At 49.5% G+C, this 115,343-nt stretch carries 113 protein-coding genes, 5 tRNA genes and 1 riboswitch (1 of these 119 only partly in view); of the genes, 50 read left to right on the top strand and 68 right to left on the bottom strand.

The genetic code is table 11. The features are described from left to right. The 3 genes in view from ACYVJG_RS01205 to ACYVJG_RS01195 are tightly spaced (at most 51 nt apart) and all read right to left on the bottom strand, a layout consistent with a single transcriptional unit that may run on beyond the window. Positions 1-2,103: the 5' portion of a chemotaxis protein CheW gene (locus ACYVJG_RS01205; protein ID WP_460429393.1), read on the bottom strand. The gene continues 240 nt to the left of window position 1, outside the view; the window shows 2,103 of its 2,343 coding nt (coding positions 1-2,103); its start codon is at positions 2,101-2,103; its stop codon lies off the left edge, out of view. 14 nt (positions 2,104-2,117) lie between these two features. Further along, positions 2,118-2,483, bottom strand: coding sequence for a response regulator (locus ACYVJG_RS01200; protein ID WP_022654192.1), 366 nt, complete (start codon positions 2,481-2,483; stop codon positions 2,118-2,120). Between the two features lie 51 nt (positions 2,484-2,534). Continuing rightward, on the bottom strand, positions 2,535-3,098 hold the full coding sequence (locus tag ACYVJG_RS01195; protein WP_460429392.1) for a hypothetical protein: 564 nt from the start codon (positions 3,096-3,098) through the stop codon (positions 2,535-2,537). A 199-nt stretch (positions 3,099-3,297) separates the two neighbouring features. Here ACYVJG_RS01195 and ACYVJG_RS01190 point away from each other — a divergent pair, with 199 nt between their 5' ends. Then, complete coding sequence (locus tag ACYVJG_RS01190) at positions 3,298-4,431, top strand: response regulator (protein ID WP_460429391.1); 1,134 nt, start codon at positions 3,298-3,300, stop codon at positions 4,429-4,431. 26 nt (positions 4,432-4,457) lie between these two features. Here the strand turns inward: ACYVJG_RS01190 and ACYVJG_RS01185 are convergent, their stop codons facing one another. Beyond that, positions 4,458-6,116: a methyl-accepting chemotaxis protein gene (locus tag ACYVJG_RS01185; protein ID WP_460429390.1), complete on the bottom strand. Its 1,659-nt coding sequence runs from the start codon at positions 6,114-6,116 to the stop codon at positions 4,458-4,460. A gap of 349 nt (positions 6,117-6,465) precedes the next feature. Here ACYVJG_RS01185 and ACYVJG_RS01180 point away from each other — a divergent pair, with 349 nt between their 5' ends. The 5 genes from ACYVJG_RS01180 (at position 6,466) to ACYVJG_RS01160 (ending at position 11,367) form a co-directional block, all read left to right on the top strand. Then, positions 6,466-8,205: a flagellinolysin gene (locus ACYVJG_RS01180; protein WP_460429389.1), complete on the top strand. Its 1,740-nt coding sequence runs from the start codon at positions 6,466-6,468 to the stop codon at positions 8,203-8,205. Positions 8,206-8,340: 135 nt separating this feature from the next. Further along, positions 8,341-8,670 carry a thioredoxin TrxA gene (gene trxA / locus ACYVJG_RS01175; RefSeq protein ID WP_022654200.1) on the top strand — a complete coding sequence of 110 codons (330 nt, stop codon included), beginning with the start codon at positions 8,341-8,343 and terminating at the stop codon, positions 8,668-8,670. Between the two features lie 149 nt (positions 8,671-8,819). Further along, the gene (gene rho / locus ACYVJG_RS01170; RefSeq protein ID WP_022654201.1) at positions 8,820-10,076 is read left to right on the top strand and encodes a transcription termination factor Rho; all 1,257 of its coding nucleotides are present in this window, start codon (positions 8,820-8,822) and stop codon (positions 10,074-10,076) included. A gap of 73 nt (positions 10,077-10,149) precedes the next feature. Beyond that, positions 10,150-10,761: a trimeric intracellular cation channel family protein gene (locus ACYVJG_RS01165; protein ID WP_460429388.1), complete on the top strand. Its 612-nt coding sequence runs from the start codon at positions 10,150-10,152 to the stop codon at positions 10,759-10,761. Further along, positions 10,762-11,367 (top strand): CoA pyrophosphatase, encoded by a 606-nt coding sequence (locus ACYVJG_RS01160; protein WP_460429387.1) that lies wholly within the window; start codon positions 10,762-10,764, stop codon positions 11,365-11,367. It abuts the gene before it with no gap. 50 nt (positions 11,368-11,417) lie between these two features. On the opposite strand, the gene ACYVJG_RS01155 is transcribed toward ACYVJG_RS01160, so the two are convergent. The 3 genes from ACYVJG_RS01155 to fabI all read right to left on the bottom strand — a co-directional run bounded on the left by ACYVJG_RS01155 (position 11,418) and on the right by fabI (position 14,401). Next, positions 11,418-12,593, bottom strand: coding sequence for an acetate/propionate family kinase (locus ACYVJG_RS01155; RefSeq protein WP_022654203.1), 1,176 nt, complete (start codon positions 12,591-12,593; stop codon positions 11,418-11,420). Then, complete coding sequence (locus ACYVJG_RS01150; protein ID WP_022654204.1) at positions 12,593-13,528, bottom strand: bifunctional enoyl-CoA hydratase/phosphate acetyltransferase; 936 nt, start codon at positions 13,526-13,528, stop codon at positions 12,593-12,595. Before ACYVJG_RS01150 ends, ACYVJG_RS01155 begins: the two co-directional genes overlap by 1 nt. Before the next feature lie 96 nt (positions 13,529-13,624). After that, positions 13,625-14,401: an enoyl-ACP reductase FabI gene (fabI, locus tag ACYVJG_RS01145; RefSeq protein ID WP_460429386.1), complete on the bottom strand. Its 777-nt coding sequence runs from the start codon at positions 14,399-14,401 to the stop codon at positions 13,625-13,627. A 419-nt stretch (positions 14,402-14,820) separates the two neighbouring features. On the opposite strand from fabI, the gene ACYVJG_RS01140 reads away from it, so the two are divergent. The 3 genes from ACYVJG_RS01140 to ACYVJG_RS01130 all read left to right on the top strand — a co-directional run bounded on the left by ACYVJG_RS01140 (position 14,821) and on the right by ACYVJG_RS01130 (position 18,837). Then, positions 14,821-15,447 (top strand): DUF502 domain-containing protein, encoded by a 627-nt coding sequence (locus ACYVJG_RS01140; protein ID WP_460429385.1) that lies wholly within the window; start codon positions 14,821-14,823, stop codon positions 15,445-15,447. A gap of 61 nt (positions 15,448-15,508) precedes the next feature. Next, the gene (gene aspS / locus ACYVJG_RS01135; protein ID WP_460429384.1) at positions 15,509-17,314 is read left to right on the top strand and encodes an aspartate--tRNA ligase; all 1,806 of its coding nucleotides are present in this window, start codon (positions 15,509-15,511) and stop codon (positions 17,312-17,314) included. A gap of 368 nt (positions 17,315-17,682) precedes the next feature. Continuing rightward, positions 17,683-18,837, top strand: coding sequence for a GGDEF domain-containing protein (locus ACYVJG_RS01130; RefSeq protein ID WP_460429383.1), 1,155 nt, complete (start codon positions 17,683-17,685; stop codon positions 18,835-18,837). A 5-nt stretch (positions 18,838-18,842) separates the two neighbouring features. Here ACYVJG_RS01130 and lolA read toward each other — a convergent pair whose 3' ends face one another. Both lolA and ACYVJG_RS01120 read right to left on the bottom strand, forming a co-directional pair. After that, a complete protein-coding gene (gene lolA, locus ACYVJG_RS01125; RefSeq protein WP_460429382.1) occupies positions 18,843-19,478 on the bottom strand; it encodes an outer membrane lipoprotein chaperone LolA in 636 nt (211 codons plus the stop codon). A gap of 30 nt (positions 19,479-19,508) precedes the next feature. Next, complete coding sequence (locus tag ACYVJG_RS01120) at positions 19,509-21,101, bottom strand: NAD+ synthase (protein ID WP_460429381.1); 1,593 nt, start codon at positions 21,099-21,101, stop codon at positions 19,509-19,511. Between the two features lie 117 nt (positions 21,102-21,218). Here ACYVJG_RS01120 and ACYVJG_RS01115 point away from each other — a divergent pair. From ACYVJG_RS01115 to ubiA, 3 genes are all read left to right on the top strand, one after another. After that, a tRNA-Ser gene (locus ACYVJG_RS01115) sits at positions 21,219-21,309 on the top strand. Positions 21,310-21,415: 106 nt separating this feature from the next. After that, positions 21,416-22,024, top strand: a complete 609-nt coding sequence (locus ACYVJG_RS01110; RefSeq protein ID WP_460429380.1) for a chorismate--pyruvate lyase family protein — start codon at positions 21,416-21,418, stop codon at positions 22,022-22,024. A 7-nt stretch (positions 22,025-22,031) separates the two neighbouring features. Continuing rightward, positions 22,032-22,895 carry a 4-hydroxybenzoate octaprenyltransferase gene (gene ubiA / locus ACYVJG_RS01105; protein ID WP_460429379.1) on the top strand — a complete coding sequence of 288 codons (864 nt, stop codon included), beginning with the start codon at positions 22,032-22,034 and terminating at the stop codon, positions 22,893-22,895. On the opposite strand, the gene ACYVJG_RS01100 is transcribed toward ubiA, so the two are convergent. Genes ACYVJG_RS01100 through coaD form a run of 3 tightly spaced genes read right to left on the bottom strand, consistent with a single transcriptional unit; the run spans position 22,892 to position 24,812 of the window. Beyond that, a complete protein-coding gene (locus ACYVJG_RS01100) occupies positions 22,892-23,356 on the bottom strand; it encodes a hypothetical protein (protein WP_460429378.1) in 465 nt (154 codons plus the stop codon). The genes ubiA and ACYVJG_RS01100 overlap by 4 nt on opposite strands. After that, positions 23,356-24,306, bottom strand: coding sequence for a Nudix family hydrolase (locus ACYVJG_RS01095; protein WP_460429377.1), 951 nt, complete (start codon positions 24,304-24,306; stop codon positions 23,356-23,358). The genes ACYVJG_RS01100 and ACYVJG_RS01095 overlap by 1 nt, the downstream gene beginning before the upstream one ends. Continuing rightward, a complete protein-coding gene (gene coaD, locus ACYVJG_RS01090) occupies positions 24,303-24,812 on the bottom strand; it encodes a pantetheine-phosphate adenylyltransferase (protein WP_022652947.1) in 510 nt (169 codons plus the stop codon). The genes ACYVJG_RS01095 and coaD overlap by 4 nt, the downstream gene beginning before the upstream one ends. A 227-nt stretch (positions 24,813-25,039) precedes the next feature. Here coaD and iscR point away from each other — a divergent pair, with 227 nt between their 5' ends. From iscR to iscX, 8 genes are read left to right on the top strand one after another with little or no spacing between them, the layout of a single operon-like run. Continuing rightward, complete coding sequence (iscR, locus tag ACYVJG_RS01085; protein WP_022652948.1) at positions 25,040-25,525, top strand: Fe-S cluster assembly transcriptional regulator IscR; 486 nt, start codon at positions 25,040-25,042, stop codon at positions 25,523-25,525. A 31-nt stretch (positions 25,526-25,556) separates the two neighbouring features. Then, positions 25,557-26,780, top strand: coding sequence for an IscS subfamily cysteine desulfurase (locus ACYVJG_RS01080; RefSeq protein WP_460429376.1), 1,224 nt, complete (start codon positions 25,557-25,559; stop codon positions 26,778-26,780). Positions 26,781-26,807: 27 nt separating this feature from the next. Beyond that, positions 26,808-27,200, top strand: a complete 393-nt coding sequence (gene iscU / locus ACYVJG_RS01075; RefSeq protein WP_022652950.1) for a Fe-S cluster assembly scaffold IscU — start codon at positions 26,808-26,810, stop codon at positions 27,198-27,200. 24 nt (positions 27,201-27,224) lie between these two features. Further along, the gene (gene iscA, locus ACYVJG_RS01070; RefSeq protein ID WP_460429375.1) at positions 27,225-27,548 is read left to right on the top strand and encodes an iron-sulfur cluster assembly protein IscA; all 324 of its coding nucleotides are present in this window, start codon (positions 27,225-27,227) and stop codon (positions 27,546-27,548) included. Next, the gene (gene hscB, locus ACYVJG_RS01065; protein WP_460429374.1) at positions 27,545-28,072 is read left to right on the top strand and encodes a Fe-S protein assembly co-chaperone HscB; all 528 of its coding nucleotides are present in this window, start codon (positions 27,545-27,547) and stop codon (positions 28,070-28,072) included. The genes iscA and hscB overlap by 4 nt, the downstream gene beginning before the upstream one ends. A 57-nt stretch (positions 28,073-28,129) precedes the next feature. Further along, the gene (hscA, locus tag ACYVJG_RS01060; RefSeq protein WP_460429373.1) at positions 28,130-29,989 is read left to right on the top strand and encodes a Fe-S protein assembly chaperone HscA; all 1,860 of its coding nucleotides are present in this window, start codon (positions 28,130-28,132) and stop codon (positions 29,987-29,989) included. A gap of 11 nt (positions 29,990-30,000) precedes the next feature. Then, on the top strand, positions 30,001-30,339 hold the full coding sequence (gene fdx / locus ACYVJG_RS01055) for an ISC system 2Fe-2S type ferredoxin (RefSeq protein WP_022652954.1): 339 nt from the start codon (positions 30,001-30,003) through the stop codon (positions 30,337-30,339). 11 nt (positions 30,340-30,350) lie between these two features. After that, positions 30,351-30,545 carry a Fe-S cluster assembly protein IscX gene (iscX, locus tag ACYVJG_RS01050; RefSeq protein ID WP_460429372.1) on the top strand — a complete coding sequence of 65 codons (195 nt, stop codon included), beginning with the start codon at positions 30,351-30,353 and terminating at the stop codon, positions 30,543-30,545. Between the two features lie 47 nt (positions 30,546-30,592). Here the strand turns inward: iscX and ACYVJG_RS01045 are convergent, their stop codons facing one another. The 5 genes from ACYVJG_RS01045 to ACYVJG_RS01025 form a co-directional block, all read right to left on the bottom strand. Further along, positions 30,593-31,249 (bottom strand): DUF3226 domain-containing protein, encoded by a 657-nt coding sequence (locus tag ACYVJG_RS01045; protein WP_460429371.1) that lies wholly within the window; start codon positions 31,247-31,249, stop codon positions 30,593-30,595. An 11-nt stretch (positions 31,250-31,260) separates the two neighbouring features. Continuing rightward, positions 31,261-32,427, bottom strand: a complete 1,167-nt coding sequence (locus ACYVJG_RS01040; RefSeq protein ID WP_460429370.1) for an AAA family ATPase — start codon at positions 32,425-32,427, stop codon at positions 31,261-31,263. Positions 32,428-32,494: 67 nt separating this feature from the next. Then, on the bottom strand, positions 32,495-34,165 hold the full coding sequence (locus tag ACYVJG_RS01035; RefSeq protein WP_460429369.1) for a VWA domain-containing protein: 1,671 nt from the start codon (positions 34,163-34,165) through the stop codon (positions 32,495-32,497). 4 nt (positions 34,166-34,169) lie between these two features. Then, on the bottom strand, positions 34,170-36,629 hold the full coding sequence (locus tag ACYVJG_RS01030; protein WP_460429368.1) for an AAA family ATPase: 2,460 nt from the start codon (positions 36,627-36,629) through the stop codon (positions 34,170-34,172). Between the two features lie 233 nt (positions 36,630-36,862). Next, a tRNA-Arg gene (locus tag ACYVJG_RS01025) sits at positions 36,863-36,937 on the bottom strand. Positions 36,938-37,008: 71 nt separating this feature from the next. Here ACYVJG_RS01025 and ACYVJG_RS01020 point away from each other — a divergent pair. Further along, a complete protein-coding gene (locus tag ACYVJG_RS01020) occupies positions 37,009-37,929 on the top strand; it encodes an isochorismatase family protein (RefSeq protein WP_460429367.1) in 921 nt (306 codons plus the stop codon). Between the two features lie 58 nt (positions 37,930-37,987). Here ACYVJG_RS01020 and ACYVJG_RS01015 read toward each other — a convergent pair whose 3' ends face one another. Next, positions 37,988-38,965: a polyprenyl synthetase family protein gene (locus ACYVJG_RS01015; RefSeq protein WP_460429366.1), complete on the bottom strand. Its 978-nt coding sequence runs from the start codon at positions 38,963-38,965 to the stop codon at positions 37,988-37,990. Between the two features lie 194 nt (positions 38,966-39,159). Between ACYVJG_RS01015 and rplU the strand changes: the two genes are divergently transcribed. The 5 genes from rplU (at position 39,160) to ACYVJG_RS00990 (ending at position 45,352) form a co-directional block, all read left to right on the top strand. Next, a complete protein-coding gene (gene rplU / locus ACYVJG_RS01010; RefSeq protein WP_022652972.1) occupies positions 39,160-39,471 on the top strand; it encodes a 50S ribosomal protein L21 in 312 nt (103 codons plus the stop codon). 18 nt (positions 39,472-39,489) lie between these two features. Then, positions 39,490-39,768, top strand: a complete 279-nt coding sequence (gene rpmA, locus ACYVJG_RS01005; protein ID WP_460429365.1) for a 50S ribosomal protein L27 — start codon at positions 39,490-39,492, stop codon at positions 39,766-39,768. A 139-nt stretch (positions 39,769-39,907) separates the two neighbouring features. Next, positions 39,908-41,062, top strand: coding sequence for a GTPase ObgE (gene obgE / locus ACYVJG_RS01000; RefSeq protein ID WP_022652970.1), 1,155 nt, complete (start codon positions 39,908-39,910; stop codon positions 41,060-41,062). A gap of 45 nt (positions 41,063-41,107) precedes the next feature. Next, positions 41,108-42,004 carry a DMT family transporter gene (locus ACYVJG_RS00995; RefSeq protein WP_022652969.1) on the top strand — a complete coding sequence of 299 codons (897 nt, stop codon included), beginning with the start codon at positions 41,108-41,110 and terminating at the stop codon, positions 42,002-42,004. Between the two features lie 66 nt (positions 42,005-42,070). After that, positions 42,071-45,352: a response regulator gene (locus ACYVJG_RS00990; RefSeq protein ID WP_460429364.1), complete on the top strand. Its 3,282-nt coding sequence runs from the start codon at positions 42,071-42,073 to the stop codon at positions 45,350-45,352. On the opposite strand, the gene ACYVJG_RS00985 is transcribed toward ACYVJG_RS00990, so the two are convergent. The 4 genes from ACYVJG_RS00985 to ACYVJG_RS00970 form a co-directional block, all read right to left on the bottom strand. Beyond that, complete coding sequence (locus ACYVJG_RS00985; protein ID WP_460429363.1) at positions 45,353-45,931, bottom strand: peroxidase-related enzyme; 579 nt, start codon at positions 45,929-45,931, stop codon at positions 45,353-45,355. It abuts the gene before it with no gap. 12 nt (positions 45,932-45,943) lie between these two features. Beyond that, on the bottom strand, positions 45,944-46,927 hold the full coding sequence (acuI, locus tag ACYVJG_RS00980) for an acrylyl-CoA reductase (NADPH) (RefSeq protein WP_460429362.1): 984 nt from the start codon (positions 46,925-46,927) through the stop codon (positions 45,944-45,946). A 66-nt stretch (positions 46,928-46,993) separates the two neighbouring features. Further along, positions 46,994-47,632 carry an acrylate utilization transcriptional regulator AcuR gene (gene acuR / locus ACYVJG_RS00975; protein ID WP_460429361.1) on the bottom strand — a complete coding sequence of 213 codons (639 nt, stop codon included), beginning with the start codon at positions 47,630-47,632 and terminating at the stop codon, positions 46,994-46,996. A 127-nt stretch (positions 47,633-47,759) separates the two neighbouring features. Then, positions 47,760-47,835, bottom strand: a tRNA-Phe gene (locus ACYVJG_RS00970). Between the two features lie 268 nt (positions 47,836-48,103). On the opposite strand from ACYVJG_RS00970, the gene ACYVJG_RS00965 reads away from it, so the two are divergent. The 4 genes from ACYVJG_RS00965 (at position 48,104) to ACYVJG_RS00950 (ending at position 51,164) form a co-directional block, all read left to right on the top strand. Next, complete coding sequence (locus ACYVJG_RS00965) at positions 48,104-49,366, top strand: EAL and HDOD domain-containing protein (protein ID WP_460429360.1); 1,263 nt, start codon at positions 48,104-48,106, stop codon at positions 49,364-49,366. A gap of 96 nt (positions 49,367-49,462) precedes the next feature. Continuing rightward, a complete protein-coding gene (locus ACYVJG_RS00960) occupies positions 49,463-49,954 on the top strand; it encodes an Lrp/AsnC family transcriptional regulator (protein WP_022652962.1) in 492 nt (163 codons plus the stop codon). A 131-nt stretch (positions 49,955-50,085) separates the two neighbouring features. Continuing rightward, a complete protein-coding gene (locus ACYVJG_RS00955; RefSeq protein ID WP_460429359.1) occupies positions 50,086-50,460 on the top strand; it encodes a CidA/LrgA family protein in 375 nt (124 codons plus the stop codon). Continuing rightward, positions 50,457-51,164: an LrgB family protein gene (locus ACYVJG_RS00950; RefSeq protein ID WP_460429358.1), complete on the top strand. Its 708-nt coding sequence runs from the start codon at positions 50,457-50,459 to the stop codon at positions 51,162-51,164. Before ACYVJG_RS00955 ends, ACYVJG_RS00950 begins: the two co-directional genes overlap by 4 nt. A gap of 38 nt (positions 51,165-51,202) precedes the next feature. On the opposite strand, the gene ACYVJG_RS00945 is transcribed toward ACYVJG_RS00950, so the two are convergent. Further along, the gene (locus ACYVJG_RS00945; protein ID WP_460429357.1) at positions 51,203-51,880 is read right to left on the bottom strand and encodes an energy-coupling factor ABC transporter permease; all 678 of its coding nucleotides are present in this window, start codon (positions 51,878-51,880) and stop codon (positions 51,203-51,205) included. 75 nt (positions 51,881-51,955) lie between these two features. On the opposite strand from ACYVJG_RS00945, the gene nadC reads away from it, so the two are divergent. Next, the gene (nadC, locus tag ACYVJG_RS00940; protein WP_460429356.1) at positions 51,956-52,801 is read left to right on the top strand and encodes a carboxylating nicotinate-nucleotide diphosphorylase; all 846 of its coding nucleotides are present in this window, start codon (positions 51,956-51,958) and stop codon (positions 52,799-52,801) included. 45 nt (positions 52,802-52,846) lie between these two features. Here the strand turns inward: nadC and ACYVJG_RS00935 are convergent, their stop codons facing one another. From ACYVJG_RS00935 to ACYVJG_RS00925, 3 genes are all read right to left on the bottom strand, one after another. Beyond that, on the bottom strand, positions 52,847-53,047 hold the full coding sequence (locus tag ACYVJG_RS00935) for a hypothetical protein (protein WP_022652977.1): 201 nt from the start codon (positions 53,045-53,047) through the stop codon (positions 52,847-52,849). Positions 53,048-53,318: 271 nt separating this feature from the next. Then, a complete protein-coding gene (locus tag ACYVJG_RS00930; protein ID WP_460429355.1) occupies positions 53,319-54,449 on the bottom strand; it encodes a M14 family metallopeptidase in 1,131 nt (376 codons plus the stop codon). A 168-nt stretch (positions 54,450-54,617) separates the two neighbouring features. Then, positions 54,618-55,163 carry a phasin family protein gene (locus ACYVJG_RS00925; protein ID WP_460429354.1) on the bottom strand — a complete coding sequence of 182 codons (546 nt, stop codon included), beginning with the start codon at positions 55,161-55,163 and terminating at the stop codon, positions 54,618-54,620. Between the two features lie 399 nt (positions 55,164-55,562). Here ACYVJG_RS00925 and phaR point away from each other — a divergent pair, with 399 nt between their 5' ends. Beyond that, positions 55,563-56,249, top strand: coding sequence for a polyhydroxyalkanoate synthesis repressor PhaR (gene phaR / locus ACYVJG_RS00920; RefSeq protein ID WP_460429353.1), 687 nt, complete (start codon positions 55,563-55,565; stop codon positions 56,247-56,249). Positions 56,250-56,387: 138 nt separating this feature from the next. Further along, positions 56,388-58,907, top strand: coding sequence for an EAL domain-containing protein (locus ACYVJG_RS00915; protein WP_460429352.1), 2,520 nt, complete (start codon positions 56,388-56,390; stop codon positions 58,905-58,907). A gap of 32 nt (positions 58,908-58,939) precedes the next feature. Here the strand turns inward: ACYVJG_RS00915 and ACYVJG_RS00910 are convergent, their stop codons facing one another. The 10 genes from ACYVJG_RS00910 to ACYVJG_RS00865 form a co-directional block, all read right to left on the bottom strand. Further along, positions 58,940-60,025 (bottom strand): alpha/beta fold hydrolase, encoded by a 1,086-nt coding sequence (locus ACYVJG_RS00910; RefSeq protein ID WP_460429351.1) that lies wholly within the window; start codon positions 60,023-60,025, stop codon positions 58,940-58,942. Positions 60,026-60,074: 49 nt separating this feature from the next. Beyond that, entirely contained in the window at positions 60,075-61,400 is a 1,326-nt protein-coding gene (locus ACYVJG_RS00905; RefSeq protein WP_460429350.1) for an aminodeoxychorismate synthase component I, read from the bottom strand. Positions 61,401-61,484: 84 nt separating this feature from the next. Then, positions 61,485-62,726 (bottom strand): beta-ketoacyl-ACP synthase II, encoded by a 1,242-nt coding sequence (fabF, locus tag ACYVJG_RS00900; protein ID WP_460429349.1) that lies wholly within the window; start codon positions 62,724-62,726, stop codon positions 61,485-61,487. Positions 62,727-63,011: 285 nt separating this feature from the next. After that, complete coding sequence (gene acpP, locus ACYVJG_RS00895; protein ID WP_022652985.1) at positions 63,012-63,254, bottom strand: acyl carrier protein; 243 nt, start codon at positions 63,252-63,254, stop codon at positions 63,012-63,014. A gap of 128 nt (positions 63,255-63,382) precedes the next feature. Next, the gene (gene fabG, locus ACYVJG_RS00890) at positions 63,383-64,123 is read right to left on the bottom strand and encodes a 3-oxoacyl-ACP reductase FabG (RefSeq protein ID WP_460429348.1); all 741 of its coding nucleotides are present in this window, start codon (positions 64,121-64,123) and stop codon (positions 63,383-63,385) included. A 5-nt stretch (positions 64,124-64,128) separates the two neighbouring features. Next, positions 64,129-65,061, bottom strand: coding sequence for an ACP S-malonyltransferase (fabD, locus tag ACYVJG_RS00885; RefSeq protein ID WP_460429347.1), 933 nt, complete (start codon positions 65,059-65,061; stop codon positions 64,129-64,131). A 27-nt stretch (positions 65,062-65,088) separates the two neighbouring features. Beyond that, positions 65,089-66,051, bottom strand: coding sequence for a beta-ketoacyl-ACP synthase III (locus ACYVJG_RS00880; protein WP_022652988.1), 963 nt, complete (start codon positions 66,049-66,051; stop codon positions 65,089-65,091). Then, positions 66,048-67,100: a phosphate acyltransferase PlsX gene (gene plsX / locus ACYVJG_RS00875; protein WP_460429346.1), complete on the bottom strand. Its 1,053-nt coding sequence runs from the start codon at positions 67,098-67,100 to the stop codon at positions 66,048-66,050. Before plsX ends, ACYVJG_RS00880 begins: the two co-directional genes overlap by 4 nt. A 96-nt stretch (positions 67,101-67,196) precedes the next feature. Further along, complete coding sequence (rpmF, locus tag ACYVJG_RS00870) at positions 67,197-67,376, bottom strand: 50S ribosomal protein L32 (RefSeq protein WP_022652990.1); 180 nt, start codon at positions 67,374-67,376, stop codon at positions 67,197-67,199. Between the two features lie 26 nt (positions 67,377-67,402). Then, the gene (locus ACYVJG_RS00865) at positions 67,403-67,900 is read right to left on the bottom strand and encodes a YceD family protein (protein WP_022652991.1); all 498 of its coding nucleotides are present in this window, start codon (positions 67,898-67,900) and stop codon (positions 67,403-67,405) included. 54 nt (positions 67,901-67,954) lie between these two features. On the opposite strand from ACYVJG_RS00865, the gene ACYVJG_RS00860 reads away from it, so the two are divergent. Genes ACYVJG_RS00860 through ssb form a run of 3 tightly spaced genes read left to right on the top strand, consistent with a single transcriptional unit; the run spans position 67,955 to position 69,821 of the window. Further along, on the top strand, positions 67,955-68,545 hold the full coding sequence (locus tag ACYVJG_RS00860) for a Maf family protein (protein ID WP_460429345.1): 591 nt from the start codon (positions 67,955-67,957) through the stop codon (positions 68,543-68,545). After that, complete coding sequence (locus ACYVJG_RS00855) at positions 68,545-69,252, top strand: SAM-dependent methyltransferase (protein ID WP_022652993.1); 708 nt, start codon at positions 68,545-68,547, stop codon at positions 69,250-69,252. Before ACYVJG_RS00860 ends, ACYVJG_RS00855 begins: the two co-directional genes overlap by 1 nt. Before the next feature lie 44 nt (positions 69,253-69,296). Then, positions 69,297-69,821 (top strand): single-stranded DNA-binding protein, encoded by a 525-nt coding sequence (ssb, locus tag ACYVJG_RS00850; protein ID WP_460429344.1) that lies wholly within the window; start codon positions 69,297-69,299, stop codon positions 69,819-69,821. A gap of 8 nt (positions 69,822-69,829) precedes the next feature. On the opposite strand, the gene ACYVJG_RS00845 is transcribed toward ssb, so the two are convergent. Beyond that, positions 69,830-69,991: a hypothetical protein gene (locus ACYVJG_RS00845; RefSeq protein WP_460429343.1), complete on the bottom strand. Its 162-nt coding sequence runs from the start codon at positions 69,989-69,991 to the stop codon at positions 69,830-69,832. Here ACYVJG_RS00845 and ACYVJG_RS00840 point away from each other — a divergent pair. Further along, the gene (locus tag ACYVJG_RS00840) at positions 69,990-70,508 is read left to right on the top strand and encodes an REP-associated tyrosine transposase (RefSeq protein WP_460429342.1); all 519 of its coding nucleotides are present in this window, start codon (positions 69,990-69,992) and stop codon (positions 70,506-70,508) included. The two genes, ACYVJG_RS00845 and ACYVJG_RS00840, sit on opposite strands and share 2 nt — an antisense overlap. A gap of 647 nt (positions 70,509-71,155) precedes the next feature. Here the strand turns inward: ACYVJG_RS00840 and ACYVJG_RS00835 are convergent. The 4 genes from ACYVJG_RS00835 to ACYVJG_RS00820 form a co-directional block, all read right to left on the bottom strand. Further along, positions 71,156-71,599: a hypothetical protein gene (locus tag ACYVJG_RS00835; RefSeq protein ID WP_022652594.1), complete on the bottom strand. Its 444-nt coding sequence runs from the start codon at positions 71,597-71,599 to the stop codon at positions 71,156-71,158. Between the two features lie 143 nt (positions 71,600-71,742). Continuing rightward, a complete protein-coding gene (locus ACYVJG_RS00830) occupies positions 71,743-71,949 on the bottom strand; it encodes a heavy-metal-associated domain-containing protein (protein ID WP_022652595.1) in 207 nt (68 codons plus the stop codon). Positions 71,950-71,970: 21 nt separating this feature from the next. After that, positions 71,971-74,136: a heavy metal translocating P-type ATPase gene (locus ACYVJG_RS00825; RefSeq protein ID WP_460429341.1), complete on the bottom strand. Its 2,166-nt coding sequence runs from the start codon at positions 74,134-74,136 to the stop codon at positions 71,971-71,973. A 314-nt stretch (positions 74,137-74,450) separates the two neighbouring features. Then, positions 74,451-75,635, bottom strand: a complete 1,185-nt coding sequence (locus ACYVJG_RS00820; RefSeq protein ID WP_022652597.1) for an acetyl-CoA C-acyltransferase family protein — start codon at positions 75,633-75,635, stop codon at positions 74,451-74,453. A gap of 51 nt (positions 75,636-75,686) precedes the next feature. Between ACYVJG_RS00820 and ACYVJG_RS00815 the strand changes: the two genes are divergently transcribed. From ACYVJG_RS00815 to rnk, 5 genes are all read left to right on the top strand, one after another. After that, the gene (locus ACYVJG_RS00815; protein ID WP_022652599.1) at positions 75,687-76,604 is read left to right on the top strand and encodes a LysR substrate-binding domain-containing protein; all 918 of its coding nucleotides are present in this window, start codon (positions 75,687-75,689) and stop codon (positions 76,602-76,604) included. A gap of 331 nt (positions 76,605-76,935) precedes the next feature. Next, entirely contained in the window at positions 76,936-78,183 is a 1,248-nt protein-coding gene (locus ACYVJG_RS00810) for a pyridoxal phosphate-dependent aminotransferase (RefSeq protein ID WP_460429340.1), read from the top strand. Between the two features lie 118 nt (positions 78,184-78,301). Continuing rightward, positions 78,302-79,612 (top strand): homoserine dehydrogenase, encoded by a 1,311-nt coding sequence (locus ACYVJG_RS00805; RefSeq protein ID WP_460429538.1) that lies wholly within the window; start codon positions 78,302-78,304, stop codon positions 79,610-79,612. Beyond that, positions 79,612-81,039 carry a threonine synthase gene (thrC, locus tag ACYVJG_RS00800; RefSeq protein WP_460429339.1) on the top strand — a complete coding sequence of 476 codons (1,428 nt, stop codon included), beginning with the start codon at positions 79,612-79,614 and terminating at the stop codon, positions 81,037-81,039. The genes ACYVJG_RS00805 and thrC overlap by 1 nt, the downstream gene beginning before the upstream one ends. A gap of 138 nt (positions 81,040-81,177) precedes the next feature. Beyond that, a complete protein-coding gene (gene rnk / locus ACYVJG_RS00795) occupies positions 81,178-81,585 on the top strand; it encodes a nucleoside diphosphate kinase regulator (protein ID WP_460429338.1) in 408 nt (135 codons plus the stop codon). Between the two features lie 147 nt (positions 81,586-81,732). Here the strand turns inward: rnk and ACYVJG_RS00790 are convergent, their stop codons facing one another. From ACYVJG_RS00790 to metK, 6 genes are all read right to left on the bottom strand, one after another. Beyond that, positions 81,733-83,112 carry an MFS transporter gene (locus ACYVJG_RS00790; protein ID WP_027405051.1) on the bottom strand — a complete coding sequence of 460 codons (1,380 nt, stop codon included), beginning with the start codon at positions 83,110-83,112 and terminating at the stop codon, positions 81,733-81,735. Positions 83,113-83,196: 84 nt separating this feature from the next. Beyond that, positions 83,197-83,946 (bottom strand): 23S rRNA (guanosine(2251)-2'-O)-methyltransferase RlmB, encoded by a 750-nt coding sequence (gene rlmB / locus ACYVJG_RS00785; protein WP_022652607.1) that lies wholly within the window; start codon positions 83,944-83,946, stop codon positions 83,197-83,199. A gap of 61 nt (positions 83,947-84,007) precedes the next feature. Continuing rightward, on the bottom strand, positions 84,008-84,580 hold the full coding sequence (locus ACYVJG_RS00780; RefSeq protein WP_460429337.1) for a TIGR00645 family protein: 573 nt from the start codon (positions 84,578-84,580) through the stop codon (positions 84,008-84,010). 30 nt (positions 84,581-84,610) lie between these two features. Beyond that, on the bottom strand, positions 84,611-85,447 hold the full coding sequence (gene metF / locus ACYVJG_RS00775; protein ID WP_460429336.1) for a methylenetetrahydrofolate reductase [NAD(P)H]: 837 nt from the start codon (positions 85,445-85,447) through the stop codon (positions 84,611-84,613). Between the two features lie 77 nt (positions 85,448-85,524). Further along, on the bottom strand, positions 85,525-86,931 hold the full coding sequence (gene ahcY / locus ACYVJG_RS00770; protein ID WP_460429335.1) for an adenosylhomocysteinase: 1,407 nt from the start codon (positions 86,929-86,931) through the stop codon (positions 85,525-85,527). A 65-nt stretch (positions 86,932-86,996) separates the two neighbouring features. Next, positions 86,997-87,065: riboswitch (S-adenosyl-L-homocysteine riboswitch) on the bottom strand. A 57-nt stretch (positions 87,066-87,122) separates the two neighbouring features. After that, positions 87,123-88,292, bottom strand: a complete 1,170-nt coding sequence (metK, locus tag ACYVJG_RS00765) for a methionine adenosyltransferase (protein ID WP_022652611.1) — start codon at positions 88,290-88,292, stop codon at positions 87,123-87,125. Positions 88,293-88,491: 199 nt separating this feature from the next. Between metK and ACYVJG_RS00760 the strand changes: the two genes are divergently transcribed. Both ACYVJG_RS00760 and ACYVJG_RS00755 read left to right on the top strand, forming a co-directional pair. Further along, entirely contained in the window at positions 88,492-89,379 is an 888-nt protein-coding gene (locus ACYVJG_RS00760) for a lysophospholipid acyltransferase family protein (protein WP_460429334.1), read from the top strand. A gap of 18 nt (positions 89,380-89,397) precedes the next feature. Continuing rightward, entirely contained in the window at positions 89,398-90,258 is an 861-nt protein-coding gene (locus ACYVJG_RS00755) for a lipid A biosynthesis lauroyl acyltransferase (RefSeq protein WP_460429333.1), read from the top strand. 42 nt (positions 90,259-90,300) lie between these two features. Here ACYVJG_RS00755 and ACYVJG_RS00750 read toward each other — a convergent pair whose 3' ends face one another. The 18 genes from ACYVJG_RS00750 to tpiA form a co-directional block, all read right to left on the bottom strand. After that, positions 90,301-90,618, bottom strand: a complete 318-nt coding sequence (locus tag ACYVJG_RS00750) for a DUF2818 family protein (protein ID WP_460429332.1) — start codon at positions 90,616-90,618, stop codon at positions 90,301-90,303. Positions 90,619-90,629: 11 nt separating this feature from the next. Continuing rightward, positions 90,630-92,093 carry an NADH-quinone oxidoreductase subunit NuoN gene (gene nuoN / locus ACYVJG_RS00745; protein WP_460429331.1) on the bottom strand — a complete coding sequence of 488 codons (1,464 nt, stop codon included), beginning with the start codon at positions 92,091-92,093 and terminating at the stop codon, positions 90,630-90,632. 29 nt (positions 92,094-92,122) lie between these two features. Continuing rightward, positions 92,123-93,616: an NADH-quinone oxidoreductase subunit M gene (locus ACYVJG_RS00740; RefSeq protein ID WP_460429330.1), complete on the bottom strand. Its 1,494-nt coding sequence runs from the start codon at positions 93,614-93,616 to the stop codon at positions 92,123-92,125. Positions 93,617-93,656: 40 nt separating this feature from the next. Continuing rightward, on the bottom strand, positions 93,657-95,690 hold the full coding sequence (gene nuoL, locus ACYVJG_RS00735) for an NADH-quinone oxidoreductase subunit L (protein ID WP_460429329.1): 2,034 nt from the start codon (positions 95,688-95,690) through the stop codon (positions 93,657-93,659). Between the two features lie 32 nt (positions 95,691-95,722). After that, positions 95,723-96,028 carry an NADH-quinone oxidoreductase subunit NuoK gene (nuoK, locus tag ACYVJG_RS00730; protein WP_022652618.1) on the bottom strand — a complete coding sequence of 102 codons (306 nt, stop codon included), beginning with the start codon at positions 96,026-96,028 and terminating at the stop codon, positions 95,723-95,725. A gap of 27 nt (positions 96,029-96,055) precedes the next feature. Next, positions 96,056-96,694: an NADH-quinone oxidoreductase subunit J gene (locus tag ACYVJG_RS00725; RefSeq protein ID WP_460429328.1), complete on the bottom strand. Its 639-nt coding sequence runs from the start codon at positions 96,692-96,694 to the stop codon at positions 96,056-96,058. Between the two features lie 9 nt (positions 96,695-96,703). Continuing rightward, complete coding sequence (nuoI, locus tag ACYVJG_RS00720; RefSeq protein WP_211213653.1) at positions 96,704-97,183, bottom strand: NADH-quinone oxidoreductase subunit NuoI; 480 nt, start codon at positions 97,181-97,183, stop codon at positions 96,704-96,706. Positions 97,184-97,207: 24 nt separating this feature from the next. Next, the gene (gene nuoH, locus ACYVJG_RS00715) at positions 97,208-98,257 is read right to left on the bottom strand and encodes an NADH-quinone oxidoreductase subunit NuoH (protein WP_460429537.1); all 1,050 of its coding nucleotides are present in this window, start codon (positions 98,255-98,257) and stop codon (positions 97,208-97,210) included. Then, complete coding sequence (gene nuoG, locus ACYVJG_RS00710; protein ID WP_460429327.1) at positions 98,254-100,602, bottom strand: NADH-quinone oxidoreductase subunit NuoG; 2,349 nt, start codon at positions 100,600-100,602, stop codon at positions 98,254-98,256. The genes nuoH and nuoG overlap by 4 nt, the downstream gene beginning before the upstream one ends. A gap of 35 nt (positions 100,603-100,637) precedes the next feature. After that, complete coding sequence (gene nuoF, locus ACYVJG_RS00705; protein ID WP_022652623.1) at positions 100,638-101,933, bottom strand: NADH-quinone oxidoreductase subunit NuoF; 1,296 nt, start codon at positions 101,931-101,933, stop codon at positions 100,638-100,640. Further along, positions 101,934-102,407 carry an NADH-quinone oxidoreductase subunit NuoE gene (gene nuoE, locus ACYVJG_RS00700; RefSeq protein ID WP_460429326.1) on the bottom strand — a complete coding sequence of 158 codons (474 nt, stop codon included), beginning with the start codon at positions 102,405-102,407 and terminating at the stop codon, positions 101,934-101,936. Beyond that, complete coding sequence (locus ACYVJG_RS00695; protein ID WP_022652625.1) at positions 102,407-103,660, bottom strand: NADH-quinone oxidoreductase subunit D; 1,254 nt, start codon at positions 103,658-103,660, stop codon at positions 102,407-102,409. Before ACYVJG_RS00695 ends, nuoE begins: the two co-directional genes overlap by 1 nt. Then, entirely contained in the window at positions 103,653-104,240 is a 588-nt protein-coding gene (locus ACYVJG_RS00690) for an NADH-quinone oxidoreductase subunit C (protein WP_460429325.1), read from the bottom strand. Before ACYVJG_RS00690 ends, ACYVJG_RS00695 begins: the two co-directional genes overlap by 8 nt. A gap of 11 nt (positions 104,241-104,251) precedes the next feature. Further along, complete coding sequence (locus ACYVJG_RS00685; protein WP_022652627.1) at positions 104,252-104,728, bottom strand: NuoB/complex I 20 kDa subunit family protein; 477 nt, start codon at positions 104,726-104,728, stop codon at positions 104,252-104,254. Then, positions 104,719-105,075 carry an NADH-quinone oxidoreductase subunit A gene (locus ACYVJG_RS00680; protein ID WP_022652628.1) on the bottom strand — a complete coding sequence of 119 codons (357 nt, stop codon included), beginning with the start codon at positions 105,073-105,075 and terminating at the stop codon, positions 104,719-104,721. Before ACYVJG_RS00680 ends, ACYVJG_RS00685 begins: the two co-directional genes overlap by 10 nt. 77 nt (positions 105,076-105,152) lie before the next feature. Next, a tRNA-Leu gene (locus ACYVJG_RS00675) sits at positions 105,153-105,238 on the bottom strand. An 11-nt stretch (positions 105,239-105,249) separates the two neighbouring features. After that, positions 105,250-105,588 carry a preprotein translocase subunit SecG gene (gene secG / locus ACYVJG_RS00670; RefSeq protein ID WP_022652629.1) on the bottom strand — a complete coding sequence of 113 codons (339 nt, stop codon included), beginning with the start codon at positions 105,586-105,588 and terminating at the stop codon, positions 105,250-105,252. A gap of 3 nt (positions 105,589-105,591) precedes the next feature. Beyond that, positions 105,592-106,365, bottom strand: coding sequence for a triose-phosphate isomerase (gene tpiA, locus ACYVJG_RS00665; RefSeq protein WP_460429324.1), 774 nt, complete (start codon positions 106,363-106,365; stop codon positions 105,592-105,594). A gap of 288 nt (positions 106,366-106,653) precedes the next feature. Between tpiA and ACYVJG_RS00660 the strand changes: the two genes are divergently transcribed. Next, positions 106,654-107,409, top strand: coding sequence for a c-type cytochrome (locus ACYVJG_RS00660; protein ID WP_460429323.1), 756 nt, complete (start codon positions 106,654-106,656; stop codon positions 107,407-107,409). 66 nt (positions 107,410-107,475) lie between these two features. Here the strand turns inward: ACYVJG_RS00660 and ACYVJG_RS00655 are convergent, their stop codons facing one another. Then, entirely contained in the window at positions 107,476-109,473 is a 1,998-nt protein-coding gene (locus ACYVJG_RS00655; protein ID WP_460429322.1) for a UvrD-helicase domain-containing protein, read from the bottom strand. A 98-nt stretch (positions 109,474-109,571) separates the two neighbouring features. Here ACYVJG_RS00655 and ACYVJG_RS00650 point away from each other — a divergent pair, with 98 nt between their 5' ends. Next, complete coding sequence (locus ACYVJG_RS00650; protein WP_460429321.1) at positions 109,572-110,390, top strand: symmetrical bis(5'-nucleosyl)-tetraphosphatase; 819 nt, start codon at positions 109,572-109,574, stop codon at positions 110,388-110,390. On the opposite strand, the gene ACYVJG_RS00645 is transcribed toward ACYVJG_RS00650, so the two are convergent. Together ACYVJG_RS00645 and mutM are read right to left on the bottom strand one after the other, a co-directional pair. Further along, the gene (locus ACYVJG_RS00645; RefSeq protein WP_460429320.1) at positions 110,320-111,150 is read right to left on the bottom strand and encodes a lysophospholipid acyltransferase family protein; all 831 of its coding nucleotides are present in this window, start codon (positions 111,148-111,150) and stop codon (positions 110,320-110,322) included. The genes ACYVJG_RS00650 and ACYVJG_RS00645 overlap by 71 nt on opposite strands. 18 nt (positions 111,151-111,168) lie before the next feature. Continuing rightward, positions 111,169-111,981, bottom strand: coding sequence for a bifunctional DNA-formamidopyrimidine glycosylase/DNA-(apurinic or apyrimidinic site) lyase (gene mutM, locus ACYVJG_RS00640; RefSeq protein WP_460429319.1), 813 nt, complete (start codon positions 111,979-111,981; stop codon positions 111,169-111,171). 88 nt (positions 111,982-112,069) lie between these two features. On the opposite strand from mutM, the gene ACYVJG_RS00635 reads away from it, so the two are divergent. The 4 genes from ACYVJG_RS00635 (at position 112,070) to ACYVJG_RS00620 (ending at position 115,284) form a co-directional block, all read left to right on the top strand. Next, positions 112,070-113,782: a tetratricopeptide repeat protein gene (locus tag ACYVJG_RS00635; protein ID WP_460429318.1), complete on the top strand. Its 1,713-nt coding sequence runs from the start codon at positions 112,070-112,072 to the stop codon at positions 113,780-113,782. Further along, positions 113,779-114,321: a lipoprotein insertase outer membrane protein LolB gene (lolB, locus tag ACYVJG_RS00630; RefSeq protein WP_460429317.1), complete on the top strand. Its 543-nt coding sequence runs from the start codon at positions 113,779-113,781 to the stop codon at positions 114,319-114,321. Before ACYVJG_RS00635 ends, lolB begins: the two co-directional genes overlap by 4 nt. 8 nt (positions 114,322-114,329) lie before the next feature. Continuing rightward, positions 114,330-115,202 carry a 4-(cytidine 5'-diphospho)-2-C-methyl-D-erythritol kinase gene (gene ispE, locus ACYVJG_RS00625; protein ID WP_460429316.1) on the top strand — a complete coding sequence of 291 codons (873 nt, stop codon included), beginning with the start codon at positions 114,330-114,332 and terminating at the stop codon, positions 115,200-115,202. Positions 115,203-115,209: 7 nt separating this feature from the next. Continuing rightward, positions 115,210-115,284, top strand: a tRNA-Gln gene (locus tag ACYVJG_RS00620). Positions 115,285-115,343 lie beyond the last annotated feature (59 nt).

The following is a 115,343-nucleotide window of genomic DNA, read 5'->3' as shown; positions in this document are numbered from 1 at the left end:
CGGGTGTTCGGTTTGGGTCAAGAAAATATCAGCCAATCGAATCAGTGGCAGATATTGACCTCGGACTTGTAAGACCTCGCCTTGCTTAGCTAAGGTTTTATATTGGCTGGGTTGTGCCTGCAGCGATTCAATAATGCAGGTTAATGGCAACACATACACTTCACCATTAACCCGAATCGACATCCCATCCAAGATAGCTAAGGTTAGGGGCAGCCGCAGGGTAATCGTGCTGCCAACACCGGCAACCGATTCAATCATAATACTACCGCCCATCTCTTGGATGTTCCGCCGCACCACATCCATCCCCACACCCCGGCCAGAAATATCACTCACTTCGGCAGCAGTCGAAAACCCTGCTTCAAAGATCAGATTCCACACTTCGGTATCTGACATCCCTTCGTGTACCGGCAGACCACGTTCAATCGCCTTAGCTAAAATGCGCTCTCGATTTAAGCCAGCCCCATCATCGCGAATTTCAATCACGATATTGCCACCCTGATGCGAAGCACGCAGGGTAAGATGACCAATAGGAGATTTCCCAGACAGTCGCCGTTTTTCAGGTGACTCAATGCCATGATCTAGGCTATTACGCACCAAATGCGTCATGGGATCAGCGAGTTTTTCGATAAATGCCTTATCTAGTTCGGTGCTTTCGCCTTCGAGATGAAGTTCAACTTGTTTACCCAGTTTGCCGGCTAAATCTCGCACCAATCGCGGAAAACGGTTGAAGACAGAGGCAATCGGCATCATTCGCACCGACATCACCGATTCTTGTAAATCGCGGGTATTTCTTTCGAGCTGTTTAATTCCTGCCAATAGAATGTCATTACCCACCCCTTGCTGTTCCAGTTGCGCGGCACACTGAGCCAACATCGACTGTGTAATGACCAGCTCACCGACTAAATCGAGTAGTTGGTCCACCTTTTCGACATTGACACGAATTGTCGCTGACTCAGCATTATTACCCTGACGAGTTGGCGTGGGAGCCGTGGTTCGTGGTGCAGTAGGCGCAACCACCTGTGGTGCACTCACTACCGGCACCGGCGGTGCCACTGGTGGGGCTAATGGAACGGGGACAAATAAGCCAAAACCATCACCCTCTTCAGCCATCGCAGTGGCAAGAGAAGTTGCCGACGGTGGTTGTGGTACCGGAGTGAAAAAGCCAAACCCCTCATCGTCCTCTGTTGTCTCAGAGAGCGTCACCGGCGGTGTGGTATTCGACGTAGTTGAACGGGCAGGCACAGCCTCAAACAATCCCCAGCCGTCATCCTCTTCCATTTCCGTAATCGGTACAGGAGAAGGGACAACGGGAGGCGTGGACGGCGCATCGTCCTCAAATAGTCCCCAACCGTCCTCATCATCAAGGACAGACGGCGGCACACTTACAGCGGGGGTTTCCTCATGGAACAATCCCCAACTATTTGCGTCATCGACCAAGGGAGGGGGAGCATGTTCTAAGCGAATCGCAGAGGGCGGTACCACAAAGGCCAAGCTATCACAGAGATCGGCAAATTCAGAATCAGTACCGAGGAACTCAATACATAGTGGGTCCTTGGCATCGGGCTCCACCGGAAAACCAGTGATTTTTGCCCGTGGCTCTGCTGTCAAACGCTGTAACAACGCCTCCCAAGCTAATTGTCCATCTGTGGCAATCGAAAAATGATGGGTGCGCGCTTCTTCCTGCAACACCGGAATCGCGGCTGAAGAGACATCTTTAGGCAGCAACTCTGCCCGTAAACGCGCTTCCATTTCCTGAATCAAAACAGGATCAGTTGCCACACCTTGACGACAATTATTGAGGATATCTCGCAGCGCATCCGTCGCCGCCAAGATGGTATCGATATGGCTAGGGGTTAACTGCAAAGTGTGTTTACGCACCGCATCAAGCAGGGTTTCCAGCTGATGCGTCACGTTAATCAGGTCGGTAAAACCAAAAGTCCCTGCCCCGCCTTTAATCGAATGCGCAGCACGGAAAATCGCATTCAACGCTTCCGCGTCGGGGGCATCAATATCGAGAGCGAGCAACACCGACTCGAGCGTTGCCAAGTGTTCCTCGGCTTCCTCGAAGAAGATGTCAAAAAACTGCGATAGATCGATTTGCATGGTTTGGCAAACCGTTAACCAATCACCCGCTTCACTAAGCTAATTAGCTTTTGTGGGTCGAAAGGTTTAACCAACCAACCAGTGGCACCACTGGCACGTCCTTTTTGCTTCATTTCGTCACTCGATTCGGTCGTCAGTACCAAAATCGGCACTGAGGCATATTCAGGGAGCGCACGGAGTGCCTGTGTCAGGGCAAAACCATCCATGCCTGGCATATTGATATCAGTCAGAATCATATCGAACTGCCGAGCACGCGCACGGCTCAGGGCAGTCGGGGCATCAGGGGCATCAACGACTTCATAGCCAGCACTTTTCAAAGTAAAGGTTACCATCTGACGAATAGAAGGGGAGTCGTCCACAGTAAGAATGACTTTGGCCATAGTTGGGTCACAATCCTTTATGTAAGCAGCTATCCCAAACAGGGTTGGGCGTTAGTGTTCCTGCACAAGAAAATGAGAAATAAGCGGCTGATACGTTAATTGCACGATATTAGGCAGTGGAATACTGCTCAACATGGCATCTAATCTGGCATCAATGCCTTCACATAATTGTGCCAGATGATCGCGCAAGCGACCGGCTCGTAAGGGCTCTTGGTCTGACCAATTTGTGATAATTAGGCTGCAATAGCGATAATTGAACACGCAATAATGTGCAGTTTCAAAAATACGCTGAGGTGCAGCAGCGGCATTATCTAACAAGCTTACCTCATTGGGGGTGATTTCCTGTGTTAAAGCATAACAACTTTGTGGACACCCTTCTGGACGCAACATCAGCAAAGCCGTGAGGTCATAATTTTTTACTGTCAACAGGGCACACTCGGCCAAAGCATTGCTGTCAATACAAGCGTGGCTTTCTCGCATAAAACGTAAAAGTTCGCCCAGTTCCGCGACATGTGTCAGCGCTTGTAGAGCAGTCTGCGTGGCAAAGTCATCCGCAGTCCTCTCATTCGAGTCTGTCACAACGTGTTGCGTATCCTGGTCAAACAGCCATTCCATTGTGTTCTCCGGCCAAGTTTTTTCAGTTTGGCATAAAGTGCCAGATATGAAAAATTTTTTTACTAAAAAACGAATTTTCATACATCAACACGATGCTATCATATTTGGGAAATAGTATCGACAACCCTCCTGTAGCAACACCACAAAACGGTTTGCTTGCTTTCGAGGAAGTTGCCCTGCCATCAAAAAGGAATAAAAAATGTCAGAAAAAGATAAAGTGCTTGTGATTGATGATGATGAGATGTTCTCTTTGGTCATTAAAACAGTTCTCAGTCCCCACTTTGATGTTTATCTGGCGCACGAAGGATGTGCAGGCTTAGAACAAGTCAAGATTCTACAACCGGGTGTGGTCTTGCTTGATATTGAAATGGTAGGTATGGATGGCTATGAAGTGTGCCGTCATATCCGAGCAGATGTTGCTATCGAACAACCAGCCATTATTTTTGTCTCTGCCCACACCGATGCCCAAAGCCGTCTGGCGGCCTACGATATGGGTGCCAACGATTTTATTATCAAACCATTAGAACCCGCAGAACTTGAACGCAAAGTAAAACAAACCCTCGCTGCACGTTCAGAAGTTCAACAGTTGAAACAATCGGCAGGCGAGGCCATGAATGCGGCCTTTTCTGCCATGACCGATTCGAGCGCCTTAGGTCAGGTCATTCACACGTTCCGTCAGTTATTCACCGTACAAACCCCCGACCAACTCGCGACCCTGTTAACCGATGCGTTGGAGTATTTTGGCGTCAGCGGCACCGTTCGCCTCTGTTCACGCCGGAGTCAATGTGTCTTGCGGGGCAGTCACGGTATCGCCTCACAGATGGATCGTGTGTTGTTAGAACACATCACCAGCGACCCCAGCCGCATCATCTCGTATGGAGCACGCACCGTCTTTAACTATGATGCCGCTGCTTTATTGGTGAAAGACATGCCGCTAGACGATCCTGATCGCTATGGCCGCTTAAAAGACTATCTCGCGCTCTTGGTAGAAGGTGCGGCGCAATGTATGCGGTCTCTCGAAACCACTTCGTTAGAAAGCTTGCTATCACAAGCCAAACGTATCTTTTCGCAAATTGAACAAGGTTATCATCGCCAAAATCAGGAGATGTCTTTTGTGCTCAATGAAATGGCGCATGACTTTGAAGAAATGTTCTTGTTTATGGGGCTGAAAAGCTCACAGGAAGATCGTCTGCGACAGATTCTGAATGACAGTTTAGAGCGCATCCAAGGGGTACAAGAACAAGGGTTGGAATTGGAGAAATACATGGAGTTGATTACCCAAGCCCTTGCTGACCCCAATCCCGACACACTCCAGACTTCTCCCAAAGACTGAGGAAAAGTCTGGTATCACAACCCCACTTAACCGCGTAAGCGGAAATGCTGGACATGCTGGCGCAGCGCAATTGCAATTTCATTCAGCTGTTGTGCTGCGGTGCTGTTACTGTGCATGGCAGCGCTGGTTTCTTCCGACATCTGAGCAATATGTTCCACATTACGCACAATGCCATTGATGGTTTCTGCTTGTTGGGTGGTCGCTTGTGCCACGTCGCGAACTTTGGCCAGTGAGTCTAAAGCCTGATGATGAATTTGCGACAACACTGTGGTTGCCTCATTCGCTAAGCCCAGCCCATTTGCCACCTGTGGCACCGCACGCTCCATGGCATCCACCGCGACTTGGGTATCTTTTTGCACCACATCAATCATTTTGGCAATTTCTGCTGTGGCACTGGCAGTCCGTTCCGCTAACTTGCGTACTTCATCTGCCACCACGGCAAAGCCACGGCCCGACTCGCCTGCCCGCGCAGCTTCAATCGCAGCGTTCAGGGCCAATAAATTGGTCTGTTCAGCAATTTCCCCGATCACACCAGCAATCCCACCAATTTCTTGCGAGCGTTGTTGCAACTGACGGATTTGTTGTGCCGAGGATTCCACTGTTTGGGCAATGCGTCCAATCTCAGTGGCAGCCGTTTTGACTGATTGTGTCCCGCTTTCCGATAAGCTTGCGGTTTGCGCTGAATTATCTTCAGTTTGTTGGGCAATAGTAGAAATATTGCTCACGCTGACCGTGATTTGTTCCACACGGTGGGCAGTGGTTGCCGACGCTTCTGCTTGTTGCTGTGCGGCCATTTGTGCCTGTTCAGACACTTGAGCAACATATTGAGCTTGTTTTGATAACTGGTCAGACGATTGGTCAATCGCGCTGACAATTTCGACCAAACGCTGTTGCATCTGTGCAACGGCTGCCAACATACTATTTGGGTAAGTGACAGGAATACGCTCGGTTAAATCACCGGCAGCAATCCGAGTCACCATCGCAGCAGCATCCGCAGGTTCTCCGCCCAAGGCTTGTGTCAGTTGGCGACTAATCCACCATGCGACAATGCCACCCAATACAATCGCCACACCACACAAAGAAATCATCAACCACTGAAAGCCGCTGGCGACTTCGCGTGCGCTTGGTGTCGCTTTTTGATTTTTTTGTTCTTCAAAATCGATAAATTGGTTAATTGCCGCTAACCACGCGATAAAAGCGGGTTTAGCCTGTTCAAACAAAATCCGTTCGGCCTCAACTTCATTACCACTTTTTTTCGCTTGGATAATTTGTTGGATCAGGGGTTGCGTTTTAGCCTCAATCGCTTTGATGTTTTGCACAATCTGTCGTTCTTCAGGTTGGGCCATCGCATCATCTTGCAGAATTTGATCAAGCGGCCCCGCTGATTTCTGATAGAAGTCATCCAGACGTTTAATCTCATCCAACGCTTCACGCATCGGTGCGCCATTTACATCGTCAAACATCACCACATCGCGAATAGCAATCGCACGATCGTGGACAGAACCACGAAAATTGATTGCATAACGCTGTTTCACCGCGTTGACATCGGTAATTTCTGCGAGTGTTTTGTCAATGAAATTGACTTTTTGAATACCGATGATAGTGACAGCCACCATCATCGTCAGCACCAACGCAAAGCCTAAGGTTAAACGTTGTCGAATCGTCAACCCTTTCCCGTTCTGCATAAAGCAACCTCTTGAGTATCATCGAGTTAAGAAAGCGTGTTGTTGAAAACAGATTTACGTTGACAACAATTTATTAAGTTTATCACTTATCTAAACATTTTTTGTAAATTTAGACAAAAACGTCCAGCACAAAGGTGTAACAAACTATGGTTATCAGACCAAATCCGTCGCATGCTTTTGTGATTGTACGTGGCAATCAAAAATACAAACAACAAAATTACTAAATAGCATTTTTTATTTAAGAAAATCTACTGAAAGCTTAAATAAGCTTGCAAACCAAAAAAATCTTAAGTCGAGGGAGGATTCTCCGATAAGCAGATAAGTTATCTTGCGCACAGGTGTGACTGCCATGCAAATCTTTACCAATTCACTCTCACAATTCAGCAGTCGTTTGTTAACTCAAAATGACTCGATGGTGAGCAAGTCTGTCCAACGTCTGTCTTCGGGTTTACGGGTCAACTCGGCAACGGATGATGCCGCTGGATTGGCCATTTCTGAACGCATGCAGTCGAATGTACGTGGCGATCGACAGGCATTACGCAATACCAACGATGCCATCTCAATGCTGCAAACAGCGGAAGGGGCACTGTCAGAAGTCAATAATATGTTGCAGCGGATTCGCGAGTTAGGTGTTCAAGCTAACAACAGCACGAACACCAAAACCGATCGTGAAGCCTTGCAAGCTGAAGCGAAACAGCTGATGGATGAGGTGGAGCGAATTGGTCAAACTACTTCGTTTAATGGCAACAAGCTGTTTGTTTTACCTGATGGCGTCAGTTCAGGCAGCTCAGTCAGCGATGAAAATGTCAAAGCAGTGCTAAAAGGGCTAAGCACTGGCTGGCTTGAAAACTCGGAAAAGTTGATTCAACAACGCTATGGACTGGTGGCTGATGGCGTGCCATTTGCGATTAAATTTATCGAGCCAGGTACCCCGGGCGGGACAGCCGCTTATGTTTCTGGCTCTTATCCCGTCCAGCCAGCCAATGCGGTGGGTTCAAACCTAGAGCTTTATATCGATATGGCAGACTTTTCTCCTGCCAATTTACCGAATGGCGGTAGCGCCCCATACTACAACGACCGGATTATCGCTCACGAGATGGTTCATGCAGTAATGGCGAGAACCACTAATTTTTATAATTTGTCGCTTTGGTTCAAGGAAGGGACTGCCGAGTTTATTCAGGGTGCAGATGAAAGAGTCAAATCAGATTTGGGCTTCGCACTGAATGCAAATGTCAACCAATCCGATCCAGCCGTTATCGCGCAAGTACAAACTTTTCTCAATAACAATTTAACATCATTAAATACTGTGGCGACTTCAGCCGACTACTCGGTTTCTTACCTTGCCGCACGGTATCTACATCATGAGTTGAAAAACAATGGTGCTGCAGGTGGTATAAAAGATTTTCTCACGTATCTTTCTGCTGATAAAAGCCGCGTGGTGAATGATGCAATGGTGCATTATCTTGGTAAAACAGAAGCGCAGTTTATGACAGATTTTAAAGCAGCCGGTGCCAATCTATCCAGCTATGGTATTGACTTAAACAATGCCGATACGGGTGGGATTGGCAATGCTGATGCCGATGGAGGGTCGGTCAAAAATGCGGAAGATGTGATCGATCATGTAGGGTCAAAATCGGGCGAAGATGTCTTAAGCGGCTTTGTCGAAACTTGGCAATATTCTCCGCTTGAAGCACAAACTAAAACCAACTACCGCATGCAAGTAGGCGCTGGAGCAGACGCAGGGATGAATGTTGGCATTGGTGAAATTAGCAACAGTTCAATGGGCTTTGCTGATATTGATTTGGTCAACAATCCCAATAGTTCGATTGCGGCGGCTGACCGCGCCCTACAAAATATCATTTCACAGCGGGCATCGATTGGTGCTGCCATGACGCGTCTGGATAGTGTAGTGGCTGGATTGCAAACCAGCGCAGAAAATACAGCTGCGGCACGCTCACGTATCACGGATGCTGACTTTGCCGTAGAAAGCGCTGCTTTGTCTCGCGGGAAAATTTTGCAACAGGCCGCGACCAGCATGTTGATGCAATCGAATCAATCTCCACAGATGGTTTTGTCGCTGTTGCGTTAAAATAGCGACAAGCGGTGTCGAAACAGCTAACTTGCTGCATCACAGCATGCTTGTTAACATGCAGAGATTCCATATTTCTATTTATGCCATATCTTGGCGTTTCAAACACCCAAACCGATTCTTTTGGAGATTATGATGAGTAGCGATCTGATCCTTCACGTCACCGACGGCTCTTTTGAACAAGATGTGCTGAAAGCCAGCGGTCCTGTATTGGTCGATTATTGGGCCGAATGGTGTGGCCCATGCAAAATGATTGCCCCAATTCTTGATGAAGTTGCAAAAGAATATCAAGGCAAACTGACTGTGGCAAAATTGAATATTGATGAAAATGAGGGTACGCCACCAAAATACGGTATCCGTGGTATTCCCACACTGATGATTTTCAAAGATGGTCAGGTCAAAGCCACTAAAGTGGGCGCCTTGGCAAAAAGCCAATTGACCGCCTTTATTGACAGCAATATCTAATTCCGACTATCCTTGAATCCACTTTTTTCTGTGTCGGGCGATGCAAAATCGCCCGCTTTCCTGCTTTGAATCCCCGCCGCCCTCGCCGATCCCCTCGCCAAACCGTGAGTTCTTCTTACGATGAGTCTATAAAGTCTCAACATCCGCCTATGCACTTATCTGATTTAAAAAAAATGCACGTCAGCCAGTTGGTTGACACCGCAATCGCCAACGAAATTGATGGCGCAAACCGTTTACGCAAACAAGACCTCATTTTTGCCCTGCTCAAAAACCAAGCAAAGAGGGGAGAAAGCATTTATGGCGATGGTACGCTAGAAGTGCTGCCCGATGGCTTTGGTTTCCTGCGCTCGCCAGATATGTCGTATTTGGCTGGCCCTGATGATATTTATGTCAGCCCCAGTCAAATCAGACGTTTTAATCTGCACACTGGCGACACAATCGAAGGGGAAATTAGGACACCAAAAGATGGCGAACGCTACTTTGCATTAGTTAAAGTCGATCGCATCAACGGTGGGCCGCCAGAGCAGGCCAAAAATAAAATCCTGTTTGAAAACCTTACCCCTCTTCACCCAACATCGCGCCTCACATTAGAACGTGATATTCGTTCCGAAGAAAACATCACTGGCCGCGTCATTGATTTGGTGTCTCCAATTGGTAAGGGCCAACGTGGTCTATTAGTTGCACCGCCCAAGTCGGGTAAAACCGTGATGTTGCAGCACATCGCCCATGCGATTACGTCTAATCATCCGGATGTCTCTCTGATTGTGTTGTTGATTGATGAACGACCAGAAGAAGTCACCGAGATGACGCGGACGGTGAAAGGCGAAGTGGTTGCTTCCACGTTTGATGAACCCGCCACTCGCCATGTCCAAGTCGCCGAAATGGTAATCGAAAAAGCCAAGCGGCTGGTTGAACATAAAAAAGATGTGGTGATTTTGCTCGACTCCATCACCCGTCTTGCCCGCGCTTACAACACCGTGATCCCAAGTTCAGGCAAGGTTTTAACCGGTGGTGTCGATGCCAACGCCTTACAACGGCCAAAACGATTCTTTGGCGCAGCACGTAATATCGAAGAGGGTGGTTCGTTGACCATCATCGCTACTGCGTTGATTGATACCGGCAGCCGCATGGATGATGTTATCTATGAGGAATTCAAAGGCACCGGTAATATGGAAATTCACCTTGATCGCCGGATGGCTGAAAAACGGATTTATCCTGCGATCAACGTCAATCGTTCTGGTACCCGCCGCGAAGAATTATTGGTTGGACAGGATCAATTACAGAAAATCTGGGTCTTGCGTAAATTGCTCTACCCAATGGATGATTTAGAAGCGATGGAATTCTTACTCGACAAAATCAAGGGTACGAAAACCAATCAGCAATTCTTTGACTCCATGCGTCGCTGATCGGTCTTTCTTCATCCGACAACCAATAACGCCGGTAATTGCCGGCGTTATTGCATTTTAGAAAGCAAAACTGATGGATTGGATTGCCATTATTGGGACAGTAGCCTTTACGGTCAGTGGTTACCTTGTTGGGGTGCGGAAACATTGCGATGTCTTAGGCATTATTATTTTAGCACTGCTGACCGCAATCGGCGGCGGCATGATTCGAGATGTTTTAATACAACGTATCCCACAAGTCTTTCTGTATACCGATGCCCTGTGGGTGATTGCGGCTACCTTGGTAACCGTGTCTTTGCTACGCTTACAAAAACGCGAAAGCCAGTTTTTGTTGCGGACTTTTATTGTGGCCGACTCGCTGGGGCTGGTCGCCTTCAGCATTGCAGGTGCGCAGGTGGGGCTACAATACGAACTCAATGGCTTTGGTGTCGCCATGTTGGGTTTTATTACCGCCGTTGGCGGTGGGATGGTGCGCGATATGATGGTCAATGAGGTCCCGTTTATCCTGCATAAAGATTTTTATGGCACCGTAGCTATTTTGATTGCGTTAAGCATCTATCTATTGGAACAACAAAGCTGGCTCACAACGCTGAGTTTGCACCTCGTGTTTGCTATTGGACTAGTGTTGCGATTGTTTGCCCATTGGCGCGAACTAGAATTGCCTAAATTAGCTCAGGATAACGATTAAATGTGGCTTCCTGCCTCCCCCGACCAAGCTGCTTCTTGGTTGCAAGATAAACTGTATCTTGCAGAAACCCGTCCACTGTCTGGCGACGTACCACAACTGACCGACCGCATCGCCACAAAACCAGCAGCCGTTTTAGTCCCGATTGTCTGGCGCCAGCCAACGCCCTCGATTTTATTGACACGGCGCACCGAAAAATTGCGCCAACACAGCGGTCAAGTCAGTTTCCCGGGGGGAAAAATTGACCCCGAAGACCCTACCGCCGAACAAGCCGCTTTGCGTGAAGCAGAAGAAGAAGTCGGCCTGCGAGCCGAACACATCCAGTTACTTGGACGATTGCCCCATTACATCACCATCACTGGCTATCGAGTCGAACCAGTGGTTGGCCTTGTCTTGCCACCTTTTTCATTGGCACCGGCACCAGATGAAGTCGCCGAGGTGTTCGAATTGCCACTGGAATTGGCTTTGAATCCCGATAACTACATCAAAGAACGCTATTGGCGTGATAACCAAGAGGGGTTTTACCTGTCCCTCCGTTATCAACAACATTATGTTTGGGGTGCCACTGCTGCCATGCTACGGGTATTAGCGGACATTCTTAACCATTAAAAAAGCCCCCCATCACTGGGAGGCTCGACGTGGCAACAACAAAGCTATGTTTAGGCTGGCAACAAAGCCAATGCTTCACGCGCCATTTGTCCTTCTTCATCTGTTGGAATCACCCACGCATGACGCTGGCTATTTGGCAAAGTGATACAAGTCGCTTGATCGGCATTGGCATCATGGTCAATCTCAAAACCTAACCAAGCCAGATGATCTAATACCAAAGCGCGAACCGGCGAACAACGCTCACCAATACCAGCGGTAAAGACAATGTGATCGACCCCACCCAGTTGAACGGCAAGGGCACCGACTTCACGCGCCGCCCGATAGCAAAACAGGGCAATGGCTAACTTCGCCCGAGGACTGTTGCTTGCCAACAGTTCGCGCATATCAGACGATTCGCCCGATACGCCTAACAACCCCGAGCGTTTGTATAGCTCTTCGCGTACACCGGCGATATCCATTCCAGCCCGCTCCATCCAATAGATCACCACTTCTGGATCGAGATTCCCCGGGCGAGTGCCCATCATCAAACCTTCACACGCACTCATGCCTGTGCTGTTGGCAATGCTACGGCCATTATGCATAGCGCACGCACTCGAACCACTGCCAAGATGCAACACAATTACCCGCTTCGCGGCTTCTTCCTCGCCCAAGATCATCGGCAATCGGCGTGCAATCGCAGCATACGACAAACCATGAAAGCTATAACGGCGCACGCCTTCTTCATGCCACCGATTGGCAATACCAAAACGGGTAGCAAGTTCATCTTGTGTGGTGTGAAATGCGGTATCAAAACAAGCAATCTGCGGCACATCCGGTGCGGCCTGCCGTGCGGCATCAATGCCAGCCAAGCTGCCAGGTTGATGCAATGGCGCCAGCGGAATCAGGCTGGCCAGTTTTGCCATCACTTCATCATCCACCACCGTTGCCGCCGAGAAGTAAGCCCCACCATGCACCACGCGATGCACGATGGCACAGGGACGCTCTGCGGTTTGGTCGGTCAGCTGCAACACCCGTTCGATGGCTTGGCTATGGGTACAACCACTGAGCAATTCATCAAATAGCACCTTGCCACAGACTTCGCGAGCTAAGAAACGCGCACTCGCTTTGCCAATACCATCCAACATACCATTCAAGCGAATGCGTGGCTCATGGGCATGTTCAACATCAAATAGGGTAAATTTTAATGTGGATGAACCCACATTAAGAGCAAGCAAGGGCGCAGTCATTAGGCATTATCCGTTTTCAAAACACGACGGTGTGCCACCAAGGCCGCCACCGCAGCAGAAGCCAAACGCGCTTGGGCATCTTCAGAACGGCTGGTCAACACGATAGGTACTTTCGCGCCCATCACCACACCAGCGGAAGCCGCCGCAGCCAAGTAGTTAAGCTGTTTTGCCAACATATTGCCGGCTTCTAAATCAGGGACCAACAGAATATCGGGATCGCCAGCCACAGGGGAGTCAATCCCCTTGGTGTCGGCGGCAGCATGGGAAATCGCATTATCAAACGCCAGTGGGCCATCCAAAATCGCGCCGGTGATCTGTTTACGGTCGGCCATTTTGCACAGCGCAGCCGCATCTAGCGTGGAGGGCATACTTGGGCTCACGGTTTCAACTGCCGCCAAAATAGCCACCTTCGGTTTCTCAATCCCTAAAGCATGGCACAAATCAATGGCGTTTTGCGTGATGTGCATTTTGGTGATTAAGTCGGGGGCAATATTGATCGCAGCATCGGTGATAAACAGGTAACGAGGATAGCTCTCAACCTTCATCACAAAAATATGGCTAATACGACGGTCGGTGCGCACACCGGTGTTACGGTTCAACACTTCGGTCATAAATTCGTCGGTGTGTAAGCTGCCTTTCATCAAGGAATGTGCTTCACCCATCCGCACCAATTTCACCGCCTCTTCTGCTGCAGCATGGCTATGTGGCACATCCACAATGCGGAAGCGGGACAAATCGATATCAAGTTCATTGGCCAGCGATTCCAGCTTGGCTTTCGGTGCAACCAAAATTGGCTCGATCAAGCCCGCCTCAAAAGACTCCACGGCACCTAATAGAGATTCTGGGCTGCAGGGATGCGCCACTGCCATTTTGATTGGGGGATATTGCAAGGCAGCTTGGATGATGTCATCAAAGGCACGTTCGTCGCGGGTCATGGTCGTTCTCGCTGTTATTACTCAGAAATAAAGAATTTCAATGGGAGAGGCAATCGGCTTGCCTCTCCACACACTGCTACAACAGGGGCAAATGGCTTATGCCATCATGTGGAAACCACCATCCACATACGTCACTTCACCGGTCATCGCACGCGAAGCATCCGAAATCAGGAAAGCAGTGGTCATGCCAACATCTTCGATATCAACTAAACGATGTTCTGGCGTCCGAGCAATCGCTTCTTCAATCAGTTTGTCAAAGTGCGCGATCCCCGAAGCAGCACGGGTTTTCAATGGACCTGGGGAAACGGCATGCACGCGGATTTTTTTCTGACCCAATTCTGCAGCCAGATAACGCACGGTGGATTCCAACGCTGCTTTCACTGGGCCCATCACATTGTAGTTTTCCACCACTTTGTCAGCACCGTAGTAGCTCATGGTGACAATCGAACCGCCGTCTTTCATCAAAGGCTCAGCCAAACGCGCCATTTCGATCAACGAGTAGCAAGACACACGCATCGCTTGTAAGAACCCGTTTTCAGAACAATCGGTAACACGGCCATGCAAATCATCCATTGGGCAGAAAGCGATGGAGTGAATCACAAAATCCAGCTTGCCCCATTGTTGTTCAATTTGTTTGAAGACAGCTTCCAGTTCACCCGGGTTTTGCACATCCATTTGAGCGATGATCGGGCTACCCAATTCTTCGGCCAAAGGACGTACAAAGCGTTCGGCTTTCTCGTTCAAGTACGTCACGGCAAATTCAGCGCCCAAATTTTTCAACACTGTTGCGCAGCCATACGCAATCGAATTGTCGTTTGCGATACCAACGATTAAACCTTTTTTGCCTGCAACAATGTCTTTAATGCTTTCCATAGATAAAGCTCCGTAGTGAGTCAGTAACAATTCAAAATTTAAGGGCGTGATACTGTGTGGTTTTTCTACAACCTTATGAACAGCAGGGTCTTTATGCCATAAAGTTGTTGCCTAATGATGACAGTTGGTACATCTTTCTGTCTGCAACAGGAGAACGCGCACCGCACACAATTTGGCATCCAGCCTATCGGCAGTGGCTTGCGTTATACTTAACAACGCTTGTTAAAACCACTGTAGTTGTTGCACTGCAAAAAGACAAGCGACTTTGAACTGTGCAACGTCCTGAGTAAACACGCAAAACATTAAGCCAATTTTGTTGCGCTGTGTCAAAATTGTGACAAGTCTACGCGATTTGCTTTATATCAATCGCCCCCCATCTGTCTGCTTCCTTTTATTACCCTGAACACAGAGAGATCACTGTGAAACAAGCCAAATTGACTTTAAAAGGCTATATCGTTACTGGTTTTTTGCTGTGGCTCCCCCTGGCAGTCACACTTTGGGTGTTGAATCTTATCGTCAGCACCATGGATCAAACCCTGCAATGGTTACCAGGTAGCTGGCAACCCGAGCATTTGTTCGGTTTTCATATTCCTGGCTTAGGGCTGCTTGGGGCTTTGTTGGTGATGCTATTCACCGGCATGTTTGCCGCGAATATTTTAGGGCAGCGCATTGTGCGGATGTGGGAAGCCCTGATGGTGCGTATCCCAGTGGTGAAATCGATTTATTCGAGTGTGAAGCAAGTGTCAGACACCTTGTTATCTGGCTCGGGGCAATCGTTCCGCAAAGCTTTATTGGTGCAATTTCCCCATCAAGAAGCATGGACGATTGCTTTTCTGACCGGCACGCCAAGCGGCAACGTCGCCGCACATCTCGGTGAAGAAGAGTATGTCAGTGTTTATGTCCCGACGACACCGAACCCCACCTCGGGTTATTTCATCATGGTGAAAAAATCTGCGACACGCGAACTGGATATGTCGGTTGATGATGCGCTGAAATACATTATTTCTATGGGTGTAGTTGCCCCAAGTCACAAGGCGGTGCGCTAAACTAGCGCCCTTTGTGTTTTTCATCTTTATAACAACGAATTCGAAAACGAAAGTTCTTGCAATGCGTACCGATTACTGTGGACTCATCGACACCCGCTATCTCGACCAAATGGTTACCATCAAAGGCTGGGTGCACCGTCGCCGCGATCATGGCGGTGTGATTTTTATCGACTTGCGCGACCGCGAAGGTCTGGTACAGGTGGTGATTGACCCTGATACCCCTGAAGCATTTAGCACGGCTGATAGCTGCCGCAACGAGTTTGTGTTGGCCATCACTGGCTTGGTACGCCGCCGTCCAGAAGGCACCACTAACAGCAATTTGGTTTCGGGCGAAATCGAAATTCTGGCAAAACAAATCGAAATTCTGAACAGTGCCACCACGCCACCGTTCCAAATTGATGAAGAAAATCTGTCAGAAAACGTACGTTTAACCAACCGCGTGATTGATTTGCGCCGTCCCGCCATGCAACGTAATCTGCGTCTGCGTTATCGTGTGGCAATGGGCGTGCGGAACTATTTAGATAAACAAGGCTTTATCGACGTTGAAACCCCAATGTTGACACGCTCGACCCCAGAAGGCGCTCGCGATTATCTGGTGCCCTCGCGTGTGCATCCGGGCGAATTCTTCGCCTTGCCACAATCGCCACAGCTGTTTAAACAATTGCTGATGGTGGCAGGTTTCGACCGTTATTATCAAATCACTAAATGTTTCCGTGACGAAGATTTGCGTGCTGATCGTCAACCTGAATTCACCCAAATCGATTTGGAAACCTCGTTCCTCAACGAGGATGAAATCATGGACATCACCGAAGGGATGGCGCGCCATATTTTCCAAGATGTGCTGAATGTTGATTTAGGTGAATTCCCACGCATGACTTACAACGATGCCATGTATTACTACGGCTCGGATAAACCTGATTTACGGGTCTCGTTGCAGTTCACGGAATTGACTGATGTGATGAAAACGGAAGAATTTAAAGTCTTCCGTGGTGCAGCCGACATGCCAAATGGCCGTGTCGTGGCCTTGCGCGTCCCAGGTGGCTCAAGCCTGTCGCGTAAAGACATCGATGATTACACCCAATTCGTTGCTATCTATGGCGCCAAAGGGCTGGCTTACATCAAGGTCAACGATGTCAGCAAAATCAGCAACGATGAAAACAGTGGCTTACAGTCACCCATCGTCAAATTCTTGTCTGTCGCTGCCCTGACCGAAATCATCAACCGCACCGGCGCACAAAACGGTGACATCGTCTTCTTTGGTGCAGATAAAGCCAAAGTGGTGAATGAAGCCATTGGTGCCTTGCGTATTAAAATTGGTCATGAACGTGGCGAAGCCGGCGGTTACTTTGTCAAAGCATGGCGGCCATTGTGGGTGGTTGATTTCCCGATGTTTGAACATGACGAGGAAGATGATCGCTGGACCGCATGTCATCACCCCTTCACCAGTCCAAAACCTGGCCATGAAGATTTGATGGAAACCGACCCTGGCGCATGTTTGGCACGCGCTTATGATATGGTGTTGAATGGTTGGGAAATTGGTGGCGGTTCTGTGCGTATTCACCGTGCCGATGTGCAAGAAAAAGTGTTTAACGCATTAAAAATCACCGCAGAAGAACAGCAGAATAAGTTTGGCTTCTTGCTGGATAACCTGAAATTTGGTGCGCCGCCACATGGTGGTTTGGCATTCGGCTTAGATCGTTTGGTGACATTGATGTGCGGTGCGGAATCGATCCGTGATGTGATCGCTTTCCCGAAAACACAACGTGCACAATGTTTGTTGACACAAGCGCCAAATGCGGTCGATGAAAAACAGTTGAAAGAGCTGAATTTGCGCTTACGACAAAAAGCAGAAACCACATCCAGCTAATCACGGATAGAAACGAAAAAGCCAGTGAAAACTGGCTTTTTCGCAAAAAGACGCTTTAAAACTCTGCTAATATCTCGCACACAATCTTGCCAATCTTTGCGTTAAGTCTAATTGTGATCAAATAAATTCTTTCATTCGCTTTTTAGCTTGGCTATAGTTTTCATCCTGATGTAGAAAGCAAATGTCATGATATTTTCAGGGTTTTGCAAAACCCTATACATAAAAAAGACATGAGGAGAAAGCATGCTTAGTTGTAACATAAAAATATCTTATCTCGCCCTGTCCGACTTGACGTCTCGGTGTACACTGCAGCATAGCTTCTCAGCAGTTACAACAACTGCTTCCTCTTTTTCAAAAGTGGCATGCTCATGTTTTGTCATGTAACGAAATGGTTTCGGCGTATCTATGGCGACAGTATCAGTCAACATGACTTTCATTGTCTGCTGACGCCTGCCACGCATTCTTCCTTACTCGCCCGCCGCCGCAGCGAGATGATGATTTCGCGGGTACGTTTAGTGGCGATGCTATTCGCCATTCTGACGCCACTGTGGGTGGTGGTCGATGCTTTCTTTTTGCCTTGGCCTTTGTGGGGCTGGATTAGCATTCAACGGGTGGCCGTTAGCATTGCCTTTTGGATTTTAGTCAAAGCCTATCCCCACTCTTCCCAGATTCAAGACGCCTATCGGGCTCTGGCCTTGTTATTCTGTATTCCCTCGCTCTTTTTCTTGAGTTCAAACCTCACGTTAAGCGGTTATTGGGTTGTCGAGATGTCCAACAACCCCGCGATTGTCGGTTATACATTTTTGCCATTTGTGATGCTGGCAGGGCTGAGTATCTTTCCTCTGACTTTTTTGGAAGGCATTTTATTCGCCGCACCGGCTCTCATCGCCCAAGTGCTATTTATTGTGTTTGATCTTGGCACTTTGATGAACAATAGTGGCGACCGTTTGGCCACCTCGTGGCTGTTGGCATTGATCTCTGGTGTGGCAACACTGGCTGGGATGAGCCAACTGCATTTAATGCGACAATTAAACCGCCAAGCGTCGCATGACCCACTGACCCAATGCTTCAACCGCGCCAGTGGCGAAGAATTACTCACCATTCATTTTCATATTTCGATGCGGCACCAACGGCCTATGTCTTTGGTGTTTATTGATCTTGATCATTTCAAATCGGTAAACGACCAATATGGCCATGAGGCCGGCGACTTGGTATTACGCCAAGCAGCCACTCGACTACGCGAAGCCATACGAACCGAAGATATGCTGATTCGCTGGGGTGGTGAGGAGTTTTTAATTCTGGCACCCGATACCCCCATCGAAGGTGCATTACACTTGGTGAAGCGTCTGCGTGAACGGGGTTTTGGCCTACGCCCAGATGGCAGCCCCATCACAGCCAGTATCGGGATTGCCGAGCGTGAGTTGGATGACAGTAAAGAAGTGCATGCGCTGGTCGAACTTGCTGACCACCGCATGTATTTAGCGAAAAAAGGCGGACGTGATACCTATATCTATGAATCTTAAATGATTTATTGCTGAATCACATCCACACCTTTCGGTGGTGTAAACAGAAACTCCCCCGCTTCAATAGCGGGGTTTTTCTTGATATTACTGAAACTTAAACTGGTGGTTTGACCAAAATTATCGGTCAGCACCATCGAGATTAAGTTACCTGCCCGAAATCCCATCCGAAAGTGACGAAATCCTGATTCTGCTGTTTTAGGAACCGCCTCGAGCCATTCTAAACCGTCAGCTCGTCCTAGATTGCGGAGTTGGTAGTCACGTTCGATTTCATTTTTTCCTGCCAATAAAGCCGCTGGGCTCGAACCTAACGCATCATCTAATTGACGCGAAGTCACCTGCGCCAATTCGCGGTCATACACCCATAGCCGCTTACCATCACCGATAATCCATTGCTCATACGGTTTTTGGTAAATCCACCGAAACTTGCCAGGGCGAGACAGTTGCAACGAGCCACGCGCCTGCTCTGGCTTTTGGCTTCGTCCACTGACTTCTTGTTGAAAATCTGCTTTTAATGACTGCGTTTCGTTGATAAAACGTTTGAGTTCTGCCACGCCATCAGCCGCCGCCACGGGTGTCGCCAATAACGATACCAGCGCCAACAAGGCAGGCCAACGGCGATTTTTTCTCACTAAAGCAAACATGGTTTGCCACCAAACCTTCCTAAAAAAATCTCAACGGAAACGTTGAGTAATGGGATAGCGCCAATCACGACCAAATGCACGGTGTGTGATCCGTGGCCCCACAGGGGCCTGACGGCGTTTGTACTCATTGATTTTGAGGAGGCGAGTGACTTTCTCAACCGCTTCCACCGCATAGCCCATGGCAATAATCTCTTGCACTGAGCGATTTTGCTCAACGTAGGCCTCCAAAATTGCATCCAGCACCGCATAGTCGGGCAAACTGTCTTGGTCGCATTGATCGGGCCGTAATTCAGCACTCGGTGGACGTTCGATAATACGGCGAGGAATCACCTCATCTTGTTGGTTACGCCATGCTGACAAGGCATAAACCAGTGTTTTTGCCACGTCTTTTAACACGGCAAAACCACCCGCCATATCACCATACAAAGTGGCATAACCGGTGGTCATTTCTGATTTATTGCCCGTGGTCAATACTAATTTGCCGGTTTTATTCGACAACGCCATCAATAATGTACCGCGAATGCGCGATTGTAGATTTTCCTCGGTTGTATCGACAGGCAAATGACCGATGAGTGGGTGCAAAGCGTGTTGAAAATCTTCGTACATCGGCCAAATATCGATTTCATCGTATTTCACCCCTAAACGCTGCACCATATCGCGAGAATCCACCAAGCTGATATCTGCGGTGTAACGACTGGGCATCATCACCGCATGGACAGCATCCGCCCCCAGTGCATCCACTGCAATTGCCAGTGTCAGCGCAGAATCAATCCCGCCAGACAGGCCCAACAACACCCCAGGGAAACCATTTTTTCTGATGTAGTCACGCACGGCCAACACCAACGCCTGATACACACTGGCCAATTCATCCGGCTGTGCCGTTATCGATGCGGTCTGTGGTATGGCTGAAGGGAAATCGATGACGGTCAAGGCTTCAGCAAAAGCCGGTAATTGCGCGACGGTCTCACCTTCAGCATTACAAGCAAACGAAGCCCCATCAAACACCAATTCATCCTGCCCCCCGACGGCGTTCAGATACACCACCGGCAAACCGGTTTCTTCACAGCGCCACTGGACTTGCTGTTGACGGATAGCCAGTTTATTGCGGTGGAAAGGAGAAGCATTGAGGACCAATAAAATTTCTGCGCCAGCATCGGCGACTTCTGCCGCCGGTTCACTAGACCAGACATCTTCACAAATCAGCAAACCCACTTGTTTACCCGCACATTCAAATACTAACGGCGCAATCCCAGGCGTAAAGTAGCGAACCTCATCGAAAACCGATTCATTCGGTAAGCGCATCTTGTGATATTGCCCAAGTTGATGACCATCCCGAAAAACGGTAGCAGCATTAAAACGCTCTTCACCAAACTGCACCGGATGACCAATTACCAAGGTGATGCCATCTATTTCCAGTAAGGTATCTAAGCCTTGACGTACAGCCTGATAAAAAGCCGGACGCAGCAATAAATCTTCTGGTGGATAACCCGTCAGTGCCAACTCCGGCGTCAGCAACAGATCAGCGCCTTGCTCACGCGCAGCAAGGGCAAGTTCTTGAATTCGGGCGGTATTCCCCGCGATATCTCCCACAACTGGGTTAAACTGAGCAAGAGCAATACGCATGGCACATTTCTATCGTGAACGGAAAAAATCATTTTACCTTTAGATGCGCCGGCCGTGTCGCAATTAGCACTTGCCAAAGGCAACTGCCTTCCCTATAATGCGCGTCTTCATCTCAGCGGAGAGATGGATGAGTGGTTTAAGTCGCACGCCTGGAAAGCGTGTTCAGGGTAATACCCTGACGGGGGTTCGAATCCCCCTCTCTCCGCCAGCATCTCATCAGCCCGACAGATTATCTGTGCGGGTTTTTTGTTTTTAGCCTGCTATTTCCTGCAAAAGCTGCTGCCTTCGCAGCGTTCTTTGGCATAATGTGTAGCATGATTGCTTTCGATGCTTGGCAACCCATGTTGCCACCAGACCTAAACCCGATACTGGAAGATTGGTTGCTGACACCCGATTCTCTAACCAATCGACTGTTAGCCACACACTACCCTTTCAGTGTTCGCTTGATTGGCCTAAATCACCGGCCACCGACACATGATGAAGCCGCCCTGTTAGGGTCAGGGGTGGAGCAGGTGTTGTGCCGCCAAGTGTGCTTACGCTTAGATGGCGAAACCGTTGTCTATGCTGCCAGTGTCTGCGATAGCAGTGATCGTGAATGGTGTAAAACCCTCGATCGTGGCGGGCGTTCACTTGGCTTTACCTTATTTGCCGAGCAAGCGCCATTTAATCGCAGTCCCCTGAGCTTTCGCCGCCTACAGCTTGGCGACCCTCTCTTTCATGCGGCGCTGCCCTTCCTTGTGTCGTTAAACGAGACACCCTGCCTATTATCACTCCCTCGCCCCGACCATCTGTGGGCACGACGTGCTGCATTCACTGCACGACATGGTGGGCAGCTATTAGTGCAGGAAGTGTTCTTACCCACCTTGCTGAATAAAACCACACCCCAGGTGGTTTCTCTCTCCAACTCAACTGGCTCTCGTTAATATCGCTATGCTTGCTCGTGAACGACTCGTGGTCTATGCCCAATTAGCCCGTATTGATAAGCCAATTGGCACCCTCTTGCTGTTATGGCCCACGTTGTGGGGGCTATGGTTAGCAGGCGCTGGCCAGCCCAATCTCTGGATTGTGCTGATTTTTATTGCAGGCACGTTTCTGATGCGCTCAGCAGGCTGTGTCATTAACGACTATGCCGACCGTCACTTTGATGGCGCAGTCGAACGCACCAAACACCGGCCATTTGCACGCGGTGCAGTCAGTGAACGCGAAGCGCTGTTATTGGCTGCAGGGTTAGCTGCCATCGCTTTTTTATTGGTATTACCCCTGAATCAATTAACCTGGCTCATGAGCATACCAGCCGTGGTTTTGGCAGCCAGTTACCCTTTCACCAAACGCTTTTTCCCCTTGCCACAGGCCTATTTAGGTATTGCTTTCGGCTTTGGTATTCCGATGGCGTTTGCTGCGTTGAATAACGAAGTCCCACTCTTGGCGTGGCAGTTGTTAATTGCCAATGTGTTTTGGACACTGGCCTACGACACCGAATATGCAATGTGTGATAAGCCAGACGACCTAAAAATTGGGATTAAGACCTCAGCAATTACCTTTGGTCATTACGATGTCTTCGCCGTGATGGTCTGCCACGTCATGTTTCTTGGCATCATGGCTGCGATTGCAGCACAACAGGGCTTAGGCGTGTGGTTTATCGCAAGTTTATGTGCGGCAGCGGTGTTGATGATGAAACAGTATCAAACCATCCGTCACCGTGAACGGATGGCCTGTTTCAAAGCCTTTTTAGATAACAACAAAGTGGGGTTGGTGATCTTTGTGGGGTTGGTGGCCGACTTCGCCCTACGCTAGTGCTGTCCGGCTAACCAACCGGCTTCAAATGGTAGATGATAACGGCGACCATTGACATCTAACGACATCAGCCAATCTTGCCGCCCAGTCACGCAAACCGGCAAAATCACCTCGGCAGACCAATGTTGTGCATTCTTCTGCACAAAGTGATAACGCACCGGCACCATCTCCATCCCCACCATGCTGAATAATGCAGACGGTGGGGAGGTCGTCTTCTGTTCAAGTTCAAGGTCCACCACAAACCGTTGTGTATGCAGCGGAGGACGATCAAAACGAAGCGATAAACCCTCGCTTTGACACCCCGCCACCGGATCAGCACATGCAACCGTCACCACGGTGGCTTGTTGCTCTCCATGTAAGAAATGCATCACCATCCAAGCTTTTAGCGCGGCAAACAATAACAATGCCACAGCAATCAAAGCCCATTTACGTGGCGATTGTTGTACGTTAAAGACTTTCACTACCAAGCACCCCAACCATAACGCATCATCGCAATGCCCTGTGCGCCATATTTTTGTGCCACTGACAGCTCTAATGGCGATAAACCACCCAAGGCATACAGTGGAATCCGCGTTTGTTGCGACAATGCAGCAAATCCAGTCCATCCCAAAGGCCGTTGATTCGGATGAGTCTGTGTCGCTTGGACCGGCCCCAACAGGACATAGTCACAGCCAAGGCGTGTTGCAGCAGCCAGTTCTGCCGCGTTATGCACTGACGCGCCCACCCAATTCAGTTCTGGGCGAGTGGGTAACGCCATGAGGCGATGCCGATTCAAATGTACGCCATCCAATCCCCACGTCTGCGCCAGCTCGGGTTCACCATTTAGCACCACTAAACAACCGGCTGGACGACAGCGCGCCACAATCTCGGCGGCAAAATCAGCCAATTGTGCAGTAGGCATCTGGGGCTCACGAATCTGCACCATACCCACCGCCCGCTGCTGTAAGCCACGCTGTAATGCAGCCAACGAATGCGCGACACCAAATTCTGCCGCACAGGTAATCGCATGAACCGGCGGTAAACTCAACCCACGCAACACAGGGCCATTGGCTGGCAAAACAGGGCTCACCGATAAGGCCTCATGAGGAAAATGCCAAGCAAATGACTGACCTTCTTTTGCCTGCAAAGTCCCTGTCCATGCTGTCACTCGAAAGAAACTGAGCTCAACAGTGGCGTGTTCATAGACAAAGTGTTTGTGAATCCACGGTGTGCATTGTTGCACCTGAATCCCGAGTTCTTCTTGTAACTCGCGCTGCAATGCTGCCAGCGGTGTTTCGCCGGCTTCAATTTTGCCACCGGGAAATTCCCAATAACCGGCATACGGTTTGCCTTCAGGCCGGCTTGCCAGAAAAAAACGGCCAGCACTGTCAAATAACACACCAGCGACGACTTTAACGACAGAAACACTCATGCGCGGCGCTGTCCTTTCGCTTCGGCAAAGTGACGTAATCGTTGATACACCGGCTCGGGCACATATTGATGAATGACATCTTCCCAACCACGCGGGCCAACCAAACCTTTGACCATCGTTGAAGAGACCTCGGCATACTCACGCGGTGGCAATAAGAATACGGTAGTGATGTTTGGATAGAGATCAGAATTCACATAACGCATGGCACGTTCGTATTCATAATCAGAGGCAGTACGAATGCCACGAACAATGTAGTTGGCACCAATCGATTGTGCATAATTGACAAGAAACTGATTATCGAACACCTCAACCCGTAAATTTGCATATTGGGTTGTCGTCTCTCGCAGCATTGCCGCCCGCTCTTCAATCGAGAAAGTACAAGATTTATCAGGGTTCACACCAATCGCAATCACGACTTCATCAAATAATTCGACCGCTTCCTGAATCATCCATAAATGGCCATTGGTCACCGGATCAAAACTTCCTGCATAAACAGCGCGCTTCAATTGACATCCATCCTTAAAGAATTTGCTTAAGCAATGCTTAGCGAATGTACCTGTTTTCACAGTGGTAGGGCAAAACATTTTTTGCAGTGCAATATGAAAAAATTGCCGAAAAAACCGAAAGTTGTTACAGCTTTTTTGCCTGCGGTGGCCACGGGGTATAAGTTGACTAAATTACTCGGATATTTTATGCTGTGAAACAGGATTGATACCGGAAGGAAAGCCTAATCATGCGCTTGACCACCAAAGGCCGTTTTGCTGTTACCGCCATGCTCGACCTTGCCCTACGGCAAGCCAATGGCCCCGTTACGCTTGCCGGCATCAGTGAGCGACAAGGCATCTCGCTTTCCTACCTCGAACAACTTTTTGGCAAGCTGCGCCGCGCAGCCTTGGTGGAAAGTGTTCGCGGGCCGGGGGGAGGCTATTGTTTAGCCAAAAATACCGAAGATATTTCTGTCGCCGACATCATTATCGCGGTAGATGAACCGCTGGATGCAACGCAATGTGGCGGCCAAGAAAATTGCCGTGGCAAACAACGCTGCATGACACATGATTTATGGACTGACCTCAACCGCACCTTATTTGCGTATTTGGCCAATATCAATTTGGCCAGTTTGGTTGAAAAACAGCACCACCATGAGCAAAACAGCTTGTTACAAGATCGCCGCCCCACAACCCGCAGCGCTGAACACAATCGTGGCCTTGATGCCCGCTAAGTAAATTGATTTTGTGATCGCCAACATCTACATGAGCCCAACTACCATGAACCGCCCTATTTATCTCGATTACTCTGCCACGACTCCACTCGACCCTCGCGTCGCAGAAAAAATGATTCCCTACCTCACCGAACACTTTGGCAATCCAGCCTCGCGTTCACATGCCTATGGTTGGGAAGCTGAAGCAGCGGTAGAAGAAGCGCGAGCACAAGTTGCCCAGTTGGTTAACTGTGATCCAAAAGAAATCGTTTGGACCTCGGGTGCCACAGAATCGAACAATTTGGCGTTGAAAGGGGCCGCCCATTTTTACCAATCTAAGGGCAAACACCTGATTACGGTAAAAACCGAACACAAGGCGATTCTCGACACCACACGCGAGTTAGAACGCGAAGGATTTGAAGTCACCTATTTAACGCCACAAGAAAATGGTCTGGTTGATCTCAAGGTATTGGCTGATGCCATTCGCCCAGACACCATTTTGGTGTCGGTGATGTATGTCAATAATGAGATTGGTGTGATCCAAGACATTCCCGCTATCGGTCAACTGTGCCGTGAAAAAGGGGTGTTGTTCCATGTCGATGCCGCCCAAGCCACCGGCAAAGTGGTGATTGATCTTAGCCAATTAAAAGTCGATTTAATGAGCTTCTCAGCGCATAAAACCTATGGCCCTAAAGGGATTGGTGCCTTGTATGTGCGCCGTAAACCACGGGTGCGCTTAGAGGCACAAATGCACGGCGGTGGTCACGAACGCGGTATGCGCTCGGGCACATTAGCGACCCATCAAATTGTCGGTATGGGTGAAGCCTTCCGTTTAGCACGTGAAGAAATGGCAACCGAAAACGAGCGCATTCGCATGTTGCGTGACCGTCTCTGGAAAGGGTTGTCTGACATTGAAGCGGTGTATTTGAATGGCGATTTAGAACAGCGCGTGCCGCACAATCTGAATGTCAGCTTTGCCTATGTTGAAGGCGAAAGCTTGATTATGGCGATTAAAGACCTTGCCGTGTCCAGTGGTTCGGCATGTACCTCGGCCTCACTCGAACCGTCTTATGTGTTGCGTGCCCTTGGCCGTAATGATGAATTAGCACACAGCTCGATTCGCTTCTCGATTGGTCGTTTTACCACCGAAGCCGATGTCGATTTCACCATCAAATTGCTGCACGACAAAATCGGCAAACTGCGTGAATTGTCGCCGCTGTGGGATATGTATAAAGAAGGCATCGACCTCTCTACCGTGCAATGGGCAGCGCACTAACCTTAAATTCAATTTGGAGAATAGATCATGGCATATAGCGAAAAAGTCCTCGACCACTACGAAAACCCACGCAATGTCGGTGCTTTTGACAAAGGTGATGATTCGATTGGCACCGGCATGGTCGGCGCGCCAGCCTGTGGTGATGTGATGAAATTGCAGATCAAGGTGAATGAGCAAGGTGTGATTGAAGATGCCAAGTTCAAAACCTATGGTTGTGGCTCGGCGATTGCATCGAGTTCTTTGGTCACCGAATGGGTCAAAGGCAAAACCCTCGATCAGGCTTTAGCGATTAAAAACACCGCCATTGCTGAAGAATTGGCCTTGCCACCGGTGAAAATTCACTGTTCGATTTTGGCAGAAGATGCCATCAAAGCTGCTGTCAGCGATTACAAACAAAAACATGGCCTGTCTGCGGAATAAGGCACTTTTTTGGGAGAAGAGATAATGCCAATTACCCTTACCGAATCAGCTGCACTGCATGTGCAAAACACCCTGCAACGCCGTGGTAAAGGCCTAGGGCTGCGCCTTGGTGTACGGACCTCGGGCTGCTCTGGTATGGCGTATAAATTGGAATTTGTCGATCAGCCAGCCGAAGACGACATCAGCTTTGAAAGTCATGGCGTGACCTTGTTCACCGATGCCAAGAGTTTGGTGTATATCGACGGCACCGAGCTAGACTTTGTGCGCGAAGGCTTGAACGAAGGCTTTAAGTTCAACAACCCAAATGTCAAAAATGAATGTGGTTGTGGCGAAAGCTTTAACGTATGAACTTAAACAGCGACCACTTCACGCTGTTTGGCCTCAAACAGCAGTTCGCCGTGGATACAGCGGCTTTGGATGCGGCCTATCGGCAAATCCAAAGCCAAGTTCATCCTGATCGTTTTGCACAGGCTTCCGACACCGAAAAGCGGCTTGCCTTGCAATGGGCAACACATGCGAATGAGGCTTATCAAACCCTGAAACATCCGATTTCACGGGGACGCTATCTGTTACAGCTTGCCGGTGTCGATACAGCCGAAGAGCAAAACACCGCCATGCCGACAGCCTTTTTAATGGCACAAATGGAATGGCGCGAGGCGATTGAGCAAGCCCAAACGGGACACGATGTCAGTCAGTTAGAGAAATTGTCGGCCGCCTTACACGACGATAGCCAAGCGCTGATTGAACAATTAGCCCATTGCCTCGACCACGATCCTGATTTGCCACAGGCGGCATTGTTGGTACGCAAGCTGCGTTTTCTCGACAAATTAGAACAAGACATCAGTGATGCCATTGAAGGGCTGTTGTTCTAAACTGCGCGCCAGCTTAGACCCGATCTGCCCTCACCCTATCACACGTAATGGATTTTTATGGCTCTCTTGCAAATTGCTGAACCCGGGCTATCAACCGCCCCCCATCAACACCGTCTTGCAGTAGGTATCGATCTTGGCACCACCCATTCTTTGGTTGCCAGCGTCCGCAGTGGTATCGCATCGGCTTTGCCTGATGCACGCGGTCGTGTGCTATTACCTTCGGTGGTTCACTATCGGGAAGATCAAGGGGTAGATGTCGGCTATGATGCACGTGCCTGTCAAACGCAAGATCCACATAACACCATTGTGTCGGTAAAACGGTTTATGGGACGTGGGTTGGCCGATCTCCCTGATGCGTCTAGTTTGCCGTATCAATTTGTCGATGGCCCGGGGATGGTCGAACTACAGACCCGCGCAGGCCGCAAGAGCCCAGTACAAATTTCCGCCGATATTCTCAAGGCCTTGAAAGTACGAGCTGAAGCGACGTTAGGCGGTGAATTAACTGGCGCGGTGATTACCGTACCAGCCTATTTCGATGACGCCCAACGGCAAGCGACAAAAGACGCGGCAAAATTGGCGGGGCTGAATGTATTACGGCTGTTAAATGAGCCAACTGCCGCTGCCATTGCCTACGGTTTGGACAATGCCTCGGAAGGGGTATATGCGGTTTATGACTTAGGCGGTGGAACGTTTGATATTTCCATCCTCAAGTTAAGCCGAGGGGTGTTTGAAGTGCTGGCCACCAGCGGCGATTCCGCCTTGGGTGGTGATGACTTCGATCAACGCATTTTTTGTTGGATGCTACAAACGGCCAATTTGTCACAACTGTCTGACAGCGACACCCGTTTGTTATTAACCCATGCCCGCACAGCAAAAGAATCGCTGACTGAGCATGAAGAAGCCCTGATTCAAGCGGTGTTATCCGATGGTCGCTGGATTGAACTGACGTTAACGCAAGATTTGTTTAACGACATGACCAAAACATTGGTCGAAAAAACCTTGCTCCCTGTACGCCGTGCCCTACGCGATGCCCGCTTACAGGTTGGCGATATCAAAGGGGTGGTGTTGGTCGGTGGTGCCACGCGGATGCCACATATTCGCAAAGCGGTGGCGGAGTTTTTTGGTCAAACGCCCTTAACCAATCTCGATCCTGACCAAGTGGTTGCCTTAGGCGCAGCGATGCAGGCGAATGTGTTGGCAGGGAATAAAGTTGATGATGACTGGTTGTTGTTGGATGTGATTCCCTTATCGCTTGGTTTGGAAACGATGGGTGGCTTGGTGGAGAAAGTCATCCCACGCAATAGCACCATCCCTACCGCCCGCGCCCAAGAATTCACCACTTTTAAAGATGGCCAAACGGCGATGGCGATTCATGTCGTACAAGGTGAACGGGAGTTGGTCAGCGATTGCCGCAGTTTGGCGCGATTTGAGTTGCGCGGTATTCCGCCGATGGTGGCTGGCGCAGCACGCATTCGGGTCAGTTTCCAAATTGATGCCGATGGTTTGCTATCGGTCTCTGCCCGTGAATTGTCCAGCGGTGTCGAGGCCAGTATCAGTGTGAAACCGAGTTATGGTTTAACTGATGAGCAGATTGCCCATATGTTGACCGACTCGTTATCGCATGTGAAAGACGATATTGCTGCACGAAAATTGCGTGAGGCGATTATTGATGCAGAAAGTCTGATTGCCACCACGGAAAATGCCTTACAAGCGGATGGTGATTTATTAGCAGTCGAAGAACGCTCGCGCATTGATAACGCCATTGCCGCCTTACGCAGCGCCATCACGGCACAAGCAACAGTTGCCATTAACCAAGCGACTTCACGCCTCAATACCGTCACCGGCGATTTTGCCGCTGCACGAATGGACCGAAATATCCGCCGCGCCTTGGCAGGGCAGAAAATCACCGATCTATAAAGGATGCCACCATGCCAAAAATCATCGTTCTACCTCATGCTGATTTGTGCCCTGAAGGCACCATGTTTGATGCTGAAAGTGGGCAAAGTATTTGTGATGCCCTACTCGAAAACGACATTGAAATTGAACACGCGTGTGAAATGTCGTGTGCCTGTACCACCTGTCATGTCGTAGTGCGCGAGGGTTTTGAATCGCTCGAACCGTCGGATGAATTGGAAGACGATATGTTGGATAAGGCGTGGGGCTTAGAGCCAAACTCACGTTTATCCTGTCAGGCCATGATTGCCGATCAAGATTTAGTGGTCGAGCTGCCGCGTTATACCGTTAACCATGCCCGCGAGCATCATTAAGGAGCGACACGATGAAATGGACTGATAGCCGCGATATTGCGATTGCTTTAACGGAAACACACCCCGACATCGACCCAACAACAGTCCGTTTTACGGATTTGATGCAGTGGGTATTGGCTTTAGATGGCTTTGACGATGATCCAAAACATTGTGGTGAGAAAATTTTAGAAGCCATTCAAATGATGTGGATTGAAGAAGCCGAATAATCCACTCAACACCGCCCCATTGCCGTATGGAATGGGGCGGTTTTTTATTACGAATTTTGAGCAGGAAACACTGCCTTTAACCAATTCACCAAACCGGTATAAAGCGGTGCAGCAACATCGAGTAGCTTACCCTCTATCGCATAATACAGCCCCTCTCCAGGTTTCTCCTGCCAAGCCAGCCAAGTTGCTACTTCCGCCTTACTTAACCGCACAGTTTTAAACTTTGGAGCAGTGAGCGAAGCTACCGTATTTTTAGCCTCAATCAAAAGTGGCTGTTCAGTTAAAGACACGGTTTGTTTAATCCAATCTTCTAACATACCCTCTGCTGCATTATCTGGCATCACCCATACACCAAAATCGGGCAAACCATCATTGTGTTGGTAGAGCAACCCACCTGTGGCTAAAACCTGAGGTGATCTGTCATATCCTAAAGAAATCACTTTTTGGGTAATCTGCTTTTTTGTGTTAGAAAATCCACCACCATCAGAGATTCGATCTGCGTCAACCACAATAGCCAATGCTTGCAATCGACCATCGTTTAAGTCATTGATGAGCGTTTCTAGCATATTGAGTATGCCTTGCTTGGTATTTTTACGCCCACCCACTTCAACAGGTGGCGCCACTCGAACGCCAGCAAGAATAGTATTTGATCGACATAACATTTCAAAAAAAGCCCGATCCGCTTCACCTTCAACCAACAACAAACGGTCAACCATTAGCGCACCTCAACATCGGCTTGGGTAATGTTGAATAATTTTTGCTCATCAAACACCGTCGCAATCACCCGACCTTGATCGCTAGTTCTTACACTACGGCCAACACGGAATAACACACCTTCTATTGCCGTTTTTTCAATCGCAACTTTTGCAAAACTCTCAATGCAATCCCAGCTATGTGTTGTTGCAAACACCTGAATATTTAATTTTTCCGCTAAATCAAATACCAATTCCCATACTTTTTTCTGCACACTGTAATGCAGCCCATTTTCAAATTCATCAATCAGTAAAAACCCGCCTTTGGCAGAAAATATCTTGAGTATCAATTGTAAAATACGCAACATACCATCACCCATGCTATTCAACGGCACAGGCTGATCTTGCCCTGCAAGGCGAACTTTTGCGGTTCGGCTTAAGGATTGATTAGAAAACGATTTTTTCTGTTGTTCAGTACGAACAAAGGTAATGTCTAAAAAGTCAGGCGCAATGAGTTTTAATGCTGATTTAACAGTATCTTGATGGTCGGTCAGTGCAATTTTATCCCACTCATCGGCTAATTCATCTAACGAAATAAATTGAGTTGGAATGACGTTACAAGGCAATATATTCAACCCTGAAAGGGGAGGGTAGGCTCTTGTCCGGATTGCATTGATTTTATCAAAACGAATACTAGCATGGTGTCCGTTTTTATGAATAAAAAGTGCATCCAGTAGTTCGCCCTCTAAATCATCTAGCTGATCTTTTGCAATACGTTTAAGACGATTTTTAGTAATTTCCTCACCATTCTCATGAATGATTTCCGACCATTCTAGTAGATATCCATGCTCAATCGTGAGTCGATTAGCTCCCTCGATTTCACCAATTACAATTTTTGCATCATTATCGGGAAACTTTCTGCCAGTAAAAAAAGCTTGAAAGGGTATTTCATTATCAAATAGCTCATTGATATTATTAGAGATATAGACACGTTCATCATGACTGGATGCAAGCATTTCAAGCAAACGTAAATTTGCATTCCCTGCATAGATTCGTATAGCTTCTAATACAGTCGTTTTACCTGAATTATTTTTTCCAACAATCAAATTAACACGACCTAATTTATTGACTTGGAAATTTTCAAGAATACGAAAATTTTTTATATCGAGTGATTTTAAGTGCATTTTCATCTCCTAAGAGAAAGCAGAATCATCATAGGAATTTAATATTATGAATATCCGTCTGGGGCAGTTTGACTTATAGCACGACCACTTCATCACTGAATGGATCATCAACCCGAGAGCCTGCACACAGCACCGAATACACCATACAATTCAGCGTGTTTTTTTGTGTTTCGATTGTGCGGAGAAAGGCTGTCGATACGGCGCAATCGCCATCGGAGATCATCAGCACATCGGCTTTTTTGAAGTTCTCGTGCCGTTTAATCAGTTCAAAAGCACGTTGCAATGGCGTTTCAAAGTCTGTTCCACCACCAAACCCTGTCCCCAAAAACTGCAACAAACCAGCAAGATCGGCTTTGCCATCCATCGCAAATTCGCGGATTTCTCCACTCGAACCAAACAACAGCACATGCAAAGCGCGGTCTTCACGTTTTAAAATCAGCGATATCGCCAGCAACAACGCTTTTGCCCGCAGCAACGGCAAACCGGCCATGCTGCCCGAGGTATCCAAACACGCGACAATCGGCCCTGTGCGTTTTTTGCGTGTTTCTGTGGTTTCGCCCACACCTAAAGTGATGCCGCTTAATTCGTAGGTCAACAGGTTTTTCTCGAGCAAGCGCGCAAAAAACAAGGTTTCGAGGGTGTCATCTTCCAGATTCGACAACTCACTCGGCAACATCCGCATCACATCATCGCTACGGTGAACGCCATGCACTTCGCTTTTGCTGGCTTCGGGGATACGCGACCGTTTGCGGTGTTCTTCGCTCAGATAATGGCGGCCCATTTTGCGAACAAGATCACGAATTTGGGCGTTTTCTTGTAGTTGCTTTGCCAATGCTTGGAAATCTTCCTGACAGGCTTTTAATTCGCCATACGACAAATCCGCACCAGTGGCACGCAAAAAACCTTCCGCGTGATCGTAAGCAGTGCTGATTTCTTGCAACCACTGGCCGAAACCATCAAGTTTTTTCAACACATCAGCAGGAAGATTTTCGTCAGCGATTTCGCGCTGATAGTCTTGCAACGTGCCCAGTTCATCGCGAATGCGCGCTATATTGCTGGCGCTCAGCGGCAGGTTTTTGAAAAATTCGTGATGCGCTTGCCAATCTAATTCAGTTGGTTGGCTGGCCGGCGAGGGCGGGCGGCGAGGCGTGTTGTGTTCGCCGCTGTCGTCGTCCTCGTCATCACCGAAATCATTTTCCCAATCCCACAACCGCCATTTCGTTGCTCCCAAGCGGCTTTCGGCAGTGCGCTTTAGCTCGCGGATAGTGGGTTCCCATGTGCTATCAATCCAGTTCAATGGGTTCAACTGATCCCACAAAGAAGGCGCACCGCTTTCAAGCGTTTTCACACATTTGCTAGAGAATTGATGACAGTTTTTAATCACCAAGCCATAAAACGACCGTTCACCGACATCGAATAATGAACGCTCCGCCACCGCGTCATGCCCCACTGCGCCGTGGCGATCACAAGAAACATAGATTTTGCTACCCAATAGGCTTTTTGAAGTAAAGCTATCGGGACTGCTAAGCTGCACTTCACTTTCAGCAATCCCATCGACCACGATATTAGAGATTTGCCGGCGGCCAACATAAATCCCAGAATGCTCCACCGCTACCCATAAATCACAATACAACACACTCCCCGGCACAGGGCGCACTTTGCTGCGGAAAGTGTTGTCGATGAAATATTTAATGGGTTTTATCCCAAATTTTAGCGCAGCCAATGCAGCAGAAAGTATCGTCATGGTGTTAAATCCACAGATTGTCTTTCAACTGCAAAGCCAGCAAATCAACCATTTTTTCACCGTCTTGCTTGGGTGTTTGTTCGGTTGTCGTCGTCTTTGGTGCTGTTACACCAACTTGGCGTAAAGTCGGGACATTATTTTGATGATCCCATTGCCAAACCTGCTCGAAATCCCAACCGAGGGTTAATTCAAAATAATGCTGTTTCCATTGCGCAGCAGCAACAGTTTTACCTTCCAGACCATTACCATCATCACCTATCTGATTTGAACCGAGGGCCTGTTGTATAGCTATAGCTTGAGCTTGCACAGCAGTCAAATGTGACCTCAAAATACTACCCACAACAAGATTACTACCGGTTTGCTTTGAATCACTTTCAATCGAAATATTATGTTCTAAGCGGCCACCATTTTTATTTTCTGCAACAATACGGTAACCTCTCACCTCAGCCAAAGGGCCAATCGCACAATGACGCACCACACTGTTATCACAATAACGTGCAATCCCGCAATTCAAACTACCGCCTCCAGATACAATACAACGCTCTACTACAGTTCCCTTGTTGAGTAAAAAGACGATACCAGCATATCCAGAATATTGTGATCCGTGAACCTTCACTTCACAATCAAGAACTTGGCAATTATATACTTTACCATTACCATGAATTAGTGGCCCTCCTGTCGTACGACAACGCACAATCTGGCTATTTCCTGCTTCCACTACAAAAGACCACGCTTCACAATCAAGCAAGGTGCAACCAGTGATGCTGTATCTAATCAATCTCTTTTCTGCTTGACATGCCAAAATGGTTGTTTTTTCTGCATTTCGAGCAATCGCACTTTCACCAAGCCGGATGTTTTGTAGCTGTGAATTGCGCACCATATTGAATAACGGAGTTTCACCTTTTCGATCAAGACGAAAACCGTTCCCCTCGTAATGTCCCTGAAAATCAAATGTTGGCCAATGACTAATCGCTGAAAAATCTAGGTCGGCTGTTTGGCGGAAGTGATAGCCTTTTTGTCCGACATCCGCACGCGCCAAATCCATAAAATCTTCCACCGAACGAATTAACAGCGGATCGTCAGCCATGCCACTGCCGACAAAACCTTTCACGATGGTATTAATTTTACAGGAGGACGTGTTTATAGCAGAGAAAGGCTGAGATTCATTTTTTTCCAAAATCAAAATTAAATCATCAGTATTAATTTTATCTCCAACTCCAACTTTCACTTCTTTCACTACACCTGAATACTCAGCAGTAACTTCCACAACAACTTTATCGGTTTCTACTGTAATTAGTCTATCATCTCGATGTACGATATCACCAACTTTCACAAAAACTTCAATTACATCACCATGTCCATGAATACCTGTCAGATACTGTTTTAAAATTAAGGATGTAAAATTAGGCTCATTGAGTATTTCACCATCGCTATCCACTTCATAAACCGGAATATTTTTCTCTTTGTCCATCGGCACCAAGCGGCTTAGGCCTTTCAAAGTCGATGTAATGATCTCTCGGACTTTGGGTGCATTATCGGGGTGGTTCCACAAACAATCTTTCAACAACAACACATCAGACAAATCTACCTCGCGCCGACCATTGCTGGCCGCAGAAACCCGTAGCAATTTAATAATTTTTTTCAAGCGGCGATCAGATAAACTTTCACGCACATCTTCTTGAAAGGCTTGTTTATGTTGTTGCCAAATACTTTGGATACCTTGAACAATATCATTTGGAATCGTGACAGTTTTCGCAGCCTGACGTAAGCGCGCTATTTCATGCCGTGTTAAACGATCTTCCGGCGCAAACTCGGGTTCTGTCGTTGTATTGAATAACAGTTCAAAACGATCTTCACTGACATAATCCACAAAAATACGCACCAAAAACCGATCATATAAAGCACCTAAAGCCTCATCATCGGTGGGTAATTCGTTCGAAGCAGCAATTAACGCCTGTAAAGGAACAGTTTGGGCTTGAGCGCCGTTGTGATACATGCGCTCGTTAAGAATCGTTAATAACGCATTGAGAATAGAAGAACTGGCTTTAAAAATTTCATCTAAAAAAGCCACATTGACAGTGGGTAAATAGCCCTGAGTATTGCGCTTAAAACGGTCGGCTTTTAATTCGGTAATAGAAAGTGGGCCGAATAATTCTTCTGGTGTCGAAAATTTGGTGAGCAGATATTCAAAATAATCATGCCCATCTTGATCATCACTTAAGACTTGTGCAATTCGCCGCGCAACCAAACTTTTCCCAGTCCCCGGCGGGCCAACCAACACCAGATTTTCCTCGGCTAATACGGTTAACAATGCTGCTTTTAACACTCCCTCACGCTCAACCAAACCCTGATTTAACAAAGCCAACAGGCGTTGTAGTTTAGTTTTAAAACTGGCGGCTTCGGGCGAAAGCGAAGAGAGAGGGGCGGCGGCGGTCTGTGGACGCGGTTGTAGAACTTGGCTCATCGTTGGCTCAACAAACAGAAGAATAGAAAACGAATGCCAAGTGTTTCAGAGATGACGTGCGAAAGCAATTTTTTATGACCGATGTTTGCAAAAACCGTAAACTTATCCAGCAATACGGCTGTGCCTTGCAGGATGTTGCTTTGATTTGTGCGGCAAAAACGGGGAAATTTGGCGATGTTTAAGGCAAGATATGATCTGATGTTTGCCGAAACCAACACGCTGCGTAGCAGGTTTGGCGTCTCCACCGGGAATCGAACCCAGATTTAGGTCTTAGGAGGACCTCGTTCTATCCATTGAACTATAGAGACCTCGGCACGACTATTATTCTAACTTTTACCAGCGGCTCGGTACAGAGCGCCATTTTGATGAGGGACATCACATGCTAATCGACGTCAATCAAGCCACATTACTTGTGGTTGATATTCAAGAAAAATTACTCCCAGCCATTCACGACCCACAAAACCACGTCACACAAGTCAGAAAACTGATTAAAGCGGCGGTGGATGCCAATTTGCCGGTGGTGTTTTCCGAGCAATATCCAAAAGGGATTGGCCATACCGTAGCCGCAATACGCGAATGTGCGCCGGATGCACCGGTGGTAGAAAAAATGCACTTTTCTTGTGTTGCTGCCGATTGTCTGCCAAGCAGCCTGTTAGAACGGCCACAGGTGGTGTTATGTGGCATGGAAGCGCATGTTTGCGTATTGCAAACCGCCCTTGAACTAAAAGCATTAGGTAAAACCGTGTTTATCGTCAGCGATTGCATTGCTTCGCGTAGCGAACACGATTACCAAACCGCGCTGCGCCGCTATGAACAAGAAGGCATTTATCTGGTTACACGCGAAATGGTGTTGTTCGAGAGTTTGCGTGTTTCCGGTACGCCGCTTTTCCGCCAGATGAGCCAAAGCTATTTAGTCGAAGGCAATGTGCGTTTATCACGACAAACCGAGGAAGAAGGGGTGGTCTATAGCGCCAGTTTACAAGGGAAACCCTTTAGCGACATTTTGCCGCTGCTGACCACAGAACCCCTACCCAGCAAACTAGAAGCCCCACACCAACTGAATTGCGCGGGTTTCACTCTGGAAAATAAAGCGGGACAAGCCGGTTCGTGGAAAGTGTATGCCTATTTACATCGGCATTATGGCGTGATTGATCGCGAAGCAGCAAAAGCCGGACTGAAACTGTATGCAGAACACACGCTAGATGCGATTTTATCTCCGGGTAAACACCCAAATATCGACCGCTTGCTTGCGATTGCCGCAGGCAGACAACCCGCATTACAGCTACACGCCCACGCTTAACAAACGCGCCGCCCTGTTACGGGGCGGCGTTTTTTATGATGATTCGTACTACTTGGGTTTAGGCGTCGCGATTGACTGCCAGTTGAGCCAGTTCTTGCATCGCGGTTTTAACCGGACTGTCTGGAATCACTGCCAATGCTGCAATCGCCTTGGCTGCGACGGCCTCGGCCTGTTGACGGGCATAAGCCAACGCACCCGAACGGTGAACCGCAGCTAACACGGCATCGAAGTGGTCACGGCTGGCATTTTGCAATGCGTCCCGCACCAACTCGGCATCTGCCGTTTCACCTTGCCGCATCACATAAATCAACGGCAACGTGGGTTTACCTTCGGCCAAGTCATCGCCGAGGGATTTACCAATCGTGCCCGCATCACCCGAGTAATCCAGCACATCATCAATAATCTGGAATGCCGTCCCCAAATACATACCGTAATCGGCAAGCGCTTGGATATGGGATTCATCGGCTTTCGCTGCCAACGCGCCAACACGCCCCGCCGCTTGAAACAGTTTTGCCGTTTTATATTGAATGACTTGCAGATATTGTTGTTCATCAATATCGGTGTTACCGATATTTAACAACTGCAATACCTCGCCTTCCGCAATGATGTTGGTGGCTTCGGCCATCACTTCTAAGATACGCATATCGTGACAGCTGACCATCATTTGAAAAGCACGAGTGTAGAGAAAATCGCCGACAAGCACGCTGGCAGCATTGCCAAACAGCGCGTTAGCGGTTTCTCGACCTCGGCGCAAATCCGATTCGTCAACCACATCATCATGCAACAAAGTCGCGGTGTGAATAAATTCGATCATGGCGGCCAGCTCGTGTGCGACAGGGCCTTGTAAACCGCAGGCTTGCGCCGACAGCAATACCAAGGCTGGCCGCAGGCGTTTACCACCGGCACCAATAATGTATTCAGCGACCTGACGAATCAGAACCACATCTGAATAGAGGCGCGCGCGGATGACGCGATCAACCGCATGCATATCTTCAGCAATCAGAGAGCGAAACAACGGTGCCGACACAGCCCGCATCCTATGAACAAAAAACCGCGCAATCATAGCAGAAAACCGCCAATAGGCCGAATATCGCTACCTGAAGCAGGCGTGCTTACAAGGAAAACCGGCGACTCTTGGCGCAGAAATTTGACCGAATTCAGGCACTTGCGTACAATGCTTTTTTTCTCGCTCAACGTGGCGAGATTTTTTATTCTCATGGAGTACCAGTCATGTATGCGGTCGTAAAAACTGGTGGCAAACAGTACAAAGTTGCCATCGGCGAAAAACTTAAAGTAGAACAGATACCTGCAGACATCGACAGCCAAATCACCTTGAACGAGGTGTTGTTGGTTGCCGACGGCGAACAGGTTGTAGTCGGCACCCCACTGGTTGCAGGCGCCTCGATTCAAGCTACCGTGATTTCTCACGGCCGCGGCGAAAAAATCCGCATTTTCAAAATGCGTCGCCGTAAGCACTATCAAAAGCATCAAGGCCATCGCCAGAACTACACCGAAATTCGCATCGACGCGATTTCCAAGTAATCTCAGGAGCGTATACACATGGCACATAAAAAGGCAGGCGGCAGTTCACGTAACGGTCGCGACTCACAGGCAAAACGTCTGGGTACCAAAGTTTACGGCGGCGAGTTGATCCCCGCTGGTTCCATCATCATTCGTCAACGTGGCACTCGTTTCCACGCTGGTGATAACGTCGGTATGGGTAAAGACCACACCTTGTTTGCAAAAGTTGACGGTTACGTCTCTTTTGCAGTCAAAGGTGCTAACAAACGCAAAACTGTGTTTGTGACCCCTTACACTGGCGAAGAAGCTGCTGCGTAATTCAGCTTCCAGACAGCTGTTCTAAGCCCTATCCTCACGATAGGGCTTTTTTGTTTTTACTGATTTCAGCACTCACGGTGGCGTGGCGCTTGGCATCGAGCGGTGGTTTCAGAGGCTGAAGTCGATACAGAGGATGAACATGAAGTTTATTGACGAAGCACGAATTGAAGTCATGGCTGGTAAGGGTGGCAACGGCTCGGCCAGTATGCGCCGTGAGAAATTTGTCCCACGAGGCGGCCCCGATGGCGGCGACGGTGGGCGTGGTGGTAGTGTCGTCGCGGTGGCTGATGAAAATATCAACACGCTGGTTGAATACCGTTTTGTTAAAAAATACATCGCGAAAAATGGCGAAAATGGCCGTGGTGCAGATTGTTATGGCAAAGGCGGTGATGATATTGAGCTGCGGATGCCAGTCGGCACGGTGATTGTTGATGCCGACACCGGACAACAACTGGCCGACTTAGCCAAACACGGCGAACGCGTGGTGTTAGCGCAAGGCGGCAAGGGTGGCTTGGGTAATATCCACTTTAAATCATCGGTCAACCGCGCCCCACGCCAATTCACCCACGGTGAAGCAGGTGAAATTCGTTCGCTGCGCTTAGAACTGAAAGTCTTGGCGGATGTTGGTTTATTAGGGATGCCGAATGCTGGCAAATCGACTTTGATTCGGTCGATTTCAGCGGCGCGCCCCAAAGTGGCGGATTATCCTTTCACCACCCTGCATCCTAATTTAGGTGTGGTGCGCTTAGATGAAAACCGCAGTTTTGTGGTGGCGGATATTCCCGGCTTGATTGAAGGGGCGGCAGAAGGCGCCGGTTTAGGACATCGTTTCTTAAAACATCTGGCCCGTACCGGTTTATTATTACACGTCGTCGATTTAGCACCCTTTGACGAAAACGTCGATCCGGTGGCCGAAGCACACGCCATCGTGAATGAATTGCGTAAATATGATGAAACGCTGTACCAAAAACCTCGCTGGCTGGTCCTGAACAAACTGGATATGATTCCAGAAGAAGAACAGCAAGCGCGCATTGATGCTTTCTTAACCGCCTATGGTTTTGATCGCAGCCCAGTGGAGTCTTTTGCAGAATACGATCCACAGCGGCCACGTTATTTCACCGTTTCAGCCCTATCGAGCGAAGGCACTCGCGATTTGTGCTATGCCATCGCCGAACATTTGGAATGGTTAAAAGCCCATCAACAACCCAGTGCCACAACAGACGCAGAAGCCGCTGTTGCTGCCACGACGACCGCCGCGCTCAAACCTGCTACGGCAGAATCCTCCCCGTCCTAACACGAGAGCGGGTGAAGGGGGAGCGCGGTTTTTTGGGAAATTTGCATGAAAAAACCTCAAACCGCCTCCCTCGCTTACCTATTATTAACCCTCACGGCACTGTTTTGGTCGGGCAATGTGGTGATCGCCCGCGCCATGCAAGGCGCTATTCCACCGATGACATTATCGTTTGGTCGTTGGGTACTGGCTTGTAGTGTATTGGCCCCCTTCGCCTTACGACTCTCTTGGCGTGATCGCCATCTGTTGTGGGCGCAACGGTGGCGGGTGTTGGCATTGGCAGTATTTGGTATCGCGGGGTATAACTCGTTGCTCTATACCGGTGTGCAATACACCACCGCCACCAACGCCGCACTATTAAATTCTTTTATCCCCATTCTGACCGCGCTCTTTGGTGCGCTGTGGTTTAAACAAAGCATGAGCGTACGGCAGGGGATAGGTATGGGCTTGTCGTTTGCTGGGGTGTTGGTGATTATTTCGCATGGCGAAATGGCGCGGCTGTTGGCACTCGACCTCAATCGTGGCGATGTGATTGTATTTAATGCCATGATTTCTTGGGCCTTATATACCTTATTGTTGCGTGGCTTAGACACTCGCATCGACCGTCTTGGGTTACTTGGCGCACTGACTGCGGTGGGTAGTGTGTTGTTGCTGCCGTTTTTTCTCAATGAGTTTCTCGCAGGGCGAACCCCGGTTGCAGGTTTGGCGACATGGGCCACCTTTGCCTATGTCGGCACTTTCCCGTCGGTATTGGCTTATTTGTTTTACAACTATGGCGTCGGCCAAATTGGCCCCGCGAAAGCCGCCGCCTTTGTGCACTTAATGCCGCTGTTTGTCGCTGGATTAGCCACACTTTTTCTTAACGAATTTTTACATTTTTATCATTTCTTCGGCATGATCGCTATTTTTAGTGGACTTTATTTATCAACTTACACAAAAAGTTAAGTTTTTCAGCATAATAGTGGCTTATCTATCCGCCCGTGTTTTGATTACGATAGCGACCCCCCGCCTATGCCGACCTCCGCTTCCCTCAATCCTCTGCCATCAGCTTCTCTCGAGAAGAAACAACATCTCGAATGGTTAAGCTTATTTTTATTGCTGACGGTGTTGGCGGCGGCATTAGGTTATTTTCTGTATCTCGACCGACAGCAGATCGAAGACGCCGAGAAGCAACGGCTTGATGCACAAACCCGTGTGATTGAGGCCAGCATCACCCGCCAACTCGAAGCCGTCAACCGCGCCCTGATTGCCATTCGCACCGATATTCACTATTGGAACAGGCAACCCCATGGCCGTGAATTGGCCAATCGCCGCCTGCGTGCTTTTGCTGATGCCATGCCGGGGGTACGAACTTTTATGGTGATTCAGCCAGATGGGATTGTCTGGGCCTCGAATCGAACCGAATTGATTGGGATGAATTTTGCTAAACGGGATTATTTCCGCACTGTTCGACGCGAACCCAATATCGAGAAACTCTATCTCAACCCACCGTTCCAAACCGTATTAGGTGTTTTTGCCATGAATGTGGTGAAAATGGTGCCGGATGAAGATGGTTTTTTTGATGGTATTGTGTCAGCCACACTCGACCCAGAAGAGTTCTCTTTTTTACTCGACTCAGTTCGTAACACGCCAGATATGTGGACCTCAATTGCCCACGAAGATGGCATACAGTTTTTGATGGTACCGCCTCGGCCTGGCATGGCAGGTTTACGTTTAGACACCGAAGGCTCTTTTTTTAGTCAACATCGCGCCAGTGGCCGCAGCCATAGCGTGATGCAGGGGAAAGTGTACGCCACTGGTGAACGACGTTTTATTGCAATGCGGTCAGTGAATCCTGATTTTTTACAACTCAATAAAAGTTTAGTCGTTGCCGCGACGCGTGATTATGAACTGGCCTTTGTTAGCTGGTGGGGCAATGTAAAACGGCTGTGTCTGGTGTTTGGCTTGTTAGTGTTCTCGACTGGTGCTGGGCTGGCTTGGATTCAACACCGCCGCCATCAATACGAACAACAACGACAGTTTGATGCCGATATTTTACGCCGCCGGACCCATGAGGCAGAAAGCGCCAGCGAAGCAAAAAGCTTGTTTTTGGCCAATATGAGCCATGAGATTCGAACCCCGATGAATGCGGTCTTGGGCTTGTTGCAACTGCTACAACGCACCGCGCTAGATGGACAACAACAAGAATATGCCACCAAAGCAGAGGCCGCAGCGCGGTCTTTATTGGGGATTTTGAACGATATTCTGGATTTTTCTAAAGTCGAAGCGGGCAAACTCGAACTTGAATCCGCCCCCTTCCGTCTCGATCAGGTGCTACGCAATTTGTCGGTGGTTTTATCTGCGGCACTCGGCAACAAGAAAGAAGTCGAGGTGTTATTCGACCTCGATCCAGCCTTGCCTCATGCGCTGTGCGGTGATGCCTTGCGCTTGCAACAGGTCTTGCTCAACTTAGCCGGTAATAGTGTGAAATTCACTCAACATGGTGAAGTTGTCGTTAGGTTGGTGGTCGTAGAACAAGATACCGAACAAGTGACAATCGCGTTTTCAGTACAAGACACCGGTATTGGCATTGCCGAAGATAAGCTAGCGTTTATCTTTGAAGGCTTTTCACAGGCAGAAGCGTCCACCACTCGCCGCTTTGGTGGTACTGGCCTTGGGTTGGCGATTAGCCAACGTCTGGTTGGGTTGATGGGCGGCGAAATTAGCGTTAACAGTGTGCTCAATCAGGGCAGCTGTTTTCATTTCACCTTGTCTTTTCCGCTCAACCAGCAAGAGAGCAATGCCATCGCCAGTCGGCTACCTTCACAAGCTCATCAAGGATTACGGGTGTTATTTGTCGATGACAACAGCGGTGCCCTCGATTTATTAAGCCGGATGGCAAGTCGGTTTGGTTGGCAAGCCCATCAGGCGCACAGTGGCGATCAAGCAATCGCCTTGGTCAAACACAGTGATTTACGCTTTGATGCCGTGTTTATTGATTGGCAGATGCCGACCAAAGATGGCTGGGACACCGCCACTGCTTTACATCCTTTGTGCCATACCAATACCCGTTTGATTATGATGGTCACGGCCTATGGCCGTGAACAACTTGCCTCCCGTGCCAACCAACATCCGGAAGTCATCCATGCGTTTCTCAGTAAACCGGTGACGCCCTCGATGCTGTTTGATGCGGTAGCAGAAGCCAACTATGGTAGCCGTACCCCTGCCCTCAGCCCGACACAACGTGTGCAACGACTGAGTGGCTTGCATATTTTGGTGGTGGAAGACAACAGTATTAACCAACAAATTGCCCGCGAATTGCTTAGCCAAGAAGGGGCAAAAGTCGAATTGGCTAACAATGGCAAGCTAGGTTTAGAAGCGATTCGGCAACAAGTCAGGCCATTTGATGTAGTGTTAATGGATGTACAGATGCCAGAAATGGACGGTTACACCGCCACGCGTGTCTTAAGACAAGACATGGGAAATCAAGCCTTGCCGGTGATTGCCATGACTGCCAATGCATTTTCTTCTGATCGCGAAGCCTGTCTTGCCGCAGGCATGAATGACCATGTTGGCAAGCCGATTGATCTTGATGAATTGGTGCAAACTATCCAACGCTACTGCAGTAGCAAAATCACTAGCTGGACACCCGTACCGACACCCATCCCGACCGCTATCACAGCCACCCCAACCACTGCCACCACGGTATTTGATCCCGATATGGCACGACAGCGGTTACAGCTTTCGATAGATCTGTTTCTTACCCTCATTGAGCGTTTTATCGAAGATCAACAGCATTGTATTGAACACGTAGCAATGGCCCTGACTCAACAAGACACCGCGACGGCACAGCGGCTATTACACACGCTCAAGGGCTTAGCGGCCACGTTGGGCGCATATGCCTTGTCTTCACAGGCGGCAGTGCTCGAAGCAGAACTTAAACAAGACGGTAAATTATCCGATTGGCCAACCGCACAAGCGGCCCTCGCCACACTCTTGCAACAGACGCTAACTGGGTTGCAGCAATATTTGGCCAGTCATCAGACCTCAGCCACCACCAGCGTAGAAAGCACCCTTACCACAGCACAACAGCAGCAATTACAACAAGGCCTTAGCGAGATTTTGCCCTTGTTAGAACAAAATAACCTTGCCGCGTGGGATCAATATCAACAGCTCTGTCAGCATCTCCCTCCACCCAACCTTGCCGCTTGGCATGACTGGCAAAAAGCGATGAACGAGCTAGATTTTCCAGCAGCGGTAGCGGCCTGCCAGCAGTTATTAGCTGAATTGCAACAGGCCGATACCACAGCCTAATTAGGCCTTAGCCACGCGCCCCATTAAATAGAACGGTTCGTTTGGTGGGGTGCCGGTGAGGTGTACCAAGCGATTGCTCATGGCAAAAAATGCGGTGATCGCACCAATATCCCAAATCGCCTCGTCATCAAACCCTTGCTCACGCAATAGCGCAAAATCAGCTTCTTCGATTTCACCGCCTCGGGTAGAGAGCTTGATGGCAAAGTCGAGCATGGCTCTTTGTTTGGCGGTCAAATTGGCTTTGCGATAATTGGTTGCCAATTGATCGGCCAACAGCGCATCTTTTGCTCGCACTCGCAATACGGCACCATGCGCCACAACACAATATAAACATTGGCCTGCGGCAGAAGTTGCCACCACAATCATTTCGCGCTCGGCTTTGCTCAAACTGCTGGGTTTCTCCATCAAAGCATCGTGATAATCAAAAAAAGCGCGAAACTCTGCCGGACGGTGAGCTAACATCAAAAACACATTTGGTACAAAACCGGCTTTTTCTTGCACTGCTACAATACGAGCCCGAATATCCTCAGGCACTTCGTTCAAATCAGGTACAGCAAAACGGCTAATGGCTGCAGACATGGGGTTTCTTTCTTAACGGTTAACATCAACAATCACACGACCACGCACTTGGCCCGCCAACAGTTGCTCTGCCGTCGCGATCACCTCACTCAAACCAATTTCACGACTCAATGCCGCCAGTTTGTTCAAGTCTAATTCTTGTGCCAATCGTTGCCATGCCAGCAAACGTTCTTCACGCGGTGCCATCACGCTATCCACCCCCACCAAGGTCACACCACGCAAAATAAACGGCGCTACCGAAGCAGGAAAATCCATCCCTTGTGCCAAGCCACACGCCGCAACAACACCACGATAGCGCATGCTGGCGCAAAGATTAGCAAGGGTATGGCTGCCAACGGTGTCAATCGCCCCCGCCCAACGCTCACGCGCTAAGGGCTTGCCGGGGGCATTCCAGTCTTGGCGGTCGAGAACCTCGCTTGCCCCCAATTGATATAAAAATTCGCTCTCTTGTGGTCGGCCAGTGATAGCCACCACGCGATAACCGGCTTGTGCCAAGAGCGCAATCGCCACGGTGCCAACGCCACCATTTGCCCCAGTGACCGCGATTTCACCTTGTTCGGGTGTCACACCCTGTTTTTGTAGGGCCATCACACATAACATCGCGGTATAACCAGCGGTGCCGATCGCCATGCTTTGTTGTGGTGTTAAGCCAGCAGGCAACGGAATTAACCAATCGCCCTTTAACCGTGCCCGTTGTGCCAAACCGCCCCAGTGTGTTTCACCCACCCCCCAGCCGTTCAAAATAACGTCGCTACCGACAGCGATTTCTGGATGTTGGCTTTCTTCAACTGTCCCCACTAAATCAATCCCCGCCACCATCGGGAATTTACGCACCACCGGCCCTTTGCCAGTGATCGCCAGACCATCCTTATAGTTCAAGGTTGAATAGCGAACGGCGACGGTGACATCCCCCTCGGGTAAACGGCTGTCATCTACTGTTTGAATGGCCGTTTGATATTGGCCATCCACCTTATCCACTACCACAGCGTTAAACATGGTTTCTCCTCTATGTAGAACAGCAATCTATTTTTAGACCGGTCGTCTTAAAATAGGCAAAAAAATTTACCGGCTTAAAGCGGCAAAAAATACCTGTGCGAATTGCCGCAGCGGAGCTTCATTGGCGACTAATTTGGCACGCAATACCGCACCTTCCCAGCCCATCCAAAAAAATGCCGCCCATTGTTGACAATCCACCGTCTCAGATAATTGGTCGTGCTGTTGCGCTTGTTGTAGACAATCCGCGACACGCCCTTGCCAATCTTGAAACACCGCCTCGAGCTGTTCACGAAAAGCCTCGGGCAATACCGCCATTTCCTGACCTAAATTACCAATCAAACAACCACGGCGAAATTGATAACGTGCCATCCCCGCACAGGCTTCATCAATAAAATTAGCAAGGCGTTGCAAGGGTAGGCGACTGTCATCAGTCAAACAGCGCTCTAACTTGCGCGCAAAATAATCAGCGTAGGCCGCAATCACCGCCTGACCAAACGCTTCTTTGCTGGCAAAGTAATGATAGAAAGAGCCTTTTGGGACACCGAGCTGTTTCAAAATTTCATCAATACCAGTGGCGGCAAACCCTTTTTCCGTTAACACCGCCACACCACAGCGAATCAAGGCTTCGCGTGTTTCAAAGCGATCAGCAACCCGCTTAGCAGGCCGCCCACGCCGACGGATCGGAAAAGAGGCTGAGTCGTTCATGACGAAAATAATAGACTGATTGTTCTATAAATAGCAAGCGGACAGCAAAAATAGAAACCACAACATATTGAGAAACCAACAGACAAAGAAAAACGCCCGACTTAGTAAAAAGTCGGGCGTTGTATTCTGGTGGCCAATCGCGGAATCGAACCACGGACACGCGGATTTTCAATCCGCTGCTCTACCAACTGAGCTAATTGGCCGTTTCGCTTACTGCGCTGCAGCAGCGAGAACCGTATTAAACCCGAACTCGGTTTTGCCGTCAAGCCTTTTTTCAAAAAAGTTTTTTCAGTGGCATCTGCCACAGATTACCAGACAAAGACAGCGCAAGCAGGTAACAATTTATAGTGGCATAAAGTTTTGTATTTTTGTTGCAAGAGATTGCTTTCGTCATTATGCTTCAGGATGCCATTGTTGTTTTAGTTGATCGGCGAAGTCTTTTGATTTGCTCCCTCGTGCAAAGGTAATTCTATGACAACAGTAATCTCCGACCCCAAAATCCGCCAGCCGATTTTTGTTGGGCGACAGCCAATTTTAGACAGTGCTTTTCGTCTATTTGGCTACGAGCTGTTGTTCAGACGCCAAGTTGGTTTACACGCTGGGGTAACGAATGACTTTCAGGCCACAGCACAAGTCATCGTCAACGCTTTTTGTGAGCTGTCGATGGGGAATTTGCTAGGTAGCTATAAAGGCTTTGTGAATGTCAACGAAGCCTTTTTGTTTGAAGAGGTGATCCGTCTCTTACCAGCACAGCAAGTGGTATTAGAGGTACTAGAACACGTAACACCAAGCCCTGCCCTCGCCAAACGGTGTGCCGAATTAAAAAAAGCAGGTTTTTTAATTGCAGTTGATGACCTTGAACACTACGACCCCGCGTGGGATCCGATTCTTGAGCTCGCCGACATTATTAAAATTCCTCTGGTACCCGGCAAAGAAAGCACATTACTGCCATTGTTAAACCAATTGCGCCACTTTGGGGCACGCTTTTTGGCCGAGCGCGTTGAAACGCGCGAACAAGCCGAGATGTGTCGCGCACTGGGCTTTTCCTATTTCCAAGGTTATTTCTTTGCCAAACCCTCTGTGCTCAGTGGTCAAGGGTTGAGTCCAGCGCGACTGACCATCATGCGATTACTCGCGCTATTAAATGACGACAACAGCAGCACCCAAGATATTGAACTGACGATTAAATCCGACCCTAGCCTCACGGTAAATTTATTACGCCTGACCAATTCTGCACACTATGGCTACGGGACGCGTATCCATTCTATTATGCAAGCCATTACCTTGCTTGGTCGGAAACAAATTGCGCGATGGTTACAGCTTTTGCTCTATGTCGACGACCACGGCAATTCCACACCCACCCCACTTTTCCGCACTGCCGCCGCCCGCGCCCGCTTGATGGAACGACTGGCACAAGAAACACGCCCCGATTTAGCTGATGAAGCTTTTCTGTGTGGTGTATTGTCATTAGCGCCGGTCTTACTTGGTATGCCAATTGAAGCCTTATTACGGCAGATTCCCGGGTTATCGACCCATATTTCTTATGCGCTGTTGTCGCGCCGAGGGTGTTTAGTACCATACTTGAATGTGGCAGAGGCTGTTGAAAACGAAAATGAACACCGCTTGGGTTGTAGTTTTGACATCATCGAAGCCGAGGGATTTTGTCCAGAATGGGTCAGCTTGGCACAAATCGAAGCCCTGACTTGGGCTAATGCCTTGAAAATTGGTGAATAGTTGTTGAAGTTGATGGCAACTTTATTGCACGAAATTGATATTATTGCCTCCAAGATAGATTAAAATATCGAGAACTCATCTTAGAAGAGCGATAAAATGCCCGCGCAACACTTTGACAAAACCGACTTAAAAATTCTTGCCACGCTGCAACGCGATGGCCGCTTAAGCAATGTCGAACTCGCAGAAACCGTTGCTCTCTCCCCCTCTCCTTGCCTACGCCGATTGAAACAGCTCGAAGAATCAGGCGTGATTCGACAATATGTTGCACTGCTCGAACCCGCTCGCCTCGGGTTGGGGTTGCAGGCCTTTGTTCGGGTCAGTTTGGAAAAACGTGGCACCACCTACGCAAAACAATTTTCAGAGGCGGTCTCTCATTGGCAAGAAGTGATTAACTGTTTCGCGATGACCGGCGAGATGGATTATTTACTGCAAGTGTATTTCGAAGATTTGGAACACTTCTCTCGCTTTGTGATGGATAAACTCCTACAACATCCCGGTGTTGCAGATGTCAAATCCAGCTTTGTGCTGCATGAAGTCAAACGATCCACCGCACTCCCTCTTAACCACCTAGAATCTATTCTTAGCTAGTCACTCCCACCTATTCGAAGAAGAATAGGTGTCAGCAAAAGTTTTGGTCATACCAATTACCCAGCACTTAAAAAGTTTGACCTAAGCCATTTTTAACGGCAATTTTCTGCTTTTCGCTCTATTTTATCGCCATGTTAGAAACTTTAATTGTACTTGTCGCTTACCAATGGTTTGGCGAAGTCGTCAGTCATGCGCTGGGGCTACCGATTCCGGGGCCAGTGTTAGGTATGTTGTTTTTATTTTTAACCCTGATGATTCGACGGGGTATTCCACATTTTTTGGGTGAAAATGTCCCGAAGTTGATGGGATGGTTAGGACTTTTGTTTGTACCAGCAGGGGTGGGGGTCATTCAGTATCTGGATTTGCTAGAACGTGCTTTTTGGCCGCTGACGATTACGTTGTTGGTTGCTTTATTTGCCACCCATTTAGCCACAGCTGGCAGTTTGAAACTATTACTGGCACGTCACCGGTTACGGCGCTTGCGTAAATGGGGAGGGAAAGCATGACTACATGGCAATTTATCTTACAGTCGCCGTTGACATGGTTATTTATCACATTACTGACTTTTCGCGGCATGGTAACACTCAATCGCCACTGCAAAGGTCATCCGCTGGCTAACCCCATCATCTTGTCCAACAGCTTCATCATTACATTATTGCTTGCCACGGGTACGTCATACACGACCTATTTTTCTGGCGCGCAGTATATTCATTTCTTACTTGGCCCCGCCACCGTCGCCCTTGCTGTTCCGCTCTATGCCCAACTCCCGCGCTTACAAAAAGCGCTTGGGCCATTGTTAATCGCCCTGCTTATTGGGGGCAGTGTTGGGATTATCAGCGGCGTAGGCAGTGGCATGTTATTTGGTTTGGATCGGGAGCTGTTGCTTACCCTTGCCCCACGTTCAGTGACCACACCGATTGCAATGGGCATTGCGGAACATATCGGTGGCGTACCACAGTTAGCATCCGTCCTAGTGATTTTGACCGGTATGTTGGCCTGTGTTTTAAGTGTCCCTTTGCTACAACGTTGGAAGTGGGACAGTGACATCGTCTTGGGTTTCAGCACTGGCATTGCCGGCCACGGCATTGGTACGGCGCGGGCTTTTCAAATCTCGGCAGGCGCAGGTGCTTTTGCGGGGTTGGCGATGGGATTGAATGGTGTCATCACTGCCGTGCTTGTCCCTTTTTTGCTGTGGCTGACCAAGCTTTAACCTTGCTCGGGGCTCAGGCCCCGCGACTGATCACACCTTTAACCGCCGCCATCTTTCTTGTCATAGAGATACCGGCGATCATCAAAGGTAATAATCCAATGTGGTTTGTAAACGACGACAATCGCAATCAACAACCCAGTGGTAAACGCTTCTGACCACGATAATAAAAAGTAAAAGGCCAGCGCATCACCAAACAGATAGTCAACGGGATAAGCGCCAGCCAGGGCCAAAGTAGACACACCACTGAGGCCAGTACAGAACATACTGACCCCACCTGTAAAGAAAGCGTTAAAGAAAATATAAATAAAGTAGTTAGCAGGCAGATGTTTTTGTGCCAGTTGCAGGCCATAGCGGGTGATTAACACAGGCACCCCTGCCATCACCAAAAAATTCGGGCCAAACGCCCACCAATCAGCCATGCCATAGGCCGTTACCGCCGCCAATACAATCGCCATCCCCAACAAAGCCATCGCCGGCCCAGCTAATAGGGTAAAGGCACTGGCGCCGAGTAAGTGATAAGCCAACCCAGGCTGAAACCCACCTTTCAGCGACCACAATAGCATCAAGACAACACACGCCCCCATCCATGCATTTAAAGCACGTGCGTCTAATTTACGCCATTGGATTGACCACACGGCTTTTAACAATACTAAACACACCAGCAATAGAGCGAGATATTGCGTGGAAGCATCAAAAAAATGGGCGGGGAAATTCATAATGTGGCTCTCACAATACTGCAAAGCGTCTCAAACTATGGCATACAATCCGTTTTTTGCTTCTGATACAAAAACATGACTGCTTCTCTTCCTGCTTTTCATCTTATTGCCGCGCAAGTGGCTCAAGCACTGACAGAAGATATTGCCAGTGGTGATGTCACGGCTTCACTGATTCCCGCTGATCGACAAGGGCATGCACAAGTCATCGCCCGAGAATCCCTAGTGGTGTGCGGCCAAGCATGGTTTAACGAATGCTTTCGCCAGCTCAATTCCACATGCGAAATAGATTGGCATGTGGCCGAGGGTTCAACACAAACAGCGAATACAACACTCTGTCACATTAAAGGCCCTGCACGTGCTTTGCTGTCCGCAGAACGCAGTGCGCTGAATTTCTTACAAACCTTATCAGCCACCGCCACCGAAACACGTCGCTATGTTGATGCGATTGCCGAGCTGCCCTGCCAGATTATGGACACCCGTAAAACATTGCCCGGCCTGCGCTTAGCACAAAAATATGCGGTCACAGTGGGCGGAGGGGCGAATCAGCGCGTTGGTTTGTACGATGGCGTCTTGATTAAGGAAAATCATATTTTAGCAGCAGGCAGCATCAGTGCTGCGTTAGCACAAGCCAAACGCGACATTCCGCCGCATATTCCCGTTCAAATTGAAGTGGAAAACCACGAGGAATTGGCCGAAGCCTTAGCCGCCGGTGCTACGCTGATTTTGCTCGACAATATGGATAATTCACAACTGCGCCAAGCTGTTGCACTCACCAATGGGCGTGCTCAACTCGAAGCCTCGGGTAATGTCAATTTAGATACTGTGCGTCAGATTGCTGCCACTGGCGTAGATCGTATTTCCATCGGTGGCCTCACCAAGCATGTGCAAGCCATCGACCTGTCGATGCGTTTTACGTTCTAACAAAACAAACGCCCCGCATGATGCGGGGCGTTTGTTTTGTATCGATCACATGAATAAGACCTGATCGCCTAAGCGGGCGCGAGCTTGCTCGAAACTTTGCATACTACGACAGGCTGGGCAAATGCGATGGTTGCCGATGGTGTAAGAAAAATGCTCACCACAGGCCTCACAGCGTGCCACGGCAGGGGCAGGACGCAAACGGCGAGGTGAAGCTTGGCTAGCAGTAGGGGTCATATTTTCTGTCATGATTTTATCTCCTTGCACATGACGTGTCGTCGGGTGTTCGCAAACAGCGAACAGCGTCAGGGCACGATTGCGCCCGAAAGACACGGCGCTTAACCGAGTCTCGGCACTCTGTCGGGGGATGCCCCCAACAGGGAAGGATCGTCACTGGGTAGTTGACGTTAGGACCACGGGCCGGTTCGGTGGTGGTCTTTTGCATTGCAGCAAAATTAACGTCAATGTAAAGAAAAATACGGCTTAGCGCAATATGCCAAAGCAGCAATCGGCAAAAATTTTAGCGTAGCTGATTTAATACCTGATAAATCGGATGCAAAATTGCCTCGCCTAATCGCAAACTACGTTGCCCATTCCAACCATAATCATCATCCGGCAAGTTAGCATTGTCTTTAAATGGCATTTCTAAAGTGAATGCCAAACAATCGAACTGTTGTCCAACCCAATTGGTGGCCATGGTCAAATTACCCTGCCCAGGCGCATCCAGAGCATAGCCTTGTTCAATTTGGAAATCGGGGCTGGCTTGCATAAAGGCCTGTTTGAACAGCTGCTCTAAGCCAGCTAAACGGGGGCTGTAGTTGGGATTACCTTCGCAACCGGCAACAAATACATACGGCAACGCTTCGTCGCCGTGAATATCAAGAAACAAGTCAACGCCGGTTTCTAGCATTTTATCGCGCACCAACAACACTTCTGGGCTGTTTGTCAGCGACGGGGTTTGCCACTCACGATTCAAATTGGCACCGGCCGCGTTAGTGCGGAGATTACCTGCTACCGCCCCATCGGGATTCATATTCGGCACCACATAGAAGGTTGCACGATCTAATAAGGCACGAGACAAAGGGTCTTGCCAATCGAGTAAGCGCCGTAATAACCCTTCAACAAACCATTCTGCCATCGTTTCACCCGGGTGTTGGCGTGCAATCACCCAAATTTTGTAGTCAGAGCTCACCTCGTGGCCAATGGTAAGCAGATTCATGTCTCGACCCTGTATCGTACTGCCAAGGTCGTGCACCTGACACAAGCCAGAACTTTGGACTTCACCAATCAGATTCAGGTGTTGTTCCCAAGAATAGGGCTCGAAATAAGCATAATAAATACTATTAGCAAGAGGAGTATGCTCAATAATCAGTTGACCGGATTCATAGCGAGTGGGCACCCGAAACCAATTCACGCGGTCGTAGGAAGCCATCGCTTGATAATCTTCCCAACCAGCAGGATAGGCCGCCTCGGCTGCATTCAATAATCGCAGTGTGCAGTTTTGATAAGCGGCCCCTTGCACACGAAAATAAAACCATTGCCGAATATCGGCGGCACAATCGGGCCGTAATTGGAGGCGGATGTCTTCAAATTCGTCGGCGGCAATTACTTCAATACTACCGGCATCAAATGCACTGCTGATCTTGATCATACTGTCTGCGCAGAAAGCGGGATTGGCGACTTTCCACGCGCTCCTTTCTCTAAAAAACCACAATCTGACGCTATCGTATCGGATACCACAGCGTTTTGGCAGCAAAACCACACCACAAAAACAAAAACCCGACCGAAGTCGGGTTAGTAGGCCTAACGAAAGCTCGGCTTATTTTTTGCTGCTGGCGTTTTTCACTGCATCGGCAGTGGCAGTGCTGGCCGCCTTGACGCTGGTATCAGCAAATTCGGCCACTTGTTTGGCTGCTTTGGTCATGCTGTCCATCGCTGCGGCAGTTGCAGCAATCGAAGATTTCAGGGCATTGACTGCAGTATCGCTGCCGGCAGGGGCATTTTGTGCGATTTGATCTAACACGGTGACCACGTTTTTATTGAACTCGCTCAGGTTGTCTTCAGCCAGTTTGGACAACTCACCTTGAGTCTGAGACACCACATCATAGAAGTTGCGCGAAGCAGCCACTAATTGCTCAACCGAAGCCGCAGCCAATTGGTTAACACGTTTGATGGCTTCCTGGTTGTCGGACACAGAAGAAAATTCTTGTGCCAATTTTGCTTGTTCTTCCAGCGTATGCTTGGTAGTTTCCAACTGCAGTTTAATCAGACGTTCCAAGCCATTGAGCGAAATTTCGCTAAAACGCAACAAAGTTTGCAAGCCGTTAGCAGAAACTTTAGTGAACTGTTCGGGGGTATTAAACATGACTTCTCCTTTAGCTGAGCGGAAACCGTGACGGTATTTGTTTGATCTTTGCGATCTATTCTGTTGAGATGCACCTTACCAAGCACTACGCTGCTAATCAGTAACCCCGATACAGTGGGGTTGGCGGGGGCGGGAAACCAGAGCACATTCTCTAACGATGACCCATTCCTAAGCAGTAGAGCGATTTATTCATCGCCCTAATTTAAGCTAGGACGACATACGACAACACACAAGTACAATCGCGACACACATTGGCAGGACGCATAAACTCTATGAATGTTGCCAAGGTGGGCGGCATTCATAGAGGCCCATTGTAGGCAGGCTAATCGTGCAGCGTCAAACAAAATTATTGCACCGCACAAAAGAAATTCGCCTTGTTTTCAAAGTTTTTTCAGTAAGATGACAGCTGCGATGCACAAACCTTTTTATGCTAAAGTCGCAGCTCGATCCAGTAGTACGAATATAAAGACTCCGGAGGAAAATATTATGAACAATGAAAAACGTGTGATTAAGAAATATCCCAACCGCCGCTTGTACGATACGGCCACCAGTTCCTACATTACCCTAAGTGATGTCAAACAATTAGTGTTAGAGCAAGTTGAAATTCAAGTTATTGATGCCAAAACACAAGACGACATTACCCGCAGTGTCTTGCTGCAAATTATTTTGGAAGAGGAAACCGGCGGTGTGCCGATGTTCTCTTACGATGTATTGACCCGCATCATTCGCTTTTATGGCAATGCGATGCAGGGTTTGATGGGGGGATATTTGGAAAAAAACCTCGAACTGTTCGCGCAAATGCAACAAAAGCTGCAAGATCAAACGCGCTCGGTCTATGGTGAAAATAATGTCTTCACCAGCCCCAATTTATGGGGAGAGTTTATGAAATTCCAAGGCCCTGCTATGCAAAATATGATGACAAGCTATCTCGAGCAAAGTACCAATATGTTTGTTGAAATGCAAAATCAGATGCAAGAAAGAGCAAAAAACCTTTTTAGTGGTTTTGGCTTTCCTGCCAATTACAATCAGCCAAATACTGAAAATCCAACAAATGATGAGAAAGATACCAATAAACATAAACCTTAATTGCGATTGATACACTTGGCACAGAAAATTTCTTTTGCGCATTGTCATGCAAAGCAGTTTTTGTTGTCATGAGTGTTTTGAATCTCGATATAATGGCCGTCCGCTTTTACAGTTTTTTGTCCACGAGCCTTTAGCCTAATGAAACTTGTGCTTAACAAGACAGTCGAGCAGGTCATCTCACCCTCTATTCTGTCCTGTCCCCCCACCACGACCCTGAGTGAAGCAGGGAAAATGATGCGTGATGCCATGTGTGGCTCGATCATCGTCATGGACGAGGGGCGCGCAATAGGTATCTGGACCGAAGCGGACGCGCTAGATCTTGATTTTGCCGATCCTCATACCTTCGAGCGTCCCATTTCTGAAGTGATGAGCAGCCCTGTTAAAACGCTGGCCGTTGGCACACCGTTTTCTGAGGCGGTCATCCGGTTTAAACAGGAACGCATCCGACACTATCTGGTGGTCAATGCCGAAGGCAGCTATTGCGGGATTTTGTCGCAAACTGATGTCGTGTTAAATCAGGGCGCGGAATTCTTCCTCAAACTCAAAAGCCTTGATTCAATTCCCTTTGCCTCACCCGAGCCGATCAGCGAACGCTGTAGCTTTGCTGATGCTGTTGCCAAAATGCGAGCAGCGCATCTCGAAGCCATCGTAGTGTTTTTCGATGATGGTGCTTATGGCATTTTGACCCAGCGCGATGTGTTGTGGCACCTCAACCAACGCACCACCATCACCCAAGTCGGTGATATTGCGTCACGGCCCATGATTACCGCCCGTGCCAGCTCTAGCTTGTATTACGCGCGTAAATTATTGGCAGAAAAACATATTCGCCACCTCGGGGTGACCGATGAACATGGTGGTTTAATTGGGGTTGTCAGTTTTTCGGATATTCTGACTTCGATTGAGCATGAATACGTCAACGAGCTGCAATATGCGCTTAAAGAACGTGATGAAGCACTCAATCTGTCGCGCCAAAACCTGCGCTTAGCAGACAAGGTATTTGATTCAACCTTAGAAGGCATTGTGATTACCGATGCCAACGGGATTATCGAAACCGTCAATCCTGCCTTTACCCGCATCACCGGTTGGCGCAAAGAGGAAGTGTTAGGAAAAAGCCCTCGCATTCTCAATTCAGGCTTACAACCGCCAGAATTCTACCAACACATGTGGGCCAGCTTATACAAGCATGGCGTGTGGGAAGGTGAGGTCACCAACCGCCGCAAAGACGGTAAGCTATACAGCGAACATTTAACCATCACCGGTATTCGTGACAACAGCGGCAACTTCACCCATTTTGCCGGTATCTTCACCGATATTACGCAGCGGAAATTGGCTGAAGAACGGCTACATTTCCTTGCCAACCACGATGCGCTGACCGGTCTTCCTAACCGCACCTTGTTTATGGAGAGGATGAATCAAGGACTGGCCGCCGCTTCACGCCACCAGCGCCTGTTGGCGTTGATGTTCTTCGATCTCGACCGCTTCAAATTTGTCAACGATACCCTTGGCCATGCGGCAGGCGATCAGCTATTGAAAACCGTCGCCACCCGCCTAACCAGTTTGCTGCGCGACAGTGATACCGTAGCACGTCTGGGAGGCGATGAATTTACGGTGATTTTGGAAGATATTCGCGACATTCAATCCATCGCCCAAGTTGCCAAAAAAATCATTGATAGTCTGGCTGGCATGATGCGAATTGGTGAACACGATGTCTATGTGACAGCCAGTGTTGGCATCAGTGTCTATCCCGAAGATGGTCAAGATGTGCAAACCCTGTTGATGAATGCCGATACCGCGATGTATCGCGCCAAGGAACAAGGTAAAAACACGTTCCGTTTCTTTACTGCCGACATGAATACGGCAACCTTGGAACGGATGCGGCTAGAAACCAGTTTGCACCAAGCCATCAATAACAATGAAATGCAGGTGTATTACCAACCCAAATATGAGCTGCGGACGGGCCGGATGAATGGCCTTGAAGCACTCCTGCGCTGGCAACATCCAGAATTGGGTTTTGTTTCACCGGGGGAATTTATCCCAATCGCGGAAGAATCGTCGCTGATTGTATTGCTTGGCCGTTGGGTATTAGACCGCGCATGTGCCGATGCGCGCCGCTGGTTAGACGAAGGCTGTCTCCCCGGCCCAGTGGCGGTCAATCTCTCGCATCGCCAATTAAAGATGTCAGATGATATTGTGACCAATGTGCGCGATGCGTTGGAACAACACAACTTACCTGCACACTGCCTCGAATTAGAAATCACCGAATCGGCAGCGATGGAAAACGCCCAAGCCACTGCCCGCACCTTGTCGCGGCTGAAAGAATTGGGTGTCAGATTGGCAATTGATGATTTTGGGACAGGCTACTCTTCGTTGGCCTATCTAAAACAGCTGCCGATTGGAATTCTCAAGATCGACCGCTCTTTTGTGATGGATTTGCATCAAGATCGTGACGATGCGGCGATTACCTCGGCCATTATCTCCCTTGCTAAAAGTCTTGAACTGCAAGTGGTGGCCGAAGGCATTGAAAACGTCGAACAACTTAATTTCTTACGCGATAAAAACTGCGAAAGCGGCCAAGGGTATTTCTTTAGCCGTCCGTTACCCGTTGAAGAAATTGACGAGCTATTACACGAGCAATTTCTGCTACATATCGCACTCTAATCCCCGCCGCCTAGGCGGCGGGTGTGTCTTGCTTAAGCCAACAAGAACTGCTGAATTTCTTCGCTTAATTCTGCAATTGCATTCACACCATCCAAATGTCCGCCACTGCCTTGCAAGGTCAGCCAATAGACAGTTTTTCCCTGTGTTCGCAGCCAATTCGCTGCCGCCAAAGCACGCTCTGGATATAACAACAAATCACTCTCAGCAGCGATAAACAGCAAGGGTGCGGTAATCGTACGCGCATCGCCTTGTTGCAGATCTTCTAGTAAGTCATAGCGTTGATTTGCCCGTACTAAATACAAGATGGCATTGGGATCGGACAATGCTGCCGTCTCCGCCGCACGCTTTTGCAAGCTATGCAGAATCGAAAACTCACCTTGGTCGTTTTTGCGACGGCCAAAGATGGGGTTGAGATAATCAGGGTGCAGTGCATCGAGCACAATTTGACGAATACACGCTTGTAACCCCTGCTCAGGTCGGGTTTGACCGTAGTATTGCCCTTGCTGCCAATTAGGATCCAGACGAATCGGTGTTGCCCATTGTTCAGTTCGCTCGATTAAATAGGCATCTGACGATAAGCCAGCCGGAATCACCGCAATCACCTTACCGACTTCATCAGGATAAGCTGCCGCCCACGTCAAGGCCTGCATCGAACCCATTGATGGCCCTGCCACCGCGTACAGCGACTCAATCCCGAAATGACGCAAGACTTGACGTTGTGCATTCACAAAATCACGCATCGTGATTTCGGGAAAATCCATCGCAAATGGTAAGCCGGTGGCAGGGTTGATCGCCGCAGGGCCGGTGGCAATGGCATTGAGGTTCTGGTTGACCAGTGTATCGCAACAAATCACAAAAAATTGATTGGTATCAAGCGCTTTATCAGGGCCAATCAAACTATCCCACCACCCCGGCAAAGGATCGTCTGGTTGATAGCGACCCGCCGCATGGCTGTTACCAGAAAAGTAGTGGCACACTAAAATAGCATTGCTACGCATTTCATTCAGTGTGCCATAGCATTCATACCCTAAATCAAAATCTGGTAACGCCACACCATCCACTGTCACAAAATCACGAATACGCAGACGCTGTTTTTCTACCAAGGGCAAACTGGACATCACGACGCCACCTCAAAGCGATAAAATCAGCATCATGCCGCGTTCAGTGTCATTTGGCCAGCGTGCCTCTATCTTGCCCATCGACCCCCAATGCCCGTAACAATCCCCGTGCCTTATGGCGGGTTTCTTGTAATTCACGTTCGGGATCGGAGTCCGCCACAATGCCAGCGCCAGCGCGGAAACGCAGCTGATCGCCTTCCATCATAAAGGTGCGAATTAGGATATTGCTGTCTAAGCGCCCATCGTGATTGAGATAGCCCAAACTGCCGGTATAAGCACCGCGAGCCGTGGTTTCTAACTCACGAATAATCTGCATACAACGCACTTTAGGACAACCGGTAATGGTGCCACCGGGGAATAAAGCACGGAACAGTTGCAAGACATTGATGTTGGCTTGTAAGCGCCCACGGATATTCGATTCAATATGGTGCACAAAGGGATAACTGGCGACAGTCATCAACTCATCGACTTCGACCGTCCCCGGCACACAAATCCGGCCTAAATCGTTACGCTCTAAATCAATCAACATCACATGCTCTGCACGCTCTTTCAGGCTACCAATCATATTGGCTTTCAAAGCCGCATCCTGTTCCGGATCACTCGACCGAGGATGGGTTCCTGCAATCGGGCGCGTATCGGCCCAGCCTTGACGTACCCGTACCAATCGTTCAGGTGAAGAACTGACAATTGCCTGATGTGGATTAAATTGCCATAACGCCGAGAAGGGCGCAGGGTTGGCGTGTCGTAAGGCGGCAAAGACATCTATTGCTTGCTGTGATGGAGCTAATGTCGCTTGCCACTGTCGCGAGAGATTGACTTGGAAGACATCTCCTTCGCGGATATAACGCTGCACCTTCACCACACCTTCAACAAATGCTTCGGGAGGGTCTTCGCTCAATGCCGTCATGGTGAGGGCAGGCGCCTGCCAAGTCGGTACCGAAGACACCATCTGCAGCAGTTGTTGCAATTCAGCTTCTGTTTCAGCGACAGCATAGGCTTGTTGCTGTTCACGATCGACCAAAATTGCCGCTGGAATCCGCGCTAAGGCTGCCAAAGGAAAAGCATCGGCATGGGGTGCCGGTACCGTTGGTTCGAACTGATGTAACACCTCATACGCCAAATAAAACACCCAGCCACCGGTAAAAGGCAAAGGTGTGTTCAGCGGAGAGGTATTTGCCACCACCGGCAAGGCGGCTAAAGCTGCGAGCAATTCACTGCCCTCATGTTGCTGAAACAAGCGGGTGTGGCGTGGTAAAGCAAACAAAATATCCCACCCCTGATGAGCCACCGATTGCAGCAAAGTCGGGAATACCGCAGGAGAATGAGCATGCAGGGCGTGCAAATCAGGAGTGACAGCGAAAGTATGAGTAAACATGCAGAGCCAAGAAAAAATAAAACCGCCGTGAGCGTATCACGGCGGCCAGAGTGGGCAAACTATTCACCCGAATTGCAGCGTCTTTTAGACTTTCTTGAACACCAACGTCCCGTTAGTGCCACCAAAACCGAAGGAATTGGAGATCGCTACATTCATCTTCATGTCGCGGGCTTGATTCGGCACATAGTCCAAATCACATTCACCAGCGATATCTTGTTCGAACAAGTTAATGGTCGGCGGCGCGATTTGGTGATACAGCGCCAAGATCGAATACACCGCTTCGACACCACCAGCACCGCCCAAGAGGTGCCCTGTCATCGACTTAGTCGATGAGATCGCCAGTCGACTTGCATGGTCGCCAAACGCAATTTTTAGCGCGCGGGTTTCGTTGGCATCGCCCAATGGTGTCGAGGTGCCGTGAGCGTTGACATAATCAACCTCATCAGGCGCCATCCCTGCATCTTTCAGGGCATTCAAGACACCCCGAGCAGGGCCTTCGGCATTGGGTGCGGTGATGTGGTGAGCATCCGAGCTCATCCCAAAACCCACTAATTCAGCGTAAATTTTGGCACCGCGTTTCACCGCATGTTCGTATTCTTCCAATACGACCACACCCGCACCTTCACCCATCACAAAACCATCACGGCCAGTATCCCAAGGACGAGACGCGGTTGCCGGATCATCGTTACGTGTGGAGAGCGCTTTCATGGCAGCAAAACCGCCAATCCCAAGGCGGGTAATCGCCCCTTCTGCACCACCAGCCACCATCACATCGGCATCGCCATACTGAATCAATCTTGCCGCATCACCGATACAGTGTGCACCAGTGGTACATGCGGATACGATGCCATAGCTTGGCCCTTGAAAGCCTTTGATGATCGAAACATGACCCGCAATCAAATTAACCAACGAACCTGGGATAAAGAAAGGCCCAATTTTACGCGGTCCCCCTTCATATAACGCCACCCCAGTTTCTTCGATCAATGGTAACCCACCGATACCCGAGCCGATATTGACCCCAACTCGTGTTTTATCCAAATTGGGCAGGTCTTCTAACCCAGCATCGGCAACCGCTTGAAACGCTGCCGCAATCCCATAATGAATAAACACATCCATCCGGCGGGCTTCTTTTGGTGAAATGTAATCACCAATGTTAAAGCCTTTTACCTCACCAGCAATTTGACAAGCAAGGTCGCTGGCATCAAAGCGCGTGATACGGGTAATGCCAGATTGGCCAGCCACGATATTGGCCCAGCCAGTCGCGATGTCGTTGCCAACTGGGCTAACTTGCCCAAGACCAGTAATCACAACTCTGCGTCGTGCCAAGGGAAACTCCTTTATTGACATCTATCCCACTGATGTAAGGGGAACTTTGACCGCGTGTCTTAAATCTGGTTAAACCAGCCAAGCTTACGCCGTTGTTTGACATCATCTGTCACCCACAAGCCCGAAAATCTTACCGCACTTGCCACAGGCACATTGAAACGGGCAGTGGGAGGCTGTTGACAGCTAAAACGATTGTTTGAGTTGGCCAGACAGCAAAAAACCTCTGCCGTTGTTGAATGTGTGCAAACAGCACACCGGCAGAGGTTGATATTCCGGCAAGCGGAATTACTGCTGGTTCTGGTGCTTGTTGATGTAGTCCACAGCTTGTTGCACTGTGGTGATTTTCTCTGCTTCTTCGTCTGGAATCTCACAACCGAATTCTTCTTCCAGTGCCATCACCAGTTCCACCGTGTCGAGAGAGTCGGCACCCAGATCATCGACGAAAGAAGAGTCGATTTTGACTTCTGCTTCGTTGACGCCCAGTTGTTCTGCGACGATCTTTTTAACACGTTGTTCGATGTTTTCCATTTGGAGTAAACCTTTCCCTTTTTATGGCGGGCTGCAAAAAACCGCGCCATTCTAACAAAAAATCCAGAAAAAAAATGCTTATCCGCACAATTGCTTGTGCAACAAGCGCTGGCAACACTGCACAGCGACTATACCATTAACATACCACCATTGACATGCAAGGTCGTACCCGTGATATAACCCGCGCGAGAAGAGGCCAGAAACGCGACCGCATCGGCAATATCTTGTGCTTCACCTAAGCGACCCAGCGCAATTTGGCCTTCGAGTGCTGTTCGCTGCGCTTCTGGTAGCGCAGCAGTCATATCGGTGGCAATAAAGCCCGGTGCAACGCAATTCACGGTGATATTGCGGCTACCGACTTCACGTGCCAAGGATTTCGAGAAACCGATAATAGCGGCCTTAGCTGCAGCATAATTACACTGCCCAGCATTCCCCATCACCCCAACGACAGAGGCGATGTTGATGATACGGCCCCAACGCGCTTTCATCATGCCGCGCAATACGCCTTTCGAGAGACGATACACCGATTTAAGATTGGTCTCCATAATGGCATCCCAATCATCGTCTTTCATCCGCATTAGCAGCTGATCGCGGGTGATACCGGCATTATTCACCAAGATCGCCACTGCACCATATTTTTCTTCGACAGCAGCCAAGAGTGTATCCACCCCTTCAGCACCGCTTTCGGTACGGAAGATCATGCCTACGCCACCGCTGGCCGCCAAACGCTCGCTGATCGCAGCAGCGCCGGCTTCAGACGTAGCCGTCCCAATCACCACCGCGCCCTCTGCCGCTAAGCTATCAGCAATGGCGGCACCAATACCGCGCGAAGCACCGGTGACCAGTGCGATTTTTCCTTGCATCGACATCTTGATTACTCCGCTAATGCGGCCATCGCCGCTTCAATCGCTGCTGCATCGGTCAAAGCCAAAGTATTGACCGCTTTATCAATGCGTTTGCCCAAACCAGCCAAAACCTTACCTGGACCACATTCAACATGCTGCGTCACCCCTTGGGCGACTAAGTAAGCGATGGTTTCTGTCCAACGCACCGGTTGATACAGTTGACGCGCCAAAGTGTCACGAATGGCAGCGGCTTCGGTGTACGAGGCCACATCGGCATTGTGAATCACTGGAATCGTTGGGGCATGGAGGGGCGTCTCAGCCAATGCCAATGCTAACTTTTCTGCTGCAGGTTGCATCAGCGCACAATGCGAAGGCACTGAAACCGGCAAAGCTAAAGCACGTTTTGCGCCACGTGCTTTACACGCCTCAATCGCGCGATCCACGGCGGTCTTTTGTCCGGCAATGACCACTTGCCCCGGCGCATTTAAATTCACCGCAGACACCACCTCGCCCTGTGCTGCTTCAGCACATGCAGCCATAATATCTGCATCTTCCAAGCCCAAAATAGCAGCCATCGCACCGGCGCCTTCGGGCACAGCGCTTTGCATCGCCTCAGCGCGTAAACGCACCAATTTGACCGCATCAGCAAAAGCCAAACTCTCCGCCGCTACCAAGGCACTATATTCACCCAAACTGTGTCCAGCCAACCATTGCGGTTTTGCACCACCGGCGGCCAACCATGCACGATAAATGGCCACCCCTGCCGTTAACATCAAAGGTTGGGTGTTCACGGTTCGGTTAATCGCATCAGGCGTTTCTGCCTGTAACATCGCCCACAAATCTTCGCCCAGCACAGCAGAGGCTTCTTCAAAAGTGGTTTTGACCAATGGGAAGGCGCTAAAACCATCCATCATTTTCAGGCTTTGTGAACCCTGACCCGGAAACAGAAACGCAAATGCCATCTTTCTTCCTTTGTATGAGGCGAACAATCAATAACGCAGCAGCACCGAGCCCCACGCAAACCCACCGCCGATGCCTTCTAACATCACTAACTGGCCACGTTGAATCCGGCCATCGCGCACTGCGGCATCTAAAGCCAGAGGAATCGAGGCAGCAGAGGTGTTGGCTTGCTGTGGCAGAGTAACCACCACTTTTTCCATCGGCAAATGTAAATGACGCGCTGTGGCTTCAATAATGCGTAGGTTAGCCTGATGCGGCACCAACCAATCGAGTTCAGATTGTGCAAAACCAGCTTGTTCTAAGGTGCGAGCCGCTAATTCTGATAAGGCTTTGACAGCAAATTTGAATACCGCTTGACCATCCATATACAGATAAGGGCTACCGACAATCTGTCCATGCTGCATGCTGGCTGGCACATTCAGAATCGACCCAAAGCGACCATCCGTGTGAATGTGACAGCCGAGAATCCCTGTCTCATCATCCGCCACCAACACCGCCGCCCCTGCGCCATCGCCAAACAACACACAGGTACGACGATCATTCCAATCGAGAATGCGCGAGAAAGTCTCGGCCCCAATCACCAATACACGATGCGCTTGTCCACTACGGATAAAGGCATTCGCAGTCGAGAGTGCATAGACAAACCCAGCACACACCGCCGCCACATCAAAAGCGGCAGCTTGTGGTGTCATCCCTAATTTTTGATGCACAATACTTGCCGTACTGGGGAATTGCATATCCCCTGAAGCCGTTGCAACAATCAACAAATCAATGTCAGTAGCAGCAAGATTGGCAGCGGCTAAGGCGCGTTGAGCAGCAATCACGGCTAAATCGCTGGTTTTCTGATCATCCGCAACAATGTGGCGAGCCTGAATCCCAGTACGACTGACAATCCATTCTTCGTCACTGCCAATACGGGGGGCAAGTTCGGCATTGGTCAGCACACGCTCAGGGAGATAGCTGCCAGTTCCAACAATACGTGCATAGGTCATGGGCTGATTTCAGTTTGGAGAAGGTCTGCGGATGCCGCACAGTGTTGTAACTGTTGTGCGACCTGTTCAGTAATATGTTGACTTACATTGGCACGCACTTCATCGAACGCTTGTTGCAATGCACACTGAAAGCCAAACGAATCGGTACCGCCGTGGCTTTTCACCACGATACCGCGTAAGCCAAGCAAACTTGCGCCATTATAACGGCGCGGGTCAACCCGTTTTTTAAAATGGCGCAATACCGGCAAGGCCGCCAGCGCACATAAACGAGCCCACCAAGTACGGGTGAATTCTTCGCGTAAGAAGGTTGCCACCATGTGGGCCAAACCTTCTGAGGTTTTCAATGCAACGTTACCGGTAAAGCCATCGCACACCACCACATCAACGGTGCCGGCGTAGATATCATTCCCTTCGACATTACCGTAGAAATTCAATGCCGATTGCCGGAGTAACTCCGCCGCTTGTTTGACAATATCATTGCCTTTAATGTCTTCAGAACCGATGTTCAACAAGCCGACGGTTGGCGCAGCTTTATTGTGCAAGCCACCAATCAGAGATGCCCCCATGATGGCAAACTGTAGTAGCTGCGCGGGTGAGCTATCGACATTAGCACCCAAATCGAGCATACAGGTCTCGCCTTTGAGCGTTGGCATCAATTTGGCAATCGCTGGCCGATCAATTCCGGGTAAGGTTTTTAAAACAAAGCGCGCCGTTGCCATCAAAGCGCCGGTATTACCCGCCGACACACAAGCTTGAGCACGACCTTCTTTGACCAAGTTAATGGCCACCCGCATCGAAGAATCTTTTTTATTTTTTAAAGCAATTTGCGGCAATTCATCCATCTCAACCACCTGACTCGCGGCATGAATGGTCAGCCGAGGGTGATCGCGAAGATGGGCCTTTTGTAGTTGGGCAGAGATAGCCTCTTCTTGTCCAACTAAAATCAGATGGACGTCGGAATGCTGTTCGAGAAAGGCCAGTGCCGCTGGCACGGTGACGGCAACGCCAACGTCGCCGCCCATTGCATCAATGGCAACGGTTAGGGTCATTTGAGTAAGACGCGGGAAAAGTCAAGCCGTGCGAAAGGCACGGCTTGACTGGGTTGATTCGGCCTGAAACTCAGTCCATGCCGCCGGAGCAAAAGCTTATTCGCCTTTTGCTTTCACGACTTTGCGGCCACGGTAGAAACCGTTAGGGCTGATGTGGTGGCGCAGGTGAACTTCACCGGTAGAAGCTTCGACTGCCAAAGCAGGGGCGGTCAGAAAGTCGTGGGCACGATGCATACCGCGCTTGGACGGGGATTTTTTGTTCTGTTGAACAGCCATGATGACTCCTTGAAACGGATAGGGTTTTACTCGGGCTGGCGTTTCAGGCTGGCCAGCACGGCAAAGGGGTTGGGGCGTTCGGCACGGCTGCGCTCCAGTGCCGCATTGCCACAGTTTTCGTGGCGCGGCGCTATCGGCAGGGCCAACAGCACTTCGTCTTCAATCAACGCCTCTATATTGAGTTCTTCTGTTGCAACAATCGCATCTAAACTCTCGTCCATTTCACAGGCCGACTCGAGGCGAGCCTCGGAGGTAAAGAGTGTGATACGGCTGTCAACATCAAGCGAGAACGGCATGGTTTCGAGACAACGTTGGCAACGCAAGGTCAGTACGGTTTGAATTTGCAAGCGCAAAAAAGGACGCGACAAGGTATCGATATCACCTTGTAGCGACCACACCAGCTCACCATCAGTAGCGGCCAGTTCCTCGACCACTCGTGCCAGCTTAGCCAATGCTATGCGGCCACTGCGGCTTTGCCGATCTCGGGCAAATGAGAGGCTGTCGATCAAAATCGGGGTTGACATAAACCGCGCATGATATAATCCAGCGCTTTACCTTGTCAAAGAAAACGCATACTTATGTCCACCACACCCCGTTTAATCTTGGCTTCGACCTCTCCCTTTCGCCACGCTTTGTTAGCTCGTTTTGGACTGGATTTTGCCGCTATTGCACCGGACTGTGATGAGACACCACTGGCCGGTGAAACTGCCGCCGCCACAGCACAACGCCTCGCCCGCGACAAAGCCAAATCACTGGCTCATGCTTATCCACAAGCCTTGATTATTGGTTCGGATCAGGTGGCGCTGTTAGAGGGGCAACAACTGGGCAAACCCGGAACGCACGAAAAAGCTGTTGCCATGCTTCAAGCCATGCGTGGCCAGACAGTGGCCTTTCATACCGCGCTTTGTCTTTTCAATAGCGCAACCGGACACAGCCAAGAGATGGTGGACATTACGCGTGTGGTGATGCGTGACTACAGCGACGCACAAATCGCAGCCTACCTTGCCCGTGAGCCGGATGCGCTGCGCTGTGCTGGAGCAGCAAAAAGCGAGGGTTTGGGCGGTGCGTTGATCGAGCGCATTGAATCGACCGACCCGAACGCCTTAATTGGGTTGCCTGTCTTTGCTTTGATTGGCTTTTTGGCAGCCGAAGGGCTTGAGGTATTGTAATGGCCACGCTATTTCTGATTCCAACCCCACTGGGTGAGATGCCAATGCCCGATTGGCTCGCACCCGCGCAGTTACAGCGGGTACAACATTTACAGCATTTTGTGGTCGAAACAGCCAAAGTAGCGCGCCGCCATCTGAAAACGCTGGGTTTGCACACCCCATTGCAGCAATTATGGTTACAAGAGCTGAATGAACATACGCCAGATCATGCCGTTGCTGCGTTATTAGCGCCGCTACAAGCTGGGCACGATGTGGGATTGATTTCTGATGCGGGTTGCCCCGGCATTGCCGACCCGGGGGCGAAATTAGCAAAGCGTGCGCACCAAGCTGGTTTTACCGTCTGCCCACTAGCGGGGCCCTCGTCGATTGTTTTGGCCTTAATGGCATCGGGTTCAGATGGGCAGCGTTTTAGTTTTCATGGTTATTTACCAGCGGATACCGCCACACGACAGCAAACGTTGAAACAGTTGGAACAGCGTTCACGCAAAGAAAAGGCGGCTCAGTTATTTATTGAAACGCCCTACCGCAATATGGCGATGATCGACAGCTTGTTACAAACGCTGGCCCCTGACACACGTTTAACGGTGGCCTGTGATCTGACTCTCGCCAGCGAGACGATCATCAGCCAACCCGTGGCAAAATGGCCACGCAATCAGGTTGACTTTCACAAGCGACCTGCTTTATTTATTGTAGACTCAACCCAATAAGCATAAACGCTATTTTCCCTAACCTCTGATGAAAGAATTTCAACATGGCCTCTGTCAATAAAGTGATTTTGGTAGGCAATCTGGGACGTGACCCAGAAGTTCGGTATATGGCCAGCGGTGAAGCGGTGTGCAATTTCAGTATTGCCACAACGGATACATGGAAAGATAAAAACGGCCAAAAACAAGAGCGTACCGAGTGGCACAATATTGTGATGTATCGCCGTTTGGCTGAGATTGCTGGTGAGTATTTGAAAAAAGGCCGTCCGGTGTATATCGAAGGCCGTTTGCAAACCCGTAAGTGGCAAGATAAAAACGGCCAAGATCGTTACACCACAGAGATTATTGCTGACCAAATGCAGATGTTAGGGGGGCGTGACAGTGGTGGAATGGGCGGTGGCTATGATGCTGCGCCACCGATGATGGAAGATAACGGTTATCACGCGATGCGTGACGATACGCCCCCCGCCCGCCCCAGCGCACCCCCACCCGCCCCACGCCGTCAAGCTCCCGCGCCAATCAGCAATCAGCCGGCGAATTTTGACGATATGGACGATGATATTCCGTTTTAAATCTCAATTTATTTAAACGGATTTTTATTGAGTGGACGCGCTACGATTATCTCAACCCGAATGCTGGTGTGGGGTGAATAAGCGTAGCGCATCCACCAACCAAAAGGAATACACCGGCGTAGGGCGAATAAGCACAGCGCATCCACCAACACCTGCCCAACTTCAAACATGAGCAACTATCGACGAGCCCAAAGCCCGGGCGGAAAATATTTTTTCACCGTCGTGACAAAAAACAGAAAACCATGGTTTAACAACGAAAATCATATTGATTGTTTACGGCAGGCTTTCAGGCAAACATTGCTTGAAAAACCTTTTATCATTGAAGCCATTGTAATTTTACCGGATCACCTGCACTGCATTTGGCAATTACCGCAGGGTGATAGCGATTTTTCATCTCGTTGGCGAGAAATAAAGAAACGCGTATCACGAGATTTAGATAGACAGACCAATCACAGAAATGAACGCCAAGTATGGCAACGCCGATTTTGGGAACACCAAATTCGTGATGAAATAGATTGGCAAAATCATTTAGATTACATTCATTTTAATCCAGTTAAACATGGCCTAGTACAGCAAGTTAAAGATTGGCCGTGGTCATCATTTCATAAATTTGTCGCTAAAGGCTGGTATCCGAACGATTGGGGTTACCCGTTACCGGATATAGTAAAGCAGATGGAGTTTGAGTGAGTAATTTGGTGGATAAGCATAGCGCATCCACTCGGCCTTCTGCTGCCGTGTTGCACCTTTGGTGATCTGAATGTTTACGTACGACATGGAATTGCCGAAAAAAAAGATTGCGAAACAAATAACGTAGGGGGGATAAGCGTAGCGCATCCACCCCCCAAACAAATTTTTATACAATAACATCAAAACCAGAGTGATTTGGTGGATGCGCTACGCTTATTCACCCTACAAAACTGCAGCAAATGGTTAGGTGGTCTCTATTGCATCTTCGATAGAGATACCAGCGATTTCCAGCCGCACCAGTGATTTGGTGGATGCGCTACGCTTATTCACCCTACAAAACTGGTATCCGAACGATTGGGGTTACCCGTTACCGGATATAGTAAAGCAGATGGAGTTTGAGTGAGTAATTTGGTGGATAAACATAGCGCATCCACTCGGCCTTCTGCTGCCGTGTTGCACCTTTGGTGATCTGAATGTTTACGTACGGCATGGAATTGCCGAAAAAAAAGATTGCGAAACAAATAACGTAGGGGGGATAAGCGTAGCGCATCCACTCCCCAAACAAATTTTTTATACAATAACATCAAAACCAGAGTGATTTGGTGGATGCGCTACGCTTATCCACCCTACAAAACTGCAGCAAATGGTTAGGTGGTCTCTATTGCATCTTCGATAGAGATACCAGCGATTTCCAGCCGCACCAGGATTGAGCCTGTTTCAGAATCCCAATCATTCGGCATGGTGTGTTTATGTAGTTTATCCACTGCTCTAGCCTGCTCGGTTGATATGTAGGCAATGCGCAGGAGGCGTCCTATCATCGTCGCCACTTCATTAGGTTGCTGCCCTCGCCAGTACATATCGAATGCCAGATTGCGTATGTATGCGCATGGAACAACGTGCTCACGATAGGTTCTCCCGGGCGCCTTTCGATTAAGCTCTATGTATTCGTTGTTAATGAGCGTATCAAAGACCCTGGAGTGAACAGCCACAGATCGTGGGTTATTGTCCTTCTGCTCCTCCCAAAACGAATACAGAACATCTGCGGCCCGCTGGAATGCTCTCAGCCTTAGTTCGTGTCGAGAGAACGCCATCAAGATCTCCTAACTTTGTTTTAGGGCGACTGCCCTGCTGTGCAACATCGTTCCTGCTCATAATATCCAACATCGCTTGCTGCACGGATGTGCAGCCAATGTAGGGTGGATAAGCGTAGCACATCCACCCCCCAACAAATTTTTTATACAACATCAAAACCGGCGTCTTCAATCACGGCGTGCAACTGTGCCAATGACACTTGCGACAAATCCGCCTCGACAACGGCTTCACCACGTTCGTGACTGACTTCAACTTGGCTGACACCCGCCACAGCAGCTAACAACCCCTGCAAACGCTTCGAACACCCACCACACGTCATACCCTCAACCCGAACACGAATTTGTTCCATCTTTGATTCCCCATCATGAAATTAACGAAACCGTTTCAAACGCAAGGCATTGGTCAAAACAGAAATCGAGCTCAACGCCATTGCTGCCCCTGCCAGCACCGGATTTAACAAACCGAATGCCGCCAGCGGAATACCCAGCACATTGTAGATAAATGCAAAAAACAGATTTTGACGAATGGTAAGCAATGTGGCTTGAGACAGGCGAATCGCGTCGAGGATATGTTGAATATCACCTTGCACTAAAGTGACATCCGCCGTTTCCATCGCAATATCACTGCCACTGCCCATCGCAAAACTGACATCAGCCATCGCCAAAGCAGGCGCATCGTTCACACCATCCCCCACCATCGCCACCACCTGATTTTGTTGCTGTGCTTGTTGTACCCAATCCGCTTTTTGGGCAGGGGTTAAAGCAGCGTGAACTTGACTTGCAGCCATGCCTGCCTGTGCTGCAACCGCCAAAGCCGTTTTTTCTTGATCGCCAGTGAGCATGTGAGTCTGCACCCCCTGTGCGGCCAGCTGTTGCAAAGTGTGTTTTACCTGCGGTTTCAGAGGATCGGCAAGACCGAGATAAGCCACGATCTCAGCATTTCGTGCCAACGCAATCACACTGCAACCTGCCTCTTGCCACGATTGCATCAAAGATAATGCCGGCGGCGTTGACATTAACCAGTGAGGGCGGCCCAAAGCCCAATGGGTGTTTTGTTCATCATGGGCGGCAAACCCTTGTCCAATTGTCGTTTGCCACTCGCTCATCGGCTGTAGCCGCAGTTGACGTTGCTGTGCCTCATGCAAAATCGCCGAAGCTAAGGGATGCGTGGCATTTTGCTCCAGTGACGCGGCAAGGGTGAAGACGGTGTTTTCATCTAAATCAGCAGCCAACACATGACAATGTTGCACCACCGGTTGTCCTAAAGTCAGCGTACCGGTTTTATCCACCGCCAAGACGGCCACTTGGGCGGCGCGTTCGAGTGCAGCGGCATTACGAAATAAAATCCCGCGCTGCGCGCCTAGTCCGACGCCGACCATAATTGCCGCTGGTGTGGCTAAGCCCAGCGCACAGGGACACGCAATCACCAACACCGCCACCGCATGAATCAGCGCCTGTTCTAATTCGCCGGTAAAAAAAGCTGTCAATCCAAAAGTCAACAAAGCAATCACCACCACCACCGGCACAAAAATCGCCGACACCCGATCTGCCAATCCTTGAATAGGTGCTTTGGAACCTTGTGCTTCTGCCACACGGCGCACAATCGCTGCCAATTGCGTCTCACGACCAGCACGTTCAACCGCAATGGTTAAGTGACCCAATTGCACCCGAGTACCGGCAAAAACCTTATCTTGCTGTTGTTTTTCTACTGCCACGCTTTCACCGGTCAACAGCGATTCATCCAACGCGGCTTGTCCCGCCACGACCACACCATCCACCGGCAAGGTGTCGCCCTGAGCCACCAAGACCCGATCACCCGCCAATAAACTGGCAATCGGTAATTCTTGCACCATGCCATCCCGTTCAACCCGTGCTGTCGCCGGAGCCAGTTGTAACAGATGGTTCATCGCAGCCGTGGTTTGCCGCTTGGCGCGGGCTTCGAGGGTTTTACCCAGCAACACCAAGCTAATCACCATCGCCGAGGCTTCAAAATACAGCGCGTGATGATGTGTTGCACCGCTCCACAACACCCAACTCGACCACAGCCATGCCATCGATGTCCCCAGTACCACCAAGACATCCATATTCGCCCCACCGCCGCGCAACGCTGCCCATGCGCCACGATAAAAACGCCAACCGACAATAAATTGCACTGGCGTTGCCAATAACCATTGCCATAACGCAGGCACCACACCGTGATGCCCAACAAGCATCGCCACCATTTCAACAGCGAATGGTGCAGTCAATAGCAATGCCAACCACAATATGCGCTGTTCTTGTGGTGCGTGTTCTTGTGCGGCAGGGGCCGGCCAATCGTCTGCTTGTTCTTGTCCAGAGAAACCAGCACGCGCAATCGCAGCGGAGATTTGTTCGGGGGTGATGGGATGTTGGTCAGGAAAACGGACATGCGCCGTTTCATCAGCAAAATTGACATTCGCCTCAGCATTCGGCAAGCGGTTCAACACTTTCTCTAACCGCGCTGCACAAGCGGCACATGTCATGCCTTGAATGGAAAAATGTCGTACCGAGTAAGCCATATTAGTCCTGTTTTAAAATCGAATCGCCCAACCCATGATATTGGGTCACAGCCGCAGAGAGCACCCGATCAGGCAGCATACCGATGATTTAATCAAAACCAGAACTGGTTTTTGCAGAAAACGGAACAACTCATTCGTTTGATAACACGCTAAAAGCCCATCCACTCGGCCATTAGCGGTTTAGGCTTGATTTTTTAATTAAAGGCTGAATTGGCAACAACAAAAAACCGCCCCACCCAATCAAGGATGCGGCGGTTTTTTTGATGGTGGTGTGACGGATACGGCGGTATCACCACATCCACCACACGACACGATTATACGCGTTCGAAAATCGCGGCAATCCCTTGGCCACCACCGATACACATGGTCACCAACGCATAACGACCGCCAATACGGTGCAGCTCATACAACGCTTTCACCGTCAGAATCGCACCAGTCGCGCCAATCGGATGACCCAATGCCACTGCCCCCCCATTTGGGTTCACTTTGGCAGGATCAAACTCACAACCGCGTGTGACACATAACGCTTGTGCAGCAAAGGCTTCGTTCGATTCAATCACATCCAAATCATTCACTGACAGCCCTGCACGCTGCAAAGCACGCGCCACAGCAGGGATCGGGCCTTCACCCATGAAAGCAGGATCGACACCAGCAATCCCATACGACACCAAACGACCCAGCGGCTGGGCGCTCGATTTTTTCGCGCCAGCGGCGGTTGCCAACACAATTGCAGCCGCGCCATCATTCAAGCTCGACGCATTACCCGCTGTCACAGAACCATCTTTCTTGAAAGCTGGGCGCAGTTTGGCCAATCCTTCAGCACTGATGTCACCGCGTGGGTGTTCGTCAGTATCAAACAATGTCGTGCCTTTGCGAGTGACTAATTCCACTGGCAAAATTTGCTCTTTGAAATGACCGGCAGCAATCGCAGCCACGGCGCGGCGATGTGATTCAACCGCAAACGCATCCTGCTCTTCACGGGAGAAACCCCACTTAGCTGCAATATTTTCTGCGGTAATCCCCATGTGGACGGTGTCAAATGGATCGGTCAATGCCCCGACCATCATATCCACCATTTTGCTATCCCCCATCCGAGCGCCCCAACGCGCAGCTGGCAATAAATAACCGGCACGGCTCATCGATTCAGCCCCACCAGCAATCGCCAACTCGGCATCACCCAGCGCCAGCATCTGCGCCGCAGAAACAATCGCCTGCATACCGGAACCGCACAGACGGTTCACGGTTAAGGCTTGCGACGCATGGCTCATACCACCGTTAAGGCATGACACACGAGACACATACATATCGCGAGCTTCAGTATGCAGCACATTACCAAACACACCGTGGTCGATGTCTTCTGCGGCAACACCAGCGCGTTTAATCGCTTCTTTCACTACCTGTGCACCCAGTTCGCTAGGTGCAAAGTCTTTCAAAGCACTACCATAGTCAGCAATGGCAGTACGCACACCAGACAGCACAAAAATTTCAGGCAACGTCATTTTTCTTATCCTTTACGTAAGGGTCATCGTTGAGCACGAGGGCTTAATTTAATGCATTTTTCGTTAAAACAGATACAAGTGTTTGTTCATGTCGCCCGTTATGAGAGCATTTCCCGCGCAGCGGAAAGCCTTGCCATGTCGCCTTCTGCGGTAAGTGGCGCACTGTGTGAATTAGAACGGCAGTTTTCGATTCAGTTATTTGACCGTGTAGGAAAACGCTTGCGCCTCAATGCCTTAGGCCATGCCTTACAGCCACAAGCAGAAGAATGGCTAGATCGCGCTGCCGCACTTGAAGCCTTGATGAAAAGCCAAGATGCCTGTGGACCATTGGCAATTGGAGCAACCTTAACGTTGGGCAATTATTTGGTCACTGGGTTGGTGGCGGAGTATATGCAACAACATCCCGCCAGCCGTGTGAGCCTAGAAGTTGCTAACACTCGGCACATTGTTGAAAGAATGTTGTGTTTTGCCTTGGATGTCGCCCTGATTGAGGGTGAATGTCATCATCCTGAGCTGATAACAGAATCGTGGGGCGGGGACAGTTTGGAAATTTTTTGTGCGCCCGACCATCCTCTGGCCAAACAAGGACAGCTCTCACCACGCGATTTTGCTCGTGAAACGTGGATTGTGCGTGAAACCGGATCGGGTACCCGCGAGGCCTTTGATCGAGCGCGTGCTGCCCATCAATTACCCATTGCCATCCGCCTTGAGTTGGAACATACCGAAGGGATTAAACGTGCGGTGGAATCGGGGCTTGGGTTGGGGTGTGTGTCGGGATTGGCGCTGCGTGAGGCATTTCGGCGCGGCAGTCTGGTCAAGCTAGCGGCACCGTGGTTAGACCTACGACGGGAATTTTTATTGGTTTATCATCGCGATAAATACCTCACCCCCGCCCTGCAACATTTTCTGCGTTTATGTCGCGAATCGCTGGCACAAGGCTGTTTACAACGAGAAAGCCGCATTCCCTAATGCAATTAGCCCACTATGCCTAGTGCGTCGCAACACAGATTGCGTTAGGATTATGCGCCCTGCTTGACGCAGGTGAATACCACGTTTTTTTACCTGACTTATTCGGAGTATTTCTCATGCAAGCGTGTTTACGAGGCTGGCTGGCTGTGACTGACCTGAACCCCTGCGCCCGAGCGACTGCGGCGCGAGCCGCCGCCTCGATGATGCTTGCCATGATGGCTATGCAGTGAACGCTGCGCCCGCTTGGCGACAACGCAAACAACGTCGCCGTCCCCCTGCTTTTGTGGCAAAGAGTCCCACTCGCGCCACTGTTTTAATAAGGTCAGTCACTATGCAACCCATTTTAAAATCTAACAAACTGGCAAATGTTTGTTACGACATCCGTGGCCCAGTTTTGGCACGCGCCAAACAAATGGAAGAAGAAGGCCACCGTATCATCAAGCTCAACATCGGTAATCCTGCGCCATTTGGTTTTGAAGCGCCGGAGGAAATTGTGGTCGATGTGATGCACAATTTGGGCGATGCTTCGGGGTATTCCGATTCGAAAGGCTTGTTTGCTGCACGCAAAGCCATCATGCACTACACCCAGCAGAAAGGCATTGCTGGTGTGAAAATTGACGATATTTACATCGGCAATGGCGTGTCAGAGCTGATTGTGATGGCAATGCAAGCCCTGTTAGACAGCGGTGATGAGGTATTAGTCCCCTCGCCAGATTACCCCCTGTGGACCGCCGCCATCAGCCTTGCCGGTGGCGTCCCTCGGCACTATATCTGTGACGAGAATAATGGTTGGTTGCCCGATTTAGACGATATTCGCGGCAAAATTACCCCCAGCACCCGCGCCATTGTGTTAATCAATCCAAACAACCCGACAGGGGCGTTATACCCTGAAGCTTTCCTGCGCGAAGTGGTAGAACTGGCCCGTCAGCACCAGCTGATTGTGTATGCTGATGAGATTTACGACAAAGTGGTGTTTGATGGCCAAAAACATGTGTCGATTGCCAGCTTGGCCGACGATGTTTTATTCATCACCTTTAACGGTTTGTCGAAAAACTATCGTGCATGTGGCTATCGTGCAGGTTGGATGATTGTTTCTGGCGAAAAACGTCATGCAAAAGATTACATTGAAGGCCTGAATATGCTGGCCTCGATGCGTTTGTGTGCCAATGTCCCCGGGCAATTTGCGATTCAAACCGCACTCGGTGGTTATCAAAGCATTGATGATTTGGTTGCACCACAAGGGCGTTTGACCAAACAGCGCGACCTTGCTTGGGAAATGCTGAATGCCATCCCGGGTGTGAGCTGTGTCAAACCGCAAGCCGCGCTGTATCTCTTCCCCCGTCTTGATCCAAAAATCTATCCGGTGGCAGACGATCAACAGCTGATTCTCGAATTTTTAGAAGCGGAAAAAGTTTTGCTGGTACAAGGCAGCGGCTTTAACTGGGCACAACCCGACCACTTCCGTGTGGTGTTCCTGCCGAATGTCGATGACTTGCGCGATGCCCTCACCCGCCTGACCCGTTTCTTAGAACACTATCGCAAGCGCCACGGCACCGATACCGCCGTGAGCCACGCTTAATTTATTAACCTAGGATAGCTCGTTACTTTAAGGAGACCGCGAGAAACAGAGTATGCACGGCATACTATGCTATCCCTCCCCGCTGACCACCGGCGGGGCTTCTCGCGCACAAAACATCATGAAACCCATCCAAGTTGGCCTGTTAGGCATCGGCACCGTTGGCGGTGGCACTTTTACTGTTTTGAATCGTAACCAAGAAGAAATCACCCGCCGCGCTGGCCGCCCTATTCAAATTACGATGGTGGCAGATAAAAACCTCGACCATGCTCGTACAGTTGTCGGCGATGCAGCAACCGTCACGGATGATGCGTTTGCCGTGGTGCGTGACCCGAATGTTGACATTGTAGTGGAACTGATCGGTGGCTATGGTATTGCCAAAGAATTGGTTTTAGAAGCCATCCGCAATGGCAAGCATGTAGTGACCGCTAACAAAGCTTTGTTGGCCGTACATGGCAATGAAATTTTTGCTGCGGCACGCGAAAAAGGCGTTACCGTGGCTTTTGAAGCGGCCGTTGCCGGTGGGATTCCAATTATTAAAGCGGTGCGTGAAGGTCTATCCGCCAACCGTATCCAATGGATCGCCGGCATTATCAACGGCACCACCAACTTTATTTTGTCGGAAATGCGCGACAAAGGGTTGTCGTTTAATGAAGTGTTAGCGGAAGCTCAACGCTTAGGTTATGCCGAAGCTGATCCGACTTTCGACGTTGAAGGGGTCGATGCTGCACATAAAATCACGCTGCTGTCGGCCTTGGCGTTTGGTACTCCAGTGCAATTTAACCAAGCCCATATCGAAGGCATCACGTCACTGAAAGCAGAAGATATTCGCTATGCAGAACAATTAGGCTATCGCATTAAATTGTTAGGCATCACTCGCCGTACCGAAGCCGGTGTCGAGTTGCGTGTTCACCCCACTTTGGTGCCAGAAAAACGCCTGATTGCCAATGTTGAAGGGGCGATGAATGCGGTGTTAGTACAAGCGGATGCCGTTGGCGCCACCTTGTATTACGGTAAAGGGGCAGGGGCAGAGCCGACCGCCAGTGCAGTGATTGCTGATTTGGTGGACGTGACTCGCTTACATACCGCCGACCCAGAACACCGTGTGCCACACTTGGCCTTCCAACCCGATCAATTGGCTGAATTGCCTATTCTGCCTATCGGTGAAGTGGAAACCGCTTACTACTTGCGTTTATCCGTCGAAGACAAGCCCGGTGTCTTGGCCGATGTAACGCGCATTTTGGCTGATCACAGCATCAGTATCGACGCCATGTTGCAGCGTGAACCAGCGGAAGGCGCTGATCAGGCAGACATCATTATTCTGACTCATCGCACGTTCGAAAAATACATGAGTGCTGCACTCGAGAAAATCACTGCCTTGTCAGTGGTGCGTGGTGATGTCACTCGTCTGCGTTTGGAGGCATTAGGTTAATGCGTTATCTCTCGACTCGCGGTCAATCACCGGCCCAATCTTTTTCTGATATTTTGCTCGGTGGTCTCGCCCCAGATGGCGGGTTATACCTGCCAGAACAGTATCCACAGGTCACCGCCGAGCAGTTAGCGGCTTGGCGTCAACTGTCGTATGCTGACTTGGCATTTGAAATTTTGAGCCTGTTTGCAACCGATATCCCAGCAACAGACTTGCGCGACATTTGCCAACGCACCTACCGCGCCGAGGTGTATGGCTATGCCCGACAGCTAGAAAAAGCAGCCGATATCACCCCCGTCACTTGGTTAAAAGAGGGCATTGGGTTACTCGAATTATCGAATGGCCCTACGCTGGCCTTTAAAGACATGGCCATGCAGTTGCTTGGCAATTTGTTTGAATATGTGTTGGCCAAACGTGGCGAGGAAATCAATATCCTCGGTGCAACCTCCGGTGACACAGGCTCGGCAGCAGAATATGCCATGCGTGGTAAACGTGGTGTGCGTGTCTTTATGTTGTCACCGCACGGCAAAATGAGTGCCTTCCAACGGGCACAGATGTATTCCTTACAAGACGAAAACATCTTTAACATTGCTGTGGAAGGGATGTTTGATGATGCACAAGACATCGTCAAAGCAGTATCAAACGATCATGCCTTCAAAGCACGTTATAAAATCGGGGCAGTGAATTCGATCAACTGGGGCCGGATTGCGGCGCAAGTGGTGTATTACTTTAAAGGCTATTTTGCCGCCACCCAAGATAACAGCCAGCAAGTTGCGTTCTGTGTGCCTTCGGGTAACTTTGGCAATATTTGTGCAGGTCATATCGCCCGCATGATGGGGCTGCCGATTGGTAAGCTGATTTTGGCAACCAACGAAAACGATGTGTTAGATGAGTTCTTTAAATCGGGGGCTTATCGCCCACGTGGAACGGCAGATACCTTCGTTACCTCTAGCCCTTCGATGGATATTTCTAAAGCCTCGAACTTCGAGCGTTTTGTGTTCGATTTAGTCGGCCGTAACCCAACACGCTTGGCTGAATTGTGGCAACAAGTGGATCGGGGTGGGTTTGATCTCAGCACCAGTCCAGAATGGGCACAACTGGAACAATTTGCTTTTGCTTCAGGAAAAAGTACCCACGCCGATCGTTTAGCCACGATTCGCAGTGTGTTTGCTTCGGATGGCTTGATGATCGATACCCATACGGCAGATGGCGTTAAAGTCGCTCGTGAGGTGGCAGTGACGGGGATGCCGGTGTTGGTATTGGAAACGGCACAGGCAGTGAAGTTTGCCGAGACGATTCAAGAAGCCCTGCAACAAAGCCCAGCTGCGCCACAAGGGTTGGCGAATTTAGAAGATTTGCCACAGCGAGTGACGGTCATGCCGGCCGATGTCGAACAGGTGAAACAATTTATTGTTGCCCATAGCGAATAGTCGCCAATCAACAGGCAAACTGTTACACTGCCTTTGATGATTTGAGTCTTATCCGCCCACCGTTTTGCGGTGGGCGTTTTCTTTTTTTGCTGACCTCGCTTCAATCCTGAAGCAGGGCAGAGTGTGAGGAGCTATTTTATGTCTACCCCCCCTTCTCTGATTTTGTCCAGCCTAGATGTGTTGCGTTTGGAAAAGCTGTTACAAAACGCCGAGTGGCGACACAGCCCAGCCGCCGTTGCCTTAGAGGCAGAAATTGATCGGGCGGATATTGTCGATCCACAAGAGATCCCTGCCGGTGTTGTAACGATGAATTCGCGTGTCCGCTTATTGAATATCAGCACTGGGCAAGAGATGAGTTATACCCTTGTCTATCCGCAAGATGGTGGTGAGGGATGTTTGTCAGTATTAGCGCCCGTTGGCTCGGCATTACTTGGTTTGTCAGTCGGGCAAGAGATTGATTGGCCGTTACCCTCTGGCAATACACATCGAATTAAGGTGTTGGATGTGTTGTATCAACCAGAGGCAGCAGGGGAATTTACTCGGTAGTATGAGCCAGATTTGCAATTTGGCATGAAGCAAGAAGCTATTGACAGCCACACAAGGCTCTCCCAACAAAGCCAACATCACCAAACGATGCATCAAAAAAAAAGTGGCCGTACATCCGGCCACTTTTCCCATGCAATATCGCTCTCATCAAGACGCTTTAATTTGTAACAACGCCTCAACCCCTGCTTGATCCCACGTCCCCTGCCGGACTTTAAGATACGCCACGTCTTCAGCCGCAATCACCACCGCCTCACATACCCCCTCAAAACGCGCCAACTGCGCTGACAAAGCTGCCGCATTCCCTTGCCAATGACGCGCAATAAAATCAGGATCGATATGATACAACTGAGTTCGCACCGCAGGCGGCGGCGTCATACGGATAGCAAGTAACAACCAAATCACCATCAATACCGCACAAAACGCAAACGTCCCACTGCTGCCATACCAACCATATAACGCCCCCCCGACACTGGCCCCGACAAACAAGCCCAACGATTGACCCGTGTTATATACACCAATCGCCGTTCCCTTTGCCTCGGCAGGGGCAATTTTAGACACCAAAGAGGGTAAGGTCGCTTCTAAGATATTGAAAGCAATAAAATATAATGCCAACGCCGCCACAATCGCCGCAAAGCTATCTAACCACAACGCCATACTGATTTGTGCAATACACATCAAACTAATGGCAAACACAAAAACCTGTTTCAAACGGTGCTTTTTCTCACCGTAGATAATCGCCGGCACCATCAACACAAAACCCAGCACCACCACGGGCAAATAGACCTGCCAATGATGATCATGATCTAAACCACCGGTTTTCGTTAACAAAAACGGAATCACCACAAACATCGCCATTTGTGCCGCATGCAGCGCAAAAATCCCAAAGTTCAGACGCAACAACTCACGATTGCGCAACACAGCAGGTAAGCGTGCTGGCGAGGCTTCGGCATCAGAATGAAAACGGGTCGCCACTGGATTAGGAATAATCCAATACACCCCAAGCAGCGCAAACACACACAACACCGCTGTCAACAGAAAAATACCGGGGACGCCAATATAGCGGGTGAGTAACGGGCCCAATACCAAACTAAAGGCAAACGTCAGGCCAATCGTCATCCCAATCATTGCCATAGCGCGGGTGCGGTTTTCTTCACGGGTCAGATCAGCCAATAACGCAGTAATCACGGCTGAAATCGCCCCTGCCCCTTGAATCACGCGCCCCACTGTCAACCACACCACATCCGGCGCCCATGCAGCAATTAAGCTGCCGATGGCAAACAGGATTAAACCGAGATAAATCAGCGGTTTGCGGCCAATATGATCCGACCACATCCCAAAGGGCAATTGCAACAAAGCTTGGGTCAGGCCATAGCTGCCTAATGCCAGCCCGATCCACAGCGGTTCATCACCGCCCGGAAGGGTGTGGGCATATAAGGCAAACACCGGCAAAATCAAAAACATCCCTAACATACGCAGGGCGTATAAGCCTGCGAGTCCTAGACTGGCGCGCAGTTCAAGTGCGGTCATGCGATTGATCGTTCCATAAAAAGAGAAAGCCACCACACAAAGGCGGTGTGCTTTCGTGGTGGATTATCACCGTTTCCTTGTGGCTTACGACACAGCTAATACCCGTTGACGGCGGCTTTCAGCCAACACCATGCCGCTGGCCACCGAGACATTTAGACTTTCAACAGAGCCAAACATCGGAATCGATACCAGTACATCACAGGTTTCACGCGTCAGCCGGCGCATTCCTTCGCCTTCAGCCCCCATCACCCAAGCCAATGGGCCGGTATGTTGGAAATGGAATAGATCGGTGCTCGCTTCCATTGCGGTACCAGCAATCCACACGCCAGCCTCTTTTAGCTCGCGCAAAGTACGCGCCAAGTTGGTCACTGTGATATATGGCACAACTTCCGCTGCGCCACATGCCACCTTACTCACCGTGGCATTCAGCCCAGCTGAACGATCTTTTGGTGCGATCACGGCATGAGCGCCCATTGCATCGGCAACACGCAAACACGCCCCCAGATTATGAGGATCGGTCACCCCGTCTAATACCAATAACAACGGCGCTTCTTGCAGGTTTTCCAACACATCGTCCAAAGTCAAGTAATGGCGACGAGGATCAATCTGTGCGACAACACCTTGATGACGTGCATGGCCAGTCATGCCATCTAAACGCGCATTATCGAGGTAATGCAACCGCACCCCAGCCCGTTCCGCTTGTGCAATTGTTTCCTGCATTCGGCTATCGTGACGACCATTGGCACAATAGAGTTCAATAATACTGTCTGGGTTTTGAAATAAACGGGCATTCACTGCATGAAAGCCGTGAATCAGTTGAGTGGGACGAGACACAGAGCAACTTTCTTTGATATGCGCGAGTGGGCATTGTCCCCAAACTCGCGCCAGCACAGGATTAGTGCGGATGATGAGCAACAACAGTGGAATGCAATAGCTTATCGGTGTAGGCAATGGCTGCCGCCGAGAGCAAGAAAGCTAAATGCAAGAACAGCTGCCATTTTATCGTATGCTCATCCAAGCGAGAAGCATTGATAAAGGTTTGCAATAAGTGAATGGAAGAGATTGAAATAATCGCCATCGACAATTTGACTTTTAATACCGAGGCGTTCACATGATCTAACCATTCTGGTTGATCGGGATGGTTATCCACCCTCAACCGTGACACAAAGGTTTCATAGCCCCCCACGGTAACCATCAACAACAAATTGGCAATCATCACCACATCAATCAATGCTAATACGGTTAGCATGATTTCAGTTTCAGTGAGCACATCAAGCTGTGTTAACAGGTGATAAAGCTGGCTGAGAAATTTCCAAGCATATACCCCTTGCACCACAATCAAACCCAAATAAATTGGCAGTTGTAACCAACGACTCCAAAAAATCAGAGCGGCGACTTTCCCTTTCACCCCTTCTTGCCGGTACACGGGGATAGCGGAAGCGGTATGTTGTCCTTCGGATGGTGTCATGCTGAATTCCTGATGATGAAACAAAATCGATTACAAGCCTAATCGCTGGCAGATAGTAGAGACAGTGCCTGCCTGATTCAAGGTATAAAAATGTAAACCCGGTGCCCCTTGGCTGAGTAAACGATCACACAGTGCGCTGATGACATCCAAGCCTAAAGCACGAATCGAAGCAGTATCATCGGCATACGATTGCAATTTTAAGCGCAACCAACGCGGAATCTCTGCACCGCAGGTGTCGGAGAAGCGAGCTAATTGACTGAAGTTATTGATTGGCATAATCCCCGGCACAATCGGGATATTCACACCCAGCGCTTGCACTTCATCAACAAAGGCAAAGTAAGCATCGGCATTAAAAAAGTATTGGGTAATCGCAGAATCCGCCCCAGCCTCGACTTTACGCACAAAATTGCGAATATCGGCATGGGCGGTGGTTGCTTGCGGGTGATATTCAGGATAAGCCGCCACTTCAATATGGAAGTGGGCACCATGCTGTTCACGAATAAAACTGACTAATTCATTTGCATAGCGAAACTCGCCAAACGTCCCCATTCCTGAGGGAATATCACCCCGCAATGCCACAATATGGCGGATGCCATGCTGACGATACTCTTGCAAGATGGCACTGATATTTTCACGCGTGGAACCAATACAAGACAAATGGGGCGCGGCAGCCAAACCTTCGCTACGAATATCCAACACAGCAGCCAAGGTCCCATCACGCGTAGTACCACCCGCACCAAAGGTGACAGAGAAAAAAGCCGGTTGAAACTGTGCCAGCTGTTGCCGTGTGGTGCGAAGTTTGGTCATCCCCTCAGGGGTTTTGGGCGGAAAAAATTCAAAACTGATAGTTGGTTTGGTTTGGCTCATCAATATATCCCCCGACAGCGATTTGATTAAAAAAAGACAGCGCCGAGGCGCTGTCTCTGTTAGATGCAGCTCATGGTTTAGTAGCGGTAGTGCGCTGCTTTGTATGGGCCTTGTTTTTCTACGCCGATATAACGTGCTTGTTCATCTGACAATTCGGTCAATTCGGCACCGATTCGTTCCAGATGTAAGCGGGCGACTTTTTCATCCAAGTGTTTTGGCAGGATATACACTTGATTGGCGTATTGTTGACCATTGGTAAACAACTCGACTTGTGCCAACACTTGGTTGGTAAAGCTATTGGACATCACAAACGAAGGGTGACCCGTGGCACATCCTAGATTAACCAAGCGGCCCTCAGCCAACAAAATCACACGTTTGCCATCTGGGAAGATGATGTGATCGACTTGCGGCTTAATGTTTTCCCACTGATATTGACGCAACGAGGCGACTTCAATTTCGCTGTCAAAGTGGCCGATGTTGCAAACAATGGCGTTGTGACGCATGTTTTTCATGTGATCGTGCGTAATCACCGACACATTACCGGTGGCAGTCACAAAAATATCGGCCTTGTCGCAGACATCATCCATCCGCACCACACGATAGCCTTCCATCGCTGCTTGCAACGCGCAAATAGGATCAATCTCTGTCACCCACACCGTAGCACCCAAGCCACGCAGCGATTGAGCACATCCTTTACCCACATCACCGTAGCCTAATACCACGGCAACCTTACCGGCAATCATCACATCGGTTGCACGTTTAATGCCATCAACCAACGATTCACGGCAACCATATAAGTTGTCGAATTTTGTCTTGGTCACTGAGTCATTGACGTTAATCGCTGGGAATGGCAATTCGCCACGCTCGGCCATCTGGTAGAGACGATGTACGCCGGTGGTGGTTTCTTCGGTCACGCCTTGAATATGTTGCAGACGCTTAGAGTACCAATGTGGATCTTGATCTAAATGGCGGGCAATCGCGGCAAACAGCGCGGTTTCTTCTTCGTTGGTGGGATGCGAAATTACGCTGCGGTCGTGTTCGGCCTTGCTGCCCAAAATCAACAACAGCGTTGCATCACCACCATCATCCAAAATCATATTGGCGGGTTGGTTTTCTGGCCATTCAAAAATGCGGTGAGAATATTCCCAGTACTCGTCTAAAGTCTCACCCTTGACGGCAAAGACAGGTACACCAGAGGCAGCAATCGCAGCAGCCGCATGATCTTGGGTGGAAAAGATATTGCATGATGCCCAGCGCACTTCCGCACCCAAGGCAGTTAAGGTTTCAATCAAAACAGCGGTCTGCACTGTCATGTGCAAAGAACCGGCGATACGCGCACCACGCAGGGGTTGTTGGTGACGGTATTCTTCACGCACCGCCATCAAACCTGGCATTTCGGTTTCGGCAATATTGAGTTCTTTACGACCCCAATCAGCCAAGGACATATCAGCAACAACATAATCTTTATCAGCCACAGCGTTCATGAACACTCCATAGAGGCGGTGGCCGGAGGGATGCGGTTCACCCGCAACCCGTACCGGCACGGATTGATGGGTGAGCGCCGTTAAAGATGCCGGGCCTGGGAGGAAACTGTCCTCTCGCAGCGCTCCCCGGCGAAGGGAAGAAAGCCAATTATACGTTAAACATCAGCCAACTCACACCGTGCAACCGTCAATTACAAACCTGCATCAGCGCGTAAAGCAGCGGCTTTGTCGGTCGCTTCCCAAGAGAATTCAGGCTCTTCACGACCGAAGTGACCATAAGCAGCAGTCTTGCCATAAATCGGACGCAGTAAGTCCAACATCTGCACAATGCCTTTTGGCCGTAAATCAAAATGTTTTTTCACTAATTCCACAATCAATTCATTTGGTACTACATTGGTTCCAAACGTATCCACCGAGATCGAAGTTGGCTTCGCCACACCAATCGCGTAAGAAACTTGAATTTGGCACTGACGCGCTAAACCTGCGGCAACAATGTTTTTAGCCACATAACGACCTGCATAAGCAGCAGAACGATCCACTTTTGACGGATCTTTACCAGAGAAGGCACCGCCACCATGTGGCGCTGCACCGCCATAGGTATCCACAATAATTTTGCGGCCAGTCAAACCACAATCCCCCATCGGGCCACCAATCACAAAACGGCCAGTGGGGTTAATCAAGTATTTGGTTTCGGCAGTCAACATATGAGCCGGCAAAACCGGCTTGATAATGTCTTCAATCACCGCTTCAGTCAGCGTTTCTTGTGTGATCTCAGGGGCATGTTGCGTTGACAACACCACAGTATCAATCCGCTTTGGCAAACCAGTTGCACTATCGTACACGCAAGTAATTTGCGACTTGGCATCAGGACGCAACCACGGCAGACGGCCATCTTTACGCAACTCGGCCTGACGTTGTACTAAACGGTGTGCATAGTAGATTGGGAAGGGCATTAGGCTTGGCGTTTCATCGCAAGCATAACCAAACATCAAACCTTGGTCGCCAGCACCTTGTTCCAAATCCAGCCCCTGCCCTTCGTTCACCCCTTGGGCAATATCCGGAGACTGTTTGTCATAGGCAACCAACACCGCACAACCGCGATAGTCAAAGCCTAAATCCGAGCGGTCATAACCAATGCGTTTGATGGTATCGCGAGCCACTTGGATGTAATCGACATTCGCGTGGGTGGTAATCTCACCCGCTAACACCACCAAACCTGTGTTGACCAACGTTTCAGCTGCCACGCGGGCATACTTGTCTTGGCTCAAAATGGCATCCAAGATCGCATCTGAAATTTGATCTGCCACCTTATCCGGATGGCCTTCGGACACGGATTCCGAAGTAAACAGGTATTCACTCATGTGTTTTTGCGAGACACCCTGTTACAAGAACAAGGGGGGATAGCTTAGCGTGGATGACGCTCCGTGCTCGCAGACTCCTTTCTGAAAAACGCTACCCTAAAACCTGACCTATCGCAGATGGCAACCAACTGACACTAGGCCAGACCTAAAAAACCGCTAAAATGCGCGGCACTGTTGATCCCTCGCCGAAAGGCCAACTGTGCGCGCTCGCCTTGCCCAATTTCTGATTACTGCTTTGTCTTATCTTCCGTTGCCACAGGTGCAAGTCATCGGTCGTTGTTTGGCTCGTCTTGCTGCGGGATTCTCCCCACGTTTTCGGCAACGCATTCAAGACAATCTTCACCACAGCAAAATCGCCGCAAGTTATCAGTCTGAAGCCAAATTGGTCAAACAAAGTATTGACCACATCGGGATGGGTGCAGCAGAACTCAGCATCGCGTGGTGCCGTACACCAGACGACATTATGCGCCTAGTACAAGCTTGTGAAGGTTGGGAACATATTGAGGCTGCACAAGCCCGTGGTGAAGGTTTGTTATTGGTGACACCTCATCTTGGTAATTATGACATTGCTGGGCGTTATGTTTCACAGCGCCTGTCCTGCCCATTAACCGCGATGTACCGTCCGCCAAAGTTAGCGTGGTTAGAACCCGTCATGAATCAAGGCCGTGTACGGGACAAGGGAAAAACAGCCCCGGCCACCCCAGCAGGGGTACGGCAAATTATGAAGGCTCTGCGCGCAGGCGAAGCAACCGTGATTCTACCGGATCAAGTGCCCAGTCAAGGTGATGGTGTTTGGGCACCATTTTTTGGTCGGCCAGCCTACACCATGACACTGGTGCCACGCCTAGCCACCATGAAGGGTGTGACTACCCTGTTTTTCTATGGCCACCGCTTGCCAAAAGGGGAAGGATTTATCATTAAAATCCGTCCCTTGCAAACACCTTTCACCGGCGATAAAGAACATGATGTCGCTTTGATGAATCAAATGGTGGAAAGTGTCATTTGCGAAGCGCCAGAACAATATTTATGGAGTTACAACCGTTACAAAAAACCCGCTGGCGTCCAACCACCCTCCTCTGCTTGTTAATTATTAAGAGACCTTTTTATGCGTTTTGCCATTTTTTTGTTATGGCTGCTACATCATTTGCCACTCAGTGTATTAAATTTATTTGCATGGCCAATTGGCAAACTGGCTTATTTACTGGCCAAAGAAAGAAGGCAGGTCGGTTTAATCAATTTACGCTTGTGTTTTCCTGACTGGAGCGAAACCAAACGGCGCGACATTATCCGGCAACATTTTCATGCAATGGCGAGAATGTTACTTGAGTATGGGATTATGTGGTATGCCACACCACAGCGCTTACAACGCCTAGTTAAAATTCACAACCTAGATTATCTAAAACAATATGAAAAAGAAAATGTGATTATTTTATACCCACACTTTGTTGGATTTGAAATGTGTGTATATCGTTTGAATTTAGAAAAAGCCTTAGTCAGTGTCTATTCAAACCAAAAAAACCCAATACTCAATCAACAGATTTATCAGGGAAGAATGCGTTTTAATAACGCTAAAATTGTCTCTCGGCAAGAAGGGCTACGTTCAATTATTAAAGCCATGAAAGATCATACTCCATTTGTTTATTTGCCCGATCAGGACTTTGGCCCAAAAGACTCTATTTTTGTTCCATTCTTTGGTGTTGAAGCAGCCACGATCACTGGGTTATCTCGTATTGCAAAGTTATCTAAAGCCAAAGTGATTCCAGCCATTCCCACTCGAGTAGGCAATCACTACGAGTTAACGTTCTACCCTGCATGGGAGAATTTTCCAACAGAAGACATTACAGCTGATACCCGTCGCATGAATGCTTTTATTGAAGAGCGAATTTTAGAGCAGCCCGAACAATATTTCTGGCTACACAAACGCTTTAAAACCCGACCTGAAGGTCAAGCACGGTTCTACAACTAAAAAAAGCCCCACTTATCGTGGGGCTTTTTATTTCAGACTATTTTATTGCCAAGCAGGTTTACGCCACCGCCAAAAATAGCGAACAACAAATCCGGGGAAGGCTAAAACCAAAAACAGAGATAAAGTTGTGGCATAGAATTGCCATTTTTGCGGATGGATAGGCGCTGTTTTCGACTCTAACCACAGCGCAAAAGCCCCCACCACCCCATACCACAACAACAACTCCAGTAGTTGCCACGCAAAATGTTTCTTACCTTTTTGCAGTGGCACAGGTATCAGCAAGAACACACGCTCTGAGACAAATGGCAAGTTAGCCGTTACCAATGCAACCAATAATAGCGCCAAGACTTGCCATTCCATACTTCAGATCCTTATGCCCCAGCAACCACTGACAGGGATTGTTTCATTGCATCAACACACAAGGTCAACAGGCTGTCTGGTACCACACCCAACACCAGCAGAGCCACCGCATTCAGACTCAACACCAGTTTCATTTCTGGGCGTGCAGCAGGCACAGGTTCATCGTTAGGCTCATCAAAATACATGCATTTCACAACACGCAAGTAGTAGAACGCACCCACCAACGAGAACACCACACCAACCACTGCTAACCAAACTAAACCTACGTCAACCGCCGCTTTTAAAACTGCAAACTTGGCGTAGAAACCTGCCAGAGGCGGGATACCAGCCATCGAGAACATGGTGAACAACATTAACAGCGCGTACCAACTGTTCTTTTGGTTCAGACCTTTGAGGTCGTCTAAAGTTTCACAATCGAAACCAGCGCGCGACAGCAATAACAAGATACCGAAGCCAGCCAGCGACATTAAGACATAAACCAAGATGTAGAACAGTGCTGCGGTGTAACCTGCTTCTGTACCAGCCAAAATACCAACCAACAGGAAACCCATGTGCGAAACAGTTGAGTACGCAAACATACGTTTCAGATTGGTTTGAGCAATAGCAGTAATATTACCCAGCGCCATCGACAACACAGCCAACACTACCAACATCATTTGCCAATCGGCCACTGCAGCACCCAAGCCTTGGGCCAAAATACGCCACACAAACACCATCGCAGCGATTTTAGGGGCAGCACCAATCATCAAGGTGATCGCAGTTGGCGAGCCGTGGTAAACGTCAGGCACCCACATGTGGAACGGCACTGCACCCAATTTAAAGGCCAAGCCTGCCACCACAAACACAATCCCAAACACCACCAACATGCTGTTCGCTTGGCCAGAAGCAATGTCATTTGCCACTTCAACCAAGAACAAGCTGCCAGTTGCACCGTAGAGCATCGACATGCCGTACAGCAACATGCCGGAGGCCAAAGCACCCAACACGAAATACTTCATCGCGGCTTCTAGTGCTGGGGTGGAGTCACGTTTCAACGCAATCAGCGCGTACAAGGCCAAAGACAACAGTTCCAAGCCAATGTACAGCGTGAGGAAATGGCTGGACGACACCATTACCATCATACCCAACAGACTAAACAAGGTCAGCGTGTAGTATTCACCCTTAAAGATGCCGTGGTTAGCTGCATATTGACGGGTGTAAACCAAAGTCACGGCCACCGCAATATACAAACCAATTTTGGCAAGATCAGAAACCGGATCATCAACAAACATGCCGCTGAAGGTCGTTTCTGGATAAGGTACCCAAGTAGTCAAAGTCAGCACAGCACAGCCCAACAGGGTGAGCAATGTCAACCCGTAGGTAATTCCCCGCTTGGCATCAGACAGAAACAAGTCCAGTACCAAGATGACGGATAAAGCCGTGAGGAGAAAAATCTCGGGCAATGCCGGCATCAGATTCAAATCAGCCCAACTCATCTAATTCTTTCCTTATGAACAGCACTGCCTTACAGCTTAGATTGAGCAACATGCGCGATCAGGTCATTAACCGATACATGCATAACCTTGACGAACATCTCGGGATACAAGCCCATGCCAAGCACCATCACAGCCAAGATAGCCAAGATCAGGAACTCACGCTTGTTCACATCTTCCATTTCAGCAACATGACTGTTCGCCACATCACCAAACACAACTCGCTTATACATCCATAAGGTGTAAGCAGCGCCGAAGATCAGGGTAGTGGCCGCAGCGAAGGCTGCCCAGAAGTTCACTTGTAATGCGCCCATGATCACCATGAACTCACCGACGAAACCAGAGGTTGCAGGTAAACCCGAGTTCGCCATCGCAAACAACAGGAAGAATGCGGCAAAGATTGGCATCCGGTTTACAACGCCGCCATAGTCAGCAATGTTCCGTGTATGCAGACGGTCGTACATCACGCCGATACACATAAACATGGCAGCCGAGACAAAACCGTGAGAGACCATCTGCACAATCGCGCCTTCGATCGCCCATGGGTTGAGCTCATTACCAGCAAACAAGAACAAACCTAACGTGACAAAACCCATGTGAGAAATGGAGGAGTAAGCCACCAATTTCTTCATATCGGTTTGCACCAACGCAACCAGACCGATGTAAACCACTGCCACCAACGACAAGGCTACCATCAACCACGCTAATTCACGCGACGCATCAGGCACAATCGGCAACACAAAACGTAAGAAGCCATAAGCACCAATTTTCAGCGTGATTGCTGCCAGCACCATCGAGCCACCGGTCGGTGCTTCAACGTGAGCATCGGGCAACCAAGTGTGCACAGGCCACATTGGTACCTTCACTGCAAAAGACATAAAGAAGGCAATGAAGATCAGGATTTGTGCGGTTAATGGCAGTGGCAGGGTGTGATACTTGAGAATTTCAAAGCTATAGCCAGCTTGGAAGTACAAGTAGATGAACGCCACCAACATTAACAACGAACCCAACAGCGTGTAGAGGAAGAATTTAATCGACGCATACACACGACGTGGGCCGCCCCAGACACCGATGATCAGATACATCGGGATCAGCATTGCTTCGAAGAAGACGTAGAACAGCACAGCATCAAGGGCAGCAAAAGCACCATTGATCAGGCCAGACATCACTAAGAAAGCAGCCATATACTGGGCGACACGCTTTTCGATCACCTGCCATCCAGCTAATACCACTAATAAGGTGGTAAAGCTGTTGAGGATCACAAACAGCATCGAAATGCCGTCAACACCAAGGTGATAATTGATGTTTAAGCTAGCAATCCAAGAAAACTTCTCTTCGAATTGCATCCCGCCATGTAGCGTATCAAATTGAGTATAAAGGGGCAGCGTGACAAGGAAGCCCAAGGCAGCCCCCGCCAACGCGAGGAGACGTGCCATATTGGCATTCTTGTCCCCACCCGTCGCTATCACCAGCAATCCGGCCACAATAGGTGTCCAGATTGCCAGACTTAACAGATTTTCAACCATAAGCCCAACCTAACAGTTTCGAGATATTTGTTGTCGTTGTTCAGCGTGCAATGACACCAGAGAGCCAAAGGGTCATCAAACCGAGAACTCCAATAATCATTGCTGTTGCGTAACTGTAGATGAAGCCGGATTGCAGCTTGCGGGTCACGCGGGAGAACAGCCCTACCAGCTTTGCCGAACCATTCACTACCAAGCCATCAATCAGCGCTTGATCACCCACTTTCCAGAAGCCAGTCCCTAACAGGCGCGAACCTTTGGCAAAGAGAGCAAAGTAAATGTCATCAAGATAGTATTTGTTTTCCAACAGCGTATAGATTGGGCCAGACATTCTCTTGATCGCAGCAGGAATCTGTGGTGCCTTCATATAGAAGAACCATGCCGTTACCACACCTGCCAACGCTAACCAGAATGGTAAAGTTTGCAAGGCATGAGCGGTCATTGCTGCCGCACCGTGGAAATGCTCTGCCATGGTTGCCATCGCTGGGTGAGCTTCATGATCGATGTAGATGATACCTTTGAAGAAATCACCGTAGAGCATCGGCTCAATTGCGATGTAACCAATAACAACCGAAGGAATCGCCAACAAGACCAGTGGCAGCGTTACCACCCATGGGCTTTCGTGTGGTTTGTCATTCGGGCCTAAACCGTGATGATGGTCGTGGTCATCGTGTGCATCATGATGATGGTCATCATGTTGTACTTTCATCCAACGCTCTTCACCATGGAACACCAAGAAGTAAAGACGGAAGCTATAGAAAGCGGTAATGAAGACGCCTGCAACCACCGCGAAGTAAGCAAAACCGCTACCTGCCAGGTTGGATGCATGGACAGCTTCAATAATCGAGTCTTTCGAGTAGAAGCCAGCAAAGAATGGAGTGCCAATCAGTGCCAAAGAACCAATCAAGCTCGTGATCCAAGTAATCGGCATGTATTTGCGCAGACCACCCATATTACGCATATCTTGGTCGTGGTGCATACCAATGATGACCGAGCCTGCTGCTAAGAACAGCAACGCTTTGAAGAATGCATGAGTCATCAAGTGGAACACTGCTACATTGTAGGCCGACACACCCAGAGCCACAGTCATATAACCGAGCTGGGACAGAGTGGAATAAGCCACGACGCGCTTGATGTCGTTTTGTACGATGCCCAAGAAACCCATGAACAACGCGGTGATCGAACCTGCCACCAATACCACCGACAAGGCAGTATCAGACAATTCGAACAGTGGCGACATACGAGATACCATAAAGATACCGGCGGTCACCATCGTAGCAGCGTGAATCAGCGCGGAAATCGGTGTTGGACCTTCCATCGAGTCGGGCAGCCAAACATGCAGAGGGAACTGCGCCGACTTACCCATGGCACCAATAAACAGAAGAATACAGGTGACGGTCATCAACGACCAAGTTGAACCCGGAATCAGTTCAATGGTGGCATCTTTTAGTGCAGGTGCAGCAGCAAACACATCGGTGTAGTTCAACGAACCGCCGAAGTGATACAACACCATACCAATCCCTAACGCAAAACCAAAGTCACCAACACGGTTAACCAAGAACGCTTTTAAGTTGGCAAAAATGGCTGTTGGTTTTTTAAACCAGAAACCAATCAACAGATACGACACCAAACCAACAGCTTCCCAGCCGAAGAACAGCTGTACGAAGTTGTTAGACATCACCAACATCAACATCGAGAAGGTGAACAGTGAGATGTAACTGAAGAAACGCTGATAGCCAGGATCTTCCGACATGTAACCGATGGTGTAGATATGCACCATCAGCGACACCGAAGTCACGACGACCATCATCATGGCAGTTAAATTATCGACCAAAAACCCGACCGAATATTCGATGCCGTTGACGGTTAACCAAGTGTAAATGTTACCGTTGAATGGCTCACCACCATTCAACAGATAGTTTAGGGTGTACGCAGAACCGATGGCAGACACCATCACCCCTGCAATGGTCGCGACGTGCGCCGCACGACGACCAATCGCCCAACCAAATAAGCCTGCTAAAGCCGAGCCGAGCAAAGGCGCTAGCGCGATTAGCAGATATAAGCTCTTCATCTCCATGATTTCTGTGCTTCTCTTTCGTTCGGTTCGCGTCAGCCTTTGAGGCTGCCCAGGTCTTCGACACTGATGGTACGCAGGTTACGGAACAGGCCAACCATAATAGCCAAACCAATCGCTGATTCAGCGGCTGCCACGGTCAGGATAAAGAAGACAAAAATCTGCCCACCCGTATCGGAGAGGTATTTAGAAAACGCGATAAAGTTGTAATTCACCGCCAACAGCATCAATTCAATTGCCATCAGCAACACAATTACATTTTTACGGTTAAGCAAAATACCCAGCACGCTAATGGCAAACAAAATCGCCCCAAGCACTAAGTAATGAGTCAAAGTCAGCACGGCATCTCCCTGAGTTCAATACGCAGCTCAGGCCGCGGATTCGTTGTTGTCAGTATCAGCGTTGGCACGTGGCTCGGCATCCATCTTGAGCACACGAACACGATCAGCACGTTGTACACGAACCTGAACAGCAGGGTCGATATACTTGGTGTCTTTGCGCTTACGCATGGTTAATGCAATCGCTGCGACAATCGCCAGCAACAGCAGTACAGCAGCCAACTCAAACGGCAGCAAATAGGTGGTGTAGATTTGTAAACCTAACTCACGCACATTGCTCATGCCTTCGGCCAGCGGGGCAATTTCGTTCATGCTCGACAAATCTGCTGATGGACTTAACAACACCATCACCATTTCAACGACCATGATCACTGCAACCGTTCCTGCTAGCGGCAAATGTCGCCAAAAGCCTTCGTGGAGTTTTTCGAAGTTGATATCCAACATCATCACCACGAACAAGAACAACACCATCACCGCACCGACATAAACCAGCACTAAGGCGATTGCCAGAAACTCAGCTTGCATCAGCAGCCAATGGCCAGCGGCAGAGAAAAAAGCCAGCACCAAGAACAACGCAGCATGGACTGGGTTTTTGGCTGTCACCACCCGCAAACCAGAGTAGAGCACGATGGCTGACAACACATAGAACACAACTTCTTGAAACGACATGTTCCCCCCTTAACGGTATTTGGCGTCAGCTTCACGCGCTTTGGCAATTTCGGCTTCGTACTTATCACCCACCGCTAACAACATCGGTTTGGTGTAGTACAGATCACCACGTTTCTCACCGTGATACTCATAAATGTGAGTTTCCACAATGGCATCGACAGGACAGGATTCTTCACAAAAACCACAGAAGATGCATTTTGTCAGGTCAATTTCGTAGCGTGTGGTACGGCGAGAGCCATCATCACGTTTTTCCGATTCGATGGAGATTGCCATCGCAGGACACACGGCTTCGCACAACTTACATGCAATACAGCGTTCTTCACCGTTTGGATAGCGACGCTGCGCATGCAAACCACGGAAGCGCGGACTGTAAGGGGTGCGCTCGTCGGGGTATTGCACGGTAATTTTACGCTGGAAGAAGTGACGCCCAGTCAGCGCCATCCCTTTCAGCAATTCGACCAGCAGGAAGGTCTTGAAGAAATTTTTCAACATTGCGTTAGCCTTCTTGTCCCGTTAGTTCCACAGCGACAGCGGACTCATCATCCACGCACCAACTACCACCACCCACACCAAAGTGACCGGAATAAACACTTTCCAACCCAAACGCATGATTTGGTCATAACGATAACGTGGGAAAGTGGCGCGGAACCACAGGAAGCAGAACAACACCAAGGCTGCTTTCAACAACAGCCAGTGAATACCTGCAGCACCCAATACCGGAATCGAAGCAGGGAATGGAGATAACCAGCCACCCAAGAACATCAGCGCAGTCAAGGCAGCAATCAAAATCATGTTGGCGTATTCAGCCAAGAAGAAGATCGCAAAAGCCATACCGGAATATTCAACGTGGAAACCCGCCACGATCTCAGACTCACCTTCAGCTACGTCAAAAGGTGCGCGGTTGGTTTCAGCAACGCCGGAGATCAGGTAAACCACGAACATGGGGAACAGTGGCAACCAGTTCCAAGACAAGATAGAACCGCCAGCCAAACCAACAGCTTGTTGGTTCACAATCTCAACCAAGTTTAGGCTGCCAGACACCATCAACACGCCGACCAGAGCAAAGCCCATCGCAATTTCGTACGACACGATTTGCGCTGCAGAACGCATTGCACCTAAGAAAGAGTATTTTGAGTTTGCAGCCCAACCTGCCACGATCACGCCATACACCCCCATCGAGGTGATCGCCATGATATAGAGCAGAGAGGCATCAATGTTGGCTAGAACCAAATTGGGAGTGAAAGGCATCACCGCCCATGCCGCCAGTGCTGGCAAAATCGATAACACTGGCGCCAAGATGAACAAAAATTTGCTCGACTTGGTGGGCATGATGATTTCTTTGGTCAACAGCTTTAACGCATCAGCGATAGGCTGTAACAAACCCTTCGGCCCAACACGGTTTGGGCCGATACGGATTTGCATATAACCAATGACTTTACGTTCTGCCAGCGTCAGGTAGGCAACACAACCCAACAAAGGCAAAACAATGGCCACGATTTTCAACAATGTCCAGGCAGCGAGGCCAAGATCATTTCCTAACAACGCTTGGAAGAACTCCATTATTTACCCCGCACAATGTCAATTCGGCCAAACATCGCACCCAAACTGGCTGTCAATGGATGAGCAGTTGGAACACGAGCCACACCAACTGGCAAAGTCGCATCTTCGCCAACGGTTAAACTCACCTCAGCCTCACCTTGACGCACAGTCACAGTTTGGCCAGCTTGCAATTGTTGTTCGCGCAAGGTCTCTGGATGTAAACCCAAGATTGGCGCACGCGCATCAGCAGTCTGTTGCAGACTGACCGCACGACGGCATAAGGCATCGGCCTGATAGATAGGGACTTCACCAAGACGCTGTAACCCGTCGGTCACAACAGCAGTATTCACTGTCACTGCATCCGTTTTCAGGGTGTTATCTAAACCTGTCACACGATCGGCATTCAGCTGTTTTGCAAACTCAGTACGAATTTCTTCTACAGATGAGAAGTCAAAACCGCTAGCTTGGGCCAAGTTACCCAGCACGCGCAGCACTTTCCATGCAGGACGTGTTTCACCCAACGGCTTAACCACACCATTAAAGGTTTGCAAACGGCCTTCCATGTTGACAAAACTGCCGGCTGTTTCTGTAAACGGCGCAATTGGCAGCAACACATCAGCACAAGCCAACAGTTCAGGTGAGCGGAAGGCTGTCAGTGCAGCCACCATCTTGGCTTGACCTAAAGTGGCTTTTGCGACTTGAGGGTTATGTGCATCAAAATCGGGTTCGGTATTGAGCAAGACGTAAGCGGCTTGAGGTTGTGCCAGCATTTGTGCTGCATTCAATCCACCCTGATCAGGACGGAAGAACAGCTCAGCGCCAACGCTGTTAGCCGCTTCACCGAACACACCAAAACGGGCACCCGTTAAGCGGGACAGTTCTTGCACCAGCAATAACAACTCGCTAAACGCTGGGTGATGTTGAGCCAAATGACCCAAAACAATCGCGCCGGTTTCTGCTTCAGACAAAGAAGCCGCTATACGACGTGCTTCATCAGCGATTGACACGCCATCCAACGACAACTGACAGGATTCTTGTTTCAGTTCAGCTGCAGCCGCCACTACCTGTGCCAAGGCGTTCACCAATGCTGCGGGAGCGACCACTAATTTAGCATGCGTGTCAGTGCGTAGATCATCATCAGCCAAAGCCACCAAATTCAGTTGGGTACCTTTTTTGACTGATTGACGCAGGCGTGCAGCAAGCAGAGGTTGCTCTTTGCGTAGCGTTGAGCCAATCACCAGCACGGATTTGGCCGCAGCCAATTCAACGACATCGCAGCCCAGCCACAGAGCACCATGCTGCAGGCCATCAGCGCGGAAGTCAGCGCGACGAGTACGGTAATCTGTATTCTTCACCCCTAACGCACGTGCCAATTTCTTAAGAGCAAATAACTCTTCTGTAGTGGAGTGGGGAGAAGCTAAGAAGGCAACACGATCGGCACCGTCACGAGTGATGATGTCTTTTAGACCGTGAGAAACATAGTCAAGCGCCGCTGCCCAGTCGGTTTCAATCCAACGACCATCTTGTTTGACCATCGGCTTGGTCAAGCGCAAATCGCTGTTTAATGCTTCGTAAGAGAAGCGATCACGGTCGGCCAGCCAGCATTCGTTGATGTTTTCGTTTTCTAATGGCAATGCACGATAAACACGATTGTGTTTGACTTGCAGCACCATATTGCTACCCAAACCATCATGTGGGCTAACAGATTTACGGCGTGACAGTTCCCAAGTCCGGGCAGAATAACGGAAAGGTTTCGAGGTCAACGCACCCACAGGGCACAAGTCGATCACGTTACCTGAAATCTCGGAATCCACTGTCTTACCTAAGAAAGGCAAAATTTCAGAGAATTCGCCACGATGTGCCATACCAATTTCTTGGAAGCCACCGATTTCCTCGGTAAAACGCACGCAACGGGTGCAGTGAATACAACGCGCCATTTCTTCAGCAGAAACCAGCGGGCCCATATTTTTTTCAGGGACCGACCGTTTTTCCTCTTGATAGCGCGAATCGCCACCACCATAACCAACAGCGAGGTCTTGTAATTGACACTCGCCCCCTTGGTCACAAATTGGACAGTCTAAAGGATGATTAATGAGCAAGAACTCCATCACCCCTTTCTGTGCTTTCACCGCCAGATCAGAATGGGTAAATACCTTCATTCCATCTGTCACGGGTGTCGCACAGGCGGGTAATGGTTTTGGTGCTTTCTCAACCTCAACCAAACACATACGGCAGTTCGCCGCGATAGACAGTTTTTTGTGATAGCAAAAATGCGGAATATAGGTCCCGACCTGATGAGCAGCATCCATGATTGTGGAGCCGTCCGGCACAGTCAGCTTTTTGCCGTCGATTTCAATTTCCAATGCCATAGCGATATGCTACCTCTACTCACCGGTCGAGCCGGTTAACACCATTTGTGGTTGACCAGACACTTCTTATGTTCGATGTGATACTCGAACTCGTTGCGGAAGTGTTTCGTAAAGCTACGGACAGGGAAGACCGCAGCATCAGCCAAGGCGCAGATGGTACGTCCGGCCATGTTATTGCCTACCGATGTCAATAAATCTAAATCTTCAGGACGACCTAAGCCATGTTCGATGCGATGGATAACACGGTATAACCAACCGGTACCCTCACGGCATGGCGTACATTGACCACAGGATTCTTCGTGATAAAAATAGGCAAGGCGTTCTAGCGCTTTCACCATACAGATATCTTCATTCATCACAATCACGGCACCAGAACCCAACATCGAACCTGCTTTAGCGATGCTGTCGTAGTCCATCGTGACGTCCATCATGATGTCGCCAGGCAGAACAGGCGCAGAAGATCCACCGGGAATCACGGCTTTCAGTTTTTTACCGTCGCGCATACCACCGCACATCTCAAGCAAGGTTGAGAATGGTGTTCCAAGCGGAATTTCATAGTTACCTGGACGGTTGACATGGCCTGATACCGAGAACAGCTTCGTACCACCGTTGTTTGGCTTACCCTGCTCTAAGAACCGAGTGCCACCATCACGGATAATAAAAGGTACCGAAGCAAACGATTCAGTATTGTTAATCGTGGTGGGTTTACCGTACAAACCGAAAGACGCTGGGAACGGTGGTTTGAAACGAGGCTGACCTTTTTTGCCTTCTAATGATTCTAGCAAGGCAGTTTCTTCACCACAGATATAAGCACCATAGCCGTGGTGAGCATACAGTTCGAAGTTAAAGCCCGAACCACAGATATTTTGTCCCAATAGACCGGCTTGGCGCGCTTCTTCGAGCGCCTCTTCGAAACGTTCATACATCTCAAAGATCTCGCCGTGGATGTAGTTATACCCACAGCGAGAACCCATGGCATAACCCGCAATGATCATACCTTCGATCAAAGAGTGAGGGTTGTAGCGCAGAATATCGCGGTCTTTAAAAGTGCCAGGTTCACCCTCGTCGGTATTACATACAACGTATTTTTCACCAGGAAAACTACGAGGCATGAAAGACCATTTCAAACCTGTTGGGAAACCAGCACCACCCCGACCACGCAAACCAGAGCCTTTTACTTCAGCAATGACTTCGTCTTGGGGAATCTTGTTTTCCAGGATTTTTTTCAGTGCCTGATAGCCACCACGCTTGAGGTAGGCATCCAAATGCCAACAACCAGCATCGCTGGTGTCAACACCTTCAAAGATCACGCCCGAAGCATAAATCGCCATTTATTTCAGCTCCGCGAGTTTTTTATCGATGGCTTCACGAGACATGAAGCTGCACATGGTGTGATTGTTCACCAACAAAACCGGCGCATCACCACAGGCTCCCATACATTCACCTTCACAGAGAGTGAATTTTCCGTCGGCAGTGGTCTCGCCAAAATCAATCCCTAATTTTTGCTTAAGGTATTCAGCGGCATCATAGCCACCAGATAAGGCACAGGGTAGGTTGGTACATACCGTGATCTTATGTTTCCCAACAGGGGAAAGATCATACATGTTGTAGAAGGTCGCGACTTCGTAAGCCGCCACAGGCGAAATACCAATGTAGTTAGCAACGAACTCGATGGTTTCTGTTGCCAACCAACCCTTTTCTGTTTGAGCAATACGCAAGGCACCCATCACTGCCGAGCGGCGTTGGTCAGCAGGATACTTTGCCAGTTCGCGATCGATTTTTTCGATAGATTCTTGGGACAACATCAGCGGTCAATCTCCCCGAACACAATATCCTGAGTACCAATAATGGCCACCACGTCAGCCAGCATATGACCTTTTGCCATTTCATCCATAGCAGCCAAATGCGCGTAACCCGGCGCACGAATCTTCAGGCGATAGGGTTTGTTTGCCCCATCCGAGACCAAATAGATACCAAATTCACCTTTTGGATGTTCAACAGCAGAGTAAGCCTCGCCTTCAGGGACATGCATCCCTTCAGTGAACAGTTTGAAGTGGTGAATCAATTCTTCCATGTTGGACTTCATGTCCACACGTTTTGGTGGTGCGACTTTGTGGTTGTCGGTGATGACAGGGCCTTGGTTAGCACGCAACCATTGTATACATTGTTTGATGATGCGGTTGGATTGACGCATTTCTTCGATACGAACCAAATAGCGGTCGTAGCAATCGCCGTTTACCCCAACAGGAATATCAAAATCCATGCGGTCGTAGACTTCGTAAGGCTGTTTTTTACGCAAGTCCCATGCAATACCCGAACCACGCACCATTGGACCGGAGAAACCCAACGCCAATGCGCGCTCAGGGGTCACCACGCCAATACCAACAGTACGCTGTTTCCAAATCCGGTTGTCAGTCAACAGCGTTTCGTACTCATCAACACAAGTTGGGAAGCGATTGGTGAAATCTTCAATGAAATCAAGCAGCGAACCTTGACGATTTTCGTTTAACTTCGCCAGTTCGCGTGCATTTTTGATTTTTGAGAATTCGTACTGTGGCATTGAATCGGGCAAATCACGATACACGCCACCAGGACGATAGTAGGCCGCGTGCATCCGCGCCCCAGACACTGCTTCGTAGCAGTCCATCAGGTCTTCGCGTTCACGGAAGGCATACAAGAACACGGTCATCGCGCCAATATCTAATGCGTGCGCACCGATCCACATTAAGTGGTTCAGAATCCGTGTGATTTCATCAAACATCACACGAATGTATTGTGCTCGCAATGGAACATCGATACCAAGCAGCTTTTCAATCGCCATACAGTAAGCATGTTCATTACACATCATCGACACATAGTCGAGACGGTCCATGTACGGTACAGATTGAATAAAGGTTTTGTACTCGGCTAGTTTTTCTGTGCCGCGATGCAGTAGCCCAATGTGCGGGTCAGCACGAACGATCACTTCGCCGTCCATCTCTAACACCAGACGCAACACGCCGTGAGCAGCCGGGTGCTGAGGACCAAAGTTAAGGGTGAAGTTGCGGATCTCAGCCACCGTAGTTCTCCTCGCGAAGGATGCGCGGGGTAATTTCGCGCGGCTCGATTGTGACTGGCTGGTAAATCACACGCCCTTGAACTGGGTCGTAGCGCATTTCAACGTGACCAGACAGCGGGAAATCTTTACGGAATGGATGACCGACAAAACCGTAGTCAGTCAAAATACGACGTAAATCAGGATGGCCTTCGAAGACGATACCGTATAGATCGAACGCTTCACGTTCAAACCAGTTTACCCCCGGCCATACGTTGACTAACGATGGCACCACGGGGAAATCGTCTTCTTCAGCAAAGAAGCGTACACGTAAGCGAATGTTGTTTTTAACTGACAGCAGATGGCAAACAACAGCGAAGCGTAAGCCATCGTATTGGCCATCTTTGTATGCACTGTAGTCGACACCGCACAGATCAATACATTCTTCAAAACCGAATTGATCGCGTAAGGTGGTACAGGATTGTACTGCATTGGCCGCACGCAAGACGATAGTGAGTTCACCACGGTCTAATACGGCCAGTTTTAATTCACCACCCAAAGTTGCCTCAAGTGAGGTTTTGAGTGCTTCCAGTTTGGATGCCATAGTCTCAGTCCTCAACGGGCAATGGTATAGGTTCGTTTAATCTTGTTCTGCAGCTGAATAATGCCATACAACAGCGCTTCTGCTGTTGGAGGACAGCCAGGCACGTAGACATCGACAGGCACTACACGATCACAGCCACGCACTACCGAGTAAGAGTAGTGATAGTAACCGCCACCATTCGCACAGGAACCCATAGAAATGACCCAGCGTGGCTCAGCCATCTGGTCATACACCTTACGCAGCGCAGGAGCCATCTTATTACACAGCGTACCCGCAACAATCATCAAGTCAGATTGACGCGGACTGGGGCGAAACACAATACCGAAGCGGTCGAGGTCATAACGCGAAGCACCTGCTTGCATCATTTCCACCGCACAACAGGCCAAGCCAAAAGTCATTGGCCACAGAGAACCGGTACGGGTCCAGTTAATGACTTTATCCGCCGTTGTGGTGACAAAGCCCTTTTCCAAAACGCCTTCTATTCCCATTCCAGCGCTCCCTTTTTCCACTCATAGACAAAGCCGACCACGAGAATTGCAAGAAACACAACCATGGCGCCGAAACCGAACATACCGATTTCTTTCAGAACGACTGCCCACGGGAAAAGGAAAGCAATTTCGAGGTCAAACAGGATAAACAAGATGGCGACGAGGTAGTAGCGCACGTCGAACTTCATACGTGCATCTTCAAATGCCTCAAAACCACACTCATATGGAGAAAGTTTTTCGGGATCTGGCCGATTGGGAGAAATAAGTCGCCCTAACAGAATCGGAACCACACCAACTAACAGGCCAACGATCACAAAAAGAAGGATCGGAAAATAATTCGATAGCATTTCCCGTTTCACCCCAAAAAAAAGAGGCAAACGCCTCTTTTTGTTTGAAAAACAAGCTAAAAACTTGTTTCTGTAAATGGTGCCGACAGTGAGACTCGAACTCACACAGCCTACGGCCACTACCCCCTCAAGATAGCGTGTCTACCAATTCCACCATGTCGGCGTTTCAGAACATCAGTCTGGGATGACCCCAGTTTTTGGTGCAGGAACAGAGCCTGTACCGGATTCTACTGGCGGCACATTGGACATCACGCCCAGTGCTTGAGTAGATTGGTTGGACATCATCACCAAACCGAGACAGCTGGAGAAAAACACAACTGCACACAGCGCTGTCATACGACTTAAGAAGTTTGCGGAACCAGAAGACCCAAAGAGACTACCAGCCGAACCTGCCCCAGATCCGAAAGCTGCTCCTGCGTCTGCGCCTTTACCATGCTGCATTAGCACCAGCACGATCACTGCGATAGCAGAAACAATATTAAGAATCCAAATCAGTGTTTTGATGATTTCCATATTTTATCTTTTTTCCGACGCTTGGCAAATCTTTTTAAACTGGCCAAGATCTAGAGATGCGCCACCAACTAATACACCATCGACCTGAGGTAAAGCCAAGATGGCTTCTGCATTGTCAGCTTTAACGCTCCCCCCGTAAAGGACGCGCATAGTAGCACAAGCCGGCAAAGAATGCAGCAGCTTTTTTTGCAGCTGTGTATGCATTTCTTCCACGTCGGCCAAGCTGGCGACTTTTCCTGTCCCAATCGCCCACACGGGTTCATACGCCACCACCACCTGCGGCAGTTCTTTTAATAGTGGCATCACTTCATCCAGCTGTTGCTCAACCGTTTGCCAAGCCAGCCCGGCCTCACGTTGTGCAAATGATTCACCCACACACAAGATCGGTAATAAATGGTGTTGCGCCAATGCTTTCAATTTTTTTGATAACACCTGTTGGCCTTCAGCGAAATATTGGCGGCGCTCAGAATGCCCGACCAAGACGGCACGACAGCCCACATCCGCCAACATCCGCGCCGACACTTCCCCTGTAAAAGCCCCGTCTTCAGCAAAGGAACTGACATCTTGTGCAGCAATCTGCCAGCCAGCTTGCTGCTGTTGTTGTTGCCACTCGTTTGCCAACAAAAGATAAGGCGTAGGCAAGGCAATCATAATATGAGACTGATTGCAGGCCGAATCTTGGGATAGCACTGACAAAGCAGCGCGCACTTGCGTTACGCTGCCATGCATTTTCCAGTTAGCAATCACCAACTTACCCGCAGAAAAAGGGGAGGACATAGCGACCCTTTCCAAAAAAAGAGCGCGGATTATACCTTTGGCCTTGATGTTGCACAGCTGTTGTTGTCGATTTCGCGCTAACATCCGATGTTTACAGGATTTAGCGGAAAACGGAAGTCAGCAAATGATGGCTAAAATCTGCCAACAAAATAGGCGCAATTTTCCAATGCGCACGGCTTTTCTTGCATAAACACAAAACAAAGCTGTTTCAAACTTTGCTTAGCAAGGGGCTTTCCGTATAATCCGCGCTGAATTTTAATTGTCATTACTTACTGGCGAGGCAGCTAAATGGGTAGCGAAAATAAAGCGGTGCCGTCTGGTGGTGCGATCACCATCATCCTAGGCGCAATCGTGATTCTGGTAGCGGGGGTCTGGTTGTTAGCAAAACTGGCCACCAGCGGTTTTTCTATTGACGCTAGTGTGATGTCGAAAGAGGCAATCGCTTCGCGCATTAAACCGGTTGGTATCTCAAAAGCTAGCGAAGGTGGTGCACCGGGCAGTCGGACTGGTGAAGGGGTTTACAAAGCGATTTGTGCCTCCTGTCACAACGACGGTTTGGCAGGTGCACCAAAATTTGCTGACACCGGCGCATGGAGTGCACGTTTGGCACAGGGTTACGACACCTTAGTCAAACATGCAATCGAAGGGATTCGTGGCATGCCAGCTAAAGGCGGTGCAACCGATCTGACCAATGAAGAAGTTGCTCGTGCAGTGGCCTACATGGGCAATGCAGCTGGGGCAAAATTTACTGAACCTGCGGTTGCAGGTGCAGAAGGCGGTGGCGCAGCAGCGGCTATCGATCCTAATGTCAAAGGTAAAGAAATTTACGCTTCGGTTTGTATGGCTTGCCATGACACAGGCGCAGCAGGTGCACCTAAGTTTGGTGACAAAGCCGCTTGGGCACCCCGTGTATCGAAAGGCTTAGATGCCTTGGTGGCTTCTGGTATCAAAGGTTTGAATGCAATGCCAGCTAAAGGCGGTTATTCGGGCAGTGACGAAGAATTCCGTGCAGCGGTGGAGTACATGGTGAATGCATCGAAGTAAGCATTTGCTTGAGACAAAAAACGGCCTTGTTCTCACAGGGCCGTTTTTTATTGCCACCAGCACACGCTAGGGCTTATTTTTGTTTGCCAACATGGCACGCAAATTGGCTAAACGGGCTTGTCCCTCGCTGCGGCTTACCACGGCAGGTTTGTCACTTTTTTGACCAACACAGCGCAAATCTTCACTGTCAATTTCAGCAATAAAACGCGAAGGCTCACAGAACAGCCACTCGCCACCACGCCGTCGTTTTAAGCAGTGCATTAGCGTTAAACTTCGCTGGGCACGGGTAATACCGACATACATTAAGCGGCGTTCCTCCTCGACAGTGCCCTGATCAATCGATTCATTGTGCGGCAAAATCCCCTCTTCGCAGCCGATCAAGAACACATGCGGGTATTCCAATCCTTTGGCGGCATGCAGCGTTGACAGTTGAACCGCCTCTTGCTGCTTGTCTTTTTCTCGTCCTTCTAACAAGGTCATCAACGCAATCGTTTGAGCCAACTCAACCAGATTTTTGCCATCTTCCTCCCCTTTTTTACCGATCCACGTCACAAACTCTTGGACATTTTTCCACTTGGTTTCCGCAGTCCGCGTTTCTTCACTATCGAATAACCACGTCTCAAAACCAATGGTCAATAACAACTCTTGCAACAATGCGCCAGCGGGTTCTCGTTGCACACGGTATTGCATCCGGTTAATAAATTGGCAAAAGGTCTCCAACGCTTGCTGTTGTGCGGCAGCCAAAGTTTGTTGAAAGCCTAACTCACAAGCAGCGGCAAATAAGGAAACATGGCGTTGTGCCGCATGTTCACCCAATTTGGCTAAACTGGTGTTACCCACACCGCGTTTAGGCGTGGTAATGGCGCGGATAAAAGCAGGATCGTCATCTTCATTGGCTAATAGTCGTAGATAGGCCAAAACATCTTTGATTTCGCTGCGTTCAAAAAACGATTGCCCACCTGAAATCAAGTAGGGAATGCGATGTTGGCGGAAAGCTTGTTCAATTAAACGTGCTTGGTGGTTACCACGGTACAACACCGCATAATCTGCAAACGTCGTTCGATGTTCGAACTTATGCGCCAGCAAACGCTGTGCAACACTTTCTGCCTCGTGTTCATCATCCTTACACGACACCACGGTAATCGGATCACCTAACCCGAACTCACTCCATAAGCTTTTTTGGAACAACTTTGGGTTGTTGGCGATCACACTGTTAGCCGCACGCAGAATCCGTGCTGTGGAGCGATAGTTTTGTTCTAATTTAATCACCCGCAAACGGGGAAAATCTTGTTGCAACAAGCTGAGATTTTCCATATTGGCACCGCGCCAGCCGTAAATAGACTGATCGTCGTCCCCGACAGCGGTGAACATGGCGCGCTCTCCGGCCAATAGCCTTAACAAAAGATATTGACAGCTATTGGTATCTTGATACTCATCGACTAGCAGATAACGGAGTTTGGCTTGCCAACGCGCCAAGGCTTCGAGGTGTTGTTGTAATACATGGACGGGGAGGCGGATCAAATCATCAAAATCAACCGCTTGATAGGCAAATAATGTGTCTTGGTAATCAAGATACAGTTTGGCCGCTACCCGGCTAAATTCATCCTGCGCCAACAATAGGGCCGCGTCGGGTGAGATAAGATCATTTTTCCAACGAGAGATTTGGCTTTGCAGACGGCGAATCTCGGCTTTATCGGTCGAGGCCAAACGATCAGCCAAAATTTTAGCGGCATCAGCCGCATCTAAAATGGAAAACTGCGGTTTATAGCCTAATAACCGCGCTTCTTGTCGCATGATGTGCAAACCAAGCGAGTGGAAAGTCGAGACGGTGAGGCCGCGCAGTTGTGCAGGCTCTAGCAACTTCCCCACCCGCTCTAGCATTTCACGGGCTGCTTTATTGGTAAAAGTAATGGCGGCAATATGCTGTGCACTGATACCTGCCTCTTGTACCAAATAAGCAATTTTTTGCGTAATGACCCGTGTTTTGCCACTGCCCGCACCGGCAAGAACCAAAAGCGGCCCGTCAAGGTGGCGAATCGCGGCACGCTGTTGTGGATTAAGCATGGAAAGAAACAATTTATTCAGAAAAGCTTGGCATTCTATCAATCCACAGACGGTAAGATGACGTTTCTCGCTAATCGTAACCGAATAGAGTCAATACTATGGCAACGTATGCAATTGGAGACATCCAAGGCTGTTATACCCCGTTGATGGATTTATTGCGCACCATCGACTTTTCCCCCTCACGCGATCACCTGTGGCTAGTCGGTGATTTAGTCAACCGTGGCCCCGATTCCATTCACGTTTTACGCTGGGCATTTAAGCATCAAGACAGCATTAGCTTGGTATTGGGCAACCACGACTTACACCTGTTAGCTGTCGCCGAGGGCTTCGGCAAACTCAGCAGTGGCGACACACTGTGGGATATTTTGAATGCTGCCGATGGCAAATTATTGCTTGATTGGCTGCGGATGCAACCGTTGATGTTAGCTGGCGAAGGTTATGCCTTAGTGCATGCTGGGCTGTTACCCGAGTGGAGTATCAATAAGGCACTACGGCTAGCAGAAGAAGTCGAAAATGAGTTAAGCGGCCCAAACTATCGCCAGTTTCTGTCCCGCCTGTATGGCAATAAACCCACTCGCTGGAGTGATGATTTACGAGGCATCGACCGCTTGCGGATGATTGTGAATGTGATGACTCGGATGCGCTTATTGACCCGTGACGGTGAACTCGACCTCAGTTTCAAAGGCGAATTACCCGATGCCCCAGCGCATCTCATACCGTGGTTTGAAGCCCCACAGCGACGGTGGGCAGATACCCCCGTCATCTGTGGTCATTGGTCGGCCTTGGGGCTTCACCTGAGTGACAGCATCTTAGCCATCGATACCGGTTGTTTATGGGGTGGCAGCCTTACCGCCCTGCGTCTTGCCGACCGTCAGGTATTCCAACTGCCGTGTCAGGCATTTCGCAAGATAGGTTAAGCGCACGGCGCACCGCCCGCTCTGCGCTTTGTGCCAGCGTAAAGCGGGTGTGACCCACACCACAAATCGGCTCACTAAAGCGAATCTCGATACATAAGCCTTCTGAGGCAATCATCTGCCGCACCGACTGTAAAAAAGTCACCTCACCGACATAGGCAGCTTCGGGCACCACAGTGCCATCACGACGGCAATAACGTAGCCCAACAGGTTGCACTGTGCTGCCTGCTTGAACAGCCGAGTCAAACAGCGAAGCCTTAAACGGCAATACCGACGTACCATCTGAGGTAGTTCCCTCGGGAAACACCGCCATACAATCGCCTTCACGCAGAGAGGAAGCCAAAATTTCGTTCACTCGCAAAGCGTCACGGCGATTAGAGCGATCAATAAATAAAGTCCCTGCCCGTGCCACCAACATGCCAATCACCGGCCATTGTCGAATTTCTCTTTTGGCAACAAAGCGCGATACCGTCACACTATTGAGCGCAAAAATATCCAGCCACGAAACATGGTTGGCAATCAGAAACGTATTTGCTGGATATAAGCCCGGCGGCTGGCCAAGCAATTTCACTTCAATCCCCATAATGGTCAACAGTTGGGCAGACCATTGCTGACTGACGGCAGCTCGCTGTGCCATATCCCATGCCGGAAAACGAAAACTGACCGTGGCCAAGCCACGGCCCAGATGGGCCAATAGTTTTAACCAACGGTGTGCCCGTACGGGAAAACCCACTTGAGGTAAAGCAGTCAGGGTTGCGCTCATCGTCTTTGTTCTCACCAATCAGTGCTGACACATTGGGCAAAAGAATGTACCGCGTTGTCCTAGACGCACCATTTCTATCGGGGCGTGACAATGGTGACAAGGCAAACCGGTACGTCCATACACGGTATAGTTTTGTTGGAAATACCCCGGTTTTCCAACTGCATCCACAAAATCACGCAAGGTACTCCCACCAGCGGCAATGGCGCGTTGCAATACGTGTTGCACCGTTGTAATGAGGTGACGACACTCGGCCAAAGTTAAAGTGTTAGCAGGGCGTTGGGGATGAATACCCGCTAAAAACAAGGCTTCATTTGCATAAATATTGCCCACACCAACAACCACATGGTTATCCATCAAACACAGTTTAATCGCGCTACGACGTGAGGACAGGGCATTTTGCAACGCCTCGGCAGTAAAATCTGGAGAGAGGGGTTCGGGTCCAAGCTGTTGCAACAAGGGATGAACTTCTGCTGGCCCTGGTTGCCATACAATGGCACCAAAACGACGTGGATCATGGTAACGCAATAGCTGATCGCCAAAATCAAAATCGACATGATCATGCTTTGCCACGGGTGTCTCAGGATCCACCAAACGTAAACTGCCCGACATCCCCAGATGAATCAGTAACACGCCATGACCAAAATCGAACAACAGATATTTAGCACGCCGCGTGATGTGCTGTAAGGTTAACCCCGACAGTTTCTGTGGCAATTGTGGATCAATAGGCCATCGCAGCCGTGGTTGTCTCACCACCACATTGTGCACAGTATGTTGTTCAAGGTGGGGGGCAAGCCCCCGTTTAACGGTTTCGACTTCTGGTAATTCCGGCATGGCACAATCCGCTTTATTCAGGCTGGGACGTGGTATTCTAAGCGAAACTATCGGCTGATTTGGCCCTCTTCAGATTGAATTTCCCAACATGAATGTTCTCGCCACTACCGCACTTCTCTCAGCCCTTTTGCTCAGCGCCTGTGCTAACACGACGCCAACGCCAATCAAAGTCACGCCCACTCAACGCCCAGAGGAAAGCGCAGCCCCCAATCGTGAACTCAGCGCAGGTTTACTCTACGGCATTTTGGTAAGTGAATTGGCGGTGCAGCGTGGTGGTGCACTGGCTGCCGCCCCTGCCTATCTGGAGTTGGCAAAAGAAACTGCCGACCCCCGCTTAGCAAGACGCGCAGCTGAATTGGCATTGAGTAGTGGCAATCTTAATGTGGCAGATGAAGCACTGGCTTTGTGGGAACAACAAATGCCAGACTCCGTGTTGGCCAAACAACAGCGAGTCATGGTGTTGTGGCGCGAAGGTCGCATTGCTGAAGCAGAACAGCGCATGGCAACACAACTGCAAGGTGCGGACATCAGCCGCGCAGCCAGTCTCTTTATGCATGTCACCCCGTTATTACCCCGTCAGGCAGATCCACAAGCGGCGGCGGCAGCGATTGAACGCTTAAGTCAAATTTTCCCTCGGTTGCCCGAAGCCCATTTCGCGCAAGCTGTTGCAGCAGCAACCTTGAAAGAGGACACCGCTGTTGAACGCAGTCTTGACACCCTTGCCGATTTAGCACCGCGCTGGGATTTGCCAGTGTTATGGCGACTTGATGCCGTACGCAAACAAAGCCCCGACCTTGCGCTGGCTTTTTTAGAAAAAGAACTGAAACGGCGACCCCATGCTGGTGCTGAATTACAACTGGCTCGCCCACGCTTATTAGTCGGCTTACGGCAATACGAAGCAGCACGCGAAGGATTTGCCGCAGTTTTAAAACAGTTCCCACACCATCCTGATGCCCGTTATGCGCTGGGTATTCTGGCTTTCCAGCTCAAACAATATGATGAAGCGGATCAACATTTACGGGCAGCACTTGAAGCTGGCTATGTCGATGCACCTTTTGTCCGACTCACACTAGGCCAATTAGCAGAAGAGCGTAAACAGCTCGAAGAAGCCAAAACGTGGTATCAAGCGATTGGTAAAGGACGCCATTACAATCAAGCACAAGCACGATTGGCAGCGATTGAAGTCAAAGAAGGCAAGTTAGAAGCCGCGCTCACCCGCATCGAAGGATTGGAAAACGATGTTGCCGATCCGATTGAGCTGCTGTTATTGCAATCACAACTTGCACGCGAAGCAGGTGCCAATGCCAAAGCCTACCAACTCCTCAGCCGAGGCATTAAACAGTTCCCTGCGGCGGCAACCTTGTATTACGAACGAGCCCTGTTAGCCGACAGACTGAACCGCAGCCACGATGCAGAACGTGACCTCCGCCGCTTTCTACGGATGAAACCCAACGACGCGCAAGGCATGAATGCCTTGGGCTACACCTTGGCCAATCGAGGGCAACGGCTTGCAGAAGCCCGCCGTTTAATCGAAGCAGCCCTGCAACAACAACCAACCAATCCGATGATTCTCGATAGCATGGGTTGGGTATTGTTCCGCCAAGGTAAATTAAAAGACGCGCTGTCCTATCTCGAACAAGCTTACGAGCAAATGAAAGATGCTGAAATTGCCGCCCACCTCGGCGAGGTGTTGTGGCGTTTAGGGCAACGCGATGCTGCGCGGCAAATTTGGGAAGAGGCCAAACAGCGCGACCCAGAACATAAAGTGTTGCAAGACACGTTACGGCGACTGAAACCATGATGCGATCACGTCAGGTTTGGCTGGCTATCGTTGTGGTATCCAGTTTAAGTGCTTGTAGCCAATTACAGCCCCCTGTCCCACATCAAATACAGCAACAATTCGTCCTGCCGAAGCAGTTTTCGCTCGCAGGGCGGATTGGTGTCAAGCTGGAAAACAAAGGGCACTATGGCAACTTCGATTGGCAACATCACAGTGGCAACGATCAACTGGATATCTTGTCACCACTGGGCCAAACTATTGCCCGCTTATCCGCGGATCAAAGCGGTGTTCGTTTACAACAAGGGGAGCGGATATATGAGGCCACCTCCGCTGAAGCACTGACTCAACAAACGTTGGGTTGGGGATTACCGCTGGACAATCTGCGCTTTTGGATTCACGGCCAACCCGCACCCAACACCGATTATCAAGCCACCGCCAGTGGTTTTCGCCAACAAGGCTGGTTAATCGAAAGCGAACCACAAGGTAGCACACACCCACAGCGCGTCATCCTACAACGCCCACAACTCGATATTCGTTTTGCTATCCACCGTTGGAATTAACGACAACTATGGCTTTCCCTTGGTTACAAACGCCCCCTGCTGATCCCGCTTTTTATGGATTTCCGGCACCGGCCAAATTAAATTTGATGCTCAAAATCGTTGGACGGCGTGCCGATGGCTATCACTTATTAGAAACTGTGTTCCGTTTTATTGATTACGGTGACACCATCTGGCTGGCACCGGATAGCAGCGGCCAAATTGTATTAGAAACCCCTTTACCGAATGTCGCACCTGAACATGACCTAACTGTCCGTGCGGCACGCGCCTTACAACAGGCGACAGCCTGCCAAGCAGGCGTGCGCATCCGAGTCGATAAACGACTGCCGATGGGGGGAGGGCTAGGCGGTGGCAGTTCTGATGCTGCCACGACTTTAATGGCGCTCAATCAGCTGTGGGAATTGGGACTATCGCGGGAAGCCTTACAAAATATCGCGGTAAAATTGGGTGCGGATGTCCCTGTTTTTATCTTTGGTGAAGCGGCTTTTGCTAGCGGAATTGGTGAAGAATTAACCACTTGCGCGGTGCCGTCGGCATGGTATGTGGTGTTACATCCGGGTGTTGAAGTCGCCACTGCAAAAATTTTTGCATCAGAGGGGTTGACACGTAATTCGCCTAAGAGCATAATGCGTGCTCTCGAAACAACGCAACGACAGAACACTCTGCAAAACGTTGTTTTTGAGATGTTTCCTGAGGTTAAAAACTGTTACGACAGCATATCTCACTACGGAGACGCAATGATGACCGGATCTGGCGCTTGTGTTTTCCTAGAGTGTGGATCTCAAAAGGAAGCAGAACAGGTTTACTGTTCTTTGGCAGATGAATACCAAGGCTTTATCGCCGAGGGGTTGAAAGAACATCCGTTCTACAGTCTGTCAAGGTAAAAGTTACTGGGGAGTCGCCAAGTGGTAAGGCACCGGATTTTGATTCCGGCATTCGTAGGTTCGATCCCTACCTCCCCAGCCAGTTTCTCTTAATGTTTAAAATCAAAAGCAAATTAAGCGCGTGTAAGATGATTTTTCACT

It is taken from the genome of Aquaspirillum soli (assembly GCF_054781915.1).
The sequence above is the reverse complement of the archived record's forward strand: the minus strand, read 5'-3'. Positions and strand labels throughout refer to the sequence as shown.

Excerpts from the sequence above, each read along its gene's own strand:
- metK (WP_022652611.1), bottom strand. The coding sequence starts at position 88,292 with ATGAGTGAATACCTGTTTACTTCGGAATCCGTGTCCGAAGGCCATCCG.
- ACYVJG_RS01110 (WP_460429380.1), top strand. The coding sequence starts at position 21,416 with ATGATTGCTTTCGATGCTTGGCAACCCATGTTGCCACCAGACCTAAAC.
- fabD (WP_460429347.1), bottom strand. The coding sequence starts at position 65,061 with ATGGCATTTGCGTTTCTGTTTCCGGGTCAGGGTTCACAAAGCCTGAAA.
- ACYVJG_RS00990 (WP_460429364.1), top strand. The coding sequence starts at position 42,071 with ATGCCGACCTCCGCTTCCCTCAATCCTCTGCCATCAGCTTCTCTCGAG.
- ACYVJG_RS00650 (WP_460429321.1), top strand. The coding sequence starts at position 109,572 with ATGGCAACGTATGCAATTGGAGACATCCAAGGCTGTTATACCCCGTTG.
- ACYVJG_RS01190 (WP_460429391.1), top strand. The coding sequence starts at position 3,298 with ATGTCAGAAAAAGATAAAGTGCTTGTGATTGATGATGATGAGATGTTC.
- nuoL (WP_460429329.1), bottom strand. The coding sequence starts at position 95,690 with ATGGAGATGAAGAGCTTATATCTGCTAATCGCGCTAGCGCCTTTGCTC.
- ACYVJG_RS01165 (WP_460429388.1), top strand. The coding sequence starts at position 10,150 with ATGGATTGGATTGCCATTATTGGGACAGTAGCCTTTACGGTCAGTGGT.
- ACYVJG_RS00635 (WP_460429318.1), top strand. The coding sequence starts at position 112,070 with ATGAATGTTCTCGCCACTACCGCACTTCTCTCAGCCCTTTTGCTCAGC.
- tpiA (WP_460429324.1), bottom strand. The coding sequence starts at position 106,365 with ATGTCCTCCCCTTTTTCTGCGGGTAAGTTGGTGATTGCTAACTGGAAA.
- ACYVJG_RS01155 (WP_022654203.1), bottom strand. The coding sequence starts at position 12,593 with ATGACTGCGCCCTTGCTTGCTCTTAATGTGGGTTCATCCACATTAAAA.
- rho (WP_022654201.1), top strand. The coding sequence starts at position 8,820 with ATGCACTTATCTGATTTAAAAAAAATGCACGTCAGCCAGTTGGTTGAC.
- hscB (WP_460429374.1), top strand. The coding sequence starts at position 27,545 with ATGAACTTAAACAGCGACCACTTCACGCTGTTTGGCCTCAAACAGCAG.
- ACYVJG_RS01020 (WP_460429367.1), top strand. The coding sequence starts at position 37,009 with ATGCTAATCGACGTCAATCAAGCCACATTACTTGTGGTTGATATTCAA.
- ahcY (WP_460429335.1), bottom strand. The coding sequence starts at position 86,931 with ATGAACGCTGTGGCTGATAAAGATTATGTTGTTGCTGATATGTCCTTG.
- acuR (WP_460429361.1), bottom strand. The coding sequence starts at position 47,632 with ATGAACGACTCAGCCTCTTTTCCGATCCGTCGGCGTGGGCGGCCTGCT.
- hscA (WP_460429373.1), top strand. The coding sequence starts at position 28,130 with ATGGCTCTCTTGCAAATTGCTGAACCCGGGCTATCAACCGCCCCCCAT.
- phaR (WP_460429353.1), top strand. The coding sequence starts at position 55,563 with ATGACAGCTGCGATGCACAAACCTTTTTATGCTAAAGTCGCAGCTCGA.
- ACYVJG_RS00815 (WP_022652599.1), top strand. The coding sequence starts at position 75,687 with ATGCATTTTTCGTTAAAACAGATACAAGTGTTTGTTCATGTCGCCCGT.
- ACYVJG_RS00755 (WP_460429333.1), top strand. The coding sequence starts at position 89,398 with ATGCGTTTTGCCATTTTTTTGTTATGGCTGCTACATCATTTGCCACTC.
- ACYVJG_RS00825 (WP_460429341.1), bottom strand. The coding sequence starts at position 74,136 with ATGGCTTACTCGGTACGACATTTTTCCATTCAAGGCATGACATGTGCC.
- ACYVJG_RS01095 (WP_460429377.1), bottom strand. The coding sequence starts at position 24,306 with ATGAGTGTTTCTGTCGTTAAAGTCGTCGCTGGTGTGTTATTTGACAGT.
- ACYVJG_RS00835 (WP_022652594.1), bottom strand. The coding sequence starts at position 71,599 with ATGGCGTTCTCTCGACACGAACTAAGGCTGAGAGCATTCCAGCGGGCC.
- nuoE (WP_460429326.1), bottom strand. The coding sequence starts at position 102,407 with ATGTTGTCCCAAGAATCTATCGAAAAAATCGATCGCGAACTGGCAAAG.
- fdx (WP_022652954.1), top strand. The coding sequence starts at position 30,001 with ATGCCAAAAATCATCGTTCTACCTCATGCTGATTTGTGCCCTGAAGGC.
- ACYVJG_RS00865 (WP_022652991.1), bottom strand. The coding sequence starts at position 67,900 with ATGTCAACCCCGATTTTGATCGACAGCCTCTCATTTGCCCGAGATCGG.
- ACYVJG_RS00960 (WP_022652962.1), top strand. The coding sequence starts at position 49,463 with ATGCCCGCGCAACACTTTGACAAAACCGACTTAAAAATTCTTGCCACG.
- ACYVJG_RS00965 (WP_460429360.1), top strand. The coding sequence starts at position 48,104 with ATGACAACAGTAATCTCCGACCCCAAAATCCGCCAGCCGATTTTTGTT.
- rnk (WP_460429338.1), top strand. The coding sequence starts at position 81,178 with ATGTCTACCCCCCCTTCTCTGATTTTGTCCAGCCTAGATGTGTTGCGT.
- ACYVJG_RS00910 (WP_460429351.1), bottom strand. The coding sequence starts at position 60,025 with ATGTCCAGTTTGCCCTTGGTAGAAAAACAGCGTCTGCGTATTCGTGAT.
- ACYVJG_RS00950 (WP_460429358.1), top strand. The coding sequence starts at position 50,457 with ATGACTACATGGCAATTTATCTTACAGTCGCCGTTGACATGGTTATTT.
- ACYVJG_RS01195 (WP_460429392.1), bottom strand. The coding sequence starts at position 3,098 with ATGGAATGGCTGTTTGACCAGGATACGCAACACGTTGTGACAGACTCG.
- iscA (WP_460429375.1), top strand. The coding sequence starts at position 27,225 with ATGCCAATTACCCTTACCGAATCAGCTGCACTGCATGTGCAAAACACC.
- ACYVJG_RS00930 (WP_460429355.1), bottom strand. The coding sequence starts at position 54,449 with ATGATCAAGATCAGCAGTGCATTTGATGCCGGTAGTATTGAAGTAATT.
- fabI (WP_460429386.1), bottom strand. The coding sequence starts at position 14,401 with ATGGAAAGCATTAAAGACATTGTTGCAGGCAAAAAAGGTTTAATCGTT.
- nuoG (WP_460429327.1), bottom strand. The coding sequence starts at position 100,602 with ATGGCATTGGAAATTGAAATCGACGGCAAAAAGCTGACTGTGCCGGAC.
- nuoN (WP_460429331.1), bottom strand. The coding sequence starts at position 92,093 with ATGAGTTGGGCTGATTTGAATCTGATGCCGGCATTGCCCGAGATTTTT.
- rplU (WP_022652972.1), top strand. The coding sequence starts at position 39,160 with ATGTATGCGGTCGTAAAAACTGGTGGCAAACAGTACAAAGTTGCCATC.
- ACYVJG_RS00645 (WP_460429320.1), bottom strand. The coding sequence starts at position 111,150 with ATGAGCGCAACCCTGACTGCTTTACCTCAAGTGGGTTTTCCCGTACGG.
- ubiA (WP_460429379.1), top strand. The coding sequence starts at position 22,032 with ATGCTTGCTCGTGAACGACTCGTGGTCTATGCCCAATTAGCCCGTATT.
- ACYVJG_RS00840 (WP_460429342.1), top strand. The coding sequence starts at position 69,990 with ATGAGCAACTATCGACGAGCCCAAAGCCCGGGCGGAAAATATTTTTTC.
- ACYVJG_RS01180 (WP_460429389.1), top strand. The coding sequence starts at position 6,466 with ATGCAAATCTTTACCAATTCACTCTCACAATTCAGCAGTCGTTTGTTA.
- lolB (WP_460429317.1), top strand. The coding sequence starts at position 113,779 with ATGATGCGATCACGTCAGGTTTGGCTGGCTATCGTTGTGGTATCCAGT.
- ACYVJG_RS00905 (WP_460429350.1), bottom strand. The coding sequence starts at position 61,400 with ATGTTTACTCATACTTTCGCTGTCACTCCTGATTTGCACGCCCTGCAT.
- acpP (WP_022652985.1), bottom strand. The coding sequence starts at position 63,254 with ATGGAAAACATCGAACAACGTGTTAAAAAGATCGTCGCAGAACAACTG.
- ACYVJG_RS00655 (WP_460429322.1), bottom strand. The coding sequence starts at position 109,473 with ATGCTTAATCCACAACAGCGTGCCGCGATTCGCCACCTTGACGGGCCG.
- ACYVJG_RS00820 (WP_022652597.1), bottom strand. The coding sequence starts at position 75,635 with ATGACGTTGCCTGAAATTTTTGTGCTGTCTGGTGTGCGTACTGCCATT.
- iscR (WP_022652948.1), top strand. The coding sequence starts at position 25,040 with ATGCGCTTGACCACCAAAGGCCGTTTTGCTGTTACCGCCATGCTCGAC.
- ACYVJG_RS01040 (WP_460429370.1), bottom strand. The coding sequence starts at position 32,427 with ATGAAAATGCACTTAAAATCACTCGATATAAAAAATTTTCGTATTCTT.
- secG (WP_022652629.1), bottom strand. The coding sequence starts at position 105,588 with ATGGAAATCATCAAAACACTGATTTGGATTCTTAATATTGTTTCTGCT.
- obgE (WP_022652970.1), top strand. The coding sequence starts at position 39,908 with ATGAAGTTTATTGACGAAGCACGAATTGAAGTCATGGCTGGTAAGGGT.
- ACYVJG_RS00955 (WP_460429359.1), top strand. The coding sequence starts at position 50,086 with ATGTTAGAAACTTTAATTGTACTTGTCGCTTACCAATGGTTTGGCGAA.
- ACYVJG_RS00725 (WP_460429328.1), bottom strand. The coding sequence starts at position 96,694 with ATGTCGTTTCAAGAAGTTGTGTTCTATGTGTTGTCAGCCATCGTGCTC.
- ACYVJG_RS01080 (WP_460429376.1), top strand. The coding sequence starts at position 25,557 with ATGAGCCCAACTACCATGAACCGCCCTATTTATCTCGATTACTCTGCC.
- fabG (WP_460429348.1), bottom strand. The coding sequence starts at position 64,123 with ATGTCGATGCAAGGAAAAATCGCACTGGTCACCGGTGCTTCGCGCGGT.
- ACYVJG_RS01035 (WP_460429369.1), bottom strand. The coding sequence starts at position 34,165 with ATGACGATACTTTCTGCTGCATTGGCTGCGCTAAAATTTGGGATAAAA.
- ACYVJG_RS00830 (WP_022652595.1), bottom strand. The coding sequence starts at position 71,949 with ATGGAACAAATTCGTGTTCGGGTTGAGGGTATGACGTGTGGTGGGTGT.
- ACYVJG_RS01015 (WP_460429366.1), bottom strand. The coding sequence starts at position 38,965 with ATGCGGGCTGTGTCGGCACCGTTGTTTCGCTCTCTGATTGCTGAAGAT.
- ACYVJG_RS00685 (WP_022652627.1), bottom strand. The coding sequence starts at position 104,728 with ATGGGAATAGAAGGCGTTTTGGAAAAGGGCTTTGTCACCACAACGGCG.
- nadC (WP_460429356.1), top strand. The coding sequence starts at position 51,956 with ATGACTGCTTCTCTTCCTGCTTTTCATCTTATTGCCGCGCAAGTGGCT.
- acuI (WP_460429362.1), bottom strand. The coding sequence starts at position 46,927 with ATGTTTAACGCTGTGGTAGTGGATAAGGTGGATGGCCAATATCAAACG.
- ACYVJG_RS00985 (WP_460429363.1), bottom strand. The coding sequence starts at position 45,931 with ATGTCTGCAGCCATTAGCCGTTTTGCTGTACCTGATTTGAACGAAGTG.
- ACYVJG_RS01120 (WP_460429381.1), bottom strand. The coding sequence starts at position 21,101 with ATGCGTATTGCTCTTGCTCAGTTTAACCCAGTTGTGGGAGATATCGCG.
- ACYVJG_RS00805 (WP_460429538.1), top strand. The coding sequence starts at position 78,302 with ATGAAACCCATCCAAGTTGGCCTGTTAGGCATCGGCACCGTTGGCGGT.
- iscX (WP_460429372.1), top strand. The coding sequence starts at position 30,351 with ATGAAATGGACTGATAGCCGCGATATTGCGATTGCTTTAACGGAAACA.
- ACYVJG_RS01160 (WP_460429387.1), top strand. The coding sequence starts at position 10,762 with ATGTGGCTTCCTGCCTCCCCCGACCAAGCTGCTTCTTGGTTGCAAGAT.
- ACYVJG_RS01030 (WP_460429368.1), bottom strand. The coding sequence starts at position 36,629 with ATGAGCCAAGTTCTACAACCGCGTCCACAGACCGCCGCCGCCCCTCTC.
- thrC (WP_460429339.1), top strand. The coding sequence starts at position 79,612 with ATGCGTTATCTCTCGACTCGCGGTCAATCACCGGCCCAATCTTTTTCT.
- ACYVJG_RS00690 (WP_460429325.1), bottom strand. The coding sequence starts at position 104,240 with ATGGCATCCAAACTGGAAGCACTCAAAACCTCACTTGAGGCAACTTTG.
- ACYVJG_RS00860 (WP_460429345.1), top strand. The coding sequence starts at position 67,955 with ATGTCCACCACACCCCGTTTAATCTTGGCTTCGACCTCTCCCTTTCGC.
- ACYVJG_RS00790 (WP_027405051.1), bottom strand. The coding sequence starts at position 83,112 with ATGACCGCACTTGAACTGCGCGCCAGTCTAGGACTCGCAGGCTTATAC.
- ACYVJG_RS00810 (WP_460429340.1), top strand. The coding sequence starts at position 76,936 with ATGCAACCCATTTTAAAATCTAACAAACTGGCAAATGTTTGTTACGAC.
- mutM (WP_460429319.1), bottom strand. The coding sequence starts at position 111,981 with ATGCCGGAATTACCAGAAGTCGAAACCGTTAAACGGGGGCTTGCCCCC.
- ACYVJG_RS00945 (WP_460429357.1), bottom strand. The coding sequence starts at position 51,880 with ATGAATTTCCCCGCCCATTTTTTTGATGCTTCCACGCAATATCTCGCT.
- ACYVJG_RS00915 (WP_460429352.1), top strand. The coding sequence starts at position 56,388 with ATGAAACTTGTGCTTAACAAGACAGTCGAGCAGGTCATCTCACCCTCT.
- ACYVJG_RS01150 (WP_022654204.1), bottom strand. The coding sequence starts at position 13,528 with ATGACCCGCGACGAACGTGCCTTTGATGACATCATCCAAGCTGCCTTG.
- ACYVJG_RS01200 (WP_022654192.1), bottom strand. The coding sequence starts at position 2,483 with ATGGCCAAAGTCATTCTTACTGTGGACGACTCCCCTTCTATTCGTCAG.
- aspS (WP_460429384.1), top strand. The coding sequence starts at position 15,509 with ATGCGTACCGATTACTGTGGACTCATCGACACCCGCTATCTCGACCAA.
- lolA (WP_460429382.1), bottom strand. The coding sequence starts at position 19,478 with ATGTTTGCTTTAGTGAGAAAAAATCGCCGTTGGCCTGCCTTGTTGGCG.
- rpmF (WP_022652990.1), bottom strand. The coding sequence starts at position 67,376 with ATGGCTGTTCAACAGAACAAAAAATCCCCGTCCAAGCGCGGTATGCAT.
- ACYVJG_RS00780 (WP_460429337.1), bottom strand. The coding sequence starts at position 84,580 with ATGACACCATCCGAAGGACAACATACCGCTTCCGCTATCCCCGTGTAC.
- ACYVJG_RS01185 (WP_460429390.1), bottom strand. The coding sequence starts at position 6,116 with ATGCAGAACGGGAAAGGGTTGACGATTCGACAACGTTTAACCTTAGGC.
- ACYVJG_RS00740 (WP_460429330.1), bottom strand. The coding sequence starts at position 93,616 with ATGGTTGAAAATCTGTTAAGTCTGGCAATCTGGACACCTATTGTGGCC.
- ACYVJG_RS00680 (WP_022652628.1), bottom strand. The coding sequence starts at position 105,075 with ATGCTATCGAATTATTTTCCGATCCTTCTTTTTGTGATCGTTGGCCTG.
- ACYVJG_RS01130 (WP_460429383.1), top strand. The coding sequence starts at position 17,683 with ATGTTTTGTCATGTAACGAAATGGTTTCGGCGTATCTATGGCGACAGT.
- ACYVJG_RS00995 (WP_022652969.1), top strand. The coding sequence starts at position 41,108 with ATGAAAAAACCTCAAACCGCCTCCCTCGCTTACCTATTATTAACCCTC.
- iscU (WP_022652950.1), top strand. The coding sequence starts at position 26,808 with ATGGCATATAGCGAAAAAGTCCTCGACCACTACGAAAACCCACGCAAT.
- rpmA (WP_460429365.1), top strand. The coding sequence starts at position 39,490 with ATGGCACATAAAAAGGCAGGCGGCAGTTCACGTAACGGTCGCGACTCA.
- ACYVJG_RS00750 (WP_460429332.1), bottom strand. The coding sequence starts at position 90,618 with ATGGAATGGCAAGTCTTGGCGCTATTATTGGTTGCATTGGTAACGGCT.
- ACYVJG_RS00660 (WP_460429323.1), top strand. The coding sequence starts at position 106,654 with ATGGGTAGCGAAAATAAAGCGGTGCCGTCTGGTGGTGCGATCACCATC.
- ACYVJG_RS00855 (WP_022652993.1), top strand. The coding sequence starts at position 68,545 with ATGGCCACGCTATTTCTGATTCCAACCCCACTGGGTGAGATGCCAATG.
- ACYVJG_RS00845 (WP_460429343.1), bottom strand. The coding sequence starts at position 69,991 with ATGTTTGAAGTTGGGCAGGTGTTGGTGGATGCGCTGTGCTTATTCGCC.
- trxA (WP_022654200.1), top strand. The coding sequence starts at position 8,341 with ATGAGTAGCGATCTGATCCTTCACGTCACCGACGGCTCTTTTGAACAA.
- nuoF (WP_022652623.1), bottom strand. The coding sequence starts at position 101,933 with ATGGCGATTTATGCTTCGGGCGTGATCTTTGAAGGTGTTGACACCAGC.
- plsX (WP_460429346.1), bottom strand. The coding sequence starts at position 67,100 with ATGACCCTAACCGTTGCCATTGATGCAATGGGCGGCGACGTTGGCGTT.
- ssb (WP_460429344.1), top strand. The coding sequence starts at position 69,297 with ATGGCCTCTGTCAATAAAGTGATTTTGGTAGGCAATCTGGGACGTGAC.
- ispE (WP_460429316.1), top strand. The coding sequence starts at position 114,330 with ATGGCTTTCCCTTGGTTACAAACGCCCCCTGCTGATCCCGCTTTTTAT.
- ACYVJG_RS00925 (WP_460429354.1), bottom strand. The coding sequence starts at position 55,163 with ATGTTTAATACCCCCGAACAGTTCACTAAAGTTTCTGCTAACGGCTTG.
- metF (WP_460429336.1), bottom strand. The coding sequence starts at position 85,447 with ATGAGCCAAACCAAACCAACTATCAGTTTTGAATTTTTTCCGCCCAAA.
- ACYVJG_RS00935 (WP_022652977.1), bottom strand. The coding sequence starts at position 53,047 with ATGACAGAAAATATGACCCCTACTGCTAGCCAAGCTTCACCTCGCCGT.
- ACYVJG_RS00880 (WP_022652988.1), bottom strand. The coding sequence starts at position 66,051 with ATGACCTATGCACGTATTGTTGGAACTGGCAGCTATCTCCCTGAGCGT.